The organism is Anabaena sp. FACHB-595 (assembly GCF_048568275.1).
Lineage (GTDB): Bacteria > Cyanobacteriota > Cyanobacteriia > Cyanobacteriales > Nostocaceae > Trichormus.
In genome coordinates, this window is the sequence record NZ_CP183474.1 from 288,357 (window position 1) to 403,699 (window position 115,343).

A 115,343-nucleotide genomic window follows, 5' to 3' on the forward strand; every position below is an offset into this window, starting at 1 on the left:
GATTTGTTTGGCTGTAAGGTTGATTTTCAGTTTCCTGTAATCAAGCTGTTAGACTATTAGCAAAGGTTGTCGGAGCTAGAAGCCAGTCGTAACCCCTTTGCTACGGTCGTAATGGCTCACTTAGCGGCGGTACAAACCCGCAGTGATAGACTAGAACGTAAGCAGCAGAAGCTAGTTTTAGTTAAAAGACTGTATGAGCAAGGGTCAGGGCGAGACGATATCATCAAAAGCTCCCAGGAGACTCCTACTTGCCTAATTTACGAGCCGTGAAGCGTAAAGCCCCCGTATTTTTAATCGGGGGATATAAGCGAATGACCGAATTTATTCGGTCGTAACATGGTATAATTACGTCAGAGAGTTTGACGTAAAAATGCTAGTATTTGAGACAAAACTTGAAGGAACAAACGAGCAGTATCAATTGCTGGATGAGGCGATTAAAACTGCTCGTTTTGTCCGCAATGCTTGCCTCCGGTACTGGATGGACAACCAAAACATCGGCAGGTATGATTTGAGTGCTTATTGCGCTGTCCTTGCTGCCAATGAAAACTTTCCGTTCGTTGCCAAACTCAACTCTATGGCTCGACAAGCTTCTGCTGAAAGAGCGTGGAGTGCAATTGCTCGGTTTTTTGACAATTGCAAGCAAAACAAAACCGGGAAGAAAGGTTATCCACGCTTTAAAAAAGAACAGACGCATGGGAGTGTTGAGTATAAAACTAGCGGCTGGAAGCTTAGTAGTGACCGTCGTTATGTCACTTTTAGCGACGGATTTAAAGCAGGAACTTTCAAACTCTGGGGAACTCGTGACTTGCATTTCTACCAGTTGAAACAGTTCAAGAGGGTGCGGGTTGTGCGTCGTGCCGATGGGTACTACGCGCAGTTTTGCATTGACCAAGAGCGAGTAGAAAGGCGAGAACCAACGCTTAAAACTATTGGGCTGGATGTGGGATTGAACCATTTCTTGACCGATAGCGAAGGCAATACAGTTGAGAACCCTAGACACTTGCGTAAAAGCGAAAAGTCTCTCAAGAGATTGCAACGCAGATTGTCTAAAACCAAGAAGGGTTCTAACAACAGAGTCAAGGCAAGAAATCGCTTGAGTAGAAAACACCTTAAAGTAAGTAGGCAGCGTAAAGACTTCGCCGTAAAGTTGGCGAGGTGCGTAGTCCAGTCTAGCGACTTGGTAGCCTATGAGGATTTGCAGGTGCGGAACATGGTCAGGAATAGACATCTTGCCAAGTCGATTAGTGATGCAGCGTGGACGCAGTTTCGGCAATGGGTTGAGTATTTCGGCAAAGTGTTTGGTGTAGTGACTGTTGCAGTCCCACCCCATCACACTTCGCAGAATTGTTCCAACTGTGGCGAAGTAGTGAAAAAGTCGCTGAGTACAAGAACTCATGCTTGCCCTCACTGTGGACATATTCAAGACAGGGATTGGAACGCTGCACGGAACATACTTGAACTAGGACTACGTACTGTGGGACACACAGGATCTCAAGTCTCTGGAGATATCGACCTCTGTTTGGGTGAGGTAACTCCTCCAAATAAGTCGAGTCGTGGAAAGAGAAAGCCCAAGAAGTGATTCTTGGAATCCCCCGTTTTCTAAACGGGGGAGGATGTCAAAAATACCCTATATGGCATAAGCGTAACCATCTTTTTTGTGAATAGTTTTACAATATTTATGGGAGATACCTTGGATTAATCCTTGTACAGTTGAGATGTTAAAACTACCTGTGGCACGAGTGGCGATCCTACCAATATAAGTCCCAATTTTTTTACCTTTAGTAACAACAGCTTTGACAATATCTCCAGTTTGAAATCCAAAATGAAATTTAGTTCTAGAGCAATGTCGAATAGGAAATCCATACTTATCGGTACGACATGATTGCCTTGTACCATGACCATTGGCAGTAATTAACAATAGTCTAATACCTTTGATTTTGAGTATTGGTGTTGATGCACCAACGCAACAAGCGTCGAGCCAGTGAGATTTATTTAATCCCTGTTGGGTTCTGTTAAATTTAGTTAATCCACCAGAACCAATTTCTACTGGTAAGCCAGTAGATTTTAAAACCTCTAATAATGCAAATCGAGTTGTATTAACTGCTGCTGCATCTGCAAGTGACTTTTTAGTTAATGCCAGAATCTTCTCTAGTCTTGATTTATCTTTTTTAAGAAAATTCTTGATATCTTGAGTGCCTTTTTTAAGGTTACATTTTTCACAACTGAGTGTAAGATTTGTGATGGAGTTTGACCCACCCTTACTTTTCGGATGTATGTGTTCAATTTGAAGCGGGACATCTTTAATCCCGCAATAAGCACATTCTCTATTCCACTTTTCAAGGAAATACTGTCGAGTTTCAAAACCAGCCAAAGTGCCTTGCTGATACTCTTTACCTTGAATATCTGGGTGGCGAATTAACTGCGTGTCAAACTTTACTAATTCTTGACTAATGGCTGTGATTGGTGCAACTTTCCTTAACCTATTTACCCAAGTTTTGATATTTTCAACTCGACTTTGCAAGCTTGGTGCTAACCATCCTTGGGGTCTGGTTCTATTGAAAAATCTGGGTTGGCGATATCTGGTTTTTCTACTCCTTCTACTCCTACGTAATTGTCTTCTAGAAGTTAACGCATCTCGGATGGCAAATCCCCTGTGCTTTAATTCAGCAGCAAATACAACTTCACCATTAACATCGTTTACCAATGCTATACCTGTGTATTTTGCTCCAGGATCGAACTTTAACCTGAGTGGAGATACAGTAGCATCTGTATATGATTCTTTCACAACAATTGTAAAAGGAAAGCGTCTAAAAACTGCTGCTTTTCCTCTCTTTAGTAATTGCCTTGCTTGTGCTGGGTGAATTGGATTTAATGATCTTTTTTCGTTATCAATTACAAATACTTTGCACATGATATGCCTCCAATTGCTTGGGTAATGTTAGCCTAGACAATGATTTAAAGGCTTTTTACGCTAACAGCACTGGCTTAACCCATTCAACCTGTTTAACTATTAGCCCTAGTGCTGGGAACTGGCTACGCATTCCCAGGTAAGATGACCTTAAAATCGTAGTGCGCGAAACACTTAGTCGGGTAAACTCTGGGCTTTGAAAGCCCCCACTATATTGCTTTTAGCAATCCGTGGTGGGTAGTTTACAAACTTATTCCGATTTATTGATTGGATGATGACCCTACCAGAACAACTAGAGTTAGAATTTTGGCAAGAATACCGAGACTTTGAGGAGTCTAAACTGATGCAATATGTTACTTCGGTTGAACGATTTGGTATCCAGAAGGGATTATTAAAAGGCATAGCTTTAGGATTAAAACTCAAATTTGGAACATCTGGACAAAACTTATTACCTGAAATTGAGCAGATTGAGGATGTGAATTTACTCGAATCAATCTTGTCAGCAATAGAAACAGCAAATACTGTCGATGAATTGCGTTCTATCTATCAGACAGCAGATGACACTCCAAGAGGAAATTAGGGTCTTAATTTGCTGGTAATTTCTTCTTTCAACTAACAATTAGTTAGAACTTTCCTCCTACGTGTGGTCGAAATGTTAGGTTAATTCGCGTGGTGACAAATTTGGTTGTCTTCGGAACCTGATGTACGTGAGTAGTTTGGCAACCGGGAAGCATGACCAACAAACTCCCATGCTCCAACCAAAAATCAGTAGGCTTACCACCGATAGGCTTTAGCTGAAACTTCCGCGCCGATCCCAAACTGATTGATGCAATCGCCGGCTCAATACCCATAGATGATTCCTTATCCGCGTGCCACCCTATACTGTCCTGTCCGCTTCTGTATTGGTTGCCGATGACGATGCGGAAGCTATAACCAGTAGCCGCAGTGATTTTGTCTCGCAACTTAGCCAAAGGTTCTGTCCAAGCTAGGGGTTTAAGCAGTACGCTATTGGAGTAGAGGTAATCACACCCCTCTCCCCATAAATGCACTCCAGGCGGGGAACAGGTATCGTTTTACCCAGCATCCTTATCTGGTTTTGTTGCCATTGCAGTTGTTGACAATGCTGATATAACTCGTCCGCCTCTGGCTTACTTAAAAAATCGGGGTAATAACGGACGGGTAAAACTGCTGTGGTTGGGTCATCGAATAGTAATAACTGTTTCATAACAGTACCTTTTCAGCTTTAACTAAAATCTCTTCATCACTTGCATCAAACAAATCCGCCTGATCGCCCCAACAGTCCCAGCCGTCCCTAGACTCTCGTGCGAATATTTCCAGCTTGGTCATATCTGGACAAAGTTTCTCCACCAGTTCAAAAAATTCTGGGGGTTTACGGGAATGCTCACGCCGGGGCGAGTGTAAGATTGTTGATTGGTTCGTGAGCGTTGGCGTTCCGCCCGTCGTAGACGTTTGCCCTGCAAAAGCTTTGACATTCCCACGAACAGCCAAAGCACAGTGTTCAGTCGAATTCCGCAACCAATGACCGACACCTAGATGTGTTTTCGTACCATCTTTGGTTACTTTCCCCCAAGTGAGAATAGTCTTGAGGTCAAAACCCCACCTCTGCAAGCATTGTGCAGCTTCAATCATGTGGTTATTGGTAAACCATAGCCACAGAACACAACCGCCAGCGTCGCATAAGTCGGGAATGGGCAGCGCCAGGATTTCAGGAGTTCGCATTGGCTGATAGGGGATGCGGTTGCGGTGAGTTTTGTCTTTAGAACGAAGTCTGTAGAACCAGGGCGGGTCGATGATGATGCACTGATACTGTCCTTGTAGAGTGGAAATTCTCATGCTGTCTCCTCGGATGGTCTAACAATTTGGGCGCTGATTGATTCAAAATCGACTTGGAAGATGTTTAAATCAGGAGTCAATTCGCCAGAGTTATAGCGGTCTGTAATGTACTGTTTTATGGCATCTTGTGATAACCCATCAGGGATATAAATATGAGCTTCACTCTTCACTTTTTCGACAATTTGAACAATGACTTTTATTTTGGCTTCTTTTTGAAAAATTCCGAGTTCTGTCATGCTTAACTCCAAAAATATTAAATGCAAACAGTTAGTTTCTTTAAAAGTACAGCGTATGATCCAATCCTCCTGTGTGAGTTATTGAGCCATCTTTAGAAATTTCCCCCTCGATGATATTTATCAAAACCTTTTCCGTCTTACTAGTGATAGTGGGAGATTTTGTTATGTAAGGAATAGCAGCCCTATCCAAATAATCTTGGCAAGAAGAATATCTATTGATTCCAGAAAGTAAAGGATAGTGAAAACCAGCAGTATCACTATAAAGAACTAATACCGATGCTGAATAAATTTTCATTTTTAGCAATCCTCATCATCTTCATGATCTAAAGAGCAATCGCAAGCAACATAAAGTGCTTCAATTGGAATTAAATTTTCTCGCTCTGGAAATATTTGGATATACAAGCTTCTTGATAAATTGCCTTCATCATTATAAATGCGGCAAGTGATAGGTTCGGCGTAGAAATTATCCAGGGCATAACCGCAGGCTGGACAACCGTTCGCTTTGGTAAATTGGCTTGCATCAGCTTCATGTTGGCAAAATGGACACCACATATTTGATATTTCCTCCTGTTAATTAAACTAATATTTGTAGCTAATAACTGACAACTAACAATTGACGGCTGATAACTGACGGCGAGTTTATTCAAAATCAGGAATAAAATGAGGAGCGATCGCTTTCTGTAGATTGACGGCAGTTAACATACTTTCTACGGAATCTAGATTGGCATTGCCACCGATAATTGTTTGCCTACCTGAATAAGTTCCATGCAACGTAAAATAAGATAAATACTGCCGAGCTTGTTTGTTTCCGGTAGTTGCAGCATCAGAGAGAAAATCGATAGCAATCAAATCAAGTATGGTTTTGTGTGGCCAATCGCTTAAAGAGTTATCACCGAGCCATTGAGCAACAGTTTCACTTAAGAAATAGCCGTAGTCTTGGTGGAATTTGTACGCAAGACTGATTTGTTTACCGATTTCGTTAATTTGTTCTTCTTTCATGGTTTTATCTGTTTCCTTGAAAACTTTTTTACAGTTCAGCTTTGAGTAACAAGCCCAAAGGAGTTAAGACCCAATAATTACCATGATCATCTTCAACTTCTTGCACAAATCCCCAATCTCGAAGCTCCTTCAAGACATCACTTAAAAATTCATCAATACCATCGCCGCCAAATCCACCACATTCAGCAATCATGGTAATAGTGCCTTGCATTTCGGTGTCGGCAAGAGCTTCTTGAGGTGAAGTGAGGATTTGAATCACATCCACATAAACTGTGCTGATAATACCTTGTTCATCATCGGTGGTAGTTGCTACTGTTTTTAAATCAAAAGGGATGATCATAAACTCTGGTGTTAAGTGATGGGTTTTGACAACTGATAACTGACAACTGACGACTATTTCTCATGCCGTTACTACAGCCTTTTTGAACGCCCCCGCCTGTCTGAGTTTCGCCGCAGGTTCAGGGTGTGCAAAGAACTCTTCAACAGCTTTCGTTAGCCCAGCCGCCACCGCAGGGTCATGACAAGCGTACACATAGATTTTTTGCTGAGTGCCTTGAACTATCCGCGTTTCCTGGCGATCGCCCAGATGTGGATAAAACGTCCGCACCCAAGTACCCAAATGCCCCCGATAGTGTGGGCCACTGGTAGGCACATTGCGACCTAGTTCACTCTCCGAGAAGTTGACAACACCAAGCCAGCGTTCTTCTGATGGGGTCAACATCTTGCGGTTATGTTCAGCCAAGAGATTAGCGGCGAAATCTTTCATCTGCTGTTCCATGTACGGGTTAAGTCGTCCGCCTGTGAGTTCAGCAAGCGTTTTCATGGACTGAACCAAGGTGTGCAAGCGCTGTTCGACTGGAGGAAGTGCGGGTACTGGGGCAGTGATAGGTTCTGGTTGCGTTGTGATTTTAGGCACTGACGCAACCAAATCTAAGATAATGGTTCTGACTTGGGCGGCAATTTCAGATTCACTCAACAACATTGCTATTCTGAGTGTGCCTAGAGGTGAAAATACCCTGGCTTGGGATGTTCGGGATGGTAGCTCCAAGTTGGAGCGAGCATCAGTTAAAGCTTTACCAGTTAGTTTTTTGGTTTCATGAGTCCGAAATTCCTTGCTGTTTCTCTCGTAAATATGCTTAATCCCTTGTATCGAATACTCAAAGTAATTGGCTAACTGGTCAACAGTAGCCCAGCCTTCTCCATTCCAAAGAGCAAAGACAATCGCTTTCGCTTTGCTGAGGATTTCTTGAGCGCGTGTATCATTTAAGTTGGAAATTGCAGATGTCCTTAAAGAAGGAGATTCAGTCAAAACATTTTGATTTAATGAGAGATTCATCATTAACTCCTTGCGAGAATATGTGTGTTAGAAAAGCACTCGAATTAAATCTCGTTCGCTAACTAACGCAAAGCGATTGGGTGTCGTCAAAGTTTGGGACAAAGTGGGTGACATCATTTCTACGGCGTAACACCAAGAATTATTTACCAGTTGAATTCCCACAATGAGCCGTTGCTTTGTTCCGTGAGGAAGACAACGCAGCATAACGCGATCGCCCAAACCAAAAGCAGGTTTTTTCAAATTGGTGGTTTGAGGATGTCCCAAAGGGATAATCTGATGCTTTGTTGCGCGTAAGATTTCTTGATTGCAGATAACTGTATATAGCCAGATATCGTAATGCCACTCAACACCACAGCAATAGCCGAATGTTCTAGTAGTTTTGAGGTACACTCTTTCTAACAAATTAGCTTCAGGAGGCAAAATCTTTTTATCACAAGGAGGAGAGAGATACCAATTTCTTTCGAGAGCAGAGATTACACAATTCATAAGTTTTAGCCAACTAAATATTTAAACTGTTTCTGATTTTGCTATTTGTACTTGCTGCATCCATGCCTTAATTGCAGTTAACTCATCAGCACCAGTAGCAACTACAGCAACTACCTGCTGCTGATATGAATGTTCAGCCTGATTGGAATTATCAACTTTGTCTGCTGCCCATCCTAAACACATGGTTTTTACCAGAGAATCAATCTTACTAATGGGTAATTCACTGGGGCTACTAACTTCTTGAAACTGCAAATATTCCTTGACCAAATCCAGAGGATAATTCAACAAAGTACGAATATATTTCACGCGCAAATCTTGAGGATGTGCTACAGATTTGGGTTGTGTTTGTTGTTCTGGCATTAGTGGAATAGATGAAAATGAACCACCCAAACGGGACTGAATTTCAGAAATGATTGAGAACCAATCAGCATTTGGGTTCCATTCGCTGCGAACTCTAACTTTACTTATTGCATCATAAAGCCGACAAAAGACTGTGTTCTCATCACCACTTGTAGCCGCAATAACTAGAGGCTTGGAAAAGTCATAAACTTGAGATGCTGCTAGTAAAAAGGTCTTAGCAAAATTGGTTTCTATGCCAGTTCTAATGATATATACTTCATCAGCAGAGACAACAATATCTAATTTAATACTGTCCTTACCTTTGTATTCTTTAGCAGTCACGCGCAGTTCTGATAAGTAACCAGTTAATCCTCTTTGCTGTACAGGGATGGGTTTATCTTGTTCGATATTGTAGTGATACCAGAGATATGTTTCACCACTTGATTCCCCATTTTTAACGTATAGATAAATGGGTTCAGGAGGATTACAAAGACCTAGTTTTATTTCTGTCATCATATTTTACCTCTACTGTGCAATAATAGATTTCCTGTAGTAAGATGCAGTGTTCAAAAATACTAGCGATCGCCCGAATTAATCACAGGCAAGTCGGGCGAGTTTCTTCTAATCGAAAGTATTGGCTGTATTAGCAGACTCTTGATTAGTTTCTAGCTCATCTTTGAGATAAGACAATGCAGTTTGAGCATCACCAATTTTTAAATCGGGATGATACTTAAGTGCTAAAAAGTCTGGGTGTTGAGCAATTTTAGATAACAGGTATTGACTAGCTTTAACTAATTCAATAAGGCTGATATTAGACATCAGTTAATCCTCCCAACTGTTCTTGAAGTGCTGTTATCTGCTGTTGATGCTCTTCAAGTTCTGCTTGCAACTGTGGCTGAAGTTCTGCAACAGAAAGCGTTTGAATTTGGTCGTCAAAGTAAGAGCGAACTTCTTCTGAGTTTTTGTCAGCCATCACCGTATAACGCCAGCCTGTACCGTACTCATAAGCCAAAAGAGTATCAGTAGCGTAGTATTGGATACCGATGATTAGCCCTTGCTTTGTGCGCTGTCCTAACGTGAATCTGGGGTATTCCCAGCCCTTGGGTATGCTAATAGTGGGTTGCATGATTTCGGTAAAGGTGAAGCTAATTGATGTTTTCTGTGGAAACGAGTAGGTAAGTGTTTATACTTGGAGCAACTAAACAGTCAAATTGAGTGGGCGACGAAGCCCACTTTTTGTTTAAACTGCCACTAATTCTCTGCTGCCCAAGACTGGTTCATACTCTCGCAATCTTTCCCACTGTTCAAATGTGAGCAAGTGAAAGGGTTTGTCTAGCATTTCCTCGCAAGACAAATCCTCAGATAGCAATTCAGGGACTATTTGCTGGGGTTCTAAAGAAGCTTGTACATAGCAGCAAAGGCCGTTCTTGTAGACAAATTCCACTAGTCTTTTGTCGTTGTGGTAAATCCCATCGTCAAGCAATTCCAAACCTAACTGTTCGCAACCAGTCGCAATCTGAGCCATGATTTCGTTTCCTGTGGTGCAGGGTTCTACAAATGCTTCTTGTAGTGGCAGTGTGCCTTGTTGGTACTGCTGCTTAACGTAGCTTTGGCATCTGGGGGCGGTAGTATCGCGGAAAATCTCTTGCCCGTTAATAATGACTCTCCAGTACAAGTCTTCGTGATTGTCGCAGTCAAAGCTAATGCTGGCTTTTAATTCCCCATCAGCAAATGCTTCTTGCTCATAGAAACAGATTTCAGCAATGGTGGGGACTTCTGAAATTTCACCTGGGATTGCTGGGTTGAGTGTCCCGTCCTTATGATGCCAGTCGATGAAGCGGTGGCATTGAGAAATAGCAAAGTGACGGAATTTTTCTTCACCATTTACCATAACTACCCAAGGCTGCATTACAAATTCGCTGTTGTCGTAGCTGATGTAGGCGATGAGTCTTTTTCCTGCGTAGACTTCACAGTGGTGAGGATTGATTTCTTGGGTGGTCAGTTCTTCGGGAGCTACAGCTTCGGCTTGGTCAGCAATGAAATTCTCTAGTTCGGCTTGGGCTTGCGCTTGTTCGTCAACTTTTTGAACTTGGGTGGACTGGTAGTCAGCGATCGCACTAATCCAAGAATCCTTACAGCGTTTGTCGCTTACCTCAAGGGTGCAGCCGATTTCGCTGTAGATTTGCTTGAGCCGGGCTATGGATTTCAGTTGCAAATGTTGATGAGTGTATGTAACGTGGGTCATAATGGAGATTCCTGTAAAGGTTCAAAAGACGACACGTTTGCTTACCAGGCTTGGGGTGTCGTCTTTTGTTATTATCATATTACCTACTATCAGTAGGTAATGCAATAGATAGATATATGATGGTTGGTTATCTATTGAGGTGCTTACAATAAATACTATTGATAGATAGACTACTAAAAGTAGGTTAATCTATCTATATGAATTCAAGTCATGCCTGTGGAAGTAAGACTTAAGGAAATTAGAAGCGAAAGAAAAATTTCGCAGAATGAACTAGCAAGACGGTTGGAAATGTCATTAGCTAATGTTCAAAAAATTGAATATGGCAAAGCAAAATCAATACCTTTGGATACATTGGACAAGTTATGTCAGATTTTGGAATGTGAAGTTGGTGATCTATTAGTCCGCGTACCTGACAGTGATGGTGGAAACTTTAAAAAGGAACAAAATGTAGTTCAAGTAGTTGATGAAGTCAAGGAAGACAAAATTAGTAGACTCAATTCAAAATCCACAAATGCAAGTGGAATGATTGCAGCATGAGTGTTACTGCTCTTAATTTAGTTAATCCTCTAGCATTAACATGAATTTTTTACATCGGAGTGGAGAATGAGTAGTGCTGAGAAACCAGAGTCGCGGCACGCTGCAACAGATCCTGAAAAGTGCCGCATTATGGAGAAAAAGTATGGTTGGAAACTGCTGAGGGTAGAACCAACCGGAAACAAGGTATTAAAAGTTGACTGTGTATTTGAAGGCGAAACGAAATTTCCTACTTACAAACAGGAGAATTAATGGTATGGGTAAATATATTATTTTCAAAGCTGAGTCAATGTCAGCAGAAGGTTGGGAGTCAAGGCGATTGGCTCATACTGAGGCTTATACCAGCATACTTACTGAACATTATGATTCTTCTAATTCTCCAATACCACAACCAGGATATAGACTCAGAGAATATCATCAAGTATCTAAGTTTGCAGATAAGCAGTTTCCTGATTCGAGTACCCACAGCAGAATCGGGGATTGGAAAGTGACTAGAGTTGAAGAATATACCCCAGAAATTCCCAATCATGATTTTGAGGTTGTGGTTATTTGTTACTGCCAATACTCCCCAGTAACTACTCCACTAGAGCCAATGCCAGAAATTCAGGTTTCCCAAGAGGAACTACAGGAAGTTTAGCGGAATTTGGGCAACAAGCGAACACTGATAAAAATTTTGTAAGCATGACAAACCCCCAAGTATTACTTTCCAGCAATCAATGGTGCAGTTAACGTCCACACCGGACTGCATCAAGCGATTCACGAACTGCGGCACGGGTCGGTGACTGAGGCGAAACAACTGCTGGCGCGGCAGATTGCGGTATTGGCGAATGTGCTGATGGTGCTGTAGGAGTGTGGGGATGGAGTGAGCCTTTTTGTTGTTATCTGTCCCTATTGTCAAAATTTGAATTTGGAATTGCTGCTTAACTGTGGCTTTCCGTTTTTCTTAACGCTATTTCTGATATGATTTAGCAACTAGATATTCATCATGTCGCCTAAAACTTACCACTTCATTAAGTGCGTGTCAAAACTCCCACTGTCATACAAATGGAAGCGGCCGAATGTGGAGCAGCTTCCCTAGCGATTATTCTTGCCTACTATGATAGCATTGTCCCCTTAGCCGAACTCCGCATTGAGTGCGGGGTTTCCCGTGATGGGAGCAAAGCCTCTAATATCATTCTTGCTGCTCGACGCTATGGAATGGTTGCAGACGGCTTTAAAGCAGAACACCTAGAACAACTCCAAGACTTAACTCCCCCCTACATCGTTTTTTGGAACTTCAATCATTTTCTGGTAGTGGAAGGATTGAGCAAACATTGGGTGTTCCTCAATGACCCCGCTACTGGTCCCCGCAGGGTTTCCTGGGAGGAATTTGACGAAAGTTTTACAGGGGTTGTCCTAGTGATGGAACCTGGTGCCGACTTTAACAAAGGCGGTCGCAAACCCAGTGTCATCTTAGGCTTGATAGACCGTTTGCGGGGTTCAATTGGTTCAATTTTATACTGCATTTTCGCCGGATTTTTCTTGGTGTTGCCCGGTTTAGCAATTCCGGTTTTCAGTCAGGTGTTTGTGGATCATGTTCTGGTGGAAAGTCGCACTGAATGGCTGCGTCCCCTAATTTTAGGGATGATTCTTACCACGGTGTTTCAAGGACTGCTGACACTACTCCGACTGCGCTATTTGAGAAAGTTGAGGATTAAGTTGGCTGTGGGAATGTCCACTCGCTTCCTGTGGCATATTCTGAGATTACCTGTGAGATTTTATGCCCAAAGGTATGCAGGAGAAGTTAGCAATCGCGCCAGTTTGAATAATAAGGTGGCTGAGGTGCTTTCCGGGCAATTGGCAACTACAGTTATTGATGTAGTTATGATCTTGTTCTACGCCCTAGTGATGTTTGCCTATGATTGGGTATTAACGTTAATTGGGATCTGTTTTACTGCGATCAATGGGTTAGCCTTGCAATGGGTTGCTAGACATCGCGTAGATGCAAATATACGTTTGATACAGGATTGGGGAAAAGCAACTGCGGTGAGTATTGCAGCGATTCAGAGTATCGAAACGTTGAAAGCATCAGCTTTAGAGTCGGATTTCTTTTCCCGATGGTCTGGATATTATGCCAAAGCTGTTAGCGCACAGCAAGATTTAGAAGTCACAAATCAAATATTAGGGATTTTGCCCATACTGCTGGCCTCTTTAACTTCGATGTTAATTTTAGTCGTTGGAGGTTGGCGGGTAATGGATGGGAATCTCAGCATTGGGATGTTGGTGGCATTTCAAAGCTTGATGCTGAGTTTTCAGCAGCCTGTCAACACTTTAGTAGATTTCGGTACTACTCTCCAGGAATTAGAAGGGGATTTAAATCGCTTAGATGATGTGTTAAGCAATTCCCTTGATCCAGAGGTGGAGATGGTAAGCAGGGAAGCAGGGGAGCAGAGGGAGCAGGGGAGAGGGGGAGATGAGGAGAAATCCAAAATCGAAAATCCAAAATCGAAAATCCAAAATTTGCAAGGTTATGTGGAGTTACGAAATATCACTTTTGGTTACTCTCATATTGACCCGCCATTGATTGAGGACTTCAGTTTATCGTTGCAACCAGGACAAAGAGTAGCGTTGGTTGGTGCAAGTGGTTCGGGGAAATCAACCTTGGCTAAATTAATCTGTGGACTTTATCAACATTGGGAAGGAGAAATTCTTTTCGACGGGATTAAAAGAAGCGAAATTCCGCGTCATGTGTTGGCGAGTTGTCTGTCGCTGGTAGAGCAGGATATCTTTTTATTTGGGGGGACGGTGCGGGATAACCTAACGTTATGGGATGCTACAGTTCCAGATGAGCAGCTTGTACAAGCTTGTCAAGATGCAGCTATCCATGAAGCGGTAATGGCAATTCCGGGGGGATATGATGGGGAATTGTTGGAGGGAGGGGCTAATTTAAGTGGGGGACAGCGCCAGAGGCTAGAAATTGCCCGTGCGTTGGTAAAAAATCCAGCTATTTTAGTAATGGATGAGGCGACATCTGCGTTGGATGCCCAGACAGAACAAATTATTATGGAAAATCTGCGACGGCGCAACTGTAGTTGCATACTAGTAGCGCACCGTTTGAGTACGATTCGCGATTGTGATGAGATTATTGTTTTAGAACAGGGGAAGGTGGTGCAACGCGGGACTCACGATGAGTTATGGCAAGAAGGAGGAGTTTATGAGCGGTTAATTCGTGCTGAGGAACGATAGCCGAATTTAGACCAACGGGGTGCCAGGTATCGAAATTGCCAAAAGCCACATAAAACCAATTCGCAATTAAACTAAGCCACTCACAAGGGGTGGGGTTTTTACTACCTTGCGATACAAGGACTGTTTCGCCCACCAGGGGCGAGGTTTTGAACCTTCACTTTTTGATAAATAGGTTAAAAGCCTATTGTTAAATCTTCTTAACAATGGGCTGAGGTGCTTTAGTGATAAGCTGATGAGGAAAGAATACCTAACCCCGACTGCTTACTCGTTTCTCACTCAATCATCCAAGTAGGTCCGCCAGCTACACTATCCAGATGTTTCAAGCTGAGTGGTTGAAGTTGTGAAAGTTTCTTGTCTTGGGCTTTTTGGGCTGTGTTGGTTTTCGTCTGTTGTTTATCGGTCATTGCTTTTCACCCATTTTTATTTAATTGGAATAAGAGATTTTCACAATTGCAGCGATCGCTCTGACTGTTCAGGGAACTCTCGTCACCCGCCATCCACGAGATTTTGAGCAAGCCCCTAAGTCCAGTATTTCATCAATTCTTAACAGATTGAGTCTGCCTTGAGCAAAGGTTACAGCGATTCTATCAGGGAGCAGGTCAAACTTGTCAGTTCAGGTGTACTATTTGTCTATGATCGCCTTAGATGACTCAGAACTTACGAAGCTCAAAGGTATTGTTCCACGATTCCACGATGAGTTATGGCAAGGAGGAGGAGTTTATGAGCGTTTAATTCGTGCTGAGAAACGATAGCCGAATTTAGACCAACAGGGTGCCAGGTATCGAAATTGCCAAAAGCCACATAAATTAAGTTAAAAGCCCATTGTTAAATCTTCTTAACAATGGGCTGAGGTGCTTTAGTGATAAGCTGATGATGAAAAAATACCCAACCCCGACTTCTTGTTTCTACAAGATCAGATCGCCCAAACAACAACCCGTCCGCCAGCTACACTATCCAGATGTTTCAAGCTGAGTGGTTGAAGCTGTGAAAGTTTCTTGTCTTGGGCTTTTTGGGTTGTCTTGGTTTTCGGCTGTTGTTGGTTGGTCATTGCTTCTACCTTACTTTTATTGAATTGGAATAAGAGATTTTCACAATTGCGATGATCGCTGTTGCTGTTAAGCAAATTCTAGTCATCCGCCATCCACGAGATTTTGAGCAAGCCCCTAAGTCCAGTATTTCATAAATTTGTAACCAATTGAGTCTGCCTTGAGCAAAGGTTACAGCGATTCTATCAGGGAGCAGGTCAAACTTGTCAGTTCAGGTGTACTATTTGTCTGAGATCGCCTTAGACGACTCAGAACTTACGAAGCTCAAAGGCACTGTTCCCCGATGAATTATGGCGAGGAGGAGTTTATGAGCGGTTAATTCGTGCTGAGGAACGATAGCCGAATTTAGACCAACAGGGTGCCAGGTATCGAAATTGCCAAAAGCCACATAAATTAAGTTAAAAGCCTATTGTTACATCTTCTTAACAATGGGCTGAAGTGCTTTAGTGATAAGCTGATAGGAAAGAATACCCAACCCCAACTTCTCATTTCTACAAGATCAGATCGCCCAAACAACCAGCATTCCGCCAGCTACACTATCCAGATGTTTCAAGCTGAGTGGTTGAAGCTGTGAAAGTTTCTTGTCTTGGGCTTTTTGGTCTGTGTTGGTTTTCGTCTGTTGTTTATCGGTCATTTCTTCTACCTCACTTTGATTTAATTGAAATTAACAAATGTTTACAATTGCGGCGATACCTTCGGTAAGCTTCGCTAACGCTCTTACTGTTCAGGGAACTCTCGTCACCCGCCATCCAAGAGATTTTGAGCAAGCCCCTAAGTCCAGTATTTCATAAATTCGTAACCAATTGAGTCTGTCTTGAGCAAGGGTTACAGCGATTCTATCAGGGAGCAAGTCAAACTTGTCAGTTCATGTGTAATATTTATCTGTGATCGCCTTAGACGACTCAGAACTTACGAAGCTCAAAGGTATTGTTCCACGATGAGTTATGGCAAGAAGGAGGAGTTTATGAGCGTTTAATTCGTGCTGAGGAACGATAGCCGAATTTAGACCAACAGGGTGCCAGGTATCGAAATTGCCAAAAGCCACATGAATTAAGTTAAAAGCCCATTGTTAGACCTTCTTAACAATGGGCTGAGGTGCTTTAGTGATAAGCTGATAGGAAAGAATACCCAACCCCAACTTCTCATTTCTACAAGATCAGATCGCCCAAACAACAACCTGTCCGCCAGCTACACCATCCAGATGTTTCAAGCTGAGTGGTTGAAGTGGTGAAAGTTTCTTGTCTTGGGCTTTTTGAGTTGTGTTGGTTTTCGTCTGTTGTTTATCGGTCATTTCTTCTACCTTACTTTTATTTAATTGGAATAAGAGATTTTCATTCACAATTGCGGCGATACCTTCGGTAAGCTTCGCTAACGCTCTTACTGTTCAGGGAACTCTCGTCACCCGCCATCCAAGAGATTTTGAGCAAGCCCCTAAGTCCAGTATTTCATCAATTCTTAACAGGTTGAGTCTGCCTTGAGCAAAGGTTACAGTGATTCTATCAGGGAGCAGGTCAAACTTGTCAGTTCAGGTGTAATATTTATCTGCAATCGCCTTAGACGACTCAGAACTTACGAAGCTCAAAGGCACTGTCCCCCGATGAATTATGGCGAGAAGGAGGAGTTTATGAGCGGTTAATTCGTGCTGAGGAACGATAGCCGAATTTAGACCAACAGGGTGCCAGGTATCGAAATTGCCAAAAGCCACAAAAATAGGTTAAAAGCCCATTGTTAAATCTTCTTAACAATGGGCTGAGGTACTTTAGTGATAAGCTTATGAAGAAAGAATACCCGGCCCCGACTTCTCGTTTCTACAAGATCAGACCGCCCAAACAAGCTGCTGTCCGCCAGCTACACTATCCAGATGTTTCAAGCTGAGTGGTTGAAGCTGTGAAAGTTTCTTGTCTTGGGCTTTTTGGGCTGTCTTGGTTTTTGTCTGTTGTTTATTGGTCATTGCTTTTCACCCACTTTTATTTAATTGGAATAAGAGATTTTCACAATTGCGGCGATCGCTCTTGCTGTTAAGCAAATTCTAGTCATCCGTATAAGCTACCCAACCTGCGGCTACACCCTCTAACTGTTTCAAGCTTACTGGTTGAAGCTGTGAAAGTTTCTTGTCTTGGGCTTTTTGGGCTGTCTTGGTTTTCGGCTGTTGTTGGTTGGTCATTGCTTTGACCTCACTTTTATTTAAAAGGGTTAAAGCGATATTATCACGCTAGGAACTTGTGCAAGTGATATCCTCGTTGTTAATGACAGAAAACAAGCCCATCTGGTCAAATGACAGAAAAAGCCCTACGGGAACTAGCCTCTGTCCTCAATCCCGCCGCTAATCTTCCCCAAGGAGAAACACCCTTACTAGTTGCTGTGGGTGCTGTAGGAAAAGCATTGGGGATAACTATTCGCCCACCTGCAAAAACTGAAATTCTTCTTAGCGGACTCCCGGAAACCCTCTTAGGAATTGCCCGTGCTTCTGGTTTCCGCATCCGTCGAGTTACCCTCATACCCAACTGGTGGAAAACAGATTGCGGTTCTCTAGTAGCTTTTACTCAAGCAGAAAATCGCCCTGTTGCTCTACTCAGGGTAAAAGCTAACAAGTATGAGATACTTGACTCTGTAGATTTGACGTACACTCCTGTCAACCGCCAAACTGCTGCACAACTCGCACCCATCGCCTATACTTTTTATCGCCCCTTACCAGACAAAGAAATTACATTCTTAGATATGCTGCAATTTACCCTTAGAGGGAGTACAGCAGATTTGCTGAAAATCCTCTGGGTGGGAGTATTTGCAACTTTGTTCGGGATGTTTACCCCGCAAATAACAGGCATTCTCATCGACTATGCCATTCCCGATGCGAACCGCCAATTATTAATTGAGATGGGTTTAGGGTTGTTAGCCGCTAGCTTTGGGGTGACAATCTTTCAACTGACTCAAGCTTTTGCCATTTTGCGAGTACAAACCCAAGTCAGTTACGATACTCAAGCTGCGGTTTGGGATCGACTCCTCAAACTTAAACCCGCCTTTTTTCGCTCCTATTCCACAGGGGATCTCTATAATCGCGTCTCCGCTATGACTCAGATTCGCAACCGATTGAGCGGTAGCATTCTGCGAACCTTATTCACGAGTATATTCTCATTGTTAAATTTGGGATTGCTATTAATCTATAGTTTTCCTCTGGCATTAGTAGCAATGGCGATCGCTTTGGTAATAGTTCTGATTACTACTATTATTAGTCTGCTTACCCGCCGAAAATTACGTCCCCTCCAGCAGCTTTCGGGAGACATTCTGGGACTAACAGTGCAGTTAATCGGTGGAGTCTCTAAACTGCGAGTTGCTGCTGCTGAATCAGAGGCGTTTGCTTACTGGGCAAAAAAATACACTCAGCAGGTAAAACTGATGTTAAGTACCCAATTCATTGAAGATGTGCTGACCACCTTTAATGTTATGCTGCCAGCAGTCAGTTCAATTGCGCTGTTTGGATTGTCTGTTTCCTTGCTGGGAAAGGCTGAGGGAGGAACGGGATTATCTACGGGGACATTTCTCGCCTTTAATACTGCCTTTGGTACTTTTATCGCCAGTGCCACAAGATTAAGCAACACCCTCATAGATATTTTAGAAATCACGATTTTATGGGAACGCACCCAACCCATTTTAAAAACAAAACCAGAAGTTGATGCTGATAAATTCCATCCTGGCAAGCTTTCTGGTGAAATTAAATTAAACCAAGTTAGCTTTCGCTACCGCCAAGATAGTCCTTTAGTTTTAGAGAATATCGCGCTAGAAGCCAAAGCCGGGGAATTTATTGCGATTGTCGGAGCATCGGGAAGTGGAAAATCCACTGTTCTAAGGTTATTACTGGGATTTGAAACCCCAGAGGCAGGAACAATCTCCTATGATGGCAGAGATTTGTCGGGATTAGATATTGCAGCCGTGCGGCGACAATTGGGAGTAGTGCTGCAAAATGGGCGAATTATGAGTGGTTCGATTTGGGAGAATATTGCTGGGGGCGCAATTGTTACCCAAGATGAAGCTTGGTCAGCATTGCAGATGGCTGGATTAGCGGAGGATGTGGAAGCAATGCCTATGGGGATACATACTATTATTTCCGAAGGAGGGGGCAACGTTTCAGGAGGACAGCGCCAGAGGTTATTTATCGCCCGTGCGTTGGTACATAAACCGCAGATTTTACTGTTTGATGAGGCGACATCGGCGTTAGATAATCGCACCCAGGCGATCGTGACTCAAAGTTTAGCACAATTGGGAGTCACTCGCGTAGTGATTGCCCATCGTTTAAGTACAATTCGTCATGCAGACATGATTTATGTGCTGCAAGCAGGGAAGATAGTCCAGCAGGGAAGTTTTGAGGAATTAGCAGCCGTTGAGGGGTTATTTGCTAATTTGATGGCGCGACAGAGATAGTGGCGTGGCCAAGCTAAAAGAGTGTGAAAATATAGTTATTGTGGTGTGGGAACTCCTATAGAAGGGCTAGAGAGCTTATCCTCCAAGAGAATTTTCATCCAAGACCACTACCCCCAGATCCTGTTCTACCACCGATTACATTTTTCAAGTCTTCCAGTGAGAGTTGCGAGAGAGGCAGAACGTCAATTATTGATGATTTGCTTGTCTTAGAATGAGGTTGATAATTGGCTTTTTTCATATCAAAGATATCTCCGATTTTAGAAATGAGAGTATAAATTTTTGGTATTTTATACTGACTTAATGTCAAGTTTCAAGATTTTTACATCTAAAATTACATGAATGTCTGACAAAAAACGCAGTATCTTTCGTCAACAAGCACTTGATCGCCTATCTTCTCCAGAACGTTTGGATCATTTGATGCAAGTTGTTAACCACAAAGATTGGTTATCTTTGGGCGGATTGGCTATTTTTGGGGTTTTAGGTGTACTCTGGAGCGTGTTTGGTAATATTCCCATCACAGTCACAGGAAAGGGAGTGTTAATTAATCCCCGGCGGGTGGTGCAGTTTCAGTCTCCGATATCGGGACAGGTGCGATCGCTAAATGTTAAAGATGGACAATGTGTAGCCAAGGATGATATTCTCGCCACCATCGATCCCTCTCAACAAAAACAGCAATTACAGCAACAACGGGATAAACTAGCTCAATTACAACGACAAGTCCAAAAAACTACTTTACTGCGACAACAACAAACCCAGTTAGAAACAGAAGCGATTGCTGCTGAAAGAACAAGTTTAAAACAACGGTTGCAAAATACTCAAAAATTAGCTCCTCGCCTGCAAGATGAAGGATTAAATAGCATTGACCAACAGCGTCTTAGTCTTCAAGAACGTCTCAAAGATGTAGAAGAATTAACGCCTGTACTCCAAAAAAGAGTTGAAAAACAACGGGAATTGCAAAAGCAAGGAGCAATTTCCGAAGAACAAGTTTTACAAGCAGAACAAGAATATCGCCAAACCCGTCAGAATATCTCAAAGATTAAAGCACAGTTACAGCAATTACGAGTCCAAGAAACAGAACAACAGCAAAAATATTTGGAAAATAAAAATAATATTACCCAAATTAACGCTGAGTTAGAAAAATTAAATACCCGTAGCAAACAACTAGAACAGAATAATCTAGCAGCTGATAATACTGAAAACAATCAAATTCAGGAATTGCAGCAAGCGATCGCTCGCTGGGAAAAAGAAGTTGCAGACAACAGTACCATTAAAAGTTCTCACGCTGGATGTATTGTAGAAATAACCGCTACTCTAGGGCAATATCTCAGTCCAGGCAACCGTCTAGGAACTTTGCAAATATCTGGACAAGCCAGCGAAATGATGAGCGTTGCTTATTTTAGGGTACAAGATGGCAAGCAAATTAAACCAGGAATGCCGATTTTAATTACACCAGATACGGTCAAGCGGGCAAGATTTGGGGGGATTGTCGGGAAAATTACTAATATTTCAGCCTTTCCTGTCACCTCGGAAGGTGCAAGTTCTGTAGTAGGAAACCCAGAATTAGTCCAAAAAGTGATGGATGGGGAAGGAGGGAAAATAGAGGCGATCGCGCAATTAAAACTTGACCCTAAGAACTTTAGCGGTTATGAGTGGTCATCTTCTGATGGGCCAAAGTTGGCAATTTCTCCAGGAACAACTACCACTGTCAGAGTAACAGTAGAAGAGCGATCGCCCATCACTTTTGTTTTGCCAATTTTAAGGGAGTGGAGTCGGCTAGAAAATCTTTGATGTGGCAAGGAACTAAGAACTCGCATCGAATGTGTTGTCGTAGTTGATGTGAACAGTTTACTAACCTAAAAACCAAAAGCATTTTTCCCTTTGAAGCTTTATCCATCTGATTAGAGCAAGATTATTGGAGTTGATTTGCTATCGAATCTGGACGAAAACCACTGAATTAAAACAAGTGGAATATGAATACACCACCTTCCAGGCGCAAAAAATCAGTTCTGCCCAATCTAGGGATAATACATCACCAGATAACTTTGCCCAGAAGGATATCTCCAAAGAAGAAAATCCAGCTACAGCAACTATTACAGTTAATGCTGTTGAGATACCTGAATTAACCGAGCAGGAGCAGAGCGATCGCCTGTTTTTAAAACGTAAGGTCGAAAGGGCGTTTTTTGAAGCGGGGAAGGCACTCATGGAACTGCGCGATCGCAGATTGTACCGTTCGACCCATGCAACATTTGAGGAGTATTGTAAGGACAGGTTTGGATACAACCGTTCTCGTTCCTACCAGCTAATTGATGCCGCTATCGTTGTGGACAATCTGCAAAAATGTCCACAATTTGTGGACATTTTACCAACAGCCGAAGGTCAAGTACGCCCTTTAACAAAGCTTGAACCGCAAGAACAGCAAGAGGCTTGGCCAACTGCTGTGGAAGAAACTGGTGGTAAAGTGCCAACTGGCCGCATCGTTAAAGATGTGGTGCAGCGAATTATGGAGCGCACCCAAGTACCTAATAGTTATCAGATTGGCGAAGTGTGCCAAATCTTAGCTAAAGATAACCCCGAACTCAGAGGCAAAGGCGGGTGTTGGTGCATAGTGGTTGCTGTCCATGACTTCAGTTGTACCGTTAGAATTTGGGACGGAGAACTGACGGCTGGGCTGAAGCATCTCAAGTCCTTCGATTACTTGCCTGTGGAATGTCAGCAGATGCAGGAGATTTGCGATGGCGTTCCGCAAGAGCGTAGCTGATCGCATCGGTCGGATGTACCCCGGTGATTTAGAAGGGTCGGTGCAGAGGTTTTTGGAGTCGCTAGGCAAGCTAAACTGACGCAATATTTCTTAAACTTGAGATTTCCTCGATAATAATCATAGAGTTAAGTATATCCACTGATTTTGCACAATCTTTATAAAGAATTTATTCCTAAAGATAAGTATATAAGTGTATTCTCGTATCAATGTCGATAAAATCACATTGAATTTTATTTTTACGTATATAAATCAGAGTAATATGATGGAAAATTTTCAAGTTCAAGAACTGCTGATTGTGATCGCTGTTCGGCAGCAAAACCCCAGTATTTTGACCGCAGACTTTCTCAAGTATACGGGGATTATCCCCAGTGACTGGGAATTAGCTAGACCACCAGTTTTAACCAACACTGCGGCTCAGGTTGTTTACCAGAATGGTGTGAGCATTGTTGCAGAGGTCAATAGGGTGATTTTTGCAGAAGCGATCGCCAATAAAGAAGCAAGCGATGTGCAAATTGCGGCGATCGCTCATAAATATATTGAAACAGTCAAACAAGTGGACTATCAGGGCGTGGGAATTAACTTACGAGGACTTGCACCTTACGAGCCAGAAAACTTGGGCGGACGCAACTACACGTTTAGTAAACTTCTCCAACCAGGAGCATGGCAGGATTTTGGTTCTGCGCCTGTAGAAGCGTCAATGAGGCTAGTTTATACGCTGAACGAGACTCAGCTATATCTGGATATTAATGAAGCTCAATTACAGTATCCAGACAAAACTACTAAGCCAGCAGTTTTGTTTTCGGCTAACTTCAGTCGAGCGATAAATCACGAAGAACCAGCAGCACGGTTGGCAGCTATCAGTGCAGTGATTGACAAGTGGCAAGGTGATGTTAAAACACTCAAAGAGCTTGTCAATAGTAAGTTTTTGGATAATCAAAGCTATTCCATCAATACGGCAACGACTGAGACGCTGTTATTTCCTGCTGCGATCGCTGGGTAATTTTAAAGATTTATTTTCGTTTCATTTAAAGAGATGCTTATTTGTTCATACCTTTGGTAGCTCGTGGCTACTTGGTTTTTGATGTGTAAGTGATTACCCTTAATTATTTAATACCCCTTACTCTCAGCATTTTTTGATGAACCTATCCCACCCTGAAAAAGCTCATTAAGAAGATGAATAATACTTATATCCTCCGTAACAATCTAGTTGTAGAGTCTCCCTTAATTATTGACCTAACTATGTTAGGGGTTTTAGAACAATCTCTGGTTCTGCTGCAAGAACGACTGCGAGCTTTTGCTGATGACTCAGATTTTGCTCAAAAGATGGCAGTAGCTTTTGGGGAAGGGGTTGCGGTTGAGTCTTTACGAACAACGTGGTTGGCAGGGGATTTTAGTATTATTCCTCAAATAGCGATTCGCAATGCAGCAGATATTAATGGTGCGAATGGAGTTTATGGGGTATTTACTAACCGGATTTATCTATCTTGGGAATTTTTGCAAGCGAATCAGGGGAATCCAGAAAATTTAGTAGAGTTGTTGCTAGAGGAAATTGGGCATCGAGTTGATAGTGTTTTGAACAATAGCGATAGTGCTGGGGATGAAGGGGCAATTTTCTCTGCATTAGTGCAAGGAAAAAGTTTTGGTAATGAAGCTTTGGCACGCTTAAAGGCGGAGGATGATTCAGCAGTTATTACTATTTATGGGCAGGTTATCGCAGTTGAACAGCAGAATTTCACTGGTACTAATGGAAATAACACAATAATCGGAACCTCTGGCGACGACACAATTAACGCAGGATTAGGAAGCGATAGTGTAGATGGTGGTGCAGGGAATGTGACCTGTTAATCGTCGATTATTCTAGTAACACTTATACTGGTACAAGTTCCGGCATATCAAGTTCGGTATCCAGCAATGGCGCAGGGGGATTTAACGGTTATTATCAAGCCTACAATGGCTCTAGTTACGATACAGTTAATTTCTAGCGTGGCAAAACTTACTAGAGAAGACGACTCTCTAGATTAGCCAAGTAAGCCTTGGGGTCTCTGCGAAATCGATACTGTTCAATTCTGGCTTTGTGGTGTTTTTGCAATTGAGAGCGTAATTCGAGCCAAGTATGAATATCAACTTGTGCTAAATCAGATGCGGTAAAAGAATGAAGCTTAGTAGCGATCGCACAGGCAAGTTTGACAGAACCACGAATAACGAGAGATGAGGGGGCAACCTTACGACCGGTACAACGACGTTGATGATAACGTAGCATACCAAAAGCGTGTTCTAAGTCATTATTAGTTCTAGGAAAATCTTCAATTTCATAACAATGAAAAAGTCCAGACCAGTAGCTGTGGGTGGTTTTTATAAAGTTATCGATTGCAGTGTTCAGGGTACCAGCTTTCTGCTTTTGTTGAGACATTTCTGTCAACAGTTGCTGATAACTTTGTTTGACCCCAGCAGCATCAAGACCTATTTTATTGTTGAGAATATTACTAGCTTTATCAACCCACTGATATGCAACCCTCACAGGTGAAAATAAAGATGCAGTAGCAGATAATCCCTTAGCTAGAAGGTGTTTTAGGTTAACTAAAGGTGGTGGTAAAGCACTTCTTTTTTCCATCCTTTCTAAGCTTTGTTCTATCAAAGTCAAATTTTCTTGTAACTTTAATCCAGATGCCTCTAACGGTGGATGTCCATCATTGGTTATAGAACTACGGACTGCCGAGCAATAATCTTCAATAATAGTCACCAAATCCTTATCTTCATTGGTAACACTACGTTCAATTTCTCGTAATCCTCTAACTTTTTTTTTTCAATTCCTTTTTTGCATTTCTATCCGCCTCATATATGGGTTTAATTGCTTCTTTCAGGTAATGGTAATGACATAAACCATGAGCAATTTTAGGTAATGCTAACCCAACAGCTTTACGAATTGATTGTTGTCCATCACTAACAACTCCATCAATTGGTACATCCAGTGTATTAGCCACTTCTAATAATAACGCTACTAAATCTTCATTCCTTGATGATAATAAAGTTTTAGCAAGTAAAATTTCTCCTGATAGACAATCTCGAATTACCCATAATACCTCATGTCCAATTTCTGGCTGCATCCCATCAATGGCTAATATCACCCGTCCTTGATTAGCCACTATTGCTTTTAATCTTTTATGGTCTTTTAGCCATAAAGAAAGTAACTCGTCATATCTGTCAATTAAGTGTGTGACCGTTCGTTTACTTATACATATACCTTTTAATTCAAGGTGAGTATGTATTTGAGGAACACTTCTATGTTCCTGGTAGCGTAATGCTCCTATATAAGCAATCACATCCAAACCAAATTCGTTCTGTGGTAGAGCGAGTGACCCTTCTTGCTCTGGTCGATATGCTTTTTTATACCGCATACATGACTTATTTTGACATCGCCGAATTTTTAGCTGTAGTTCTACTACCCCATTTAGCGTTCTTATATGTCGAGGATTATTGTATTCATTCCACATTGCTTGACCACACGAAGGGCATTTTTTTTGAACACAATCGAGTACTTCAAACGATGTTGCTTCTGGTTTTAAACTTTTTCTTACCAAGTTTTTGTACCATTATTTCGTTACAAGCTCAAGATTACAGGATCTCTGCTCCTCTCTAGTAAGTTTTGCCACGCTAGGTTAATTTCTCTAACATTGAGCGATTTGAGATTACTGGCACGGCAGCCAATGATAACATTCGCACAGGTGATGGTAATGACACCATTGTTGGTGGTGCAGGTAATGACAGCATAAGTGCAGGGAATGGGAACAACAACATCACAGGTAGTGATGGTAACGACACTATTACTAGTGGTAGCGGCAACGATACCATTGCGGGTGGTTTAGGAAATGACACTATCACCGCAGGAACAGGCATCAATATCATTGATGGCGGAGAGGGAACAGATACCTTAGTTGATGGCAACTTCAGTACACTAACTACGGCTATCAATGTCGATGATATAGGTATAACTCAAACTGCCATCACCTTAGCAGATGGTACAAGTGTCACCAACATTGAACTGTTTACCAATTTAACCACTGGCAGTGGCAACGATGTCATCAGCTTTACCCAGCGCAACAATAACACGATTAATACTGGGAGTGGAGACGACACAATTAACGCAGGATTAGGAAGCGATAGTGTAGATGGTGGTGCAGGGAATGTGACCTGTTAATCGTCGATTATTCCAGTAACACTTATACTGGTTCAAGTTCCGGCATATCGAGTTCGGCATCCAGCAATGGCGCAGGGGGATTTAACGGTTATTATCAAGCCTACAATGGCTCTAGTTACGATACAGTTAATTTCTCTAACATCGAGCGGTTTGAGATTACTGGCACGGCAGCTAATGATAACATTCGCACAGGTGATGGTAATGACACCATTGTTGGTGGTGCAGGCAATGACAGCATAAGCGCAGGTGGTGGAAGCGATCGCCTGATTGGTGTAGCTCAAAACGCTGTCAACCCAGGATTGGGAGAAATTGACATCCTCCAAGGTGGTGCAGGTGGAGACATTTATGTTATCGGTAATGCAGCTACTACTTTCTATGATGATGGCAACACTACCACCGCAGGGACAACAGATTACGCTCGGATTGTTGGCTTTAATGCTAGCGAAGATATCATCCAACTAACAGGCCCAAAAAGTAACTACATCCTGGGGACATCTCCCATCAATGGCATCACTGGCACGGCAATTTACATTAACAAACCCACTGGCGAACCCGATGAACTCATCGCCATTATTGAAGGAGTTACAGAATTAAACCTGAATTCCAACGTTTTCATCGAAGCGCAAAACGAATCAGGTTTACTTTCTTTTAGTCAGGCTACTTTTAGCACTCCTGAAAGTAACAACGCCACCATTACAATTACCCGTGAACAGGGGACTGTTGGTACAGTTAGTGTAACTTTGGCTCTGACTAACGGTACAGCTACAGCTCCTAGTGATTACGACAACTCTAACATTATCGTTAACTTTGCTGATGGCGAAATAAGTAAAACCGTTACTATCCCCATCGTTAACGATACTATTTTTGAACCAAACGAGATTGTCAATCTTACCCTGATTAACCCCACTGGTGGTGCATCTTTGGGAACTCAGAGAACAGCGACTTTAACTATTGTTGATAACGATGCTCGTCCTGGTGCGATCGCCTTTAGTGCAGCTAACTACAGTGTTAATGAAAATGGTACACCTGTCACAGCAATCACTATTAACCGGACTGGTGGTAGTGATGGTGCAGTTAGTGTTACCTTAACTCCTAGTAACGGTACAGCAGTAGCACCTAGTGACTTTAATAGCAACCCAATTATAGTTAACTTTGCTAACGGAGAAACTACTAAAATAGTTGCCATTCCTATAGTTAATGACACTGTTTCTGAACCAAATGAAACAATTAATTTAACCCTCAGTAATGCCACAGATGGAGCAACCATTGGCGCACAAAATACTGCCGTATTAACAATTATTGATAACGATCCTTTGCCTGGAACTCTTGCGTTCAGTAGTTCCAGCTACAGCACCAATGAAGACGGTACACCTGTTGCGGCTGTGACTATTACCCGGACAGGCGGTGCAAGCGGCGCAGTTAGCGTTACTCTGACACCTACTAATGGAAGTGCGATCGCCCCCGATGACTACAGTAACACTCCCATTACAGTTAACTTTGCCAATGGAGAAACTAGTAAAACTGTTAATTTAACTCAGGTAAGTAAAGCTTTATCTTTTGATGGGGTTAATGATTATGTCAATGTAGGAGCAAAATCAGGTTTAGAAGTTTCTACAGATATAACGATTGAAGCATGGATTAATCCTACTGGTAGTGGAAGCAGTACTATTGAAGGTGGAATTATTGTTAATAAGGAAGGAGAATATGAAGTAGCTCGTTTTTCTGATGGCACTATTCGATGGGCATTTGCGAATAATAACCCCACTTGGCTATGGATTAATACGAGTTATGTTGCTCCCTTAAATCAATGGACTCATATTGCTGTAACTTATGAATTAGGAGTAATTAAAACCTATTCTAACGGTGTTTTAGTTCATACCTATAATGGTTCAGGAAATATAGGAGATTTTCACGCTAATGAAGATGATTTTCGGATTGGTGGTAGACAGATAGGAAACCAATTATTCCAAGGCTCAATTGATGATGTTCGTATCTGGAATAAAGCTAGAACTCAAGCCGAAATACAAGCAGATTTGATTCGTGAATTAACAGGCAAAGAAACTGGCTTAATTGGTTATTGGAATTTTAATTCAATTAATGGTACTACAGTTCAAGATTTAACTGGCAATCAAAATAATGGGGCAGTTCTTGAAGCACAAAATGTAATAGGTATTGTTACAACCTCACTAATAACAGATGACAGTATTTATGAACCCACAGAAACCATTAATCTAACCTTAACTAATCCTACTAACGGAGCAAATTTAGGTACACAAAAAACAGCAACTCTAAATATTGTTGATAATGATGCTGTAGCAGGAATTTTTCAGTTTAACAACGTCAGCTATGCGATTAATGAAAATGGTACACTTGTAACTGCTGTAACTTTAAACCGCACAGGGGAGAGTGATGGTGCAGTTAGTGTCACAGTTAACTTAAGTAATGGTAGTGCGATCGCCTCTGTTGACTACGATAATACCCCAATCACTGTCAACTTTGCCAATGGCGAAACGAGTAAAATTGTCACCATTCCCATAGTTAACGACAATCAATTTGAACCCAATGAAACCATCAATTTAAGTCTGTCTAATCCCACAGGTGGTGCAACTGTAGGAACTCAAAATACAGCCATACTAACCATTGTTAATGACGATTTACCTCAACCTGGCACGATTAACTTTAACATTAACAATTACACCGTTAACGAAAACGGTACAGCCAGTATTAACCTAGTTCGCACAGGGGGAAGCGATGGAGAAGTTAGTGTTACTTTAACACCATCAGACGGTACAGCAACAGCCGGAAGTGACTACAATAATTTACCTATCACCGTTACCTTTGCCAACGGAGAAACCAGTAAAACAATTAACTTAATATCGCAAAATCAGGGGCTATTTTTTGATGGCAATGATTATGTAGATAATCCTGCAAATTTCTCAGAGACTAAAGACACCTTCACAATAGAATTGTGGGCTAATCCTACTGCAACTAGAGCTTCCACTCCCGAAACGAGTTCTGGTGTTAATGCCTTTTTTAATCAAAAATATGCAATTTTTCCGAAACAGGGTTTAGGAACTCTAGGAACCAGTAATGATGTTTACGCTGGAATTTCTATTGGTACAAATGGAGTAACTATCTCTGAACACACACTTAACTATATGCCATCTGTATTAGTGTATAACACTGCATTGTCAGGATGGAATCATATAGCATTAGTTTATGAGAATAAAACTCCAAAATTATATATTAATGGTCAATTTATTAAAGCAGGCTTAACAAGCCAGTATATTGTTCATCCAAGTAGTCTATTCGGTGGTACTTCTATTCGACAAGAGGATTGGTCTTTTAAAGGTTCTATAGATGATGTTCGTATTTGGCATAAAGCTCGAACTGAAGAAGAGATAAAAGCAGGCTTGAATCGTGAATTAACAGGAAATGAAAGCGGATTAATCGGTTATTGGAACTTTAATTCAATTAATGGAAATATAGTTCAAGATTTAAGCACGAATAAGAATAATGGTACATTTTTTGGCGCACAAAGTACGGCAGGTTTTTCAACATCATTTATTATTAATGATAATATTTATGAGCCTATAGAAACAGTTAATTTAACATTAACTAATCCAACTGGTGGCGCAACACTCGGAACACAAAAAACAGCCAACTTAAATATTGTTGATAATGATGCCATTGCTGGAACTATTCAATTTAGTAACGCTAACTATGCGGTTAATGAAAATGGTACGGCTGTAAATGCTGTAACTTTAAATCGCACAAACGGAAGTGATGGAGTAGTTAGCGTCAGAATTAACTTAACTAATGGCACTGCCACAGCAGGAAGTGACTACAATAATAGTCCTATTACAGTTAACTTTGCCGACGGCGAAAACAGCAAAACTGTCACCATACCCATCATTGATGACAGTATTTTAGAAAGCAATGAAAGCATCAATTTAACTCTGGCTAATCCCACCAACGGTGCAACAATCGGTACACAAAATAGTGCAGTTGTCAATATCATCGACAATGATTTGAAACCGACATTAACCGTTAATATTACAGCCGAGCAACTTACCGAAGGTAACACCATTCAGGGAACAGTCACTCGCAACACCGACACCACAGAACCCCTGACTGTTACCTTAGTTAATAGCGATAATACTCAAATTACCGTACCGACAACAGTCACAATTCCGGCGGGAGCAAATTCGGTTAACTTTAGTATTACGGCTGTTGATGATAACTTAATTGAACTGCCGAGAAATTACAGTATCATTGCCTCAGCACCGGGATTTATTAGCGGTTCAGATAGCGTTGGTGTCATTGATAATGATGCAGTCACCTTAAGTTTAACCGTTGATACTACTAATATTAACGAGAATGGCGGTAAAGCGATCGCTACCATCACCCGTAACATCGTCACAGATATCCCCTTAGTAGTTCAACTTTCTACCAGCGACACCACAGAAGCCACCGTCCCCGCTACAGTCACCATCGCCGCCAATCAAGCATCTGCTACCTTTGAAATTCAAGGCGTTGATGACACCATTGTTGATGGAACACAAGCTGTAATTATTACGGCTAGACCAATCTATACAAACACCAATGTAGCCGTACCAACAGGAAATGCAACTGCTAATTTGAATGTCGTTGATAATGAAAGTCCCAGTTTAAAATTAACCATAGACAGGGATTTAATCTCAGAAACAGGAACAGCAACTGCAATAATTACTCGCAATACTAATACAGATAGTGCGTTAGTTGTCACCCTTAATTCTAGCGATACAACAGAAGCAACAGTTCCCAACACAGTCACAATTGCGGCGGGACAAACTTCAGCAACATTTACAATTACTGGAGTTAGTGATGGAATTAATGATAGCAGTCAAAATGTCACGATTACTGCTGCCGCCAATGGGTTAAATAGTGGTACAGATAGCTTAGAAATAACTGATATCAATGTACCCGATTTAACCATTACTAATTTACAAGGAATTCAACCCACCTATACAGGCAAACAATCTCAATTTACTTACACAGTTGCTAATAATGGAATTATTGCTGCATCGGGAAGCTGGAAAGACAGAGTGTATCTATCTAGAGATAATAAACTCGATGCCAGCGATACATTATTAGGTGGATTTGCTTTAGGAAGTGCAGAAAATCCTGCTAATTTATTATCAGGAACATCCTATGACCGCACCGTTACTTACTTTGCACCGCGCACACCTGGACAATATTATTTAATTGCTAGCACTGACACTGATAATACAGTGAATGAAGGCGTAGGAATTGGGGAGAATAACAATACCACAATTACGCCTGTGACAGTGACTCCAGCTTATCGGGCAATTGTTTCCACAGATACCGAGACAGCTTTAGCTGGAAATTCTGTAATTTTGCGCGGACAAGCTATTAGTAATAGTGATAATTCTCCCGTGGCGTTTGAATTTGTCAAAGTCAGGGTAGAAAATAAAGGGACAATTCGAGAATTTGACTCATTTACCGATGCAAACGGTAACTTTGTTAGACAGTTTAATCCCCTCCCAGGTGAAGCGGGGACTTACAACATTAACGCTTATTTCCCTGCTTTTGCTGCGGAAGATAACGCCGCCGAAGACCAATTTACCTTATTAGGAATGCGGTTTGAGCAGAATGACCAATTCTTGCAGCAGGTAACGCAAAAAATAGTTGAAGGGACAACCTTTAACGGACAAGTTAAACTGCAAAACCTGAGTAATGTAGGCTTATCAGGACTAACTGCAAGTATTATTGATGCGCCGAGTAATTGGATTGTAGAAGTTACACCACAAAAAACCAGCCTCGCCGGAAACGAAGAAATTACCGTTAACTACAACATCACCGTTCCTGATGACAGTTTACTCTACGACCAATTACAAATTCGCCTCAATACTACCGAAGGAGTCACCGCTACTTTACCTGTAACGGTGAATGTCGAGCAAATTTTACCGCGTTTAGTGGCTGATACCAGCAGTTTACAAGCCAGTATGCTGCGTGGAGGACAAACATTAGTTGAGTTTACTGTCACCAACCAAGGGGGAATTGCTTCTGGGGAATTAGATGTATTGCTTCCTGAAGCGTCTTGGTTAAAGTTAGCGTCTCCAGTGGAAATACCTACCCTAAACCCAGGGGAGTCAACAAAAGTTTCTCTGTTATTACAACCATCTGCTACGCAGGAATTAACAGTTTATAACGGCGATTTAGTAATTGCAGGTGCGGAGACATCGTTAAGATTACCGTTTAATTTCCGTGCGGTTTCAGAAGCAAAAGGGAATCTAAATATTAATGTAGTTGATGAATTATTCTTCTTTGCTGAAGGTTCGCCCAGGTTAGAAAATGCCACAATTACGCTTATAGACCCTTTTAACGGTAAAGTTATCTTTTCTCAGAGAGATGCAGACGGTATTTTATCCTTCACAGATTTAGTAGAGGGGTATTACACACTCAGAATTAATGCAGATAATCACGATTCTTATCAGCAAAATATCTATATTGGTGCTGGAGAAACAGAAAATATTCAAGCGTTCTTGTCTAGGCAAACGGTTAAGTATACTTGGACAGTAACTCCGACAGAGATTGAAGACCGTTATACAATTAGTGTTCAATCAACCTTTGAAACCGATGTTCCCATTCCAGTTGTTACCATTAATCCACCTTTAATTGATTTAAAAGATTTACAGGTAATTGGTCAAATCATGCAAATTGATATGACTGTGACTAATCATGGGTTAATTGCTGCCAATGATATTAAATTGAATTTTGGTAGTCATCCTTTCTATAAAATTGAGCCTTTAATTAATGATGTAGATATTTTATCAGCTAAAAGTTTTCTAACTGTTCCAATAAGAATTACAAGAATTGCTGATTTTGATACATTGCCTAATGGTCAGAGTGAATTAAGTCTTGCTTCTACGCCTCAAGTTCCTTGTTCAATTTCTAGTTCTATCATTTATTCCTATCCCTGTGGTGATATTGATGTCCAAAGATCCACAACAATTGTAATTAATAATGTAGAAGGCAATTGTGGCGGTGGTTTACCTAGTATTGGTATTGGTGGTGGCGGTGCTGGCGGTGCTGGCGGTGCTGGCGGTGGTGTGTTTGTTTATTCCTCCACTCCTATCATTTATGCTAGCAATCCTTGTAATACAGATCCAGATAATCCACCTAATGAACCAGACTGTAATTATCCGGATATGCTCGATACTTTTTCAGATAAGTACGATGATAAAAGAGGAACAGCAACTGCTGGATATCATCATCAGGTTCTTTGTATTGCTGAAAAAGCAGCAGGAAACAACTGGGGTCAAGGATTCGTTAAAAAGATTCTTTGTCAAATGGCAAACGATCTAAAAAACGGTCGAGGCAGCACAAGAGAACTTGACTATCTTACCGATTTGATTCCTCCTTGGATACCTGTTTCTAGTCCTGGTGTACCAACAACTGGTGATATTGGTTCTCTTGGTGCAGGAGGTTTTCACTTTATTAGAGATTTACTTCCAGGATTTACTAGAGCAATTTGTAATGGATCATATAATCGGTCTGAGCATGAGGGGTTTTTTAATCAGGGTGTTGTTCCTTGCTTTAATGAGGTTGCTGCATCTGGAGAAATGAGTCAGTTTGCCGCCGATATAGCGCAACGAGTAGTTCCTGATGGTGCAGACTTAATGGTAACTTATTTGACGGCTCGAAAGGATGACGGAACTCTTAATTGTAGTGGATTTGGCTCTCAATCTTTGATTGCAGAGACTTCGCCAAACTTGCTCCCTCAAAACTATCAACAAATTCAGCCTTCTTCTTTAACAAAAGATCAACTATTTTCTGAAGAACTTGCATCATCTTCTGTTTTAAAAATCGAAATTGATGATTTATTTTTCTTGTCAGTTGGAGAACAGTTTCAACTTAAAGTAAGCAAAAATAACCTAGATGGTACTATTTCTGATTTAACTTCTTCTCTAACTGGAACTCAGTATTTTGTTGTTGCTGATAATCAAATTTCTCAAATTTCCACCGATGGATTATTGTCTATTCTGAGCAGTTCTTTTCCTCTTGTTCAATTTACTCCTATCCTTTATGTAATTGCTCGAAATGGAGATGATTTTGGTATTGGACAATTTGCTATTCAAGACAGTGATAATGACGGTGATGGACTAGCTGATTCTTATGAACGTAAAATTGGTCTAGACTCAAACGTCTCTAATAATAAAAATTCAGATTTAGATGGAGATCGATTGAATGATTTTTATGAAGCCTTAATTTATTCAAATCCATTAGTTAAAGACACTGATGGTGATGGCGTTGATGATGGAATTGAAGAACAAAATGGTCGAGATCCTAATAATCCCGACCCAAAAGATAATACACAAGGCGTTTGCGCTCAAGTCAAAATTCAAATAGATCAAGAAGCGGTAATGACTCGTGCTGCCTTCCTTGGTACACTTGAAATCGACAACGGCAATATTAGCAACCTTGAAAACCTCTCTGTTACTCTCCAAGTCAAAGATGCACAAGGCAACATTGTAAATGACTTATTCGGCATTACCAACCCCGTCCTCAAAAATATCACCGCCGTTGACGGTACAGGTATCCTCATCAAAGATGACCCGACAACTACCGTAGATGAAGGTATCGGTTCCGCCCAATGGACATTCATCCCCACCAACCTCGCAGCACCAGAAACCGCAACTCAATACAGCATCGGCGGAACCCTCTCCTACAAAGAAAACGGAACAACAGTAACAGTTCCCCTGCTTTCCACCCCCATCACCGTATACCCCCAAGCAGAACTGTACCTTGACTATTTCCATCAACGCGATGTCTTTGCTGATGACCCATTCACCAATGATATTATTGAAACCTCCGTTCCTTACTCGCTAGCAGTATTAGTGAGAAACGAAGGTAAAGGTGAAGCGAAAAACTTAAAAATTACCTCTGGTCAACCCAAGATAGTTGACAACGAAAAAGGTCTACTCATAGACTTCCAAATTATCGGCTCAGAAGTCAACGGAACTGGTGTTAGTCCTTCTTTAACCGTCAACTTTGGTAATATTGCTGCTGGACAAACAGCCGTTGCTGACTGGTTACTGAAATCATCCCTGCAAGGTAAGTTCATCGACTACAAAGCGACATTTGAACATATTAATAATCTTGGTAAGGCTGAACTTTCCTTAATTAAGGATGTCAAAATCCACGAACTGACGCGCAAAGTCCAAATCAACCAACCCACAGATGACGGACTCCCCGACTTTTTAGTTAACGATATCTTTGATGCAAACTTCACCCCTGATACACTCTACTTCAGTCAGGGAGGAACAGCACCCGTCAACGCCATCACCAACGCCACATCTGACGCACCTGCAACCCTCGGCGACCTCAGTGTACAGATTTCCACCACCGTCAACGCAGGTTGGAATTATTTCCGCCTCGCTGACCCCAGTAATGCCCAATTTGATATTCAAAAGGTATTACGTGCAGATGGTAGCGAAGTCAAACTAGATAATGTGTGGACAACAGACCGCACCTTCCCCGCTACAGGTCGTCCCATCTACGAAAATATTCTGCATTTCCTTGATCGCAATTCTACCGCAGGCAACACCACCTACACCGTCATCTACACCCCAGGCGGCCCCAGCATCACAGATATTATAGATGTCAGCCCAGACCCCCGTTCCACAGCAGTCAACGCCATCACTGTTGACTTCTCAGAAGCAGTTAAAGCCGATACATTTGATATCAGCAATATCACTTTAACTCTTGACGGTGGGGCAAATCTGATTACTTCTGGTGTGGGGATTGTTGCTCAATCTCCTACCCGCTTCCAAATTATTGGACTGAGTAACTTAACTAACTTAGATGGCACTTATCAACTCACTGTTAACGCCGCAGGCATTGCAGATATTGGGGGTAAACTGGGTGCAGGTGCAGTCAGTGAAACATGGATTAAAACAGCCACAGGTAACGCTGATACCACTGCGCCTATTGTTACCGATGTTGTCGATTTATTAGCCAAAACCCGCAATCAACCTGTATCATCACTCAATGTCACATTCAGTGAAAAAATTGACCTGAGTACCTTCAATTGGCAAGATATCACCCTCACTCGTAACGGCGGTGCGAATTTAATTACCAACGCTGTCACTATCTCTGCCATCAACGATACTACCTACCGCATCAACGGACTGAGTGGCTTAACTACAACAGATGGCAACTATACCCTCACGGCCAACGGTAGTGGTATTCAAGATTTATCTGGTAACGCAGGTACTGGTACACAGTCAGAAACTTGGGTGATGGATACTGTAGCACCCACTGTTCCCAGCAATATTTCTGTGACAGCTACCCCATCCCCAGCTAGTCTGCAAACAACCTCAGCTAGTTTGGGAGTCCTCAACCAATTCGGACAAATTCGGGTTAACAGTACCTCTGTAACTGTCACTGGTGATTTGGGTGAAACAGGTTTGCGTGTTTCCTTAATTGATAAAACCACATCCCAAACCCTGGGACAGGCCACTGTCACCGGCACCAGCTTTAGCAGTAACATTCAACTACTATCTCCTGGTAATAGAGATGTAGATTTACAAGTACAAGACGTAGCCGGAAACATCACGACAACTACCCTCAGCTTGTTCGCCGATATCACTAAACCTACCATTACCGACTTCCTCAACGTTCCCCAAAATTCTGTTACTACTCCCGTCAACTTTATTGATGTCCGCTTCTCCGAACAAATTAATCTGAATACCTTCGACAGAAACGATATCACCCTCAGCCGTAACGGTGAAAATCTGACCCTTCCCAACACTGTCACAGTTGAATATCTCTCCGGCACAACTTACCGCATCAACGGCTTAAGTAACTTCAACACCCCTGGAACTTACCAATTACAGGTTGATGCAACAACAGTTCAAGATAACGCTGGTAATAGCGGTGATGCTGCCAGAACCACCACCTTCACCATTGCTGCACCTCCTACCCCTGGCGTTACCATAACTCAAAGTGGTGGCAGCACAGCAGTCATTGAAGGTGGTAACACTGACAGTTACACCCTAGTTCTGAGAACCCAACCCACAGCTGATGTTACCGTCACCCTGAACACAGGTAGTCAAATTACCACCGATAAAACCACTCTCACCTTCACATCCGCTAACTGGAATACTCCCCAAACAATAACCGTTAACGCAGTTAACGACACCATAACCGAAGGAAATCACACCAGCACCATCAGTCACAGTATCAGCAGTACAGATACCAATTACAGCAATGTTACTCTCCCCGATATTGCTGTCAGCATCACTGATAACGATGCCGAAATTCGCGGGATGAAATGGAATGACATTGATGGCGATGGGGTAAAAGATACTGGAGAACCAGGGTTACAAGGTTGGACAATTTACCTCGACAGCAACACTAACGGACAATTAGACAACGGCGAAATCTCTACTACTACCGACGCTAACGGTAATTATCAATTTACCAACCTGCGCCCTGGGGTTTACACTGTTGCGGAAGTACAGCAACCAGGATGGAAACAAACTTTCCCCGGTACTAATATCACCACCACTAACGCTGATATTCCCTTGGCTATTCCCAGCTTAGATATGATTTCCCCTGGTGATAGTAACGGGATACAACTTAACTTTAGTGCAGCTAATTATATAGTCAAGGAAGATGGCACGGCCATCACAGAAGTTTGGGTAACTCGCACAGGTAACACCAGTAGTGCAGTTAGCGCAACACTTAGCTTTACTGATGGTACTGCCACTGGGTGCGGGTGTGGGGCTAGTTCCGTCAATAATGATTTCAATAATGTGCCGTTTACGATCGCATTCGCAGAAAATGAAACTAGCAAACTCATCTCCGTACAAAATGCCCTCTTAGCTAATCCTAACGCCATCAAGATTCGCAATGATAGCAAAGTCGAGGGCAATGAATATTTCACCATTAAGCTGACTAACCCCACAGGTGGCGCGGTGATTGGAAATCAAAGTATAGCCACTGTTACAATTATTGATGACGAAGCCCCATCTGATATTACCGTCACCCCTCCCCTAGAAACTCCTAGTACCACAATTACCAGTGCAGTAGACTCTCAAGCGATTTACTTAATTAATCTGAATAATTTCTGGGCAGATAGTCGCTTTGCTAACATCAAAGGTAATGATTTCACAAGCGTCATTATTGATACTGGGATTGATTTAAATCATCCCTTCTTCGGGGCTGATACTGACAATAACGGCATTGCTGATAAAATCGTCTATCAATATGACTTTGCTGATAACGATGCAGACGCAAGTGACAGAAACAATCATGGTTCTCACATTGCCAGCATCTTTAGCAGTGTTGCGCCTAACTCCGATATCATCGTCTTAAAGGTCTTTAAAGATAACGGTGCTGGTAGTTTTGCAGATTTAGAAAAAGCCTTACAATGGGTTGCGGCTAACAGCAATACATATAATATTGCATCTGTCAACCTTTCCATTGGTGATAGCCAAAACTGGACAACAGCTACCGGACGTTATGGAATTGGGGATGAATTAAGTGCGATCGCCTCCAATAACATCATCATCAACGCCGCCGCCGGAAATAGTTTCTACCAATACACAAGCAATCCCGGACTAGCTTACCCAGCTATAGATCCCAATGTCATCGCCGTTGGTGCAGTTTGGGCGGATAACTTTGGCGGGCCGAAAAACTTCGTCGGTGGGGCAATTGATTACACTACCACGGCTGACCAAATCGCTAGTTTCTCCCAACGTCACCCAGAATTATTAGATATCTTTGCCCCAGGTATCTTAATTACAGGTGCAAACGCCAACGGTGGTACAACTACTCTGGGAGGAACTAGCCAAGCTACTGCTTACCTTACAGGTGTAGCAACTCTCGCACAACAGATAGCCCAAGAAAAACTGGGTCGGAAACTGACAGTTACAGAGTTCCGTAATCTCCTGGATACAACCAGTGTAATTATCAACGACGGTGATAATGAAAATGATAATGTTACGAACACAGGATTTAACTACCCCCGCGTAGACTTATTGAAACTTGCGGAAGCTATTCTTAGCCTCACTGGTACAACTCCTAACCCCGATCCTGTCAATCCAGGTAACAACAATAACAACAACGGTACTACCACATCAGACAATACCATTAACCAAGTCCACACTGTCAACCTCGCCGCCGGACAAGTCCGCACAGACGTTGATTTCGGTAATCAACAAATTATCACCAATCAAGCACCCACAGTTGCCAATGCGATCGCTGATCAAATCATCAACGAAGATGCCAACTTTACTTTTGTCATCCCAGCCAACACTTTTGTTGATGCCGATGCTGGTGATGTTCTGACTTACTCTACAACTTTACCGAGTTGGCTGACTTTCAACGCCACAACTCGCACATTTAGTGGGACTCCTGGAAATAGTAATGTGGGGACAGTGAATATCACAGTCACAGCCACTGATAGTACTGGGGCAAGTGTAGATGATAGCTTCACCCTGACAGTAGCTAATACTAATGATGCACCAATTTTGGGTCTGGCGATCGCCGACCAAAGCACCGCATCAAATACCCCCTTCACATTCCAAATTCCCCTCAACACCTTCAGCGATATCGATACGGGTGACACGCTGACTTACTCTGCAAAATTAGTAGGCGATATCCCCTTACCAACTTGGCTAACTTTCAATGCCACAAATCGCACATTTAGCGGCATTCCGGGAAATGTTGATGTGGGTACACTGAATATTACAGTACAAGCGATCGACACCAGCAACGCGAGTATCAGTGATAGCTTTGTTCTCACTATTACTAACCTCATCAATAATATTGTTGGTACATCGGGTAACAATACCCTCGCTGGCACACCCAATAACGACAACATTCAAGGCTTAGGCGGTAATGACATTATCTTTGGGTTAGCTGGTAATGACACCCTCAATGGTGGTACAGGCTCAGATACCATGACTGGAGGGTTAGGCGATGACACTTACATCGTTGATAACAATGTCGATAAAGTAGTAGAAAACCTCAATGAAGGTATTGATACTGTTCGCTCATCAATTAGTTACACACTACTTGAAAATGTAGAAAATCTAATTTTAACTGGCACAAGTAACATCTCAGGCACAGGTAATATCTTAAGCAATATCATTACAGGCAACAGTGGCGCTAACACTCTTAATGGCAAAGCGGGTGATGATATTCTCAACGGCGAAGGTGGTAACGACAACCTCAAAGGGGAAGACGGGAACGATGTCCTCAATGGTGGTGCTGGCAATGATATTTTAGATGGTGGACTGGGTGACGATGTAATGACAGGTGGTGTCGGCAACGATATTTACTATGTTGATAGCAGCAATGACATTATCATAGATGAATTAAACGAGGGAACTGATACTGTCAATACCATTATTACTTGGACGCTAGGCAATCATTTAGAAAACCTGACTCTCATAGGTAGTAGTGCGATTAATGGTACTGGTAATGCGCTGAAAAACATAATTATAGGAAACAGTGCCGATAATATACTGTCTGGTGGCGATAACGATGACATTTTGCGAGGCGGTGAAGGGAATGACACTCTCTATGGTGGTGCTGGGAACGACTCCTTAGACGGTGGTATTGGCAATGACTCCTTGAATGGTGAAGATGGCAATGACAACCTCAAAGGCGATGTAGGAAACGATATCCTCAATGGCAATGCTGGCAATGATACTTTAGATGGCGGTCTTGGCGACGATGTAATGACAGGCGGTGCTGGCAATGATATTTACTTTGTTGATAGCAGCAATGACACAATCATAGAAGAACTCAATGAAGGAACTGACACTGTTAATGCCAGCATAAACTGGACATTAGGCAATAACCTAGAAAATCTCACTCTCACAGGCAGCAATGGGATTAATGGTACTGGTAATGCGCTGAAAAATATTATCACAGGGAACAATGGTGATAATATCCTGTCTGGTGGTGATAACGATGACACTCTCCGAGGCAATGCCGGGAACGATACTCTTTTTGGAGGTTCTGGGAATGACTCCCTCAGTGGCGGTATTGGCGATGATATCCTCAATGGCGCAGATGGCAATGATAACCTCAAGGGAGAAGCTGGCAATGATACGCTGGATGGAGGTGCTGGTAACGATTCCTTAGATGGTGGACTTGGTGACGATGTAATGACAGGTGGCGCTGGTAATGATACTTACTTCGTTGATAGCAGCAATGACACAATCGCAGAAGAAACTGATGGGGGAAGTGATACTGTTAATGCTAGTGTGAGTTGGACATTAGATGATAATTTAGAAAATCTCACTCTCACAGGCAGCAATGCTATTAATGGGACTGGTAATGCGCTGAGAAATACCATCACAGGTAACAGTGCTGATAATATCCTGTCTGGTGGTGATAACGATGACACTCTCAGAGGAAATGCTGGCAACGATATTCTCAATGGAGGTGCTGGTAACGATTCCTTAGATGGTGGACTTGGTGACGATGTAATGACAGGTGGCGCTAGTAATGATACTTATTTCGTTGATAGCAGCAATGACACCATCATAGAAGAAGCTGATGGGGGAACTGATACTGTTCGTGCCAGTATTACGCTAACTTTAGGCGACCACTTAGAAAATCTCATCTTGATCGGTAATAGCCCAATTGATGGTACTGGTAATGCTTTAAGAAATAATATTACTGGTAATGTCGCAAACAACATCTTATCTGGTGGTGCTGATAATGACACCATAATCAGTGGAGATGGAGATGATACGCTTTATGGCGATAGTGGTAATGATACTTTAACTGGCGGGAACGGCAACGATATACTCGTGGGTGGTATGGGTAGTGATCGCTTGACTGGCGGTAATGGTAAAGATACTTTTGCTTTCTCTGCTCCAATTACCGATGGCATCGACACGATTACAGACTTTAATCCCCTTGACGATCTCCTTCGTGTTGACGCTGCTGGATTTGGTGGTGGGCTTGTAGCTGGTACTCTGCTTGCAAGTCAGTTTGTTTTGGGTACAGCAGCCAAGACTACAAGCGATCGCTTTATTTATAATCAATCCACAGGTGCGTTATTCTTTGATGTTGACGGCACAGGTTCTAGCAGTCAAGTTCAGATTGCTACTCTATCGAATAAACCTGTGATTAATGCGACGAATATCTCGGTAATTTAATCACTGAATTAACGGAATTTATGTTTAAGACTGTTTTGCCCTTAGCCAAGAAGCAAGGGCAAAATTTATTTATATTCAATTCACAATTTTTGCTTTTAAATTACCTAAACTTTATACTCTAGAATTTACTTAAGCACTTCATTACAGTTTCAAAGATAAGTGCAGTTTCTTGATAGCTTCTTGAATCTAATTTCATTAATTTCATCATCGTAGTAACAGTTTAGATGATTGATATTAGAGATTAGGTTTAGCTTAATCCACTTATATTATCTATGGGATTAATATTTTTGGTTCTTCCGGTAGTTTTATGGTGTTTATTAGAATTGACTTGATTTTAATAACTTATAATTTAGTGATATCAATGCCTATAAGATAGATTACATAGGCATTTAGTAAATATCAAGCATAGTTAAAGAACTCTAAAATTATCATCTATATTATAATATAGTAAAGTTTTAGGCGATCGCTATGAAGTTTCCAGTAGAACAAATCCTGAATCTTCCCGATATGAAAGTATTAGATTTTCAAGAACTTGAAGGTGAAGAAATAATTATAACGATAGAAAAAAGTGTGAACTATTCGACTTGTCCTTGGTGTGGTCAAATGACTCACAGTATACATCAAAATCACTGGCGAATAATTCATGATTTACCGTGGAATAAAAAACCAGTGTTATTAAAAATAAATCGTCGGCAATTTAAATGTCATAAGTGTAAAAAAGTATTTAGCGAACAACTAGACTTTGTAGATAAAAGTAAAGGATATACTAAAAGATTAGCGACCGACATAGTTCAACAAGTATTAAATAGTAATATCCGGAGTGTTGCCCAAAGAAATGGATTAAGTGATGAAGAAGTAGAATCAATGTTAAAAAAGCAAGTCTCGCACATATTAAACATTAACCTAAGTCAGGTAAAAAAGTTAGGTATAGATGAAATAGCTTTAGTTAAAGGAAAAGGAAACTACTTAGCAATATTAGTGGATTTAGATAGTCATAAACCAATTGAGATAGTGCAATCAAGACGAATAGAAGATATTCGTGAAGTACTTGTCAGTTGGGGAGTTGAGATACTTAATCAAATTGAAGAAGTGAGCATTGACCTCTGGTTGCCTTATAAAAATTTAGTAGAAGAGTTAATGCCAAATGCTAATATAACTGCTGATAGATTTCATGTAATGAAACAAGTAAATGACGAATTAGATACTATGCGTAAAGCTGAAAAGAAAGCAGCTATATCGCTAGATAATAAATCAGAAAAAGAGCGAATATTAGAGGCATTGAATAAGAGTAAATATGCGATTATTAAAAATGAAGACTCTCTAAATGAAAAGCAAAGAGAAAAATTAAAATCTGTGCAAGAGGTGTCGCCAAATCTCGCCAAAATGCACTCACTTAAAGAACAATTTCGAGATATATTTGAAACAACTAAATCCTGGGGAGATAGTATAATAAAACTATTGGATTGGATGTATGATGCACTTTCATATTTCCCGAAAAGTATAGGTACAATAGTTAGATGGTTTGGTGAAATAGTCGGTTATTTTGACGGAAGAACCACAAGTGGTGCTGTAGAAGGAATTAATAATAAACTCAAGTTAATTAAAAGACTTGGATATGGCTTTCGTAACTTTACCAATTTCAGATTACGCAGTTTGTTAAACTGGCATTTTACTATTAATTCTCCATAAAATTAACTGAAGAACCAAAATTTTTAACTGACTCGTTTAAATCAAGAGTCGCACTTATATTTTTTGCCATAAAAGGTAGACGTTAAAAGCCTAGAAAGATTACTTAATCGGAATCCTACCTTGTTTTTGACCCTCATCAATTTTTGCACACATCACCACACTTTAAATTGATTCACTATTTATGTATTAATACGGCTATTGATGTGATTAATATTTTTTAGTACTGAAGAAAGTTGTTAGCGATCGCTTGATTTTGATCCGACTTCACAAAATCGCGTTGCTCCCACCCGGAACTTAGAGGCAAGGGTGGGTGTTGGGCGATTGTCAGCGCAGTGAATGACTTTAGTTGGTGCGATTCGTTGATTAGTGAATCCCGGTAATCAGTCCGTAAATAACTAATCCAGCCCGACAGCAGGTCACTGAAATTAGGGCTGAACTCTCGGTTTGATGTAGGTGAAAGCCCTACCATTCAGACTCAGAATTGACTCCTTATCTGCCCATACCGAACAAGCTCGGTTCTTGTAGAGTAAAGCTGGGAACAGGGCGCAATCAGACAACAGTTGCGGGTTGACACTGGTGCTAATAGGGAGTTCCTATGGTGAAATCGGGTCTAGAAAAGCAACTTAAGTCGGAGCAGGGCGTAACACAAAATCCCTGACTTCACTGGAGAATTAATTCCCGCCGTATTATCAGCTGAACAACGGTAAGAGTCAAGGGAATCCAGTAGTTGAAGTGATCACGCCTAACGGAACAATCAATCTCTCCGAGGGAACGAATAAAAACGAGTTGTGGGTCTAGGGGCTTTCGTTCCCCAAGTAGCCCAGACGAGAGGAGAAATCCCCACAATTCGGGTAGGACAGACCGTAGTTGGTCTGAGGTGTTCAGAATACACAAACTCTAGAAGAGAAAATGATTAGGCACAGTAGACATACTAGTGAATCTTGGAGAGCTTTACCGTGGAAGAAATTCCGCCGTAACCTTTTCCGCCTTCAAAAGCGCGTGTACAAAGCGGTTCTTGTTGGAGACAAGCGGAAAGCTAGGTCACTTCAAAAGCTTATTCTTAAATCCACCTCGGCTCGATTCCTGGCAATAAGACAAGTATCTCAGCTAAATGCTGGCAAAAAGACGGCAGGTATTGATGGCAAAAAATCCCTCTCATTTGAAGAACGCTTCAACCTTGAAGAACTACTGAGAATGAACAGTGGAAATTGGAAGCATCAAGGACTACGGGAAATCCCCATCCCCAAAAAGGACGGGACTACCAGAATTCCCCGAACAGGGTACACCTCAAGGGGGAGTGGTTAGCCCAATATTAGCGAACATCGCACTCAACGGGATTGAAAGTATTCACCGATCCAAAGCCAAAGGGCAAATCATTGAGCCATCAGTCCGATACGCTGACGATATGGTAATTATACTAAAACCCAAAGATAACGCGATAGAGATACTTGAAAGAATCAGCGAGTTTCTCCGCAAACGCGGAATGCAAGTAAGCCAAAAGAAGACCAAAATCACCGCCGCGACAGATGGGTTTGATTTCCTCGGCTGGCACTTTAAAGTCCAGAAAAACGGCAAGTTTAAAAGCACCCCTTCAGTGGACAACTTCAAAGCTTTCCGTAAGAAAGTAAAACACATCGTCAACAACTCGAATTATGGTTCTATAGTCAAAGCCCAAAAGCTTTCCCCAATAGTTAGAGGCTGGAGGAACTACCACAAGTTCTGTAAGATGGATGGGTCAAAGCATTCCCTTTGGTTCCTAAACCATAGAACCTACACGGTATTCACAAAGGAATCAAAACATACACGCCAATCTAGCGAAAAGCTAATTAAAAAGGCGTTCCCATTAGTTCCTAACTCCGAAAACAAACACGTTATGGTTCAAGGAATAAAATCCCCCTATGACGGAAACCTGACCTGCTGGAGCAAGCGTAACAGTAAGCTTTACGATGGTCACACCTCTAAAGCTCTCACAAAGCAAAACCATAAATGTGCATCCTGTGGTCTGAAGTTCATCGGTGAAGAACGGGTTCACCTACATCACCGAGACGGAAATCATGACAACTGGAAACCAAATAATCTTGAAGCATTACATGAGTCATGCCACGATTATCGGCATATGAGCAAAACCGAAAGGTAAGAACATCGGGAGCCGTGTGCAGCGAAAGTTGCACGCACGGATCTAACAGAGAGGGACGGGGAATAATATCCCCTCTCGACTCTAACCTACGGTGAAGATGTGGGATGGCGAATACGCCGTTGGGTTACAACACCTAAAGTCTTACGATTAATCGCCTGCTGAATGTGAGCAGGACTTTGGACAAAAAGAAGTCCAAATATGTATCTGCTGGAATGACAATACACGAACTACTTTTCCCTTTTTACGGAATGTTAAAAGTAAGGTCGAATTCACGTTAGATAAGCAGTTTTGTAGACATTTTTTCCAGTTTAATTACTTTAAGTAGATTTTTCCAGTCTTCAGCCACCCCTAAATCCTGGGAACCTGTAAGGAGCAGTTCTGCTAGCGTTGTCAAAGCATCGTACCAAATACCGTTTTTTGCGTAGATGGAGGCTTGTTCCTGTGGTAACAATTGTTTAAATTCATCACGTAATGCGGCATCCAAATTCACACGTTGCACCCAGCCTTCTACATAATCCAATGTCGCTGATTGGTTAGGGTTACATACAACTCTAACTTTGAAGAACCAGTGATATGGCTTGTTAGTTTCTAGGAAAGCCGTAGTCTTTTGTAGTTGCACTCGAACAATTCCAGGTACTGGGGGTACTGAAATATCTGCGCGATGGATTGTTTTATTTTGATCGGTTTGTAAAACAAATTCGATCGCCTGAATGGAAGATTGATTATAGGGAACATAGAACCAAAAGCTGGGCTGTTCTACACTAGTTAAGCCCCACACCTGAGTAATTGTGGTTTCTCCTGCACCCTGATTCAAGCGTTGTTCATAGCTTGGAACAAGAGCGGTTAAAGGCAAATCCAGTGCAGTACAATCTCCTCGTGAGGCTCCTTCGCCTCGGTTCCCTGGTAAACCGCGATCGGGTGGTGGCGGTGGTGGGTTAAAGCGAATTGGTGCCGATTTTTGGGATAAGGCTGGCGAAGTGCTAAAACAGTTGATCAAAATTACACTGAATGCAATTAGTGAAGCTAGTCGCTGAAGCATAATTTTTAATACTCGCCAAAGGCGAGAAACAAGCTACGTAATTTGTAATTAACAAGCGTTTAAAGTCATCTCTATTTTTTAGTAATCACAAAAATATGTGTAGTTTACGCAGAGCGGGGAAAATATCTCGTAAAGTAGGCAATTAGGATAATACTACTAATGAGGGCGATCGCAGAGGGAATCAGTGGTATCCAAGTGCTGTACTGAATTAAAACAACAAAGCATATTCCGTAGAGGCTGGCGATCGCGATTGAAGTTACTATTCCTAAATAGAACAATGGCCGAATGTACCAAGCCAGTAAACTCCCTGTTAACGACCATCCCCAAATCCAAATTGTTTCTTGCCAAACAGACCAAGCCCAGATGAGCGATCGTCCATCGAGGGCTGCACTTAACAATTGACTAATCATTTGCGCTTGCAGAATAACACCTGGTATTTTCTCGATCGCACCTTGATTTGTGATATTGGGTGTAAATGAGTAATCTTCAAAGCTTTCGGCTGTTGTACCAATCAGAACAATTTTGTTTTTGACTGTATTAGCATTTATTTTTCCTGTGAGTACTTCTGTTAACGATACCTGCGGCACAAATTCCTGTAGCGATCGCTCTTTACGATAATTCAACAAAATTTGGTGTCCTGAAGCATCGATGCCTTGATATCCACTAGTGTGTGCTGTTAGTGGTTTAAAAGCTGTCTTGCCGAGTTTCCAAGCACCATCATTGGTAAATTTTAGAGAAATATTGTGAGCAGCCAAGTAACGCAGTGCTACTTGTACGCTGAAAGCATATTGGGCTTTGCAAGGTGAAGAGGGCGGCGGTGTTAATGCTAATAAATGGCGACGGACAATGTTATCTGAGTCGATTACTAAATCACTAAAGCCTAAGCGTTCTGGTGTTATTTCCGGCGGGGGTTTGATGCCGGGATGCTCAGATTGGGCATCGCTAACTCGACAGACTGCACTTAGATGTTTACTGTTATATAGATGCTTTGCCAATTCTGGTAACTCTGGCTTAACAGGGCGATCACGGTAAATATCTAATCCTATTGATTGTGGTTGATATGCCTCTAATTTTTTCAACAATTTCAACAGTGATTCATCTGAGAGAGAACCCTGGGGTTTTTCTTGAGACTGTGATTGCACATCTTCTTCGGTGATCGTCACAACCAACAAGCGAGAATCAGGCTGTTCATCTGGGCGTAGTTGCTGCAAGCGATCGAACGCTTGTAACTCCAATCCTTGCAGCATTCCTACGTATCTTACACCTATGACAAAAAGGGCGATCGCCAAACTCGCGCAACCAAGCCAAAGAAAATGAGGGACAGACAAACTCTTCCCGTAGGCCCCTTTGCTCTTTTGCCCCTCCATCTCTTTACCTATCAACTCCTGCCAACTAGCTGGTATCTCTGCGAGATTTTGATAAATCACAGGTAGCCAACTTGCACAGGGAAATTGTCCATCCAATCCTTGCAGTCTTTCTCTAGCTTCGCGGACTGCTAGATAAAGCGATTTGCCTCCAGCGTATGCTTGCAAAAAATGCTTGAGAAATGTTTGCGCCACCCGGTCTGGAACAGGTTCGCGCATGACAATCAACTGGGGAATCTGTAAAGAAGCAAATTCTCGCGCCAGTCCTAAACCATCACATGAATTAAAAATTGCTAACTTTAAACCGCGCTCAACTGCTTGCCTGAGAGCATACTTTAACTGACTAATTGTCAAACTTTCTGTTTGGTTAATGTAGATTTGACCTGTTTCTCCTGTACTTTGGCTTGAACTATGTCCAGCAAAAAATAGAATATCCCAATTTTGCTGCCAGAGATTATCTGTTAAGTCTTCACAAGATGGTTCTACAAGAAAGTGAATTTTTGTATTAGGCAGTTGTTCTAGAAGTAAACGGTCTGTGCCTATATTGATTCCATGACTATCACCTAATAATGCCAAAATTTTCACAGTTGCAGTTGATATTGGGGAAAATTCGACTTTTTCATAAATAGGCGTACTTAAGGCGATTTCTGCATTTGGATAACGTTCTATTAACTCCCAAAGATGCCAAGGGAGTTTTTGAAGTTGATAGTCTTGAGTTTGCAAGATTACCCGAATTATGTCAGATGTTTGAAGCTTTTCGAGCCATTTTTCGCGGATCGGGCGGAAAGATTCTGATTGTAACCAATAGTTAAAGCAGTCGCGTAATTGTTGAGCTGCTTCAAGACACTGTTGCTCATTTGCAATTAACAGCTTTTGTTTTGTTAGCCCTTTAGGACGAGCGGCAAAATCTAAGCTACGATAAATCGATTGCCAACAATTAAAATTTAACGGTAATTCTTTCTCTGGCGGAAGTTCGCCGATAACTTCACTTTCAGGGCGACTATTTTCTTCTCCAATCTGGAGAGTAACTGGAAACCCAGTCTCAAAGCTCCCTTTGCCAAATTTCAAAACTATCAATTTAGTCACGTCGCTTCACTCCGAATTAAAAATCTCCATTGATAAATTTAGTTGTTCAGTATCCTTTTATTTTGCAGTCAGAATAAAAATTATCTTTCAACAATTGTAGATAGACCGTTATTAGATATCATCTACAGTTCTCTTATTTATGCTGTCAATATCGAGATTTTAGTTTGCAAGTTGTTTGAAAAGTGCTGGCTGATGTGTCAAAAATTTAGATCCGTCATTATCTTCCTTAAAAAGGAGGACTTTGATTTATTTCCCCCTTTTTTTAAGGCTAGGGAGGATTTAAGATTTTGGAAACACGCCCTACCTCTGTTTTTGAAGCTACGGCGATGTACACAAGTCCTTTAATGCATTGACCTGCAACTCACGTTATGTTAGGCAATAAGTATAAAAGATTAAGGCGTTGCTGAGTATAGAAATATGAATTTGTATCATGCAGAGTCGCAGAGACTAAGAGTTGAGAAGAATTAAATTTTAAATTTCAAATTCAGCAATGCCAAAGATAAGTTTGGTCAATTTCAGGAAAATGTCACTCAAGGAGAGTAGTTTAAATTTATTCGCTGTTTATATAAAAATTAAAGTCTCATGCATTTAAGGCAAAATATTATCGAAAATTTTTCCACCTTTATGCTATTTAAAGGTGATAGTTTTGACCATTGGGTTACTGATTCTAAGCTGCGACGGAGTATGCACAATTGTGTAGAAGAGTCTTCTAAGCAAGAGTCAGAAATATTTTGGGCTATTTACTGGCATCGGATTTGGCAAACGCAAGCAAGTCCAATTGCAGTTGCTCATATTGCAGCCTATTTACAGGAAGTTTGTTACTGGGTTGCGAGAAAAATGAAAATGAATGTACTAGGTCAACATTCTGTCGCTGATTTTTTCCAAACAGCGATCGCTCGTGTTGATAAAGTTATGAAAGGCTTTAACCCACAATTGGGTTCAAATTTGAAAATCTATGCAGAATACACCTTTAGCAATCTGATTAAAGATTTGTTACGCAAGCGTCAAGAAGTTGATATCTGTACTGACTGGGGATTGCTGCACAAACTGAGTCAAAAGCGTTTGGTAGAATCTCTCAAACAGGCAGGTTATCCATCCCAAATCATTGAGCGTTATGTTCTAGCTTGGAGTTGTTTCTTGCAATTTTATGCGCCCCACGATGTTGCAACTGCTCACAAACTCATTAAACCAGATAATTTGACATTACAGGCGATCGCACAACTTTACAACACCGAACGTCTCAGTCAGCTAAGTTCTCCCAGTCCAGCCTGCACTCCAGAAAGTTTGGAAACTTGGTTAGTTACTTGTGCTAAAGCAGTGCGTTCCTTTCAATATCCCACCTCAGTTTCTCTGGATATTCCTGCACCTGGACAAGAAACGGGCGAATTACTCGACCGACTGACGAACAATTTTCAAGACTCGGTGTTAGATGAAATAATTATCCAAGAAGAAGTAGAAAACATTGCGTTGCGGAGTACAGAAATTAATCGAGTTTTGAGCGATGCGCTGGCAAAATTAGATCCCCAAGCTCAAGTACTTCTGCAAACATACTACAAGCAAGAATTAACCCAGCAGCAAATTGCTCAACAGCTAGGAATCAAACAATATACAGTTTCTCGGCAACTAACTAAAATCAAAAAGACATTACTAGTAGAGTTAGCCCAGTGGAGTCAAAAAACACTGCATATTCCGGTGAAATCTGACGTAATCGACAGTATGAGTAATTCTCTAGAAGAATGGTTGATTGCTCAGTATCGCCCTCTCATTTTGTTGTCGCCAGTGGAGTCTTTAAAATGATTTTTGATGTCACCTCAATTCCTGAACAGCTCACCTTGGAAATTTCGTTATCATCGCAAACCCTAGAATTACAAGGTTTTTCCACATCAGGCGCACGCTGGCGAGGTCGTCTTAACCAAATGTGCTTAGATGCATTTTTACTGTGGTTGAGAGAAGAAGTTGAAAATGCCAGAGTTTGGACTCAAACAGCAGCGTTACCTAGCTTTTGGGAATTTGTAAATGGAACTGCGATCGCTTGTGAAGAGATAAGATTAGTATTGATTCCCACAACGGCAATAGATACAGACGAATTGCGCGTACCCCAAGAATGGGTAGATATTCCCGATTGGGTTGCTGATTATTATATTGCAGTACAAGTTAATCCTAATGGTGGCTGGGTGACAATTTGCGGATATACCACCCATCGTCAATTGAAAACTAAAGGGGTTTATGATGCAAGCGATCGCGCTTACTGTTTAGATGAAAATGATTTAATTAAAGACATCAATGGTTTGTGGATTACCCGACAACTTTGTCCAGAGGAAATTTTACGTGAGTCAGTTGCACCTTTACCGACATTACCTTTAGCACAAGCAGAAAACTTACTCGAACGATTAGGTAATTCTGAAGTAGTCTTTCCGCGTTTAGCAATTCCCTTTGAACTTTGGGGTGCATTATTAACACATGGCGGCTGGCGACAAGGGTTGTACGAACGACGACAAGGGCTGCCTGAACAGTGGTCAATTCAGGAATGGTTGCAAGCAGGAGTATCGAATTTAGCACAGCAGCTTGGTTGGGGAATGACTAGATTGCAATTAGCTGCTCGTGGTCTGCGAAGCCGAGAAACTGATGAATCAAGTGTCTCTTTGTCCCGGCAGTTGACACTTGCTGGTCAAGCTTACGAGTTGCGCGTATTTCAAAGAGGTAACTTAGAAGACAATATATGGCGGTTTGAATTACGCAATGCAAATCCAGATGCAATGATTCCAGCAGGATTTAGACTCAGACTGTTAACCGAAGATTTACAGCCTTTTGTTAATAATGAGGATACAGCAACAGAAGCGATATCTCAGCTTTATATCGATGTAGAGTTGGAGCCAGGAGAGGGTTTAGTATGGGAAATTGAGCCAACACCGGATGACTATGATAGAGAAATTTTACGGTTTTGAGTACAAAATTTATTCTGACTTATGATGTCATGTTCGGCTCAATACAAGTCAATACGGTGTTCAGCCGGGATACTTGCAAGTGCGATTTGTTCTGGAGAAACCCAATACACTTCAAAATGAGCAACAAAACCCTGATGTAGAGACGCGATTTATCGCGTCTTGAAAGACCAATCATCTACACCAATAACCCTTAACCCAAGCATATTGTTTTATAAGCGATTAACCGAACATGATATGACTCCTGACTCCTGAATTCTCATTTCATTTAGTACTTGTTGAGCCACAAGCTGAACATCACCTCGCTTATCTACTAGCCATCTCTGAGCCTCGACAATTGGCTGTTGATTTTCAGCTAAAGTTGTTTTTGCTTGGGTGTTTGTCTCATTTCCTATCTCTTCATCCAGCGTCACCCATTGGGTAATAACTGCTCTTTGACGCAATGGTTCACTGGGACTTAAAGGCATTCCTCCACGTCCGGTGACAACAAAACTATTACTTTGCCCACGTCTAGGAGTGCAGCCCTGAGCGATTTGCTGTGATGCATCAACCAAATTTACAGGTAGTTCCACTAATCCCCGACTAGGGTCAACATCGGGTGTGTTAAGTTCTATACTGCCACTCAATTCCGGAGTTTTACCTCTAGCGGTAATGTCACTTGCGGAAGTACGTTCATTCTGCGACTGGGTGCCGAAGATGCCGATAGCTTTTACTCTGACCCGACCGCCACGAAAGTCATTGGAAGTGGCTGTGATATCGCTATTTTCAGATGCGACTAAGAATTTAGTGTCAATATTAACATCACCCCCAATCACATTTTCGCCAGTAGCGTCAGCAGTAATGTTGCTATTTCGACGCAATAATACCAAATCTTTTACACGCAAGGTAATAGTTGCCTGTGTTTGATTAGGATCAGTATTGATGCTGCGAGTGTTAGCCGTCAAAGTGCCATTGTCCAAATGAACAGAACTCGCATTGATAATTAAACTTCCTGCATTCCCTATTCCTCGACTTCTAACAAACATTCCAGCTCTATCCTTAACTAAAAGCTCACGGGTGTTTATAATCAAATTCCCCGCTTTACCTACACCAAATGTAGTAGCACTTATTGTTGCTCTATCTTTAAGGACTAATACCGGAGTGTTAATTGTCACCGAACCAGCCTTTCCTGCTCCAGAAGTTTGAGTAGATAAGATAGTATCAATCGGAAATTCTACAGGAGTGCCAATCAATTCCACGGAATCTAAGGCATTTATTGTCAAATCTCCTCCCGAACCCGTGTCAAAGACTTGAGTTACTATAGATGCTCCTCCCTTCATAATTAATTGTTGGACATTAATGCTGACATTTCCACCCGGTGCTGAAGTGAAAGTATTTGCTCTGATGACAGAGGTTTCCAAATTTAACTGTGAGGCTCGGAAGGAAATTGCACTACTCTCTTGTTGACTTTGAATGTTGCTATCTTCTTCAGGAGTAATATTGACAAAACTTCTAAAAATTTGAATATCTCTAAAGTTGCTGACATTTTGATAGTTTAACGTCCAGCCTTGGTGTGTTTGATTGAGATTGACCTGATTAACTCCAGTGACACTACCTAATTCAATTCGTCCCCCTGGAGCGTTTAGAAAAGCTCTCTCTATGGTTACATTGCCACCGACAAGAGCTAAAGTTTTACCTAAAGGTACTCTGAGTCCCTGCCCCTCCTCGCTACTCAATTGTCCACCAATCCCCTGCACGCGAATATCTCCAGGATTCTCCCCAAATTGTAAGCCTGTAGGAATATTTATAGTTAATAAGGGTGTTTTTTGTGGAGCCGTTGCACTAAACTCAAAGCCATCAGCAAATTTCAACCTATTAGCAGTGCTACCGACAAAGGAACCGCCAATATCCAACCGTGCATTCTGCCCAAAAATAATTCCATTAGGATTAATTAGAAATAGATTGGCTGTAGCGTTAGCGCGGATTAATCCGTCAATGTTAGAAACAGAGCCACCTGTTACCCGACTAATAATATTTTGAATATTTGTAGGATTATTAAAGAAAGCTGTACCGCTAGTAGGCACAGAAAACTCTTGAAAACTGTGAAAAAGATTACTTCCTGCTTGAGTTCCTCTCTCAATAATGCGGGTGTTCCCCTCTGTTGTGATATTGGAATTAATTGGGAGAGTAGTATCCGGGGTGATTTGAGCTAGTGAGCAGTTTGACCAAAAAACTGTAGTGCTACTTATAGTAATTCCTAGTCCTTGCAGCCAATACCAATGTATAGATATCCCAGACATTGTACTCTCCTAGCATAAAAAGAAACTTTTGCTTGTAATATTTAAATAAATATATAAGTACCAACAAAAACTACTACTTATGGATTGTTACTCTTTTACCCCAAACTTATCAGAAAGTGGTGACTAATATTTATTGATTTTGAGCTTATGCTTTTACTTTTTCAAAATCCAAACCACGAATTAGCAAAGCATAATGTCCATCCAGACGTAGAAGCTCTTCATGGGAACCTCGTTCAACTATTGTCCTGCCATGACATCAAGTCGTATTCGTTTATCTAACAGATTTTAAGTTTTCAGCTTTATCCACTAAGAAATCAGTAAAGATACTCATAACTGTGCGTTGACGCAATTTAATATTGCCATTAATAGACATCCCTGATTGCAATAGAATTTGGCGTTGATTAATCAGTAACTTCTGTCCATTGAGGCGTACTTTTGCAGAAAAACGCCAGAAATTATAAACTTCGTCTGGAGGTAGAGCATCAGAACCAATTTCAATTAACTCGCCTTTTATATCACCGTACTCTTGAAAAGGAAAAGAATCAATCCTCACATCTACTTGTTGCCCTTCTTGCACAAAGCCAATGTCACGGTTGGTGATGTAAACTTTAGCAACTAAGTTATCACTAGGAACGAGTTTAAGAATTGTTTCGCTGGAGTTGACAACAAATCCTGCTGTTTGAGCTTTGAGTTCAAACACAGTTCCATCTACGGGAGCAGCAATTTTTTGATATTTCAACGTTTGTTGTGCTTGAGCTAACTCGCTGTCAATCTCTGCAATTTGACTATTAATCTCATAAAGTCGTTTCTGATTTTCAATAATTACTTTAGTTAATTGACTATCAATTTCTGCAATTCTTTTATCATTATCTGTAATTTTAGCGAGTAAGTCTTCTTGAGACAGTGCCGCAGTATTCCGAAATTTTTCATTTGCTTGGGTAACGGCTAACTGTAATCGTTGCTTTTCTTGAGTTAGGCGCATTACTTCTGCTTGTTTCACATTTACTTCTTGCTCCTGTTTGAGGATTTGCATTCTGGGGTATGCACCCTCTTTATCTAGCATTTTGAGGTTTTGATAAATTTGGCGATTAATTACTAACACATCTTGAGCGCTACCTAATTGCGCTTGAGTTTGGAGTAATTGTTGTTGTGTCTGTTGCGTTTCTAACTTAGCTGTTGCCAAGCGTGATTCTAATTCTTGCTGGCGATTTTGCAAGCGTAACTGTTGTTCTCTTGTGAGTATTACTCCGGTAGTTGTGCCGTTTAATTGGGCGCGATATAATTCGTTTTCGGCAAAGATAGCAGATCGACTTTTAGTTAATAAAGCTAGTTCTGGTTGTATTTTTAAAATAGCTGTTTGCTGTGCTATTTGCTGCTGTGAAATATTTCCTTGCAACTGACGGCGGTAAAAATCATTTTCTAGTTCTAAAGACTGTTTTGATTGCAACTGAGCCGCGCGACTTTGTTTCAAGGAAGTAAGTTCTGCCTCAGAAGTTGTTTGTTCTAAGCTAACGAGTATTTCACCTTTTTTGACTCGTTGACCATCTTTAACTAGAATCTTTTTAACAACACCGTTAACCGGAGCCTGAATTTCTTTAACTGCGCCTTGTGGTTCTAGTTTACCAGTAGCATGAACTGATTCTTCAATTTTAAATACTGATGCCCAAATTATTGTAAAGACACTAACTCCAACGATAGTCCAAGCGATCGCCCTTGACCAAGTAGAAGTTTGTTGTAAAAGAACTGGTTGATCAAATTTGTATTGAATATTCATAATAAATGGGGATGGGGCAGGGGGGAATTGTACGGACGCAATTTATCGCGTCTCTTGTTGTTGATATAGGCAGTAGTAATAACCTTTACGTGCCATTAATTCTTCATGAGTGCCTTGTTCTACTACAGCACCTTGTTCCATCATGAGAATGATGTTGGCATGGCGAATTGTGCTGAGGCGATGTGTGATGAAAAATACTGTTTTTCCTTGAAATGCTGTTGCCAGATTACGGCCAACTTGGGCTTCGGCGTTGTAGTCTAAGGCGCTGGTGGCTTCATCAAGGATAAGTAATTGGGGGTTTTGGAGGACGGTACGAGCGATCGCAATTCTTTGGCGTTGTCCCCCAGAAAGCCCCGAACCACGTTCGCCTACACGGGTATTGTAGCCGATTGGCAAGTCCATAATAAAGTCGTGGGCAAATGCTACCTTTGCGGCGGCAATAATTTCTTCATCACTGGCTTCGGAACTTCCCAAGGCAATGTTTTCCCGCACTGTCCCGTCAAATAATAAGGTATCTTGTAACACCATTCCAATTTGACGGCGTAAGGAATAAAGTTCAACCTTGGCGATATCATAGCCATCAATCAAGATTTTGCCAGATTTGGGTTCGTAAAGGCGCGGTAGTAATTTTAGCAATGTACTTTTACCAGAACCGCTTTGTCCAACAATGCCAATAAAAGAGCCAGCCGGGAAATCTAAGTTAATATTGGAAAGTTGTAATGGCCCGTGTTCCAAGAAGCTGAAACTGAGATTTTCATACCGGACATTACCTTGAATGCTAGGCATGAGAATATTTTGTGTCTCTGTTTCTGTTTCTTGAGGAGAATCTAAAATTTCAGCAAGGCGTTGCAGAGATAAAGCTGTTTCTTGGAAGTTCTGCCATAGTTGCATTAAGCGTAATAGTGGACTAGTTACATAACCTGCAAGGATGCGGAAGGCGATGAGTTGTCCTAGAGTGAGTTGTTGATTGAGGACGAGATAAGCACCTACCCACAGCACTAACATACTGGAAAACTTGTTAAGAAAGCTGCTAAAAGAACTAGCAGTAGTTTGAGTAGAGACTGTTTTGAAACCAGCGCTGATATAACGAGCATAACGTTCTTGCCATTGCCAACGCGATCGCATTTCTAAATTTTGCGCCTTGACTGTCTGCATCCCTCCCATCACTTCTACTAAGTAAGATTGAGTTTCAGCATTGCGTTCGGCTTTTTCTTGTAATTGTCGCCGCATTAAAGGCGATACTATCAAGTTAAGCAAGCCAAACAAGGGTACTGTTACCAATGCTACTAAGGTGAGAATTGGGCTATAAAATGCCATAACCACAATGTAGACTACAGAAAACACTGCATCCATCACCACAGTTAGGGCTGTACCAGTCAAAAAAGAACGGATATTTTCTAATTCGTGAATGCGCGTTGCCAATTCCCCCACAGGGTGACGCTCAAAATAAGATAATGGCAGACGCAACAAGTGGTTAATTACCTCTGAACCCAGAGAAAGATCAATGCGGTTAGTGGTATCCACAAATAAATGAGTGCGAACTGTGGTAAGTATGGCTTCAATTACCGCTATTACGAGCAAAAATATCCCAAAAACTTCCAAAGTATCAGGGCTATTACCAACTAATACTTTATCAATAATTACTTGTGTGACTAAAGGATTTACCAGCCCGAAAATTTGAATGACAATCGAAGCAATTAGCACTTCAATAAGTACTTTACGATGGCGTTTGATTGCAGGTACAAACCAACTCAAATTAAACCGCGACTTGGGAGTATTTTTAGTAGTTTGCAGGAGCAAAACTTCTCCTTCTTGTCCCCAGTTTTCAGCAAAGTCTTGCAATTTGTAGCGCAACAGCCCCATCTCTGGAACAGCAACAAGTAACTCTTGATTGCTATTTTTGTAAATAATTGCAAAACTATCTTGCCAAGCAATCATTATTGGTAATTGCAAGCGACTAAGCGCAACGGCGGGAACTTTCACCATTTGCGTTGTTAATCCCATTAATTCTGCGGCGGCTGCACAAAATTGTAGAGATATACTACCTTTGTGTTCCTGTTGCTTTGTCAGAACTCGCCGCAATACATCTCGACGCAAGGGGATATTAAAGTACTGACTCAACATGACAAAGCAAGCTAAAGTACCATCTAACGGGCCTCTACCTCGACAATAAGGATACTTCTTTTGTTTAACTTGGGTGCTTGATTCCTCTGTAATGGTAATTTCGGAAGCGTAGGGAATCTCTGTGGGTAAAAGTGTTGTAGATGTGGGATTTTCTCCAAATAAAGACTTCGGTAACCCCACTACACGCATATTTGTATTAAATTTCAACGTGGGATTAACATCATCTAATTCTAGGCGACTTCCTACAGAAAATTCTGGATTAAAATTACTACTGACTAACCATAATAATTCTGAATCTAATTGGTTGTGAGATATTTTACGTGCGGGGAATGTTTGAATAACAGCTGCTTCCGTTGCAGCTTGAGCAAGTTTAACTAAATTTTTGCTCCCATCTGCGCGACGGTTGAGTTCTTCTGTGAGCAGTTCGTATACTTCTAAAAGTGTAATCTGCTGATGCAAGGCTTGAGTAAAAGCTGACTCTTGCTTGAGTAATGCTTGAAAATCAGCAATGGGTAGATTAATCGTGATAACTTCAGTAGAAGCGATCGCGGTTTCACAAGCAATCCCCCGCACATAACTTAACCAACCCAAAACCTCACCTGGTGAAAGCAGCTTAAGTGTCACAGGATTCGGTTTGTGAGCATTATAGCCTAACAGTCGAGCTTGCCCTTCATAGATAATACTAATTTGAGCAGGCATAGCTTCTTGAGTCACTATCACCTGTCCAATACGGTAGCGTAAAAATTTCGCCTTACTGAGCCAACTTTCTAAAATACTTTCTGGCAAGTTATTGAATGGAAACAAGTTTGCAATTAATTCTTGAAGATTTACTGTTGTATTTGTCATCTCTTACTTTGCATCTTTTGCAGTTAGTTTCTTTACTATTCCAAATTCTATTTGACAGACTACTAAGCCATTTCTTGCACCTGGTCAGATTTAGGATTAATTCCCATCCAGATTTTCTCTTCTGGCGACAATTGATTTAATTGTTGTTGAAACCAATCTTCAAAATTTTCTTGCAGCAATCTTTGGCGCATAAAATCGTCTAACTGGGCAGGAATTAGTTTTTCTACACGCACAATTACCCATGTATTTCCAAAAGCTACGGGTGGTTGAACAACACCAACTTGGCTTGTGTAAAGTAGTTGAGCAAAATTCGGAGTAATACTACCAAGTTCTACTGGGCCAATAATGCCGCCTCTATCAGCTTCTGCACCTTGAGAATATTTTCGCGCCAGTTCAGCAAAAGAATCTTCTCCTTCTGCTATTCTGAAGAATAACTCATTGACAACGCTCTTATTTTCAGTTTGAATTAAAGAATAAATAACTCGATCTAAATATTTTTTGCGTTTAAGAAAGTAAGATTCTAGCTGATGTCTCCAATTTATTTGTTTGAACTTTTCTACTCTCAGCTTTCGGGTTGCTAAAAGTTTTAATTTTTCCGCATTCAAACCATAACGTAAGCACCAATCTTTGATTTTTTCTGCGGTTGTCAAATCCCAATGCTGATAAAATTGATCTAGAGCATGAGATATTTCTGCTTGTGTGCAGGTGATTGGTGCAATAGCAGATTCGATTATCCTCTGTGATAACAATTGCGGAATCAGGTTGTAACTAGCTAAAAAAGGGATAATTTCTTTAGGTATATTGGCATAATCTAACTCAGGTATTGCGCTGCTTATTTGTAAAACTTTACTCATATTTGTAGAAATATTTAATCCGTGTAGTTATAAAATTTAGAAATGCAAGCGGCAAAGTTCAGGTAGAGTTCTGTACCGCTTGCAACATTTGCATACAGCGCTTCCGGCTATTATGCAATACAGTTTTTCTCCTGACCCGCTCTATCAAAGCTTTCAGAGTTGAGGATGTACCTCATAGCTGCCGGAAGTGCTGTAATCTTGAAAGCATTGCTGTGCAATGCTTTCAAGTACCACTTACCAGTATTAAGCAAATGGGGTGGTGAAGTGGTCAAAAGTCAAAGTGTAGCCAGTCCGTCCACTGAATTGATTGACTTGCAAGAAGTAGTCACCTGATTGGTTAATGTTAGAAATTATATCCGGCGTGATACCACCTTTAGTAGAACGTGCAATTTCCTCATTTGCATCAACAATCCGATTGTTATTAAAATCCCGAATCAATCGAATGTCAGCATCACCATTTAGGAGTCCGTTCAGTGTAATGTTGACACCCTCAAAATCCCCCAGGGAGAACTGGTAAGTATCTGCGGTGTCGAAGTCACCCACAATATTAGAGCGACTAACATCACCTGACAAGTTGCCAAGTTCAAATTCTCTAGGCAAAAGATTACTAAAACCAGATGTTGAATTGGGTGCAGTCGCAGACACAGCAAAATCGTAACTTATAGTGCCTGAACTAGCAGCACCGCGAATGACTTGGGCAAAATAAGTCCCTGCATTTTCCTGATTATTGATAGACTCGTCTCTGTTGCTAGACCTAGCGGACAAATCAACCGATTGGTCATTGGCATCAAAAATCCCGTTACCGTTGTCTCGAAAAAGTAACAGTTCGGGATCACCAACGCTGATATCTGTCACAGACAAATTGAGATTTCTGGTACTGGTGGTTCTAAACTTAAAAACATCAGTGGTATCAGATGTAGTTAAAGTGAAGTTGTTTCTGAGAACAGGCGTGCTGCCTATTGTACCAAGATCAAAAGTAGCCATTTTTTCCTTTAGTTAGAGTTTTGATAGTAATGTAGTCAAGTTAAGAGCAGCAGATGTAATTTTTTGTCTGGATTACAGCACAAAATCACCTGCAATTTAATTTCAGAATTTGAGAACGCAACAAGTAAGGTGAAGACTGTTTAGTATGAGTTTTTGGGAACTCATATTATCCTCAGCAATTAGTTGTCACACTTATCCATACGTGGGATATTTAGGTCTATGCAAAATTCAGCAAAAAAATTGCTGAATTAGTCAAAAGTCTATTGAGAGCATCACAATGTCCGCATTGATTCAGAAGTCAGCAGGCTTGTTCTCAATAAAGGTAAACAGCAGTTAACTAGCTAAAGTGAAAGAGTAGAATGTCGAACGCCTTCCCTTTATTTCGGTATCTCCTGCTATTACTAATCACAGCATTTATTTTTGTTACCGTTTCACCTGTCTTAAAACCATCTCATGCAGTTGATTTGCCAATTGAGCATTTTGATAGATCAGAAAAACGCTTAAAAGATTCACTACAACAAGGAAAAGCACTATATGAAGCAGGAAGATTAGTAGAAGCGCAACAGCTTTTGCAGAAGGTCTTTCAAGAATACCAAGCATTGGGAGATAAGCTTAGACAAGCGGTGACGCTAAGTAATCTTGCCTTGGTTTATCAGCAGCGTGGGATGTTTACCGAAGCAAATACGGCAATCAATGACAGTTTGCAACTGCTAGGTACTCAGAACTCAAAACAATACTTGCACGTTCTTGCTCAAACGCTGGAAATTAAAGGGAGTATACAGTTAGAGCAAGGACAAGCTCAACAGGCATTACAAACTTGGCAATTAGCTGAGGCGGAATATATTGCAAGTAGTGATGTCTACGACGAGCTACACCAACGCACTGCCATCAACCACAGTCGCATTAATCAAGCACAGGCATTGCAGGTACTAGGATTCTACCGTCGTGCTTTAACAATGTTGACTCAAGTCAGCCAAAATTTACAATCTCAACCAGATTCGTTAACCAAAGTTATAGAATTGCGATCGCTGGGAGATGTACTCCAATTAACTGGAGATTTAAAAAAATCTAGTGAAGTTTTACAACAAAGCTTACAAACTGCTGAGAAATTGCAATCCCTTCGGGAGATCGCTGCAACATTCCTCAGTTTAGGCAATACTGCTAGAATTGCGGAAGATTATGAAAGTGCGATCGCTTTTTATCAACAAGCGATCGCGAAAACTCCTTCATCTCTTACCAAAGTCCAGGCGCAAATCAATCTTTTGACTATCCTAGTCAATACACAACAGTGGAAAATTGCACAACCTCTGTTAAAGCAAATTCCTACTGAGCTAGATAATTTACCACTCTCTCAAGTAGCAGTTTATGCCAGAATTCATTTTGCTCAGAGCTTGATGAAACAGCAATTTATCAATGAGTCAAAAGAATCTGCGGCTAAAATGCTCGCCAAAACAACAAAACTAGCACAAGCACTTGGTGATAGACGAGCAGAATCTTACGCCCTTGGAACTCTGGGAAAGCTGTATGAACAGGACAAACAGTGGTTAAATGCCCAAAATTTGACACAGCAAGCACTTAAGTTAGCTGAATCTGTAAATGCACCGGATATCGCCTACAACTGGCATTGGCAGCTAGGACGCTTGTTAAAACAGCAGGGAGATACCAAAGGTGCGATCGCAGCTTATGATGATGCTGTTAATGAGTTACAGGCTCTTAGAAATGACCTTGTTGGAGTTAATCGAGATGTAGAATTTTCATTTAAGGAAAGTGTAGAACCTATTTATCGTGAATCAGTAGCATTACTTTTATCGCCAGGAGATCAAAGTGAACAAACATTAGATAAAGCACGCCAGCGAATTGAAGCACTTCAATTAGCAGATTTAGATAACTTTTTTCGGGAAGCTTGCTTAAATGTCACAAAGGTTGTGTTAGATGAAGTAGTAGATAGAGATAATCCTACAACCGCCGTTATTTATCCAATTATTCTGCCAGAAAAATTACAAGTCATTGTCAAAATTCCCAAGCAACCTTTGCGACGCTACTCAGTAAATAAATCTCAAATTGAAGTAGAAAAAACTTTAGGTCAACTGCGGCAGTATTTGACTGAACCAGACAGAATCGAGGAAGTTAAAATACTTTCTCTGCAAGTATATAGTTGGTTGATTCAACCAATCGAGTCTGAGTTACAACATAGGAATGTTAATACTTTAGTTTTTGTATTGGATGGTGCATTGCGAAATGTACCAATGGCAGCATTATATGATGGAAGACAATATTTAGTTGAGAAATATGCTGTTGCTTTAAATCTGGGATTGCAATTACAAAAACCCAAACCTTTAGCACAAGAAAATTTACAGATTCTTGCTGGAGGATTGGTACAACCGCCATCCCAATTTCGACAATTTCCGCCTTTACCAGAAATTAAATCTGAGTTTAACTTGATTGCCAAAGCAGGGGTAGTAACCACAGAACTTTTAGATCGAGATTTCACAAGTAAGGCATTAACAGGAAAGATTAGCTCTATTCCATTTAATGTTGTTCATCTGGCAACTCACGGACAGTTTAGTTCTCGTCCTGAAGATACATTTATTTTGGCGATGGATGGGCCAATTAATGTTACTGATTTTGATTTGCTGTTACGCCGTCGTGATGAAACATACTTACAACCTTTAGAACTTCTTGTCTTAAGTGCTTGTCAGACAGCAGAAGGCGATAATCGGGCAACACTGGGTTTAGCAGGGGTTGCTGTGCGTGCAGGTGCAAGGAGTACAATGGCAAGTCTATGGAATGTTGGTGATCGCTCCACTGCAATTTTAGTAGGTGAGTTTTATCGTGAGTTAGTTTCTGCCAAAGTTACAAAAGCAGAAGCTCTGCGTCGCGCTCAAGTAACCCTTTTACAAAAGTATCCAAACTACAGCCGCCCAGGGTATTGGGCTGCTTATGTTCTCGTTGGTAACTGGTTGTAAGTAAATGGCATACTGTTTTCACCTGTTCCACAAATCAGATATGACTAGCTTACCCTGAAATTGTGGTCGATAATAAAGGTGGCTGCTGAGGTATGGTGAGTCATATGAAAGTTCAGTTAGAGACTATTTATAAAGTAAATCTTAAGCAGACTTTTCCCCTTAAGTCTGGAAACATGGATATAGTAAGGGTTTAAGTCCACAAGTATATTACCAATAAAAGACGTTTAACTAAATTGCCGTAAGTCCTCCACTGAACCTGATAAGGTCAGTGGTGGGATATAAGGCGGGCTGACATCCGTTGCATCTACGCCACTATTTCTTAAGTAAGTGGCTAATTGATTAGCCACATCCCGCGTGTTGGCATATTTATATGATGCGGCCGCCCTGATGTCACCGCTAGTAGGGACTTGGAGCAGGTTCTCCCACACTGTTAGTCCAGATGTCGTCTGGCAGTGATCGATCTCGGTGACACACCAGATCGAGGTCAGGATACGTGATTGTGTCTACTGCCGCTCGGTTGCCGACTACTAGGCATCGCGTTGCCTTGGCGCTGCGATTCTCAAGGAAGTGACCTACTGGCACTCCTGCTTGAAAAGTTGCGGCATCGCCAGGACGTAGTATAGTCTCTGCGTCTCCTTCAATGAGCGTGATTTCGCCTTCGAGGACATAGACCATTTCATCCTCAGCACTATGCCAATGCTTGAGTGATGAACGAGAGCCAGGTTGCAGGATTTCGATGAACGCACCGAACTGGGTAAGCCCTCCTGCTTCGCTGATCCAGAGCGTGCGATTTGGCTCGTGCGCGGCGTGAGAAGGGTTTTCCTCTATGATAAGACGTTCGGGAGTGATAACAGTCATGCTGACACCTTTTCTAAACGCAAAGCTATCATATCTGCTGCTGTGAAAGATTAATCCGCATAAAATCCTAGATGATTAGCAACTGGGCGATCGCGCATTAGTATTTTAGTATGGGTAGGAGCATTTAAAATTTTTGGCTTCCCCTCTTTGTCTGGATTTGCTACTACCAATGTAGTAGAACCTCCTCCATCAAGATTTATGGCATTATAAACACCCAATTTTGCTATAAATTGTGTTAATTCTCTTTTAGTAAATCCTTCGCTATATAGTGGTTGTTTACCATCTACTAAAACTAACCACAATTTCTTACCTGTTTTGTCGATAGCTGCAACTACTCTCGAATATGGTTTATCGGCTGAGGAATTTGCATAAATATTTATTTTTGGTTTTCCTTGAAAAACTAATACGTCATCCCCTGCTAGCCCTTGAATAGTATTTTTCGGACATTCTTCACCGCCTGGAATTTGGGCTTGGTTGTTGTTATCAAAGCATAAAACATACCAACTTGATTTTTTATTAGCATATATTTTACCATTAGAAATAGTTTGTCCTAATACCTTTGTCGTATCTCCACTGTGAGGATAATAATGCCACGGTGTTACCTCCTTAAAAGGATAAAAATAGCTCCCGTTGATGGCAAGTTTAACTTGAAATTCCGCGACAAATTCAGATGTTGTTCTTGCTTTGGTTTCATTGTCGATAATGGCTTGTTTCCCAACTCCGACATTTTTTGATAAATTCTCAATATCTGGAGTGATAAATGGTTTAATTCCAGGTGTATTTAAATCAATTGTCACGATATGAATGATTAAAGGACGTGGCTTTGACTCGATCAAACGCTGATAAACAATCCCCCGAAATAATTCTTGTTGGTTTTCACTACGAGGTGGACGACGAAAATGACCCCAACCATACATTAATATTGGTAAAAACAAGAAAAAACCACCGACAATAAAGCAATAGTTAGATGTTTTGGGACTATATCGCCATTTCATTGCCAAATTTGCTAATTTATTGGTAATTGGAAATTAATTTAATGTTATTCTAAGCTGAAATATGGATCGTGATAATTTCAATTTTTGTCACCAAAATTTGCAAAATCGCTCATTTAAAGCAATGCAACTTCATGATGCAAATTTTAGTGGTGCTGATGTGCGTGGATGTGATTTTTCTCATGCACAATTACAAAGAGCTAATTTTGTGAAAGCGAAATTTGGTCAGTCATCTAGAATATTTATGAGTTTGCGAATCACTGCATTCATTGTTTTATGCTTAACTTTTGTAGCAGTTAGCGAAATGGCGTTTGGCGTAATAGGAAACACTCCAGAAATACCGGCATGGTCATATACTAAAGCTCTAGTTGTCAGCTTGGCAATTTCTGGATTAGGTGCAAGTTTTAGGAGGGTTTTTAATCAAGAATCAAGCTTAGAAAATTTGATTACAACTATATCAGGTGTATCTTCAGCAGCATTAATTGGTTGTTATTATGGTGGTGTGCTGCAAAATAAAAACCCTCAATTTGCTGCAATATCTGCAATTATATCATCCATAGTAGTAGCAATTTTATGTTTTGTATCTAAGAATGATTTGATGCGAGTAATTGTCGCAGTCGCGGGGTTTGTTTGTAATTACGGTTTAGCTTTTTTAATTAGTAGCGTCGCCTTCGCCTACTTGAGTACCCAAAATTATCTAATCGGTAGCATTTGGGGAATTTTAACTGTAATTTTACTGACTGTAACCATGCGATCATTAAAATTGGCCATTCAAGAAATCACCGCTAATGGTATTACTAATTTCAGGGGTGCAAATTTAGAAAATGCTAGATTTGACTCAGATATGGATCATAAGAAAGTTGATTTTACTGCTGCGAATATACATAAGATTAACTCTTAAGAAACATAGATTTTTTTATCGATATAAAATAATAAATGCTTGTCATTAACGATTTTTTGTCTACTTTTTTCATTCATTCCAATTCTTTGGGCGACTTTGTGCGATTCAATGTTTGCTTTATCACAGCTTGCTACAAGATAATGATAGCCAATTTCGTGAAGTAATTCTACTAAATGCTTCTTCATAGAAAGATTCTAGGCTTATATTCTATTCACAGTTTTTGTCTTTAAAGCATCTAAACTTCACACTTTTGAATCTATTTAAGCGCTTCATTACAAGTTTAAAGATAAAAGTATTTTCTTGATAGCTTCTTAATGCTAATTTGGTTAGATATATCCTGGTAGTAACAGTTTAGATGATTGATATTGGAGGAGTAATTCATCAATATAGTTTGCTATCCATGAATAAGAAATGAGCTGTTAAACGGCTGACGATTAATCTCACTTCAAGTGAAGTAGAGAGATTAGAAAAACATTGCTCAACAACAGGACGACCAGCAACAGATGTGATTAGAGAGTTAATTCGTTCTTTGACTGTTGAAGAAATATCAAACACAAATTAAAACCTTAAACCTGATCCAAATTACAGGCTGAGACATCAGCAAAGCTAACATCTAAATCATCACCAACTGAGCCTGCTAAAAGTTATTCTGACTCTCAAAATGACTCCATAATTACTGGGCAAATCAAACAATACAAAAGTGAAGATGGTAAATTGATTTCCTTTATAACCTAAAATATATGTATTATTTACCAGATAGCCAGCGAACTAACGAATCCTTACGCTGTTGTTCTTTTTCGGATGGACTCAGTTCAAAGGGGCTTTGCTTTTTGAATGCTTGAGGATTATACATTCCAGTTTCCCAACTACCATACATAGGATTGGGCAATGCAATATAAGCAGGTTCTATAGTTCTATTATTAGGAACAGAGTCAAAAATTCCATAATAATTTGAGTATTTTTCTACAGATTTACGCCGTTCCTGATTAGTGACACCAACCTTCTCATCAAAATCGTTGAGACTATCGCCAATTAAAGCAAATACAGTATATTTTTTGCCGTCAGCCTTACCATTTTCTATAGCTTCTCGTCGCCATTGCTTTGAAGTGTTCTCTTTGCCATCAATAATTTTGGTAAACTCACCTTTGAGTAATACGGTTTTAGGATTGACACCTTTGAACCCAACTGATTTTAAATTATTGATGGTTGCTATCTCTAAGTCATTATTTTCTAGCGTGGCAAAACTTACTAGAGAGGAGCAGAGATCCTGTAATCTTGAGCTTGTAACGAAATAATGGTACAAAAACTTGGTAAGAAAAAGTTTAAAACCAGAAGCAACATCGTTTGAAGTACTCGATTGTGTTCAAAAAAAATGCCCTTCGTGTGGTCAAGCAATGTGGAATGAATACAATAATCCTCGACATATAAGAACGCTAAATGGGGTAGTAGAACTACAGCTAAAAATTCGGCGATGTCAAAATAAGTCATGTATGCGGTATAAAAAAGCATATCGACCAGAGCAAGAAGGGTCACTCGCTCTACCACAGAACGAATTTGGTTTGGATGTGATTGCTTATATAGGAGCATTACGCTACCAGGAACATAGAAGTGTTCCTCAAATACATACTCACCTTGAATTAAAAGGTATATGTATAAGTAAACGAACGGTCACACACTTAATTGACAGATATGACGAGTTACTTTCTTTATGGCTAAAAGACCATAAAAGATTAAAAGCAATAGTGGCTAATCAAGGACGGGTGATATTAGCCATTGATGGGATGCAGCCAGAAATTGGACATGAGGTATTATGGGTAATTCGAGATTGTCTATCAGGAGAAATTTTACTTGCTAAAACTTTATTATCATCAAGGAATGAAGATTTAGTAGCGTTATTATTAGAAGTGGCTAATACACTGGATGTACCAATTGATGGAGTTGTTAGTGATGGACAACAATCAATTCGTAAAGCTGTTGGGTTAGCATTACCTAAAATTGCTCATGGTTTATGTCATTACCATTACCTGAAAGAAGCAATTAAACCCATATATGAGGCGGATAGAAATGCAAAAAAGGAATTGAAAAAAAAAGTTAGAGGATTACGAGAAATTGAACGTAGTGTTACCAATGAAGATAAGGATTTGGTGACTATTATTGAAGATTATTGCTCGGCAGTCCGTAGTTCTATAACCAATGATGGACATCCACCGTTAGAGGCATCTGGATTAAAGTTACAAGAAAATTTGACTTTGATAGAACAAAGCTTAGAAAGGATGGAAAAAAGAAGTGCTTTACCACCACCTTTAGTTAACCTAAAACACCTTCTAGCTAAGGGATTATCTGCTACTGCATCTTTATTTTCACCTGTGAGGGTTGCATATCAGTGGGTTGATAAAGCTAGTAATATTCTCAACAATAAAATAGGTCTTGATGCTGCTGGGGTCAAACAAAGTTATCAGCAACTGTTGACAGAAATGTCTCAACAAAAGCAGAAAGCTGGTACCCTGAACACTGCAATCGATAACTTTATAAAAACCACCCACAGCTACTGGTCTGGACTTTTTCATTGTTATGAAATTGAAGATTTTCCTAGAACTAATAATGACTTAGAACACGCTTTTGGTATGCTACGTTATCATCAACGTCGTTGTACCGGTCGTAAGGTTGCCCCCTCATCTCTCGTTATTCGTGGTTCTGTCAAACTTGCCTGTGCCATCGCTACTAAGCTTCATTCTTTTACCGCATCTGATTTAGCACAAGTTGATATTCATACTTGGCTCGAATTACGCTCTCAATTGCAAAAACACCACAAAGCCAGAATTGAACAGTATCGATTTCGCAGAGACCCCAAGGCTTACTTGGCTAATCTAGAGAGTCGTCTTCTCTAGTAAGTTTTGCCACGCTAGATTATTTTTGCTACCCTTTTGGCTGCTTCTATCCCGGTTAGAGATAAAAAAGACTGTACCACCATTGTTATTAACATAATTTACAAACTTAACTGCACCAGGGACAGCCTTAGCTTTGGCTGCTGCCACCCATTTATTCCAGGTTGATGATTCAAAACCGCTATTAGTACCAATTAGACCACCTTGGTAAGCACTATTGTCAAGAATTGTCTCATCAATATCAACAATAACGGCTGGTTGCTTTACCCTTTTGGCTTTGGCTTGGTCAAAGACAATTTTGGCGATGTTAAATGCTTGGTAAGTCAGGGCTTGATACTCTCCCGACTGTTGTACCCAGTTAATAGCCAGTACGGACTGTTCATTTAATTGTGCATTAGTTATCTCTGCGGTATCTTGCTTGAGTCCTACAAGAAGCAAACTTGAGGTGAGTATTGTAGGAAATGCAATCAGCTTCAAATATGGGTGGTACATTTTAGTGGCTTGTCCTTGACCTATGTTGACAGGTTATTTGCTGTTAGCAAATTTATCTGTACATTTGTAGCACACGGAGAATAAATGTCACTCCATTCAAATAGCTGGGCGATTTCGTTCAGCCGATGGCTTGGCGATCGCCTACATCTCGCCGAGCGATGGCGTAAACGCCCAGCGTAGCTGATCGCAGCTTACCAAGAAACTGGGTCTAAAGCCCCGTCCTTCAAGGACGGCTTTGATTATGGTATAATATTTGCGTAGGAGTTTTCCACGTAAAATGATTGTTTTAGAGTTTAAAGCTAAAGGGAAAACAACTCAATATGTAGCCATTGATGAGGCGATTAGAACCTGTCAATTCGTTCGCAACAAAGCTATTCGTTTTTGGATGGATAACCGAGGTGTAGGGCAGAAAGACTTATATCGTCTTAGCAAGGTTCTCAGACATGAGTTTTCTTTTGTCAAGGCTTTGAACTCTAGTGCTTGCCAAGCTTCTATCGAACGGGCTTATAGTTCTATTGCTCGTTTTTACGACAACTGTAAAAAGTCTGTTCCAGGTAAGAAAGGTTATCCACAGTTTAAGAAAAACAACCGTTCAGTTGAATATAAAACCTCTGGATGGTCACTTTCTGAAACTAGAAAGCAAATCACTTTTACTGACAAAAAAGGTATTGGCAAACTCAATCTCAAGGGAACGTGGAATTTAAACTTCTACCAATTGGAGCAGATAAAACGAGTTAGGTTAGTCCGTCGCGCCGATGGGTATTATGTTCAATTCCTGATTAGCGCAGATAACAAAGTAGAAACACAACCGACTGGTAAAACCATTGGTTTAGATGTTGGTTTAAAAGAGTTCTACACCGATAGCAACGGACATACAGAACCTAACCCTAAGTTTTATCGCACAGGAGAGAAGCGTCTAAAGTTTAGACAAAGGCGCGTTTCAAGGCATAAGAAAGGCTCTACCAATCGCAAAAAAGCCATTAATAAATTAGGGCGAGTACACCTCAAAATAAGTAGGCAACGTGAAGAACACGCTAAGAGAGTAGCGCGTTGCGTAATCCAATCTCACGATTTGGTCGCCTATGAAGATTTGAGGGTTAAAAACTTAGTTAAGAATCACTGTCTCGCTAAATCTATTAATGATGCTGGTTGGTATCAATTCAGAAAATGGTTGGAGTATTTCGGTGTGAAATTTGGCCGGATAACTGTAGCTGTTAATCCTGCGTACACAACAAGCCAATGCTCTAATTGTGGCGCAGTAGTCAAAAAATCTCTATCCACAAGAACTCATGTTTGTGAATGCGGATTTGTGATGGATAGAGATTGGAACGCAGCGATTAACATTCTGAAACTAGCCTTGGGTACTACGGGTCACGTAGGAACCTGGATCTATGATCCGAACGCTTCAGGAGATTCGACCTCTACTCATGCTGGAGAAATCTTGTGTGAGCAAGTTGGGTCTATGAATGAAGAATCTCCGCACTTATAGGGCGGAGAGTGTCAAAGTTTATTGCTCCTTACCAACTGGGAATCCGAAGAATAGTTGCATTTGTGATGGCATAACCTTCCGCCATAGGCGATCGCCATTATCTCAAGGGTTCTACTGGAGGATGATGAGGGAGTACCAGTCGATATGTATCTACCAACTTGGGTTTCTAATATCCACACAATTATGCAGGAAAATAACCATACAGCAATTATCTAGCCAAAATTTTATCTTTTTTTCAACTTTAGTCACTATCGTAAATTTACTGCCCTTGGTAATATCAATTTAAGCGCTTTTTGTTGTAAGTATACGCTTGCAACTACTGTTGTACACAGGATAAAAAGTCTAATTAGTTAGAAACTATGTTAATTCAAAGAACCGTATTATCTCTTCTTGTTTTTTCAGGAATATTATCAATTTCTGCATCAGCGAAAGGTCAATTTAAGTTCGAGCCTCATTTATCAACAAATGAGCATATTCAAAGAGAGTTGCAAATATCAGGATTGTTAGCTCAAACGAATAACAAACCAACAAATTGCGATAATGATACAGTCCTACTTTTTCATACCAACAATAGGAAGTCTGTGCGAGTTCATCGTCCAAGAAATAATTCAGAGCAATTATTAATGAATGTTTTTGATAGTAATATCGCTAACAAAAAGCAAGCGGATTTAGCTGTTTCTGTTCCAGTCAACAAAATATCAGAGAAAAATAAAATCACCTACAGCGCACAGCTTGAAAATAGAATATATAATGCCACAGTTTGGATTAATTCTCAATCTAAAATCCAAGCAGAGTTAACAGCAATGGATCAGAATAAACGTGAGCTATGGAGAGAAAAAGGTGCAGGGGAAGTGACATTAAAATTAAGAGTTTCAGAATAGATGTAAATAGATAATTAATTGTTGAAACCGCTCCATCAAACGAGAAGCATCACTGATATTAAGTGTTTTGTGATGGGCAAACGCAGCGATCGCTCAGACTGGAATAGCACTAAGAAAAATTGTTAATGAGAAATTTCTGCGGGTTTGATTGGAGCATTAAACAAAATTTTGAGACATTTTCTATACAGTATCATCCATCCAACCGCAGATGTTACAATCCCAATGTACCCGTGCTGTGTAATCACGCTCATATTTAGCACCGCATTGGGGACAAAAGCCTGTGAACATCGGATGCCAATCCAGTAACTCAAACTGCTGTTGGGGTGTCCATCTTTGGGGAGGTTATAGAATCAACTCGCCATTGTAATATGTTGCTCCTTCTGGTTGCCAAAGTTCTTCTGCTTGAGTGTTGGTGTTGGGTCTAAAATCGATGCAGATGTTCCCCTCTACCCCCGATGGATGAACTGCACAGACTAGGTGAGGGTCATGAGAATACATTAAGCAGCGATGGCAATCAGATGTTTTAGGCATATTATCGATGATACAGCTAACTTCTGTCTGTGAAAAACTTGAACTTACAAGCCATAAATTTTAAATAAGGCAAACAAGGTACAGATAATTGTATTTAATCTACTGGGAATCCTAAGAATAGTTATATCAGCGATCGCCATCAAAACCTCCGGGGTACTCCCGCCACATCGGTACTCCGATTGGCGGTGATGGGGGATAGGAGGGTAATTATGTGGGTTCGATGCCCACATAATTGCCAAATCATTGGTTTTTGATTTTCTTTCTAAGACTACGAATGAATTCACGGATTACCTCAGTTTGAGTTCTATCTTGTTCTTTGCAGTAGGCTTTTAATACTTCCAATTCTTGCTCTGGAAGCCTGATATCGATACGAGTAGTCATACACAAGTACGGAATAATGCTGTACAATAGTTATATGCTACTAACTTATCAGTTCAAACTCAACCCCACTTCTGAACAAGTTGTCATTCTTGAGACTTGGGGCGAGTTGCTGCGTCGTCATTGGAACTATGCACTAGGGGAAAGGTTGGATTGGCTAAGGCGTACAAGGTCGCTCCTTGACCGATGTAGCTTGGTTTCTGAGCCAATTGGTGGGATACCGGATAAACCTGATTACTATACACAAGCATCAGACCTCCAACAAACTAAAGACTTATTCCCCGACTACAAAAACATCTATGCCGACTGCCAACAACAAAACCTGATGAGGTTGGACAAGGCATGGAAGCGGTGGTTAATACCTGACAAAAAAGGTAACAGAGGAGGGAAACCACGATTTAAAAAGCGTGGCGATATCTCTTCTTTTACCTTCCCGCGTGTTAATTCACCAAAAGCAGGCGCACATCTAACAGGTAATATTCTCAAATTATCCAAGATTGGTGAAATCGAGGTCATCTTGCACCGTCCGATACCAAATGGTTCTGAGATTAAGCAAGCAACGATTTTAAGCAAATCTGATGGATGGTATGTCAGTTTTTCTCTTGAGGATAAAACTGTACCTGAATTGCTGCCGATTGACGAGATTAAAACTGCTACTGGCATAGACGTTGGGTTAGAAAAGTTTTTAACTACTGCTCATGGACAAAGTATTGAAGTACCGCAGTATTCCCGTAAGACACAATCTAAATTAGCGCGTCAGCAGCGCAAACTTGCACGTAAAATTCATGGATCTAAGAACTATCAAAAACAAGCTAGCAGGGTTGCCAGGATTCACTTACACGTTGCCAGACAAAGGAAAGAGTTTCATTATCAAGTCGCTCACTGGTTGGTTAAATCTTATGACTTAATCGTTTTTGAAAATCTGAATATTAGAGGACTAGCTAGAACACGACTAGCAAAGTCGATACTAGATGTTGCTTGGGGTGCATTCCTCCAAATCATGCAAGCAGTAGCGGTAAGACGCGGCAAGCATACGCGAGGCGTTGACCCTAGAGGCACAAGTATTAATTGTTCTGGTTGTGGACAGAGAGTTGAGAAAACTTTGGCGGTTCGTGTTCATAACTGTTCTTGTGGACTGGTTATTGACCGAGACTGGAACAGCGCAATTAATCTGCTAAATTATGGGTCGGTTGGACTACCGATTCCTGGCTGTGGAGGCTTAGGCGTTAGTCAGCCTGTGAAGCAGCAAGTCTCTTATGTGAATTTGAGATGCTCCCGCTATACTGCTTGCAGTTAGCGGTGAGAGTTGTCACTGAAAGCTATGGGCAAGCCAGTAGTGGACTTGAACAGCAGCAGATTCAATCAATAATGGAATGGTTGTTTGCAAGTTTGCTCAATGCTGAGTATTCTGGCAAGTCGCATATTATTTGGTGTAACGGCGATCGCTTAGACTCTGGTTTAGAGCAGGTAATTAAGAAAGCAATGCGCCGGGGTGAGCCAGTTTTTCTGTATCGCTGTGGTGGTAGGGTATCGCCATTGCCAGAAGGGCTTTACTGGCGGATGATGGACGAACACCCTTCAATGCGGATTTATCAGTTAGAGATTAAAGATAGCGATTAGTTTCATATTTTACTTACCTAAGAAAAGCCTTGCAGTTTCCGTTTTAGCTCCCAATAACTAGCGTTGACTCTAGCATAATCTCTTTGTAAAATAGCGATAAAACAATCTACATAAGCAAGTGATAAATAACGAAGATATTCATCAAAGCTTTTCATTGCTTCTTCGGGATCATCGCTAATATTACGCAAGGAATTATCTGGCTCTAACTCCATCGTGTAGCCTACCATACGAAGATAAATTTTTCCTCTTTTCAAACGAGCAATATCTTCTTGAGGAATTGGAAATCTAATATTAGAAAGCTGATTAAGTTTCTCTAATAAGCTTGTTCTCATACCTACTCGCCTATTAGGTGGTAAGTCATATTGCATACGTGTGCGAGCAGCATGAGTCTGTCCCATTAAGTAATTACGAATACTGTTAATAAAAGCTTGAAGTTGAGGGTCATTCAATTGTATTGATGATAGTAACTCCATGCGTGACTCATGTGGTGCAAACCTTATATCTATATCCATTTCATTAACAACTTTCATGATATCAAGAGGCTGGTCATATCTAATTGATTCCCAATACTTCCGGCAAGCTCTCATATAATCTTCGTGAATAAACTTTAGTTGAGAATAAGCTGGTTCAACAAATTTTTCTAATAATTTGTCTTTCTTATCTTGATTTTTGGAAAATTGATTGGAAATAAACTCAATTAAAGCAATAGCATCTGCAATCATTTTTATACATCCTTAAAATTATTATGATATTTAAGCTATAGAATTAGTTGAACACGTTTCCTCTTTCCTTGCTGTCACCAAAAAAGAACGCCGCACCCCCTTGATTTCTCGTGGAGCCAACTGTACAGCATATCGTCCGTAATTTGCTCTAATATCCCCTGGTTGAATAACTGACGCATTCCAACCGTAGGCAGCAAACAACTGTTCTGGCTCGTCTGTGCCGAAACGCCAGTGCTTGCTGATCATTCCATTGGGGTGTTTTGCTCCAACTTGCCACGACTTGACACTGACTAGATCCGCTCCCAAGAAACTACCCTCTGCACTCAACTGACCAATTGTTTTGAGCAGTTGGTTGACTTGAGCTTCGTCTAGGTACATCAACAGCCCTTCCATTAGCCAAAGTGTAGGAAGATGAACATCAAAGCCTTGTTCTAAAAGCAAATGTGACCAAGGTTGGGTTAGGTCAGCAGCGATCGCGTGACGATGGCAATTGGCTTTTTTATCCTGAAGAATTGCTTCTCTGTACTGAATTAGTTCTGGTAAATCTAATTCGTACAGACGAGTCTTTGGTGGGAAGGAGAGACGAAATGCTCTTGTGTCTAACCCGGCTCCTAGAAAGACTAACTGTTTAGCTTCGGGCAACACAGACAAGATGAAGTCATCAAAGAAACGGGTACGAACTGCAACGAACTGAATGCGAAGTGTAGTACCCAGAGGATTATCACTGTCTTGTTGTTCCCATTTCTCTCTCCAAGCTTTACCTGTATCTCCAGATAACAGTGCGGCAAATGGGTCATCAAACAGGTGGTCTGACCTGTCGGATTCTATTGCACGTTTAGTTGCCATAACCAAAGCTGTGCGACAAACCTCGTCTTGAATCTGGGGTAGTTCACTCATCACGGGGGACTTTAGCAATTACTGTTGCAGTAGAATTTTGATTGTCTCACTGTTGTTTGTCAGCAGTCTAGTGTTAGTTGGAGACATCCTTTGCGATCGCTTTCCTTCAAAAGTTCTCAACTCAACCAAATACCTGTTACTGATCCAAATCACAGCCTGAGATATCAGTGTAAGTTACGCTCGATACAAAAATTAGCCCATTATACATAGAATAATGAACAAAGCAGCTATTATCACAGCATTTCTAGTGCTGCTCTCTGGAGTACCGACTGTAGCCCAAAGCAACTTGCCCAGCATGACAGTAGTGAGCGTAGGTGACGGAGATACGCTCAGAGTCCGCAATCAGCAGGGCCAAGCTATAACGATTCGCCTGGGCTGTGTTGACGCACCGGAACTCAAGCAAAATCCTTGGGGTCAGCAGTCTAAAACTCGCCTCGGTCAACTACTGCCTGTAGGTCAGTCTGTGCAAGTTCGCTCAATTGAGAACGATAAGTACAAAAGGTTGGTGGCTGAAGTATTTGTAAACAATCGCTCAGTCAACCTGACGATGGTGCAAGAGGGGCAAGCTGTGGTTTATAGGCAATATCTTCAGGGGTGCGATCGCTCTTACCCAAACTTTTGCATTCCGCCTAATTCGCCAGATTTAGATTGCGGTGATATCTCTTATCGCAGATTTAGAGTAAATCAACCAGATCCACATGGGTTTGATAGAGATAAGGATGGGATTGGTTGCGAGAGATGACAATAAAATTTGGCATGACAGAGGGAAATATGCGATAAGCTGATGCCTTGCTGAGTAGAACAAGTGAAGAACAAAATAAATTTTACAAAGCTAATATGACAACTGCTATTAACAATTTATTTCATCCAATTTTTTCACAATGGCTCGAATCAGGTCTAGCACCTGAGTCAGCCATAGAAGGAGTTGCCCCTGAATTTGCTAGTTTGCTGCAAGTTCAGGCTGAAGAATTTACATTTGATTCGCTGTTTCATAATGCCCAGATGCCTGATTGGACATGGAATGCCATCGAGTTTAATGAAGTTTTCGATGGACAGTTTTTCTTTTATTTGCCAACTATATGGGCTGAAAGCAGACAACAAGGGCTAAATGTCGCTTTTGGTGATACTACATCCATACGGCAATCGATTTTACTGACCAAAAAGTCTTTGTGGCAAACAGGTATCAGCGAATTTTTGCAAGGGGTTAGAGTTATAGCATTTGCTTATTACCCCTTGCACAAGCCGAATTATAATCAATGGGTTGTCGTAACAAAAGACAACGAGACTGGAGCTATGTGGACGTTTGCTGTATATAGTTCTGGAGACTATCTTGTAGCAGTTAAGGCAGATGCAGCTACAACTTTTGAACTCAATCAACAATTAACTTCACTGATTAATTCTAATCCTTGGTATGGATGGATTGAATCGGCTAAAAAACAGTAATGATGAATTTTTAGCTTGAATTAGCAGAAGCTACAAGCTCACCTGAAGTAGTTCACTCTCCTAAATAAATACCTAAACCACGAGCAGTTTTGACCAGAGCATCTTCTGGGTTAACGGCTTTGTACTGAGCGATAGCTTCCTCTATTGGTACAGTAATCACTTGGCGATTTTGCCAAGCAACCATGTAATCATATTTAGCTGCCTCAATCAAATTGACGGCAGCTACACCAAAAGCAGATGCGACTAATCGGTCTAGAGGTGAAGCTATACCACCGCGTTGGATATGTCCTAAGACTGTGACTCGTGTTTCTGCACCAATGCGATCGCTAATTTGATCGGCTAGATATTCGCCAATTCCACCATATCGTGATTGACCCAAACGATTAGTTAGGGTGAGAATTTCACCGTCTTGAGTTCGTACTGCTTCGGAGACAATAATTAAACAATAGTTTTTGCCTTCTTCTTGACGGTGTTTAATGTGGTAGCAAATGTCATCCATGCTGTAGAGAATTTCGGGAATTAAAATCACATCTGCACCCCCAGCAATTCCCGCAGCGAGGGCGATGTGTCCGGCATCACGACCCATGACTTCTAAAATCATGACTCGACTATGAGAAGCGGCGGTGAAATGTAATCTATCGAGTGCTTCTGTGGCAATATTGACAGCTGTATCAAATCCAATGGCGTGTTCAGTAATACCGATATCATTATCAATAGTTTTAGGGATACCGACTAAGTTGATAGCGCCTTGTTGTGCAAGGCGACGCAGAATTGCTAAACTACCATCCCCGCCAATGCCAATCAACGCATCTAAATCTAATTGATGATAACCAGCAATAATTTCTGATGAACGATCACAAAAACTACCATCAGGCATGGGAAAAGCAAATGGATCACCTTTATTGGTAGTTCCTAACATTGTGCCACCAGAGGTTAATAAAGGATCAACTTGGTCGATTTCTAATTTAGAAACTTGTGGTGGACGTGCCATTAATCCTAAAGTTGCTTGCCGAATACCGAAGACTTCCCAACCTTTACCGCTAGCACAATGAACAACAGCTCTGATAACTGCATTCAAACCAGAGCAATCCCCGCCACTAGTAAGAATGCCTATTCGCCTACTTTTACTCATATTTTTGAACGTTGTAAATGTAAAATAATTTTACTAACTACTAGATTTAGCTAATATTTAAAATTTCTGATTAAATGTTACGAATTTAGGTACTAAAATTTTTATATTACTTAATTTTATTCCCAAATAACACCATCAAGTTATTAACAGCAAAGTTTTGCTATTATTTGGAATATAAGCTTAATCTTAAAGTATAGTTTTTATTATTTAATTACTTAAAAGTCTAGAATAATTCGTGTAGACTATATTCTTCCGAAACAAAAATTCATGTTTCCAGTAGAGTTAATTTAACCTGTGAGTAAAAAGTGAAATAACAGCATCTGTAGCTTTATACTGATTAAGCGGTTGGGTTTAGCGCGTTAGACTTTACAATCATTAAGCGTTGCTAAATCATCTTAGTTAAACGCTTCAATGTAGTTCAATACAGTTTGTTTGATTCAATCATAGTCATGATTTTAAATAACTATTTGCTTTATGATTTTTCCTTTGCGCTTAACTACGCTCTTGCGTTTCCAGCACATTTTTGATAAATCTCTGAAAAGATGGCAGTTTTTTTAAATAAAAGTAGAAAAATATTATGACTCAAATCACACTGATGACAATGGACAATTTTAGCATTCGACCAATGAAGAGGTCAGAATTAGATGTGGTAATTGATTGGGCAGCGATTGAAGGCTGGAATCCAGGAATTTATGACGCTGAATGTTTTTACCAAGCTGACCAATGCGGTTTTTTCGTGGGTGAATTGAATAATGAACTTGTAGCAAGTATTTCTGCGGTTGCCTACTCTCAACACTTTGCCGTTATTGGCTTTTATATTGTCAAAGAGCAGTTCCGTGGTCGAGGTTTTGGCATGAAGATGTGGAGGACAGCAATGGCATACCTTGGTAGTGAGCGTAACATTAGCTTAGATGGAGTAATTGCTCAACAGGAGAATTACAAAAAATCAGGTTTTCAAATAGCCTACCGCCATATTCGTTATCAGGTTGTAGGCGACGGCGTTGTGCCGGACGGCATTGTAGAATTGAAAACTGTGCCGTTTGATCAGTTAGTGGTTTATGAGCAGAAGCTTTTTCCGGCAGAGCGCGAACGGTTTCTACGACTTTGGATAAAGCAACCAAACAGTGCTGCATATGCAGTTGTTAGAGATGGGCAAATTGTAGGTTATGGAGTCATCCGCCAAAGCCACACAGGTTTGCGGATTGGGCCGTTGAATGCTGACAATGAACAAATAGCCGAGCAACTCTTACTCGCCTTGCTTGCTTTTCGTTCTGATGCTTTGGTGTTTCTTGATGTGCCAGATGCTAATTTAGAAGCAATAAAACTGGTTCAACGTTACGGCATGAAGCCAGTTTCTGAAGTCGCTCGGATGTATAATAAAGAAATTCCTAACTTGCTTATAAATCGTGTATTTGCTGTGACGAGCCTAGAAGTTGGTTAGCTAAGTATTATTTCACCAATCAGTCATCGCTTCTAAGCTGCTGAAGGAAACTGCTTTAGTCATGATCAAGAAAAATTTACTTAATAACGAAATTTTTACTTTAGACAATATTCTTTTAGCACAAGAGTGTGCTGAGTATATTAGTTTAACGGAAAGTATTGGTTATACAAAAGCTCCGATCAGTACGATTCGAGGGTTCCAGATGCGTCCCGATATCCGCAATAATGAACGTGTTATCCTTGATGATAACCAACGGGCTTTTGACTTATGGCAGCGTGTGTCAGATCATATTCCTAAGACCATTGGCAGGTGGCAAGCAATAGGATTGAATGAGCGTTTCCGCTTTTATCGTTATGATCCAGGACAGACATTTGCGATACATCATGACGGTTCTTATCGGCGACCGAATGGGGAAGAAAGTCTGTTAACTTTCATGATTTACTTAAATTAAGGTTTTGAAGGTGGTGAAACCCGTTTTCATCTTTCGCCTCGGTACTATGAAAAATGCCCTAATATTACTGTGGTTCCAGTTACAGGTATGGCTTTATGTTTTGTTCATGACGTTGTGCATGAAGGTGTTGCTGTTGTTCAAGGACGAAAGTATGTTTTACGCTCAGATGTGATGTATCGTCAACAGTCAAGAGTCTATTAGTGGAAGATATTGAATATCTAATTCTTGATACCCAGTTTGCTCATCAAACCTTCTTCCAAAGCAAAAATCTTGGGTAGTACCAATGATTATTTCCTCAGTAGTATAGATTATACATCCATCGACAAGATGACCACCAATAGTCTTACCTTGTTGATCTGCTAGAGCAATATGCAGATGTATCCCTTCATTCGATAAAGTTCCATTGAGAGCTAAAATCTCAGATTTTTCATCAAAGGTTGTACTTTTTTCTTGATTAGCAAAGCGAGGAGGTATTCTGGGAGTGGAAGAACATCGTGCCAAACCAGGTATTTCGCTCCAAGAGAGTATAAAAATGGGCTATATGTCAGAAGATGGCGTAATTGCGGCGGTGGAGAAAGTAGGCTTCAAATTAGTAGGCAAGTCAGAAATTAATGCCAACCCTCAAGATACCAAAGACTACCCTGGTGGTGTTTGGGCATTACCGCCAACCTTGAGGCAAGGACAAAAGGATCGGCAACGTCTTGTTGCTATTGGGGAGAGCGATCGCATGACCCTAAAGTTTGTCAAGCCAAATCGATAATTTATGATGATGGTGTTAAGTTATCGCAGAGTTAGATAATTTGGGAGAGCCAATCTAACAATAAGTTGAGATGGGAACGCAAGTAATAGTTGCGTTCCCCAAGTCTGATGAAAATCCTGAACTTCTTCCAACCCAAACCAGCCCAACCAACAATTGACAGTTATGGACAATCAAGTAGGGGCGTTGAGCCGGAACAAATTCAATCACTGATGAATGGTTGTTTGCAAGTCTATTGAATGCTGGATATTGTGGTAAGTCTCACTTAATTTGGTACAACAGCGATAATCTAGACCCCGGTTTAGAGCGTATGTTGAAAAAAGCCATGCGCCGGGGTGAGCCAGTTTTTCTGTATCGTTGTGGTGGTAGGATATCGCCATTATCTGAAGGGTACTAGTGGCGGATGATGAATGAACACCCATCAATGCGAATTTTTCAACTCGAATTTAAAGATGGGAAAGATTAATTCGATAAATAATTTTTGACTCAAAAGACGGAACTTATATGGTAAAACTCTGTCTATTTGCCTAATATCAATTTCTCTATTAAAAGATAGCGACTTGCATTGCAAGTAATTAATCTTCAACTCGAAGAATTTGTCAGCTTTCTTACCCGATTTCTGTAAGGCGATGAAGAAGCAATCCGATCTGCATCAACTCTCGAAACGGCAAAAAGATGCTCTGACTATGGCATTGTGGATGGGAAAGACATCTGATGCTAATGCTACAGTTTTTGCGGGTTGCATGAAGCCATTATTACTGCGTGCATGGGCGATTTATAAACGTCGTGAACAGCTATCAGCAGATAGCTTGTACCACTATCACTGTGACTTCAATCGCCGATTAAAGCGGTGTTTGGAATTACAGCAAGACAACAAGCGAGGTTCACAATCAAAGGGGTATTGTAGAAAATTTCCTCATTACTTGTTTGTCTTTTTAGCAGAGACTTCTAGCCAAACTACTTCTAGCAACCCTAAACCCACCTCGCAGATGAGGAACAATTCTCAAAAAGCTCAGGCTGTTGTTTCAAAGAAACCTAAGTTTCCTTCATCTCCCTACTACCTAGCTTGGATCGGCTTAGTAAGGAGCTATTTAGCGCTCTGCACAAAAAATCCCAGGATTGTCAAACTCAAAAAAGTCCTTGGTTGTATAAGCTTAATCCCCATCAAGATTGGCAATGAGCATATAAGAGTACGAGGAGTTTGTATTCACTACCATGATTTATACCATCTTGAGGTTGCTCAACTAGAGAGAATCCAGATGGGGAAAAACTGGGTGAGTGGAATTCATGGGATTAACTCACGAGTGTTCCATGCTTCTCCAATTGAAGAAGAGTATGACAGTTTTCTTGATGAAGCTCGGATTGCCATACATGAGTGGTTAACCCGACCTACTGCCTTCAGTCAACTCAAATTACTTTGCTGGATGACCTTGTTAATATTACAAGGCATCAATCCTTTTGTAGTCCTAATTCGGCATATGAGGAGTCTGAGGAAAAAGCCGGAAGAATTTCTACTTCTACCTGTTGATCATTGCTAAACTCAGATGCGGTTATATCCGAGCATTTAACATAGCCAAATTTCCTTGGCAGACTACTATGCGTAGGCGATCGCTTTCCTTCAAAAGTTCTGAACTCAAATAAATACCTGCTACTGATCCAAATCACAGCCTGAGACACAGATGTAAGTTACGCTCGATACAAAAACTTAGCCCATTATACATAGATTAATGAACAAGGCAGCGATTATCACAGTATTTCTAATGCTGCTCGCTGGAGTACCAGCTGTAGCACAAACCAGCTCGCCGAATATGACAGTAGTAAGCGTAGGCGACGGTGATACACTACGAGTCCGCAATCAGCAGGGGCAGCCAGTGACCATCCGTTTGGCTTGTGTGGATGCACCCAAACTCAAACAAAATCCTTGGGGCCAGCAGTCTAGAACTCGCCTTGGGCAATTGTTGCCAGTGGGTCAGTCTGTACAAGTTCGGTCAATTGAGAGCGACAAGTACAAAAGACTGGTAGCTGAGGTGTTTGTTAACAACCGCTCTGTCAACCTGACAATGGTGCAAGAAGGACAAGCTGTGGTGTATCGGCAATATCTTAAAGGATACACTAACACCAAAGAACAATTTCTCCAGGCTGAGGCTAATGCTAAACAACAGAAGTTGGGTTTTTGGAACTAATCCCAGCCTGTGATGCCTTGGGATTTCAGACGAGGGAAGAAGAATACTGCGCCTACTACGCGATCGCCGCAACAGCAGTGCGATTCTTTTTACTCACATTTTTGCATTCTACCCAATGCGGCAGATTTAGATTGTCCTGATATTCCTTACCGCAGATTTAGGGTTAATCAACCAAATCCACATGGGTTCGATAGGGATGGGATTGATTGTGAGAGATAAATTAATGGTTTAATTAATAAAAAGTTTTTATTGACACTAATAAACTTAACAGTTTAACCATAAACATCCAATCTCCCAACAGAAATAATTATGGCTCTTGCGTTGGTTTTATGGTGTGGCATTGAAATAGCCGTTTTATAGCAAGGCTTAAGAACTTCAACTCCAGTCCTACTAAGGAATATAGGCTCTGATTAGATTTTATTTCTTATTCGACTCCATAAAAGGAACTGAAGAGCCATAATTATTAATCACCTTAAGAAGGAACTATGACTATTTATGGTGAAATATTCCGCTTGAGAGAAATGAAAAAGCTCCTAGTAGGTTTTGACTAGAAGCTTATCAATTTATTGCTTGGTAATTGCAGTATGGGCATTTTCAATTTACTTATTCTTCTACTGTAAGAATTAAGCTAAAGTTCAAATGCAACTCAAGGAATAGTGGAATATGGAGTAAAGCGATCGCACTTCTATTACAATCAATCTTCTGAAACTCCTACTAATACCATTTCACGAAAAATCTGATACAGATGTAAACCTTGAAAACCTTGCTGCATCTAAGTTTTTTAATTGCGAATTGCGAATTGGTATAACAGGTACGTGCCTTGTTATTATGAAAATTTTGAGATGAGTAATAATTTTCAGGAGTGTTGCTTTTGTTTGAGAATAATACCGGAAACGCCAAAAACTAATATAGCTAAGGTATAAAATGGTTCAGGAACGGCGGCAACAATACTTACCTTATTAATCCCAAAAGCACGGTTCGGTTCAGAACTGCTAAAAACGAGTCGTGAGATATTGGCTATGTTGCTACGAACGCCAATAAATCGTGCTGAATTATCCAGTGCTAATGAGGAAGTACCTTGTATTGAAAAAGTATCTAGTAATTTATTTATTTGATCAAAAGCGGAAATGAATAAGGTAAATTCTGAAGTATCGTCAACAGATACCTGAGTTCCTGCACCAAAAACAGGTTGTTCAAAGGTAATACTCAAAGGGCCTGGGTTGCCAAGAGCGGGAAACGTACCTGGCTGTAAACCAGTCAACAAAATTAAATCGCCGTTGGCAAAATTTGTGGGAATACCTTGAGGTGGGAAAGCGGTTTGAAACACAAATGGAGGAGTAACACCCGCAACAAATGGAATGTCTACTCTAAGTCCTAATCCACCACCAGATGTAGCCCTAAATGAATTAGACAGAAAATCTGCCCGGTTGGGAGCAAAGGGGTTAAAGACTTTACCCAAGCTCAACCAATCAATTTGGTCATTAGCCTTCAGTGATGCACGCTCAGTTACCAATGTAACTGCTTTAGCTGGTAACTGTAAAAAGGCTATTGAAGCTATAATCGCTAGTTTTGTAGCAATCACAGGTAGATATTTATTGGTGGCTAATCTCACAAACTTCCTTCCTATTCCCTGAATAAAGTTATCAAATTACTGTAAGCGGCCAAGCTTATTGTTGATCGTCAGGGAAAAGGAGCTACACAATGATTAAATATTTTAAAGTGAGTGGTACGCAAGTTAACGCCAAACCAAATATTTATGAGGATGAGCGGGTGCGGGTGTTGGTGTCGGGAATGAAGAATTAGTAACTTCTGTTTGATTTTGTGGGCGTGAATGCTTATGAATACTACATCCAACATTTAATACTCTACTCAGGCAAGGTTTCATTTTTTCAAGCGTACCATCCTAATTTAATTAGTGTAATTATTGAGGATTAGCGAAGGAACTCAAAAATACAGGAAATTCAAGTGCATGAGCCAACTAACAGTGCTGATAAAGCCGGCTGCCGAAATGATAATTCTAGCGTTCTGCAATAGATTCATATTACTGGGTTAGTTAGCAGGAAGCACAATCTTAGCCGTACCAAGGTTAAACCTGGCTTAAAGAAACTTCTCAGCATTTTGGCTCAAATTCGCCTTATGCTAAAGCCCGAAGGAGAAAAATATGATGAAAAAGCATATGTACCGCCTTGGGTTGTTCAAAGCTCTAACTCTAGCTTTATTAGTATTGTTATCTGCATTTGTCCCCAGTGTTCTAGCAAACCAAAGCAGAAAGCCTGCCAATTTGGATGGCACAACAACACTCCAAAGCATACTGTCAAGCTCTCATCGCTCTGAGGAAAATCGGCAAAGAGACAAGTATCGTCACCCAACACAAACTTTGTCATTCTTTGGCTTACGACCAGACATGACAGTAGTTGAATTATGGCCGGGAAGTGGTTGGTATACTGAGATATTAGCTCCATATCTGGCAGCTAAAGGACAACTAATCGTGACCAACTTCGCCCCAAACGACAGTAAAATCCCAACAGTAGTTTTCCAGCAGAAGTTAGCTACAGCTTTTCAACAGAAGTTAGAAGCTAACAAAGAAGTTTTTGGCAAGATAAGAGTTGCCCTAATTAATCCACCACAGGAACTGACTTTAGCTCCAGATAACTCTGTAGATATGGTTGTTACTTTCCGCAATATTCATAACTGGGTAAATGCAGGCTATGCCGAGCAGGTTTATGCAGCAGCGTACAAAGCGCTCAAGCCAGGAGGTATTCTGGGAGTGGAAGAACATCGTGCCAAACCAGGTATTTCGCTCCAAGAGAGTATAAAAACGGGCTATATGTCAGAAGATGGCGTAATTGCGGCGGTGGAGAAAGTAGGCTTCAAATTAGTAGGCAAGTCAGAAATTAATGCCAACCCTCAAGATACCAAAGACTACCCTGGTGGTGTTTGGGCATTACCGCCAACCTTGAGGCAAGGACAAAAGGATCGGCAACGTCTTGTTGCTATTGGGGAGAGCGATCGCATGACGTTAAAGTTTATTAAGCCCGAAGCAAACATAAATAGTGGTAGCAATGCAAAGTAGAACCCAGTTGATGGGAATTAATCAAAAAAATAACGAAATGTTGATATCCATTGCTGCACTTACTGTTCTGCTTGAAAATGAGTAACCAAGACAACTAAAGATAAGATTCAAATCCAAAAAAATGAATATACAAGAACAGCATTGGGAAAGATTATTTGGTCATCTAACTACTGAGGATAGTGCTTGGTACGGAATTTGGACTGTATATTCGCCAGACCAAGAAATAATCAAGTCTTCTCAAGGTATTCGGAATTTACGTGCAAACATTGATAAAACTGTAATTACGCATATTAATCAGTTCCCAATGGCAGATGGAGCAGTACAAGAAAAACAGTGGAAAATTGAAAAAGAAACTTGTAATTTAACTGATGGATTATTACATCCAGCCGATGCTTCTAAAAGAGCGCTTTCGTTAAGCAGTGGTGGCGCTAGTGCTTGGGTTCCGAAAAAGCTTGAATCAGGAAGCGGTTTTTCAGTTGAGTTATTTTTAAAGCATGAAGATGGAAATACTAGTATAGGTAGTATATATAGTGAAAATGGTAATTTAGAGAAGATTTTATACCTGCGTGAACATTTAGGTAGTTATCCGCAAATGACACAAGGTCAACAGGTAAATAATCTATCAGGAAATTGGAGCGGGAAAAAACAATCAATAACACCTGATTTGCAAATATCAGCACAAGAAGAAGTTCAAGATTTAATGTTAGACCCTACTCAGGGCAAGAACAAAAGTTTTTATTTGCCTGAAAGTGTAATTGTAAGTATCCCTAAACAGTTGAAGCTAGGAGAGGCATTTGATATAGTTGCAGGAAAGTTGATAACAGAAAATAAGTATAAAAGACTGACAGCTAAATATAGTAATCTTGGTGATTTTGTCTTATTGATCTTGGAAGTGTTTAATAGGGAGTAATAAAAAACTGTTAAAAATCTCCAGATTAATAATAAAACAATTTTTTTAAATAACGCTTATTTTACTCAACTGTAAGCAATAGAGTAAATAAGCTTAGATATCGCTCATTTGAATTTATCCGCCCGTTTAGAGGCAGTCTTACGGCATAATTCTTAAAGGAAACCCAAGCGTAAGTCGTAGCTTTAACTTTCAAAACGTTCATTCCCAATGTGAGCCTGCCACTCCACAACTCTAGCAGAGTCAGCTAACATTCCATCCCGTACACGGGGACTACTGTTGACAATGGCTTGAGCCGCTTCTAAATTCTCAGCCTGAATTATCCACAGCCCAGTTCCATCGTGGGGAAAAAACGGGCCACAGCACAGAAGTGTTCCTTTCTCTTGCTGCTCACGAAACCAAGTCAATTGGTCAGGATCATGTTCTGGGTGAGCTTTTTTATACTCATAATATTCGGGAACAGTTGCTACGACAACGGCGAAGAGTTTAGACATATGTTATTAGATGATTTATATACTTTGTTAATAGTATTTTTAAGCTGCATCCCATTGCAACTTATTTAATGAGAATCTTCTTAATAGTTGTGTTTCTCATCATTATGAAAATTATGAACTTAAATCTAAATTAGTCCAACCGACTATCGATAACTACCAATATCAGTTAAAGATTAAAGATTGCTAGAATTATTAAAGGTATTGCTAATCTCCATACAATCTAACAATGGGTAAACCTTTTCTGGGAATACTGTTGAGGAATCGCCCTCGGAATGAATCTAATTGATATGAACCAATCAAACTTAATATTCCAAATACAACTGGTACGAGAGTTATATTTATATCTGAACCAATTATTATTAATAATAATGATAAAAGTATTAATCCTAGCGTTAAGTATCGACAAAAATCTTTGACTTTATCTATTAAAACAAGAGACTGGCGGCAACTAGGACAATGCTTTGTATGCCTATGCCAGATATCATATAATTGCTCATCACTTAATCCTTGAAAAGGTACTTCCGTAACTCCCTGCCACTCAGGTTTACCACCAGCAAACTCATCTAACCATTTCCGAAAAGTAACAATGCCAGTATCAGCAACTGAAGGTAAAAAATATAACTTTTGCCAAGGTTTATTTTCGAGTGATTCGTTAATAGTTTGGGAGTGCATCATCGACAAATCTTGGTTACTTAATTTATAACTAGATGAATGATTTAAACCAGTCTGTAAATATGTAGGTAGAGACTGGAACCAAAAATTTCGTTTCTGTGAAGGTATATCCGCAATGAATTTGCCAATCTGTTTACAATAACCTGGTTTCGTAGGAACAAAATATAATTGAAATATTGCAGATTTGCCGTTGGAATATTTATAAATTGTTGTATTAGAGCATGGTGGAGTAAACCTCCGAGTTGCATCCATGTCTTTGTTAAAAACATTGTAGCCAGAGTGCTTTAAAATAAAACCATCTTCCGCCGACATTTTTCCCATGACTTCAAAATTTTCTATAGGGATAGCTCTTTGAGGAGAAAATCCAGCGATCCCTTCATGTAGAAATTGTGCGTGAGAAGGATCAAAACTACTTTCAACACAAACAGTATAACCTACGGGAACTTCTGACATGAACCAATCGCTCATCGAGCTACCAATTGTATCTGGCATCAATGCAGGGGGCTTCAAAGCGCTATCTGCAAAAGCTGTAGAACTATTGTCTGGCCATACCCATAGTAATCCTTGTAGAACTTGAGTTGGATATGTTGTAACTTGCGATCGCTGACTGCTACAAGCATTCATTAAAGCTTGCGGATCATTGAGCATAGGAATATTTGTACATTTTCCTGCCCCATCAAAACACCAACCATGATGGCGACACATGAGATTTCCATCTTGATTAATATTTCCTAAAGACAATTGTGCCAATTTATGAGGGCAAACATCATCCATGACTACCCATGTGTGATCTTTATCTTGCCAAACTACCAACTTCTTCCCAAGCAAAGTGATAGGTGTAGGGTAAGATGGTTCTAAATAACTGGTGGGAGTTATTGGATACCACTGTTTAATCCAAGAGAAATTAGTTGTCATTAACTTAAACTAAGATATTTAAAATTTTCAGTAGTGTTAAAAACACCTTTAGAGAGTGCTAAGTTTCCTTATAATAGGACGAAATGATAAATATTGCAGACATTAATATACTTTTAGACATCAAAGATTCTTTATTAAAAACTAGAATAGTTACTATAAATCAGTAAAATGCTGTTTATCTGTATTAATTTAGACTAAAAACTTTATAATACTTTAAGAATATTTGACTGGCTTACAAAATGGTGTGTTTTTTCCTTACTGTTATGTATAGTATTTAACCGAATTAAGAGCTATTTTCCTTGCCATAGCAATCATCAGCTAAAGTAAAAAGATAGTAAAAATTTCTGGTTCTTCCGGTAGTTTTATGGTGTTTATTAGAATTGACTTGATTTTAATAACTTATAATTTAGTGATATCAATGCCTATAAGATAGATTACATAGGCATTTAGTAAATATCAAGCATAGTTAAAGAACTCTAAAATTATCATCTATATTATAATATAGTAAAGTTTTAGGCGATCGCTATGAAGTTTCCAGTAGAACAAATCCTGAATCTTCCCGATATGAAAGTATTAGATTTTCAAGAACTTGAAGGTGAAGAAATAATTATAACGATAGAAAAAAGTGTGAACTATTCGACTTGTCCTTGGTGTGGTCAAATGACTCACAGTATACATCAAAATCACTGGCGAATAATTCATGATTTACCGTGGAATAAAAAACCAGTGTTATTAAAAATAAATCGTCGGCAATTTAAATGTCATAAGTGTAAAAAAGTATTTAGCGAACAACTAGACTGTGTAGATAAAAGTGGTTCTTCCGGTAGTTTTATGGTGTTTATTAGAATTGACTTGATTTTAATAACTTATAATTTAGTGATATCAATGCCTATAAGATAGATTACATAGGCATTTAGTAAATATCAAGCATAGTTAAAGAACTCTAAAATTATCATCTATATTATAATATAGTAAAGTTTTAGGCGATCGCTATGAAGTTTCCAGTAGAACAAATCCTGAATCTTCCCGATATGAAAGTATTAGATTTTCAAGAACTTGAAGGTGAAGAAATAATTATAACGATAGAAAAAAGTGTGAACTATTCGACTTGTCCTTGGTGCGGTCAAATGACTCACAGTATACATCAAAATCACTGGCGAATAATTCATGATTTACCGTGGAATAAAAAACCAGTGTTATTAAAAATAAATCGTCGGCAATTTAAATGTCATAAGTGTAAAAAAGTATTTAGCGAACAACTAGACTGTGTAGATAAAAGTAAAGGATATACTAAAAGATTAGCGACCGACATAGTTCAACAAGTATTAAATAGTAATATCCGGAGTGTTGCCCAAAGAAATGGATTAAGTGATGAAGAAGTAGAATCAATGTTAAAAAAGCAAGTCTCGCACATATTAAACATTAACCTAAGTCAGGTAAAAAAGTTAGGTATAGATGAAATAGCTTTAGTTAAAGGAAAAGGAAACTACTTAGCAATATTAGTGGATTTAGATAGTCATAAACCAATTGAGATAGTGCAATCAAGACGAATAGAAGATATTCGTGAAGTACTTGTCAGTTGGGGAGTTGAGATACTTAATCAAATTGAAGAAGTGAGCATTGACCTCTGGTTGCCTTATAAAAATTTAGTAGAAGAGTTAATGCCAAATGCTAATATAACTGCTGATAGATTTCATGTAATGAAACAAGTAAATGACGAATTAGATACTATGCGTAAAGCTGAAAAGAAAGCAGCTATATCGCTAGATAATAAATCAGAAAAAGAGCGAATATTAGAGGCATTGAATAAGAGTAAATATGCGATTATTAAAAATGAAGACTCTCTAAATGAAAAGCAAAGAGAAAAATTAAAATCTGTGCAAGAGGTGTCGCCAAATCTCGCCAAAATGCACTCACTTAAAGAACAATTTCGAGATATATTTGAAACAACTAAATCCTGGGGAGATAGTATAATAAAACTATTGGATTGGATGTATGATGCACTTTCATATTTCCCGAAAAGTATAGGTACAATAGTTAGATGGTTTGGTGAAATAGTCGGTTATTTTGACGGAAGAACCACAAGTGGTGCTGTAGAAGGAATTAATAATAAACTCAAGTTAATTAAAAGACTTGGATATGGCTTTCGTAACTTTACCAATTTCAGATTACGCAGTTTGTTAAACTGGCATTTTACTATTAATTCTCCATAAAATTAACTGAAGAACCAACTTTGGCTCTTCAGTTCCTTTTATGGAGTCGAATAAGAAATAAAATCTAATCAGAGCCTATATTCCTTAGTAGGACTGGAGTTGAAGTTCTTAAGCCTTGCTATAAAACGGCTATTTCAATGCCACACCATAAAACCAACGCAAGAGCCAAAACTTTTATTAATTTTAGTCCTCAAAAGTCGAGCTTAATTTGCATAAAACATCTGCACAAGTTTAATCAAGTCACTTTTTGCAGGTTCACCTTTATTCAACCATTCTATTAATTCAGAAGGATATAACCAAAAACTTTCAATAAAATCATTCTGATTGTAATCTGGTTCATAATCTAATCTAATTTCATAAACTTTCATAAAAGCAGAAACTTGATATTTATATGGTGTTAAATAACCCAATAACTGCGTATTAACCATGTTTAAATCTAGGTTTAATTCTTCTTCGAGTTCACGTTGCAGAGCATCTTCGTAAGTTTCTCCACTTTCCACATGACCACCCATGCTGACATCAAGACAAAGGGGAAAAATTCGTTTTTGGGCAGAACGGCGAGGTATCCAAAGTTTTCCAAGTGAATTAACTACAAAAGAATTGACAACTCTAAAATTGCACAACCCTTGACTATATATTTCTGAGCGTTTCTTTTGTCCGATAACGCAATCACTTTCATCTACAATGTCAAGTATCTCTAAATCTTGCATCATACAGATAAAATTAACACTTATTAAATAATATACAGGTCGTAGAGGGCTAGGGGTGTTCCTTCTTTGTTCGCTCTTTTCCTCTGGTGCGGACGCTACGCGTTTGCGTAGCATCCCGAAGGGAACGCTTGATTTAGGCGATCGCTAAACGGCTGTTATCGCTGCTCTCTACCACTTTACCAATGAATAATGACGTTGTAATTTTTCTTATCAGTGCTGGACTGCTGATTATGTATCTAGTGTTCTCGGCATTAACCGAGATGGGTACAAAGTTACCGTGGAAAAAGTAAAGGGTGATAAGGTGGGATCGCTTGTGCATTTTCCTCTAAGAAAAAGTTGAAATTACACCTCCATCTTCAAAGGTTCTGGTAATTTGGCAATCACAAGATGGGATAATCTATTTCCTGGTGTTCCCTTAATGGGCAAAACATAGTGTTGGGTGATAATGCAAAAACTCCTTTTTCATGACAGAACTAGCTTTAGAGCGCAAGCCCTATTCCTTGGTAAGAAGATTAACCTACAAAGATTGGAGAATTACGTTTGCTTGGCGACTATGCCATTAATGGTTACAGTAGGTGAATATGGCTGTGCAGTGCTGCTAGGCTATGGTGCAGTTGTTCTGTTTAACCTTGAGCCTGCGGAAAAGGTAGGCTTTTTAACCCAACTATCCTCTCAAGTTAGTGATTCTTTCACTGAGCCGGAAACAGAAGAGGTAGAAGTTCATCTCAATGTTGCCGAAAGTGAGCGAGTTAAGGAAGGAAAAATTTTCTTACATGAATTTAGTGTAGAACGTTTGCAGATAGTGGCTGATATTCTGGCTAAAAGTGTTGTTCTTTCTCATTATGAAACGAGCCTAGCAACGGTATTTGATCAAATTGAACCGTTTGCAGCTAGTCTCCAGAGTGACAACAGAAGTAAACGCAAGAGTCGGGAATTATTGCGTCAACTAGGGACTACGTTGTTAGTTCAACATAAGATAGTGGGTCGAGTCGAGATTATCGATAAGCCGGAGTTGCTGTGGGAGTCCCCACAGTTAGAAAACTTATATTTGCGTTTGGAGGATGAATACGAAATCCGTGAGCGTCACAATGCTTTGGAACGAAAACTAGAGCTAATTTCCCAAACCGCACAAACCGTGTTGGAGTTCATGCAGCATAGCAGTAGCCAACGAGTAGAGTGGTATGTGGTAATTCTGATTGTGGTGGAGATTCTGCTGTCGCTGTACGACATCATTTTTAAAAGCTAACGCTTAGTGCTGCCTCCAAACGGCGGGTAAATTGGGAGGAGCGTTGGTGTAGCCCACCGCAGGTATCGCAAGTCATAATCAACTGGTCAATTGCCCGTGTCATGGCCACATACAGTAATCGCGCTTCTTCTTCTGGTGTGTGGTATTCATCAGGCATATAACCAATGCCAGGGATGCAAACCACAGGAAACTCTAACCCTTTAGATGAGTGCATGGTTATAAGTTTAATGCTTGGCTCGTCTGGGTGATAGTTGCGGCTTTCGCTATTGGCATTAACCCACTCGATGGGGATTTTGGCTTGTTGGAAGCGGTTATAGATGTCTTCGCCCATGAATCTCAGGCGATAAATAATGGCTATTTCATTCCAATCTGTACCACGCTCATGCAATTGTTGCACCCGTCCGGCTAAATAATCTACCTCATGTTTAAAACTGGGGAGTTTGATTAAATCTGGTTTTGCTCCTTGTCTTCCAGCACTAGCGGGTTCTATCAATACCACTTGGTCATCATCCCCGGTGGTGAGTTGCATTACTTCTTTGGCAAACTCATAGGCTACCTTTAACACCTGTTCTGTGTTGCGATAGTTGAGTTTAAAAATGGTAGTGCGTCCCTGTGCCTGGATGCCTACGCTCTTAAAGCTAAATTTCTTGTCGCGCTTTTCTCCGTAAAGGTTTTGGGCATCGTCATACAGAATAAGCAATGAGTTGGTTTCGGGGTTGACCATCTGTGCAATCAACTTTAACCACTCTGGTTTAAAGTCGTGTCCTTCATCTAGCATGACAGCGCCATAAGTACCAGCAGGTATTAATTTCGCATCAACGGTGGTAGCCCATGCGTCAGCAAGAAATGCGCTCTTCGAGGTAGAAAGTAGCCATAAAATACAAGCGAGTCAAACGCTACATTACACCCAGTACAAACCACCAGATAGATGAAGATTAGAGGAACTGATGATACTTTGAGATGAGCAAAAGCAGATAACAAAAAGTAGCTCCCAATGATCATTGTCCATCATCTCAACAACTCGCGCTCGCAGCGTGTGCTATGGCTACTTGAAGAGTTAGGCATCGAATACGATATCAAGTTTTACGAACGCGACTCCAAGACGATGCTAGCACCAGCATCACTGCGCCAAGTCCATCCGCTCGGCAAGTCACCAGTGATTACAGATGCAGAAGTGACTGTTGCTGAGTCCGGCGCTATTATCGAATACATAGTAGAGCGCTACGGCAATGGTCAGTTAATCCCAAAATCCGGTACGCCAGAGCGTCTGCGCTACACCTATTGGCTTCATTACGCCGAAGGTTCGGCAATGCCACCTCTGGTAATGAACCTTATATTTAACCGCTTTGGGGCAGGGGATAGCGGGGCAAACGACGCATTTATCGCGCCCCAAATCGAGCTTCACTTTGATTACATAGAAGCTGAACTTGGTAAGAGTACGTGGTTTGTAGGCTCAGAATTTACCGCCGCCGATATCCAAATGAGCTTTCCTTTGGAATTGGTTGTCCTGCAAGCCGAACTTATCTCAAGCCGACCAAAGATTCAGGAATTTATCGAACGCATCCATGCGCGACCTGCCTACAAACGCGCCCTTGAACGTGGAGGCAAATACGACTACGCCAACAGCATTTAATAATGCTCATACAAGAGCGATATCTACGATAAGCTCCGCTAACGCCCCCATAAAATACAAGCGAACGCGAGTAGTGTCTCACAGAGAGGAAAAACCAAACCGTAAGCGATCGCGTTGTTCCCTGGTGAAATTTAGTTTCTAGGCGATGTCTACGACGGGCTACGCCAACGCCGTTGATTCTGATAACAATCCCGACATATCCAAAACACGCTGTGACCACAAGCTCACTTCAGTTTGAACCTGGGTTAAAGCTGTAGAATCAGACCTGATTTTTTCCCAGTTAAATAGCCAACGTGTTAAAGCCCGTCCCAATTCTACTATCTGGGCTGCTTGGTCAACATCTGTCTGCACCATGTTAGGAACAGTCCACTCAATAAAATACAAACTTTCTTTTAAAAGACTGGCTACTACATCTTGAGGTGTTACATCGTCACAAAAAGATTTAATTCGGGCTAAATTTGTAGCTAAGTGACCCAAGCGAGTGGGGATATTATATTGCAGGAAGCGTTCTTGTTTTTGATTCCAGTCAGTCATACATTACCTAACAACTCTTCAATAATTTGGGCAACTTGTTCTCTAATGGTAGCGTCAAGTATCTCCATTGAACGATTACCTTGACTGGGGCGAATGTTGATTAGTGAATCATAGCTGATTTTTTGAGTAATAGGCATAAAACCTGCTCCCCAGATATTTTTTTGAGAGCTTCCATCCTCAAGCAACGCTTGTTCACAAAAGTAGTGCATTTCACCACCACCAGCCAAGATACGGCGTTCTATATCAACTGCCAGTTTAATATAAAACTTCTCCTCCTCAAGCATCTGTTCTATTTGTTCGGGAGTAGCCCGATTACGTATGATAATAATCAAGAGTTTTTACTATTATTTAATGTTAGCTAATTAGGGGTTATATACCTTCAATATGACTATTTTAAACCATATTTAAATCATAAATTAAACACTTTATTCATCGCACCTCATTTCAGGGTAAACTAGCTGTGGCTTGATTTTTTTGACGCTGATTGAGAAATTATGTTGGTTGGTGCTGCTTTAAGAAAAACGGGTGAGAGTTGGGAATTTGCATCAGAAGCTGCACTAGAAGATTTTATTTGGCAGAACCTACAGCAGTTATTAGGATTTACCCCACTCCAGCGACAGTATGCTGTTAAAGGTGAAGTCTGCGATATTTTAGCCCTAGATGACCAAAAGCAGTTAGTAATCCTAGAACTTAAAAACGCTGAAGATAGATATGTTATTCAGCAGTTAACTCGTTACTATGACAACTTACTAGATGAAAAACCATTTGCAGAACAAATAGACTATGACCAGCCAGTTAAACTAATAGCAGCAGCACCATGTTTTCATAGACATAATCTAATTGACCGCAAGTATAATTTGCTAAAAATCGATTTATTGCAGGTTGATGTCCTACAAATTAATCAAAACTTTAATTTACAGTTACAAGATATTGATACTAATCAAACTTGGTCGATTCCTATCCCTTATCAAGAGCTAAATTTTAGTACTACATCTCAAAATATTCCAGAAACACCACAACTACTATTAGATTGGCTTGGTGCTTGCACTGGGGAAGAACAGCAAGCGATTATTAAGCTCAGAGAGAAAATTCTTAGTTTTGATGAGCGTATTCAAGAATCTATAGAAGGTCGAAATACTATTAGATATGGCAGAGGTAAAAGTAAACCCGTAGCTGAGATTTGTTATCACAGAAATACTCATAAGCCAATTGTATTTTTGTGGTTGCCAACTCCTACATCATGGCGAAAAGAAGTAATTGGTAGATTGCGACTATGGATAAATGGTGAAACAGTTACTCATGTTGGTCATGTTCCAGAGGGCATGAGCAAGATGAAACTTGAATCTGAGTGGAAAGCTATGCCAAGAGAAAAAAGACTAGGGAATTATTATCACAATAAATATTCACCATTCAATGCCACAATTTATAAAAGATTTCTGCAACCAAATTCGGAAAATATTATTACTCTAAAATCACTAGCAGATTTAGCACTTACTAAGTGGCTGGCAAGGATTTAAGAGATACTGCTTTGAGCGCGCACAAGATTGTTTAAAGCGAATACACTGGTATTATGCCTAAAATCCCAGAGTGCGATCGCTGCCTCCTTTACTCTCACAATCCCCACATCATCTGTGCCGTACATCCAGATGGGGTAGACGGTGATAGCTGCCTCGACTTCAGAGAAGACCCCAACGCCCAAATAGAGAAACTATGGCAACCAGAAGGGGCAACCTACTATAACGGCGAACTGATTTTACAGCCCCGCCAGAGATGGACACTAGAGGAACAATTAGAGTTACTTGATTGGCATCCTTTATTTACTGGTAAGTGTCCCCAATGTGGTGCTGAGTATGAGCGTGACTATATCTCAAGGGTGCATTGGGATTGCCCAAACTCAGAATGCGGCTGGATGGATGATAGTGTTTGACGATTTCTAGCTACTGTTGTGCCTTGGGGGTTTGGGTTGGCGAATGTGTAATTTCTCCCTCAGCGTAACCTAAATCATACATACTTGCTGCTTGAGCATCTTGTTCTGGTGGCGTTTTGGGTTTTCCCGCCCAAGCATCAGATTTTCCTAAGTTAAACCAATCTTCATCACTCATCTCAGAACTGAGCGTGTTCTTTGTTGTGTTGTTCATCGATGCACTTAAACTTGACTAACTTGTTTTTTGTAAAGTTCATCAGATACTTCTTGAAGTTCTGGTTCAACCACTGTCAAGTGTTTCTCTAAAATTGCTAAATTGCGAATATTAGATTTGTAGAAAGCGTCAAACAAATCTCCTACTAAAGGCACAGCCCCAACGAATGTTTCTAAACCCACATTAAAAATCATTTTGGATAAATCTTGGCGTGATATACCAAAGCGGGTAGCTAAAAATATAATGTAAGCTGAAAACGCTGTACTGATTAAATCACCACCACCTGGAATTAAACCAATAATTGGGTCTATTCCAATACGAAAACTTGTTAAAGGAATGCGTATTGATGTATCCATCAAACGACTGAGTTGACGGATGCGATTTAGAGTAGCGAGGCGTTTAGCAGCGTCCATAATTTCCGATATTTACACCACTTTTAAATTGCACTATTTTAAATTATTTGTCTTGTACCGTTAGAAATAATTAAGTTTAAACAAAAATTCTGTTGTCTGACCAAAATGCAGATAAAGAAGCAATACACTTTATACTTGATTGAATAACTCTCTTATGGTTTATGACCAAAACCAACTCAGAAATTTTAGAACAGCTAAAACAGGCATCCGATGGCTTGTTATTTATGAGTGAGTCTGAATACCCATTTGAGGTTTTTTTGTGGGAAGGATCTGCACCTCCTGTTACACATGAAATAGTTTTGCAGCAAACAGGTCACGGACAAGATGCGCCTTTTAAAGTGGTAGACATTGACAGCTTTTTTAGCAGAGCCACTACTCCCCAAGACTGGTATGAGGATGAAGAAAATGCTGTAGTTGCTAAATTTCAAAAACTGCTAGAGGTAATAAAATCGAACTTAAAAAACCCGCAGGTGTATCGACTGGGTGAGGTAGAACTTGATGTTTATGTTATTGGTGAAACTCCAGCAGGAAATTTAGCTGGTATTTCTACTAAAGTTGTGGAAACTTGACCTATTTACTAATTATCAACTTTACTCTCAATACTTGTTTGAATATTGGGGGAAACATTAGACAAAAAATCATAACCCGTCAAACTTTCTAATTCATCAACACTGACTTTATAAGCCCTCCAGTCATTATTTAATTCTGGGTCGTTGGGAATATTTACTGCGATAACGCGAGTATTAGCAGTAATACCTTCAAGCCCTGAGCCTGGGCTATCTAGTACGACAACAATCTTCCAAGTGGATTTGGGAACTGTCACCTTACCTTTGAGGGGTTTGCCAAGACTACCATTAGGCCCGGCAACAATGTAAAGCTCTTTACCCTGACTGACTAATTCTCGACAATAATCTTCTAAATTTCCCCACGTATTTCTATTGTTATCGGGTGTTTGGGGCATCATGTTTGTCATCAGGAAAGTAGCCGCATTATCTTCTGTTGTCTTGGTGCGGTCTGCTGAAGGTGCAATATGCCCCCGGTCATAACCACTCCCAGAGTACATAGAAGGAGTCACTCGCACCCAACCCGCAGGCAATGTTTTGTCTGGGCGGAAGTTATCTTGACGCTCTGCGTTCCCTAGCCATGAGGAGTTAAGCTGCCAAGCTACCCAGTTAGCAGTTCCCTTGCTGTTGTTGTAGGAGAGTGCATATTGATTTTTGACCATCAGGTAATTATCAGGTGTAAGCTTTGTTGGCGTTGCACCACTGGGATTTCCCAGCAGTAAATGCACGCTGATTGATGGGGAAAGTTCAGTTAATGGTGGCACTTGGGATTGGACAGGCGAACACCCGACAATCAACGCCACCAACGCCGCTACACCCAATTTTCCACAAATTCCCATAAATTGACGCACCTTTAGAGATTTATTTCACTTCAACACTTGTGATTGTATTTCCTGACTTTCACTCAGCTAGGCTTCAAATTTTCAAGTCTCCTGCCCGATCAACCCTAATTTTTCCTCTAAAAAAATTAGGGTTGCTGACGATCAGCTACGCTCTTGCGTTACGCCATCGCTCTTTCGGTGTAGCGTAGGTCATCGCTTACTTTTCCTCTCTGCGAGAGGCGGGAGCGAACGCTTGAATTTGGCGGAAGGGCTAAACCAAACTCAATTGCTTCCCGTATTCCTGCTCCAAACACTCCCCCTTGAGTCTAAAGAAACACACACACCACCTATCACCCACCACCCGTTCAATACCATGCGGCTGCTTGTTGTCAAAAGCAATGCAATCGCCCTCCTGCGTTCATCTCAGTGTGCCATATAGTAAGAAATAGTAAGAAAAATTGCTACTTTAGAGTAAAAATAATGTATTACTATGTCTAAAGTATAAAAAATCAGTGTTGCCCTGACCCCAGAAATGGTAGTTTTGGTTCGTGATGCTGTTGAGTCAGGAGAATATGCTAGTAGCAGTGAGGTAATTCGTGAGGCACTGCGCGAATGGAGGCAAAAACGGTTACTTCAATTGCAAAATATTGAGGAACTGCGCCGTCTTTGGCATGAAGGAATGGAAAGTGGTACTGGACGCTTTACAGATATAGAAGCCATCAAGCAAGAAGCACGCTCTCGCTTAGGTCAAACAATTCAAAAGGATACTGAACTCAAGTGGGACGTTTAATTCGCACAGCTAAAGCAGAAGAAGACTTAATTGAAATATGGATGTACATTGCAGTTGAGAACCCAGAAGCTGCTGATAGATTACTTGACCTTTCCGGGTAATTTTCTCTCTTTTTCTGGCTTTTATGACATCGAAGATGGTATTTTTTCTAACGAAACTAAACCATTGTCCTCAAAATCTATGCCTAGATGATATCCATTCATCATTCCAGTTCCCAATAAAGGCTTATTAGCAGAAGCCAAAACGAAAACTACTTTTTCTACATTGTCCCAAACAATCGTTGCCAAATGTATAGATGATAAAACTTGGCTACCATCAGCTAATATTGCAGGTATAGTACTATGTAAGGGAAGGTTCATTGCACTGACAGCTTGTGGTGGTAAGGTAAGGTAGCCATTAAATCCAGTATCAATGACAAAATCTAGTGAAAAATCTGGTTGTCCAGGTAAACGAAAAATTACTGGAACTGTTGCCCTACCAGCAATTAACCGTCCGTTAATCATTCGGCTATACGCTCAATAGTTCCACCAAAACCAAATGCAGCGTTATAACCTATTCGCATCATAAATAATCTAGCATTTGGGTTTTTCTGCTTTAACTTAAATCCTGGTTCTATACCAATTTCATCAATTCCATACTCCCCAGTCTCAGCATCAATCACAATCATCTTGCCAATATTATCGCCATGCTCAACCTCTTGGCGAATACCATTTTCATAAAATTGATTAGCTCTTTGGGCAACTTCTTCTACAGTCCAAAAGATAGCCTGCATAATCAAACCTGCTTTATGCTTTTGAATTATTATAGCTAAACCAAACTCAACTGCTCAACCCGCTCACCCTCCAAACACTCAGCCTTGAGCCTAAAGAAGCACACACACCAGCGATCGCCCACCACCCGATCAATCCCATGCGGCTGCTTGTTGTCGAAAGCAATATAATCGCCCTCCTCCAGGCAGTAAGACTCCATCCGCCGAGTATCCTGACAACCGGAGATAGAGAACTTTGCCTGACCCATGATATTGATTTGCGCTGCCCCTGAAGCATAAGCTGGTGAATCCCGATGTACTTTGATTTGTGTCCCGGCTGGGTAAAAAAGTATAAGTGCTTGGTGAAAATCAGGCAACAGCTTCTCGCCCAAAGCCTCAATCACCTCTGCGCCGGCATAACGCCCCGGCTCAATCACCTTAACCTCAGCCTTCTTCTCCGACTTAGCACTGGCGAGACTAACGAACCGCCGCAGATGCAACTCTAGACGACCATCGGCATATTGAGAGACTGAAGGAAACATCTGGTTTTTGATAGACTTGCACCAATCCTGAATTTGTGCCAACTCCTCATCCTCCAACTTGCCCAGGCGAGTAATCAGTTCGCTTGATTCGGGTTGTGCGGCAACAGGCTGTGGAACTGCAACATCAGCCGTCGCGTTCTTTCCATCAGCAGCAACCATAGGAGTAGCTAACGACGGAACCAGTCGAGGACGATAAAACTCATGCCGCAGTCCCGAAAGCACCCCAAGCACCCCCAACTCTGACCAATCGCCCAAATCTTCGCCATGCAGAGACACCCGATAGTAGCCGCAAGTTAGGCGATCGCATACAACAGGAAAACCAGAAGCATGGCATTTGTCTATCAAGCTTAAAACTTTTGGCGGATAAGTGAGATTCATCTTTCCACCTTGGATAATTCTCAGTTGTGTCCGAGAAGTTCCAATTTCACCACCCCAAAGCTCAGGTAAGTATTTTTGTACTACTACTTCTCCAACCTGATATCGATGGCAGAAATCCCCAGTTTTTTCAAAGCAGCATAGTGTTATGTCTTGTGGGTTGTTCTTCTGTTTCTCCACCCACAACCCAATCAGCTGCTGCCGAGAATCTAAAATCTCACGGAACTGTCGCTTGTATTCCTGTTCTGCGATCGCATCTTTAGCCGAAGACTTCCACCAGTACAACAGTTCAGGAGTAGGAGCGAACAGAGGTAAGTGCTTGCCTGTCCATCCCTTGGGCGGATAAAGCGAAATCGAAACAGCCTCACCCTTGATTTCACCTTTATAGTATGAGGTATAAATTGTCACATCATACCTCCGTTAAATCATGAGGAGTAACCCAGGACAGCCGATTGATAAACTTATTGCCTTGAGATGACCGAGGAAAAATACAAAGGCCTTCATCAGTTGGTAGTCGTAGGGCTGGCGATCGCCATTCAACCTGATACAACCAAGCATGATTAATGAGCGACATCCCCAGAATCATGCGAATCTTTGGGCCATCATTAGCGAATCGAAAGTTCACCAACTGACCTAAACGAAAGTGAGGCTTTTGGATGGACAAGGGCTGAAGTTGCCCGGAGGCAATGATTTCACTTTCTGGAATAGAGATGATTCCGCGATCGCTGTCGATAGAATAATTCCACCCAGTTTCACTCCACTCGACCCCGCAGCAATAACCGGCGACTTTAGGAGAGGGTAAATAAACCTTCTCTAGTATGCTGATGGTCAGTGGTGAGAGTTGTTTGCCCCAAGGTGGGGATATATACCAGCACGTTTCCAGGGCGTAGATTGAGTTAGTCATGATGCCTCCTGATAAGAAAGTAGACTGCATAGATAATCAATGCGTTTCCAAGCAACGGCGGCCTGTCGCGGAGAGCAACTCAATCCGTAAGCGCGACGGGCATCATAGTTACCAGGGATATTTTTAGCTACTCCAATGGGAATCCGAGAAGCCACCTTAGAAATTCCGGGTTGATAGCTTCTTGTTTCGAGAGAGAGCCGAACTTGCGTAATGTGATTTCCAATTTGGTTTGACCAGGGGGCCGGGACGACTTGGTTGAATAAGCCATTGGAGTAGGCAATGATGAAGATTCGTTTCCTTTGGTGCGGCAAGCCGACTTGTTGTGCAGAGATACAGTTCCATTCGCCCATGTACCCGATGCTGTCAAGGTCACAGATGATTTGCTCAAGTCCGCGATAGAGTAAACCTGTGGGGTTCTCGATGAGAGCGATCGCTGGTCTGTCGGATTCAATGATGCGGAACTGTTCAGCCCAGAGTGCGGATCTGGGGTCATCAAGTCCTTGTCGGTTGCCTGCATTGCTTGTACCCTGGCAAGGCAGACCTCCTGCCACGATATCGAATTGTCCTCTATGGCAGTGGTAGGTGGTAATGTCTGAGTGAATTGGGGTTTGGGGCTGTTCATGGCGCAGTCGTGATTGAGAGTAGGGTGAGATTTCGACAAATTGTTTGACCTGGAATTTATGAGACAGACCCGCCGCAGCGATACCGTGATGGCACAGTCCGCCGATGCCAGAGAATAGAGAGAGGATTGATTTCATGCAACTGCCTCCTGAACCAATTCATCAGGCACATCGAAAAGTCCCAGTTGTCCAATGTAGGGAATAGGGGTAATTGCGCGTGGATTTGTCAGATGCCAATGGAACTGCTGTGGCATTCCCCAGCTAGCAGCAGTTTCCGAAAATTGGCAACCAACAACTCTAACGACACCGATAATTTCACCGCGACTGAGGCTGTCTAGCTCTGGTATGGAAACACCGATGCTTTGACAAAATTCTTGGGCTTGCAGATATTCTTTTTTAGTGCAACCTTTGGCGGAGTGAATCAGAATATCGCCCCGGTAGTGGATAGCCCAACCTCGGTTTTCAATGTCGTCTTTATTGGCGTAAATGATGGCCCATGCCCAAGGCTGTCTAACGGTGAGTGCTTTCATAGGTCAAAACTCAAATAGTTGAATATATGCGTCCAAGGCGGCAATACCTGGATGAAGCTGCGGTCGAGACTTCAAACCATTGCAGATAACCGCAGTAATCCCTTGTTCGCCAAAAGTGAATCTAATGCTGACTCATCGAGCCGCGTAGTAGTTGGTAATAGTCAACAGCAAAAAGTTCAGTTGATGTCAGATGAAGAACCTCTAAAAAATCGTGGATTTGGGAGGATCTGTTTGACTGGAATCTGTGAAGTATTGAGAGTAAATTATGAGTATTTTTGTGCTGGTTATTAGTAGTAATAGATTTACTTAAGCCCTTGATAAGTTGTAGGGATAGGGACGGGGCAGTAGTAAAGTGAAAAGCGAAGGTTCTAATCAGCTTACTTCGCTTTTGTTGCTTTTATTGCAGTTGAGATAACCATGTTACTAAATCATCAATGGATGCAAAATCTAGAAACGCTTCACCTAGTGCTTCTAGTTGCTCAGTAGATAGTGCGCGAATCCGCTCAATGATTGAGCTATCAACTTCACCAAAGCGTCGATTGAGTTGGCGATAGAATAACTTAAATTCTCCTTTTTGCAGAATATCTTGATAAATAACAGATTCTTGCATAATGTCCTCCCGTAAAAATTGGCGAATTAAGTCTTTTGTAAATCGTAAACCAGCAAAAATTTCGGTACACCCAGCAATATTTTGTCTTTCAACTCTATTAGGAATTTTAGCGACACTTTGAGCAACCTGGGATAATAGAGTGGACGGAGAATCAGTTCGCGCTAAAGGTGCAAAGGGCAACAGAGCCGGATTATTAAGGAACTGTACCGCATCCTGTTCCCATAAACGTACAACTCGATAATGGTGAGTTGTCATCTCATCAGTATATTCTGTGGTAAAAGCAACTTCATCATCAGTTTCCTGCAAAAAAATTAATACTTGTGTGATTGGTTTACGGTATTGCCGCTTTAATCTTACGTAGTAGTCGAGTATGCGTAATGGAAGAGGAGGATTAGACTTGGTTAAAGTCTGAAATTCAAGATGTAGAATGCGGCTCTTTGTTTGGAGAAATATGACAGAATCAGTCCGAATTGGTTCAATTGAAAGTTCAGTTTTTAAAACAGTAACTTCTTGATTAGGTTGATTTGGTAATAACCAGTTAGCAAAATCGGCAGGATATAACTCGGCTAAATACTTAGCAGTGTTATCGTAACTCAATTTAATTCTCCTGTTGAGCAAGATTGAGTTTTTCTAATCCGCTACGTAAATATTTAGCTAAGGGAGCTTTTTCAATCAAATAATGTGCTGGAACACCCTGAGCTTCATTAACTAAATCAGGAAAGTCAGATGGTTGTTCATCAGAATGCCCCCGACCGAGTAACATAAGTGCAATTGCCTCAGATAATTCAATATCAGAAAGTTTGTAAATGTAATCAGACAACATAGAAATAGGCGTGCCTGGAGTCTGACGCTCATGAAGCAATTCAACTAGTTCTTGTGATAGAGTCTTTGAATCTTTTAAGTCATCTTCTGAGGTCAATTTAGATTGCTGATGTAATCGGCGCACAGTAGCTAACTCAATAATTTTGTGAACTTTTTCAACCGTTAAATAATTCATATTTTCCTCCATTTTGTAAGATTTAGAACAGTATCGAATTATTATAACTAACAAAAAAGATTAGTTATAAACTAAGTTCTAAAAATCCACCCATTGGATATCAACAATTTGTCCATCTTTCTTAACTATTTGACATTGATTGATAGGGTCGCAAGCCCAATCAATAGCTCTTTGTCGAAGAACATCACTACCAGAATGCAAATATTTTCTCATGTCTTGCAATACGGCTTCTTCATCTTGAATAAGTGGCGAAACTATCTCGGTAATGGGTGTTAGCTTTTTAATTTTAGATTCTTCAGCTTTCTTCGCTTTTAATGCTTCAATAGCAGCATGAGCTACAGCCAATTCTTCATTAGAGACGGGTAATTTTTTAGCTAAGGGTACGACATTAGGTTTGCAATTAGCCCAAAACTCTACTTCTTCAGGTCTAGCAGATTTAACTAAGTAAACACTAGGGTCATTAACCGCGCCAAACTCATCTTTTGGCGGTGGTAATGTTTCTGATTGGGGTAACTCTGGGGTCAAGTGTTGAACAGATGCAACGGATACTACGTTTTGCTGTAAATGGGGCAAAGCATAACTAGCAACTTGTTCAACAACCTTTCCTGGAGCCTGTACTTCGGTGACGCGCATCCCTTGAGGTAAGGGTAAAACGGCGCGTGATTGTTTAGTCAGAACTTGTTCGTCAGATGAAGTATCCAAACCGTGTTGTCGGCGTGTGTTGATGTTAACTACGCGATGAATGAAGGTGGATTGATACCACTCCCACTCAATAGCCAGATTAGTCGGGTCATTGCGGAAATGTTTGAGGACTTTGGCTTTATTGACGTGTAAATCGCCGCCGTAATCCTTCATCCAGCGTTGAGCTAATGCGGTTTGAAATTCCCTAGTGTGGCAAAACTTACTAGAGAAGACGACTCTCTAGATTAGCTAAGTAAGCCTTGGGGTCTCTGCGAAATCGATACTGTTCAATTCTGGCTTTGTGGTGTTTTTGCAATTGAGAGCGTAATTCGAGCCAAGTATGAATATCAACTTGTGCTAAATCAGATGCGGTAAAAGAACGAAGTTTAGTAGCGATGGCACAGGCAAGTTTGACAGAACCACGAATAACGAGAGATGAGGGGGCAACCTTACGACCGGTACAACGACGTTGATGATAACGTAGCATACCAAAAGCGTGTTCTAAGTCATTATTAGTTCTAGGAAAATCTTCAATTTCATAACAATGAAAAAGTCCAGACCAGTAGCTGTGGGTGGTTTTTATAAAGTTATCGATTGCAGTGTTCAGGGTACCAGCTTTCTGCTTTTGTTGAGACATTTCTGTCAACAGTTGCTGATAACTTTGTTTGACCCCAGCAGCATCAAGACCTATTTTATTGTTGAGAATATTACTAGCTTTATCAACCCACTGATATGCAACCCTCACAGGTGAAAATAAAGATGCAGTAGCAGATAATCCCTTAGCTAGAAGGTGTTTTAGGTTAACTAAAGGTGGTGGTAAAGCACTTCTTTTTTCCATCCTTTCTAAGCTTTGTTCTATCAAAGTCAAATTTTCTTGTAACTTTAATCCAGATGCCTCTAACGGTGGATGTCCATCATTGGTTATAGAACTACGGACTGCCGAGCAATAATCTTCAATAATAGTCACCAAATCCTTATCTTCATTGGTAACACTACGTTCAATTTCTCGTAATCCTCTAACTTTTTTTTTTCAATTCCTTTTTTGCATTTCTATCCGCCTCATATATGGGTTTAATTGCTTCTTTCAGGTAATGGTAATGACATAAACCATGAGCAATTTTAGGTAATGCTAACCCAACAGCTTTACGAATTGATTGTTGTCCATCACTAACAACTCCATCAATTGGTACATCCAGTGTATTAGCCACTTCTAATAATAACGCTACTAAATCTTCATTCCTTGATGATAATAAAGTTTTAGCAAGTAAAATTTCTCCTGATAGACAATCTCGAATTACCCATAATACCTCATGTCCAATTTCTGGCTGCATCCCATCAATGGCTAATATCACCCGTCCTTGATTAGCCACTATTGCTTTTAATCTTTTATGGTCTTTTAGCCATAAAGAAAGTAACTCGTCATATCTGTCAATTAAGTGTGTGACCGTTCGTTTACTTATACATATACCTTTTAATTCAAGGTGAGTATGTATTTGAGGAACACTTCTATGTTCCTGGTAGCGTAATGCTCCTATATAAGCAATCACATCCAAACCAAATTCGTTCTGTGGTAGAGCGAGTGACCCTTCTTGCTCTGGTCGATATGCTTTTTTATACCGCATACATGACTTATTTTGACATCGCCGAATTTTTAGCTGTAGTTCTACTACCCCATTTAGCGTTCTTATATGTCGAGGATTATTGTATTCATTCCACATTGCTTGACCACACGAAGGGCATTTTTTTTGAACACAATCGAGTACTTCAAACGATGTTGCTTCTGGTTTTAAACTTTTTCTTACCAAGTTTTTGTACCATTATTTCGTTACAAGCTCAAGATTACAGGATCTCTGCTCCTCTCTAGTAAGTTTTGCCACGCTAGGTTGATTTTCCCAATCATCCAGCGCGATCGCTTGATGTAATGTTATTTTTAGCCAAAAACTTTATTTTTTCTGGTTGCGTAATTTTATACCTATACTACCCAAACCAAAAGCCAAGAAACTTAAAATTGCACTTGGTTCAGGAACCGACTGGAGAATCTGTCCATTGCTATCTACAAATAGAGTAATTCCATCATTGTAAGTACGGCGTTCAGTACGTACTAGATTGTAGTTCTCGTCAAGAATAGGAAAACTATACACAGGTGTTAGCGTCACCTTGGCGTATTTGTTATTTCTACCATTAAGCTGTTCTAAATTAACCTCAAGATGTCCGTAGTGTTTGCCACCATCGATTAATTGCAGCCCACCTGCCATTTCTTGCCAAAATTCGCCTTCACTTTGGTCAGATGTCCATTGACTAAACCTGTTGTAGTTCAACAGAGGATCGCTCAAGCTAGAACCAGCGCGTTTCTCACCACGTAATCCGTCACCAGCTACACCCACATCATAGTAATGTACGCCAATACCATCGCCGTCTTCATCTACAAAACTGCGCTCGAACATTTCACTATGACCAGACAAAACTGCCAAAACACCATACTGCTCAAACATATTATGGTATTGGCGCATTGGTGTACCGCCCTGACCTGTTGAGAGATTATGGTTCATTGGTTGCCCATGTTCGCCACTACTGTATGGTGCGTGATGAAACTGCACGAAAATCATTTGACCTTTAGCTCGTGCATCGGCTAATTGCACCTTTGCCCAATTCCATTGGGGGCTACCAGGGTTGAAGTCAGCCAAGTCAGTACCGCCAGCCGCTTCATATTGTTCTCGTGTATAGTTCTCTTGGGTGTCAGTTCCTGTACCTGTATAATCTTGCCCACTGATTCTGGGTGGTTGTCCTACGCCACCGTAGTTGCTGCGACGATCATCGGGTTCACCATTGGAACTATCGAGTGTAATGATAGTGATGGGGCCGTAGTCGATACGATAGTAATTGTCCTGATGCTCTGGTGTACCGTTATCAGGCGCATCAAAATATATGTGATACTTATCACGACCAAATTTCGGGCCAAAACGTCCATCAGCATCAGTACCATAACCACCATTGAGAGCGCCAAAGTTCTCCCAGTTACCAAGAGCTGGTAGGATTGGGTATTGTGATAACCCACTGTCAAATTCTCCGGCGTTGTGACGGAAAAATTCGTCCCACCCTGGTTGATAACCGCCACCTTGTACCAAATCGCCCGGCATCATCAGGAAGTCAGGATTGCGGCTATTGACGATCGCTAAATTATTCCAGTAGCCTTCATTCTCAGTTAAGGCATATCGTAAAGTCTGCGAACCACCTGAGCCGGAAGTGCCGAAGGTATCTGCCCACTGACTACCAATTAGGTCAGGGCGTGGTGCTGAACCTAGAGCTAATGCGCCTGGTTGCCATTCACGACGGGTAGAGCGTCCCAATGGTTCGGTTTCGCTATCAGCCATAGCAATAAAGCGGATGCTGTCCCAGTTGTCTCTAGTAGGAGCGGTTTTAAAGAATGAATTAAAAACACTCGATCCTTGGGACACCGTATATTGATATGTTGTGCCTGGTTGCAAACCACGCACATCTACCGTGTGTTTGTAGTTATACTCACTGAGTAACCAAGAACCTGGAGATAGACCAGCAATATTTTGATTCTTCTCAGCGTTAGTATATGCAAGTACCGACTGGTATGTAGGTGTGCTAGTAAATGTGAGAGGATTGGTTAGACCAGTTCCAGTAATTGAGAGGATACCGGGTGCGTCTTTCTCTGTAAACCAAGTGAAATATATACCTTCACTCGATGGATTTTGTAGATAGGGATTGACGCGAAAGGGGGATGCAGTGGCTGAAGCGCTTGTTGCCATAATCAATCCAGTGGTGAGTGTCGTGGCGATCGCCAAAGGACGGGGGAGCATCGTCGCTACTTGCTGCAAGCGCAACTGGTTGAGGATAGACATGAATTATAACTCCGTGGGGTTTCCTAGTCTTTCTGCTCTGGACTGAAGCTATTGAGTTCTTATCTTTCTCAAGTGAAGACTAGGTTAAGCCGCCCATATCCTTAGTTTAAAGAATTGTGGGAGAGCTTTAGCCAATGGAGTGATTGCTTGATAAAATTTCACCAAAGACCAATTCCTCCAGGCGGAGGCTAATGCTAAACAACAGAAGCTGGGTTTTTGGAATCAATTGCAGCCCCTGATGACTTGGGGTTTCCGGCGAGGGAAGAAGATTCAGCTTACAACTGCACAACAGGTGCAGCAGTGTGATCGCTCCTACCCGGATTTTTGTATTCTGCCGAACTCGCCAGATTCGGATTGCCGTGATATTTCTTATCGTAGATTTAGGGTTAATCAACCAAATCCACATGGGTTCGATAGGGATAGGGATGGGATTGGTTGCGAACAGTAAAAAACTGCGTAAAAGGTTAATAAAACAGTTAATATAGCTTTATAGTCCAGGTTTTACCCAGCTACATACTAATTTTATAAATTCCTTACTATATCTTTAACTTTTTCTTGGCTAATTCCTGATTAATGCTGATGTATTTCTTTGTTTTTTAGAGACAATCTGGACTAAATAATAAATCGTAAAAAATCGCAAGTTACAAAAATATGAATTTCATAAACAAAGCACGTAATTTGGCAGATACGCTAAAAGACAAAGTTCAAGAAGCAGCAAATGGCGTAGAAAATGTAGTTGATGAGATCAAGAATACTACTGTAGAGATTACCACCTCAAGCATTAATGCAGTGACTGATTTACAGGTAACAGCCCAACAAGGGTTTCAAACTGTACAAAATTTCAGTAAAGCATTGGAAGGAACTGCTATTGGTGTGACGACTTCGAGTTTGGCTATAGCTGAGGCATTACAAAACTTGCCCAGGACGGCTGCCGAACTAGCATTAGAGATGCCCAAGATTGCGAGTAGATTGAGGTATCGAGCTGGTCTGAGAGTTGACGATTTGCCTCGCTCTGATGCAGATGTCATGCAACTGTTCGATAAAATCCCCGGTACATCAAAGTTAGGGGCTAACGAACGAACTATCCGGGAATTTCTGAGCGATAAACATGGTAGCCATATCATTCCCCGTTCTCAAGGAGGCTCAAATGGTGCTGACAATATTGTATGGGAAGTAGGCATTGATAATCTTCGTCGCGGTGCCGAAGTTATGACTGTGGGGGAACAGTTGTATATTCGGGTTTACAATGCCGTAGATTCTATCATTACAAATTCAGGGACTATTGCTAGGCTGGGGATCACTGCAACTGGAACCGCTATTCTCACCCAAGTTACAGTCACAGCAATTTCCTACTCCTTGGATCTTTATCGAGGCGATATTACTGTTGAAGAATATAAAAATTTAATTTTAAAAACCGCAAAGGCAGCAGGTATTGCTACACCAATTGTTTTTCTGATTTTAGTGGCTGTGTTGGCGTTATTTCCAGAATTTACGGTTGTGCTGTCAGCACCAGTGGTTGTTGCAGGGTTCAATGCTTTATTTGGGATGAGCATTGCCATGCCAATCATTCAATCGCTACTTCGTCATGCACAAGCAGGTGGTTTTGGAGAGGAAACTGCTGAGGCTTGCAGAAATGCTTTAGGTGGATCTGCGCCTGCGTAAACATACGTCAGAAACTTAAGATTCCGTAATAATACTACCTAAATGCTTGAGAATTCTTAAAACTCCAGATAAATTGTTGAGATATTGCGATCGCGTAGCAAATAGATCAGAAGTCCCATACTGTTTACCCAAGGTTTTGACAAAAAAAAAGCTGCTGCCGTTGGTGATCATGCCATACAGGGGTTGTTCTGGGTTGGGGTGAACAGCCATATAAGCTAATGTTTGGGGAATTGCTAATTCTAAATCAAAGATCGTCTTTTTTGACTCAATGAGGACAATCCACAATCTACCTTGCAAAACTAAAACATCAATTCTTCCTCGTAAAATCTCCTGATTATCTCCCTGTGCTTCAATCTCAACGGATACCTCGGTTTGAAATCTGTAAGGTGCTTGATAAAAACCCGCAAGTTCCAGTAATGGAGACAGCACAACCATTTTGACAGTTTCTTCTAAAAGATTGCCGTATGATATTTGATAGAGATAATTTTGTCGAACTTGCTCTAATCTTGTTTGCTCTGTTTCACTTAATACAGGCAAATCAGCCATCCATTCAGTGAAAAATTGATGATCATTACTTAGTGTTAATCCTAGTTTCTCCTCAACTTGTCGAAGGGTAGTAATTTTTTCTGCAATAGCTATGCTTGTGGTCATGTTGAAACTTTCATTACTCGCTTAATTTCAGCATAGTGTACATGAACAAAGATGGTACTTCAATGTGGAGTGATCGCTCTCGAAATGGAGCGTGGAGGTCACACTCTATTTCGCTAAATCAGCTTTTGAATATCCCCACCAAGCATGACAGTAGTAAGCGTAGGCGACGGTGATACGTTACGAGTCCGCAATCAACAAGGGCAGCCAATTACCATTCGTCTAGGTTGCATTGACGCGCCAGAAATGAAATAAAATCCTTGGGGTCAGAAGTCTAGAACTCGCCTTGGGCAATTATTGCCAGTTGGTCAGTTAGTACAAGTTCGCTTAATCGAGCGTGATCAATACACAAGGCTGGTAGCCGAAGTGTTTATCAATAATCGCTCAATTAACCTCGTTATGGTGCAAGAGGGGCAGGCTGTGGTTTACAGGCAGTATCTTAAAGGATGCACCAACACTAAAGACCAATTTCTACAGGCTGAGGCTAATGCTAAACAACAGAAGTTGGGCTTTTGGAATCAATCGCAGCCGGTGATGCCTTGGGATTTTAGGCGAGGGAAGAAAAATACTGCGCCTACTACGGTGCGATCATCTCAAGTGCAACAGTGCGATAGCTCTTACCCAGACTTTTGCATTCCGCCCAATTCGCCAGATTTAGATTGCCGTGATGTTCCTTACCGCAGATTTAGAGTGAATCAGCCAGATCCGCATGGGTTTGATAGGGATAGGGATGGGGTTGGTTGTGAGGGATGACTATCGGTTTTCGTCAGTATTCTTTAAACCGAATGTTGCTTGCCACTTTTGCGGATGACGTGGTACTAAAATTCTTACATCGGGGTCTGGTAATCCAATATTCGCCTCTTTCAACGCAGCAACTATCGCCTGTCTTACAGCTGATGTCGTAGCTACAAAATCAGAACGCCGCGAATCTGTCCAAAAGCGGGTTTCAACTACAACGTCATCTTGTCCTAAATCTCGTATCCGCACAGAAACCCTCGGCTCATCAAGTACTGCTTGTGTTGCCTGGGCTGCCTTTTTTAATACAGTAACTACTTGTTGCAGGTCGCTATCGTAACCAATGAATAGTTCGACACTACTACGGCGGATAGGTGCAGCTGTGTTATTAAT

At 40.8% G+C, this 115,343-nt stretch carries 111 protein-coding genes and 4 pseudogenes (2 of these 115 cut by a window edge); 48 read left to right on the forward strand and 67 right to left on the reverse strand.

Annotated features, from left to right (window positions below):
• Window positions 1-225 (forward strand): annotated as a pseudogene (locus tag ACN222_RS28195) (cytosolic protein); its annotated part reaches 399 nt to the left of the window's first position; the annotation flags it as partial.
• Between the two features lie 145 nt (window positions 226-370).
• Window positions 371-1,579, forward strand: a complete 1,209-nt coding sequence (locus ACN222_RS28200; protein ID WP_010994068.1) for an RNA-guided endonuclease InsQ/TnpB family protein — start codon at window positions 371-373, stop codon at window positions 1,577-1,579.
• Between the two features lie 48 nt (window positions 1,580-1,627).
• Here the strand turns inward: ACN222_RS28200 and iscB are convergent, their stop codons facing one another.
• Window positions 1,628-2,911: an RNA-guided endonuclease IscB gene (gene iscB, locus ACN222_RS28205; protein WP_010999829.1), complete on the reverse strand. Its 1,284-nt coding sequence runs from the start codon at window positions 2,909-2,911 to the stop codon at window positions 1,628-1,630.
• A 268-nt stretch (window positions 2,912-3,179) separates the two neighbouring features.
• Here iscB and ACN222_RS28210 point away from each other — a divergent pair, with 268 nt between their 5' ends.
• On the forward strand, window positions 3,180-3,488 hold the full coding sequence (locus ACN222_RS28210; RefSeq protein WP_010999830.1) for a hypothetical protein: 309 nt from the start codon (window positions 3,180-3,182) through the stop codon (window positions 3,486-3,488).
• A gap of 43 nt (window positions 3,489-3,531) precedes the next feature.
• Here ACN222_RS28210 and ACN222_RS28215 read toward each other — a convergent pair whose 3' ends face one another.
• From ACN222_RS28215 to ACN222_RS28275, 13 genes are all read right to left on the reverse strand, one after another.
• Window positions 3,532-3,957, reverse strand: coding sequence for an alpha-ketoglutarate-dependent dioxygenase AlkB family protein (locus ACN222_RS28215; RefSeq protein WP_010999831.1), 426 nt, complete (start codon window positions 3,955-3,957; stop codon window positions 3,532-3,534).
• Complete coding sequence (locus ACN222_RS28220; protein WP_231865584.1) at window positions 3,894-4,133, reverse strand: hypothetical protein; 240 nt, start codon at window positions 4,131-4,133, stop codon at window positions 3,894-3,896. The genes ACN222_RS28215 and ACN222_RS28220 overlap by 64 nt, the downstream gene beginning before the upstream one ends.
• Window positions 4,130-4,762 carry an MT-A70 family methyltransferase gene (locus ACN222_RS28225; RefSeq protein WP_010999832.1) on the reverse strand — a complete coding sequence of 211 codons (633 nt, stop codon included), beginning with the start codon at window positions 4,760-4,762 and terminating at the stop codon, window positions 4,130-4,132. The genes ACN222_RS28220 and ACN222_RS28225 overlap by 4 nt, the downstream gene beginning before the upstream one ends.
• Window positions 4,759-4,998 carry a hypothetical protein gene (locus ACN222_RS28230; protein WP_010999833.1) on the reverse strand — a complete coding sequence of 80 codons (240 nt, stop codon included), beginning with the start codon at window positions 4,996-4,998 and terminating at the stop codon, window positions 4,759-4,761. The genes ACN222_RS28225 and ACN222_RS28230 overlap by 4 nt, the downstream gene beginning before the upstream one ends.
• 297 nt (window positions 4,999-5,295) lie before the next feature.
• On the reverse strand, window positions 5,296-5,550 hold the full coding sequence (locus ACN222_RS28235; RefSeq protein WP_010999835.1) for a hypothetical protein: 255 nt from the start codon (window positions 5,548-5,550) through the stop codon (window positions 5,296-5,298).
• A gap of 87 nt (window positions 5,551-5,637) precedes the next feature.
• Window positions 5,638-5,997 carry a hypothetical protein gene (locus ACN222_RS28240; protein WP_010999836.1) on the reverse strand — a complete coding sequence of 120 codons (360 nt, stop codon included), beginning with the start codon at window positions 5,995-5,997 and terminating at the stop codon, window positions 5,638-5,640.
• 28 nt (window positions 5,998-6,025) lie between these two features.
• Complete coding sequence (locus tag ACN222_RS28245) at window positions 6,026-6,337, reverse strand: hypothetical protein (RefSeq protein ID WP_010999837.1); 312 nt, start codon at window positions 6,335-6,337, stop codon at window positions 6,026-6,028.
• A 60-nt stretch (window positions 6,338-6,397) separates the two neighbouring features.
• The gene (locus tag ACN222_RS28250; RefSeq protein WP_010999838.1) at window positions 6,398-7,336 is read right to left on the reverse strand and encodes a hypothetical protein; all 939 of its coding nucleotides are present in this window, start codon (window positions 7,334-7,336) and stop codon (window positions 6,398-6,400) included.
• Window positions 7,337-7,360: 24 nt separating this feature from the next.
• A complete protein-coding gene (locus ACN222_RS28255; protein ID WP_010999839.1) occupies window positions 7,361-7,819 on the reverse strand; it encodes a DUF1392 domain-containing protein in 459 nt (152 codons plus the stop codon).
• A 21-nt stretch (window positions 7,820-7,840) separates the two neighbouring features.
• Entirely contained in the window at window positions 7,841-8,674 is an 834-nt protein-coding gene (locus ACN222_RS28260; protein WP_010999840.1) for a hypothetical protein, read from the reverse strand.
• Between the two features lie 105 nt (window positions 8,675-8,779).
• The gene (locus ACN222_RS28265) at window positions 8,780-8,977 is read right to left on the reverse strand and encodes a hypothetical protein (protein WP_010999841.1); all 198 of its coding nucleotides are present in this window, start codon (window positions 8,975-8,977) and stop codon (window positions 8,780-8,782) included.
• Entirely contained in the window at window positions 8,970-9,284 is a 315-nt protein-coding gene (locus tag ACN222_RS28270; RefSeq protein ID WP_010999842.1) for a hypothetical protein, read from the reverse strand. Before ACN222_RS28270 ends, ACN222_RS28265 begins: the two co-directional genes overlap by 8 nt.
• A gap of 114 nt (window positions 9,285-9,398) precedes the next feature.
• Complete coding sequence (locus ACN222_RS28275; protein WP_010999843.1) at window positions 9,399-10,403, reverse strand: hypothetical protein; 1,005 nt, start codon at window positions 10,401-10,403, stop codon at window positions 9,399-9,401.
• Window positions 10,404-10,613: 210 nt separating this feature from the next.
• On the opposite strand from ACN222_RS28275, the gene ACN222_RS28280 reads away from it, so the two are divergent.
• The 4 genes from ACN222_RS28280 to ACN222_RS28295 all read left to right on the forward strand — a co-directional run bounded on the left by ACN222_RS28280 (window position 10,614) and on the right by ACN222_RS28295 (window position 14,162).
• Window positions 10,614-10,940: a helix-turn-helix domain-containing protein gene (locus ACN222_RS28280; protein ID WP_010999844.1), complete on the forward strand. Its 327-nt coding sequence runs from the start codon at window positions 10,614-10,616 to the stop codon at window positions 10,938-10,940.
• 66 nt (window positions 10,941-11,006) lie between these two features.
• On the forward strand, window positions 11,007-11,189 hold the full coding sequence (locus ACN222_RS28285) for a hypothetical protein (RefSeq protein ID WP_010999845.1): 183 nt from the start codon (window positions 11,007-11,009) through the stop codon (window positions 11,187-11,189).
• A 4-nt stretch (window positions 11,190-11,193) separates the two neighbouring features.
• Window positions 11,194-11,574, forward strand: a complete 381-nt coding sequence (locus tag ACN222_RS28290) for a hypothetical protein (RefSeq protein ID WP_010999846.1) — start codon at window positions 11,194-11,196, stop codon at window positions 11,572-11,574.
• A 407-nt stretch (window positions 11,575-11,981) separates the two neighbouring features.
• Complete coding sequence (locus ACN222_RS28295; protein WP_199315954.1) at window positions 11,982-14,162, forward strand: NHLP family bacteriocin export ABC transporter peptidase/permease/ATPase subunit; 2,181 nt, start codon at window positions 11,982-11,984, stop codon at window positions 14,160-14,162.
• 272 nt (window positions 14,163-14,434) lie between these two features.
• Here ACN222_RS28295 and ACN222_RS28300 read toward each other — a convergent pair whose 3' ends face one another.
• The gene (locus tag ACN222_RS28300; protein WP_269083609.1) at window positions 14,435-14,566 is read right to left on the reverse strand and encodes a hypothetical protein; all 132 of its coding nucleotides are present in this window, start codon (window positions 14,564-14,566) and stop codon (window positions 14,435-14,437) included.
• Window positions 14,567-14,779: 213 nt separating this feature from the next.
• Here ACN222_RS28300 and ACN222_RS28305 point away from each other — a divergent pair, with 213 nt between their 5' ends.
• Window positions 14,780-14,914 (forward strand): hypothetical protein, encoded by a 135-nt coding sequence (locus ACN222_RS28305; RefSeq protein WP_269083610.1) that lies wholly within the window; start codon window positions 14,780-14,782, stop codon window positions 14,912-14,914.
• A gap of 161 nt (window positions 14,915-15,075) precedes the next feature.
• Here ACN222_RS28305 and ACN222_RS28310 read toward each other — a convergent pair whose 3' ends face one another.
• The 5 genes from ACN222_RS28310 to ACN222_RS28330 form a co-directional block, all read right to left on the reverse strand.
• A complete protein-coding gene (locus ACN222_RS28310; RefSeq protein ID WP_269083611.1) occupies window positions 15,076-15,210 on the reverse strand; it encodes a hypothetical protein in 135 nt (44 codons plus the stop codon).
• 497 nt (window positions 15,211-15,707) lie between these two features.
• A complete protein-coding gene (locus ACN222_RS28315; protein WP_269083612.1) occupies window positions 15,708-15,842 on the reverse strand; it encodes a hypothetical protein in 135 nt (44 codons plus the stop codon).
• A 522-nt stretch (window positions 15,843-16,364) separates the two neighbouring features.
• Entirely contained in the window at window positions 16,365-16,499 is a 135-nt protein-coding gene (locus ACN222_RS28320; protein WP_269083613.1) for a hypothetical protein, read from the reverse strand.
• Between the two features lie 525 nt (window positions 16,500-17,024).
• Window positions 17,025-17,159, reverse strand: a complete 135-nt coding sequence (locus ACN222_RS28325; RefSeq protein WP_269083614.1) for a hypothetical protein — start codon at window positions 17,157-17,159, stop codon at window positions 17,025-17,027.
• Window positions 17,160-17,237: 78 nt separating this feature from the next.
• Window positions 17,238-17,372, reverse strand: coding sequence for a hypothetical protein (locus ACN222_RS28330; protein WP_269083615.1), 135 nt, complete (start codon window positions 17,370-17,372; stop codon window positions 17,238-17,240).
• Between the two features lie 110 nt (window positions 17,373-17,482).
• Here ACN222_RS28330 and ACN222_RS28335 point away from each other — a divergent pair, with 110 nt between their 5' ends.
• The 3 genes from ACN222_RS28335 (at window position 17,483) to ACN222_RS28345 (ending at window position 22,382) form a co-directional block, all read left to right on the forward strand.
• The gene (locus ACN222_RS28335; protein ID WP_010999849.1) at window positions 17,483-19,624 is read left to right on the forward strand and encodes an NHLP bacteriocin export ABC transporter permease/ATPase subunit; all 2,142 of its coding nucleotides are present in this window, start codon (window positions 17,483-17,485) and stop codon (window positions 19,622-19,624) included.
• A gap of 339 nt (window positions 19,625-19,963) precedes the next feature.
• Window positions 19,964-21,412 carry an NHLP bacteriocin system secretion protein gene (locus ACN222_RS28340; RefSeq protein WP_010999850.1) on the forward strand — a complete coding sequence of 483 codons (1,449 nt, stop codon included), beginning with the start codon at window positions 19,964-19,966 and terminating at the stop codon, window positions 21,410-21,412.
• Between the two features lie 175 nt (window positions 21,413-21,587).
• A complete protein-coding gene (locus ACN222_RS28345; protein ID WP_010999851.1) occupies window positions 21,588-22,382 on the forward strand; it encodes a hypothetical protein in 795 nt (264 codons plus the stop codon).
• 397 nt (window positions 22,383-22,779) lie between these two features.
• Here ACN222_RS28345 and ACN222_RS28350 read toward each other — a convergent pair whose 3' ends face one another.
• Both ACN222_RS28350 and ACN222_RS28355 read right to left on the reverse strand, forming a co-directional pair.
• Window positions 22,780-22,911, reverse strand: coding sequence for a hypothetical protein (locus tag ACN222_RS28350; RefSeq protein ID WP_395939713.1), 132 nt, complete (start codon window positions 22,909-22,911; stop codon window positions 22,780-22,782).
• 296 nt (window positions 22,912-23,207) lie between these two features.
• On the reverse strand, window positions 23,208-23,297 hold the full coding sequence (locus tag ACN222_RS28355) for a hypothetical protein (RefSeq protein WP_149028811.1): 90 nt from the start codon (window positions 23,295-23,297) through the stop codon (window positions 23,208-23,210).
• A gap of 258 nt (window positions 23,298-23,555) precedes the next feature.
• Between ACN222_RS28355 and ACN222_RS28360 the strand changes: the two genes are divergently transcribed.
• On the forward strand, window positions 23,556-24,227 hold the full coding sequence (locus ACN222_RS28360; RefSeq protein ID WP_419756910.1) for a hypothetical protein: 672 nt from the start codon (window positions 23,556-23,558) through the stop codon (window positions 24,225-24,227).
• 151 nt (window positions 24,228-24,378) lie between these two features.
• Here the strand turns inward: ACN222_RS28360 and ACN222_RS28365 are convergent.
• Window positions 24,379-25,873, reverse strand: a protein-coding gene (locus ACN222_RS28365) for a transposase (RefSeq protein ID WP_010999504.1) whose coding sequence is annotated in 2 segments (ribosomal slippage) — window positions 24,379-25,185 and window positions 25,187-25,873 — 1,494 coding nt in all. Because the reading frame shifts where the segments join, the coding sequence is not laid out codon by codon here.
• A 221-nt stretch (window positions 25,874-26,094) separates the two neighbouring features.
• On the opposite strand from ACN222_RS28365, the gene ACN222_RS28370 reads away from it, so the two are divergent.
• The gene (locus ACN222_RS28370) at window positions 26,095-26,577 is read left to right on the forward strand and encodes a calcium-binding protein (protein ID WP_395939717.1); all 483 of its coding nucleotides are present in this window, start codon (window positions 26,095-26,097) and stop codon (window positions 26,575-26,577) included.
• Between the two features lie 32 nt (window positions 26,578-26,609).
• Here ACN222_RS28370 and ACN222_RS28375 read toward each other — a convergent pair whose 3' ends face one another.
• Entirely contained in the window at window positions 26,610-26,858 is a 249-nt protein-coding gene (locus ACN222_RS28375) for a hypothetical protein (RefSeq protein ID WP_231865586.1), read from the reverse strand.
• Between ACN222_RS28375 and ACN222_RS28380 the strand changes: the two genes are divergently transcribed.
• From ACN222_RS28380 to ACN222_RS28390, 3 genes and pseudogenes are all read left to right on the forward strand, one after another.
• On the forward strand, window positions 26,787-42,770 hold the full coding sequence (locus tag ACN222_RS28380; protein WP_416365182.1) for a Calx-beta domain-containing protein: 15,984 nt from the start codon (window positions 26,787-26,789) through the stop codon (window positions 42,768-42,770). The genes ACN222_RS28375 and ACN222_RS28380 overlap by 72 nt on opposite strands.
• A 468-nt stretch (window positions 42,771-43,238) precedes the next feature.
• Entirely contained in the window at window positions 43,239-44,459 is a 1,221-nt protein-coding gene (locus ACN222_RS28385; RefSeq protein ID WP_010999855.1) for an ISL3 family transposase, read from the forward strand.
• A gap of 909 nt (window positions 44,460-45,368) precedes the next feature.
• Window positions 45,369-46,662, forward strand: a pseudogene (locus ACN222_RS28390) (group II intron reverse transcriptase/maturase).
• A 208-nt stretch (window positions 46,663-46,870) separates the two neighbouring features.
• Here the strand turns inward: ACN222_RS28390 and ACN222_RS28395 are convergent.
• Window positions 46,871-47,635: a DUF928 domain-containing protein gene (locus tag ACN222_RS28395; RefSeq protein WP_010999859.1), complete on the reverse strand. Its 765-nt coding sequence runs from the start codon at window positions 47,633-47,635 to the stop codon at window positions 46,871-46,873.
• A 104-nt stretch (window positions 47,636-47,739) separates the two neighbouring features.
• Window positions 47,740-50,085 (reverse strand): CHASE2 domain-containing protein, encoded by a 2,346-nt coding sequence (locus ACN222_RS28400; protein ID WP_010999860.1) that lies wholly within the window; start codon window positions 50,083-50,085, stop codon window positions 47,740-47,742.
• Between the two features lie 624 nt (window positions 50,086-50,709).
• Between ACN222_RS28400 and ACN222_RS28405 the strand changes: the two genes are divergently transcribed.
• Together ACN222_RS28405 and ACN222_RS28410 are read left to right on the forward strand one after the other, a co-directional pair.
• Entirely contained in the window at window positions 50,710-51,882 is a 1,173-nt protein-coding gene (locus ACN222_RS28405; protein WP_419756911.1) for a sigma-70 family RNA polymerase sigma factor, read from the forward strand.
• Window positions 51,879-53,030, forward strand: a complete 1,152-nt coding sequence (locus ACN222_RS28410) for a DUF1822 family protein (protein WP_010999862.1) — start codon at window positions 51,879-51,881, stop codon at window positions 53,028-53,030. The genes ACN222_RS28405 and ACN222_RS28410 overlap by 4 nt, the downstream gene beginning before the upstream one ends.
• Before the next feature lie 209 nt (window positions 53,031-53,239).
• Here ACN222_RS28410 and ACN222_RS28415 read toward each other — a convergent pair whose 3' ends face one another.
• The 5 genes from ACN222_RS28415 to ACN222_RS28435 all read right to left on the reverse strand — a co-directional run bounded on the left by ACN222_RS28415 (window position 53,240) and on the right by ACN222_RS28435 (window position 61,888).
• Complete coding sequence (locus ACN222_RS28415; RefSeq protein ID WP_010999863.1) at window positions 53,240-55,306, reverse strand: filamentous hemagglutinin N-terminal domain-containing protein; 2,067 nt, start codon at window positions 55,304-55,306, stop codon at window positions 53,240-53,242.
• 271 nt (window positions 55,307-55,577) lie between these two features.
• Window positions 55,578-57,080: an HlyD family efflux transporter periplasmic adaptor subunit gene (locus ACN222_RS28420; RefSeq protein WP_010999864.1), complete on the reverse strand. Its 1,503-nt coding sequence runs from the start codon at window positions 57,078-57,080 to the stop codon at window positions 55,578-55,580.
• Between the two features lie 42 nt (window positions 57,081-57,122).
• The gene (locus ACN222_RS28425; protein WP_010999865.1) at window positions 57,123-60,050 is read right to left on the reverse strand and encodes a peptidase domain-containing ABC transporter; all 2,928 of its coding nucleotides are present in this window, start codon (window positions 60,048-60,050) and stop codon (window positions 57,123-57,125) included.
• 62 nt (window positions 60,051-60,112) lie between these two features.
• Complete coding sequence (locus ACN222_RS28430; RefSeq protein WP_010999866.1) at window positions 60,113-60,904, reverse strand: peptidylprolyl isomerase; 792 nt, start codon at window positions 60,902-60,904, stop codon at window positions 60,113-60,115.
• 243 nt (window positions 60,905-61,147) lie between these two features.
• Entirely contained in the window at window positions 61,148-61,888 is a 741-nt protein-coding gene (locus ACN222_RS28435) for a PPC domain-containing protein (protein ID WP_010999867.1), read from the reverse strand.
• Between the two features lie 359 nt (window positions 61,889-62,247).
• Between ACN222_RS28435 and ACN222_RS28440 the strand changes: the two genes are divergently transcribed.
• Window positions 62,248-64,854 (forward strand): CHAT domain-containing protein, encoded by a 2,607-nt coding sequence (locus ACN222_RS28440; RefSeq protein WP_010999868.1) that lies wholly within the window; start codon window positions 62,248-62,250, stop codon window positions 64,852-64,854.
• A gap of 224 nt (window positions 64,855-65,078) precedes the next feature.
• Here the strand turns inward: ACN222_RS28440 and ACN222_RS28445 are convergent, their stop codons facing one another.
• From ACN222_RS28445 to ACN222_RS28455, 3 genes are read right to left on the reverse strand one after another with little or no spacing between them, the layout of a single operon-like run.
• Window positions 65,079-65,282, reverse strand: a complete 204-nt coding sequence (locus ACN222_RS28445; RefSeq protein WP_126987657.1) for a hypothetical protein — start codon at window positions 65,280-65,282, stop codon at window positions 65,079-65,081.
• On the reverse strand, window positions 65,251-65,712 hold the full coding sequence (locus ACN222_RS28450; RefSeq protein ID WP_010999869.1) for a cupin domain-containing protein: 462 nt from the start codon (window positions 65,710-65,712) through the stop codon (window positions 65,251-65,253). The genes ACN222_RS28445 and ACN222_RS28450 overlap by 32 nt, the downstream gene beginning before the upstream one ends.
• Before the next feature lie 50 nt (window positions 65,713-65,762).
• Window positions 65,763-66,707: a phosphodiester glycosidase family protein gene (locus ACN222_RS28455; protein WP_010999870.1), complete on the reverse strand. Its 945-nt coding sequence runs from the start codon at window positions 66,705-66,707 to the stop codon at window positions 65,763-65,765.
• 61 nt (window positions 66,708-66,768) lie between these two features.
• Here ACN222_RS28455 and ACN222_RS28460 point away from each other — a divergent pair, with 61 nt between their 5' ends.
• Window positions 66,769-67,605, forward strand: coding sequence for a pentapeptide repeat-containing protein (locus tag ACN222_RS28460; RefSeq protein WP_010999871.1), 837 nt, complete (start codon window positions 66,769-66,771; stop codon window positions 67,603-67,605).
• Between the two features lie 427 nt (window positions 67,606-68,032).
• Window positions 68,033-68,167 (forward strand): ribbon-helix-helix protein, CopG family, encoded by a 135-nt coding sequence (locus ACN222_RS28465; protein WP_395939716.1) that lies wholly within the window; start codon window positions 68,033-68,035, stop codon window positions 68,165-68,167.
• Window positions 68,168-68,350: 183 nt separating this feature from the next.
• On the opposite strand, the gene ACN222_RS28470 is transcribed toward ACN222_RS28465, so the two are convergent.
• On the reverse strand, window positions 68,351-68,908 hold the full coding sequence (locus ACN222_RS28470; protein ID WP_231865587.1) for an HAD family acid phosphatase: 558 nt from the start codon (window positions 68,906-68,908) through the stop codon (window positions 68,351-68,353).
• Window positions 68,909-68,999: 91 nt separating this feature from the next.
• On the opposite strand from ACN222_RS28470, the gene ACN222_RS28475 reads away from it, so the two are divergent.
• The gene (locus tag ACN222_RS28475; protein ID WP_010999504.1) at window positions 69,000-70,493 is read left to right on the forward strand and encodes a transposase; all 1,494 of its coding nucleotides are present in this window, start codon (window positions 69,000-69,002) and stop codon (window positions 70,491-70,493) included.
• Here ACN222_RS28475 and ACN222_RS28480 read toward each other — a convergent pair.
• Window positions 70,473-70,982 carry a 5'-nucleotidase, lipoprotein e(P4) family gene (locus tag ACN222_RS28480; protein ID WP_010999873.1) on the reverse strand — a complete coding sequence of 170 codons (510 nt, stop codon included), beginning with the start codon at window positions 70,980-70,982 and terminating at the stop codon, window positions 70,473-70,475. The genes ACN222_RS28475 and ACN222_RS28480 overlap by 21 nt on opposite strands.
• Window positions 70,983-71,259: 277 nt before the next feature.
• On the opposite strand from ACN222_RS28480, the gene ACN222_RS28485 reads away from it, so the two are divergent.
• Entirely contained in the window at window positions 71,260-72,471 is a 1,212-nt protein-coding gene (locus ACN222_RS28485; protein ID WP_010999874.1) for an RNA-guided endonuclease InsQ/TnpB family protein, read from the forward strand.
• A gap of 359 nt (window positions 72,472-72,830) precedes the next feature.
• The gene (locus tag ACN222_RS28490) at window positions 72,831-73,352 is read left to right on the forward strand and encodes a hypothetical protein (RefSeq protein WP_010999875.1); all 522 of its coding nucleotides are present in this window, start codon (window positions 72,831-72,833) and stop codon (window positions 73,350-73,352) included.
• 342 nt (window positions 73,353-73,694) lie between these two features.
• On the opposite strand, the gene ACN222_RS28495 is transcribed toward ACN222_RS28490, so the two are convergent.
• The 3 genes from ACN222_RS28495 to ACN222_RS28505 are packed head-to-tail and all read right to left on the reverse strand — an operon-like array spanning window position 73,695 to window position 74,264.
• Complete coding sequence (locus tag ACN222_RS28495) at window positions 73,695-73,883, reverse strand: hypothetical protein (RefSeq protein ID WP_010999876.1); 189 nt, start codon at window positions 73,881-73,883, stop codon at window positions 73,695-73,697.
• Window positions 73,884-73,927: 44 nt separating this feature from the next.
• Complete coding sequence (locus tag ACN222_RS28500) at window positions 73,928-74,167, reverse strand: hypothetical protein (RefSeq protein ID WP_168371005.1); 240 nt, start codon at window positions 74,165-74,167, stop codon at window positions 73,928-73,930.
• Window positions 74,124-74,264: a ribbon-helix-helix protein, CopG family gene (locus ACN222_RS28505; RefSeq protein WP_010999877.1), complete on the reverse strand. Its 141-nt coding sequence runs from the start codon at window positions 74,262-74,264 to the stop codon at window positions 74,124-74,126. The genes ACN222_RS28500 and ACN222_RS28505 overlap by 44 nt, the downstream gene beginning before the upstream one ends.
• A gap of 34 nt (window positions 74,265-74,298) precedes the next feature.
• Between ACN222_RS28505 and ACN222_RS28510 the strand changes: the two genes are divergently transcribed.
• The gene (locus ACN222_RS28510) at window positions 74,299-75,558 is read left to right on the forward strand and encodes an RNA-guided endonuclease InsQ/TnpB family protein (protein WP_044523673.1); all 1,260 of its coding nucleotides are present in this window, start codon (window positions 74,299-74,301) and stop codon (window positions 75,556-75,558) included.
• 2 nt (window positions 75,559-75,560) lie between these two features.
• The gene (locus ACN222_RS28515) at window positions 75,561-75,881 is read left to right on the forward strand and encodes a hypothetical protein (RefSeq protein ID WP_231865588.1); all 321 of its coding nucleotides are present in this window, start codon (window positions 75,561-75,563) and stop codon (window positions 75,879-75,881) included.
• Window positions 75,882-75,898: 17 nt separating this feature from the next.
• Here ACN222_RS28515 and ACN222_RS28520 read toward each other — a convergent pair whose 3' ends face one another.
• Window positions 75,899-76,603 carry a hypothetical protein gene (locus ACN222_RS28520; RefSeq protein ID WP_010999880.1) on the reverse strand — a complete coding sequence of 235 codons (705 nt, stop codon included), beginning with the start codon at window positions 76,601-76,603 and terminating at the stop codon, window positions 75,899-75,901.
• A gap of 30 nt (window positions 76,604-76,633) precedes the next feature.
• Window positions 76,634-77,500: a class I SAM-dependent methyltransferase gene (locus ACN222_RS28525; RefSeq protein ID WP_044523679.1), complete on the reverse strand. Its 867-nt coding sequence runs from the start codon at window positions 77,498-77,500 to the stop codon at window positions 76,634-76,636.
• Window positions 77,501-77,714: 214 nt separating this feature from the next.
• Between ACN222_RS28525 and ACN222_RS28530 the strand changes: the two genes are divergently transcribed.
• Entirely contained in the window at window positions 77,715-78,242 is a 528-nt protein-coding gene (locus tag ACN222_RS28530) for a thermonuclease family protein (RefSeq protein WP_010999882.1), read from the forward strand.
• A 95-nt stretch (window positions 78,243-78,337) separates the two neighbouring features.
• A complete protein-coding gene (locus ACN222_RS28535; RefSeq protein WP_010999883.1) occupies window positions 78,338-78,943 on the forward strand; it encodes a hypothetical protein in 606 nt (201 codons plus the stop codon).
• A gap of 52 nt (window positions 78,944-78,995) precedes the next feature.
• Here ACN222_RS28535 and ACN222_RS28540 read toward each other — a convergent pair whose 3' ends face one another.
• Window positions 78,996-80,075 (reverse strand): ATP-dependent 6-phosphofructokinase, encoded by a 1,080-nt coding sequence (locus tag ACN222_RS28540; protein ID WP_010999884.1) that lies wholly within the window; start codon window positions 80,073-80,075, stop codon window positions 78,996-78,998.
• A 577-nt stretch (window positions 80,076-80,652) separates the two neighbouring features.
• Here ACN222_RS28540 and ACN222_RS28545 point away from each other — a divergent pair.
• A complete protein-coding gene (locus tag ACN222_RS28545; protein WP_010999885.1) occupies window positions 80,653-81,516 on the forward strand; it encodes a GNAT family N-acetyltransferase in 864 nt (287 codons plus the stop codon).
• A 202-nt stretch (window positions 81,517-81,718) separates the two neighbouring features.
• On the forward strand, window positions 81,719-81,967 hold the full coding sequence (locus tag ACN222_RS28550) for a hypothetical protein (RefSeq protein ID WP_199315956.1): 249 nt from the start codon (window positions 81,719-81,721) through the stop codon (window positions 81,965-81,967).
• 186 nt (window positions 81,968-82,153) lie between these two features.
• On the opposite strand, the gene ACN222_RS28555 is transcribed toward ACN222_RS28550, so the two are convergent.
• The gene (locus ACN222_RS28555; protein WP_049942538.1) at window positions 82,154-82,468 is read right to left on the reverse strand and encodes a PPC domain-containing DNA-binding protein; all 315 of its coding nucleotides are present in this window, start codon (window positions 82,466-82,468) and stop codon (window positions 82,154-82,156) included.
• Between ACN222_RS28555 and ACN222_RS28560 the strand changes: the two are divergent.
• The 4 genes and pseudogenes from ACN222_RS28560 to ACN222_RS28575 all read left to right on the forward strand — a co-directional run.
• A pseudogene (locus tag ACN222_RS28560) lies at window positions 82,428-82,727 on the forward strand (methyltransferase); the annotation flags it as partial. The gene ACN222_RS28555 and the pseudogene ACN222_RS28560 sit on opposite strands and share 41 nt — an antisense overlap.
• A 626-nt stretch (window positions 82,728-83,353) precedes the next feature.
• The gene (locus tag ACN222_RS28565) at window positions 83,354-84,262 is read left to right on the forward strand and encodes a hypothetical protein (protein ID WP_010999890.1); all 909 of its coding nucleotides are present in this window, start codon (window positions 83,354-83,356) and stop codon (window positions 84,260-84,262) included.
• A 270-nt stretch (window positions 84,263-84,532) separates the two neighbouring features.
• On the forward strand, window positions 84,533-84,907 hold the full coding sequence (locus ACN222_RS28570) for a thermonuclease family protein (RefSeq protein ID WP_231865589.1): 375 nt from the start codon (window positions 84,533-84,535) through the stop codon (window positions 84,905-84,907).
• Window positions 84,908-84,919: 12 nt separating this feature from the next.
• Window positions 84,920-85,126 carry a hypothetical protein gene (locus tag ACN222_RS28575; protein ID WP_231865590.1) on the forward strand — a complete coding sequence of 69 codons (207 nt, stop codon included), beginning with the start codon at window positions 84,920-84,922 and terminating at the stop codon, window positions 85,124-85,126.
• A 637-nt stretch (window positions 85,127-85,763) separates the two neighbouring features.
• Here the strand turns inward: ACN222_RS28575 and ACN222_RS28580 are convergent.
• A complete protein-coding gene (locus tag ACN222_RS28580) occupies window positions 85,764-86,519 on the reverse strand; it encodes a hypothetical protein (RefSeq protein WP_010999893.1) in 756 nt (251 codons plus the stop codon).
• A gap of 549 nt (window positions 86,520-87,068) precedes the next feature.
• Between ACN222_RS28580 and ACN222_RS28585 the strand changes: the two genes are divergently transcribed.
• A complete protein-coding gene (locus tag ACN222_RS28585; protein WP_010999894.1) occupies window positions 87,069-87,980 on the forward strand; it encodes a class I SAM-dependent methyltransferase in 912 nt (303 codons plus the stop codon).
• Window positions 87,981-88,101: 121 nt separating this feature from the next.
• Window positions 88,102-88,890, forward strand: a complete 789-nt coding sequence (locus ACN222_RS28590; RefSeq protein WP_010999895.1) for a DUF3598 family protein — start codon at window positions 88,102-88,104, stop codon at window positions 88,888-88,890.
• A gap of 182 nt (window positions 88,891-89,072) precedes the next feature.
• Here the strand turns inward: ACN222_RS28590 and ACN222_RS28595 are convergent, their stop codons facing one another.
• Window positions 89,073-89,381 carry a YciI family protein gene (locus ACN222_RS28595; RefSeq protein WP_010999896.1) on the reverse strand — a complete coding sequence of 103 codons (309 nt, stop codon included), beginning with the start codon at window positions 89,379-89,381 and terminating at the stop codon, window positions 89,073-89,075.
• Window positions 89,382-89,585: 204 nt separating this feature from the next.
• Window positions 89,586-90,968, reverse strand: coding sequence for a Rieske 2Fe-2S domain-containing protein (locus tag ACN222_RS28600; protein WP_010999897.1), 1,383 nt, complete (start codon window positions 90,966-90,968; stop codon window positions 89,586-89,588).
• 525 nt (window positions 90,969-91,493) lie between these two features.
• Between ACN222_RS28600 and ACN222_RS28605 the strand changes: the two are divergent.
• Window positions 91,494-91,781: pseudogene (locus ACN222_RS28605) on the forward strand (transposase family protein); the annotation flags it as partial.
• A 179-nt stretch (window positions 91,782-91,960) separates the two neighbouring features.
• Window positions 91,961-93,181: an ISL3 family transposase gene (locus ACN222_RS28610; RefSeq protein ID WP_010999899.1), complete on the forward strand. Its 1,221-nt coding sequence runs from the start codon at window positions 91,961-91,963 to the stop codon at window positions 93,179-93,181.
• Between the two features lie 203 nt (window positions 93,182-93,384).
• On the opposite strand, the gene ACN222_RS28615 is transcribed toward ACN222_RS28610, so the two are convergent.
• Together ACN222_RS28615 and ACN222_RS28620 are read right to left on the reverse strand one after the other, a co-directional pair.
• Window positions 93,385-93,894: an NUDIX hydrolase gene (locus ACN222_RS28615; protein ID WP_044523685.1), complete on the reverse strand. Its 510-nt coding sequence runs from the start codon at window positions 93,892-93,894 to the stop codon at window positions 93,385-93,387.
• A gap of 130 nt (window positions 93,895-94,024) precedes the next feature.
• Window positions 94,025-94,210 carry a hypothetical protein gene (locus tag ACN222_RS28620; protein WP_168371006.1) on the reverse strand — a complete coding sequence of 62 codons (186 nt, stop codon included), beginning with the start codon at window positions 94,208-94,210 and terminating at the stop codon, window positions 94,025-94,027.
• Between the two features lie 126 nt (window positions 94,211-94,336).
• Between ACN222_RS28620 and ACN222_RS28625 the strand changes: the two genes are divergently transcribed.
• The gene (locus tag ACN222_RS28625; protein ID WP_044523687.1) at window positions 94,337-95,137 is read left to right on the forward strand and encodes an RMD1 family protein; all 801 of its coding nucleotides are present in this window, start codon (window positions 94,337-94,339) and stop codon (window positions 95,135-95,137) included.
• Here the strand turns inward: ACN222_RS28625 and ACN222_RS28630 are convergent.
• Window positions 95,127-95,915: a 3'-5' exonuclease gene (locus ACN222_RS28630; protein ID WP_010999902.1), complete on the reverse strand. Its 789-nt coding sequence runs from the start codon at window positions 95,913-95,915 to the stop codon at window positions 95,127-95,129. The genes ACN222_RS28625 and ACN222_RS28630 overlap by 11 nt on opposite strands.
• A gap of 216 nt (window positions 95,916-96,131) precedes the next feature.
• Between ACN222_RS28630 and ACN222_RS28635 the strand changes: the two genes are divergently transcribed.
• Window positions 96,132-96,770 (forward strand): glutathione S-transferase family protein, encoded by a 639-nt coding sequence (locus tag ACN222_RS28635; protein ID WP_010999903.1) that lies wholly within the window; start codon window positions 96,132-96,134, stop codon window positions 96,768-96,770.
• Between the two features lie 159 nt (window positions 96,771-96,929).
• Here ACN222_RS28635 and ACN222_RS28640 read toward each other — a convergent pair whose 3' ends face one another.
• Complete coding sequence (locus tag ACN222_RS28640; RefSeq protein WP_010999904.1) at window positions 96,930-97,304, reverse strand: hypothetical protein; 375 nt, start codon at window positions 97,302-97,304, stop codon at window positions 96,930-96,932.
• Complete coding sequence (locus ACN222_RS28645; protein ID WP_272867780.1) at window positions 97,301-97,636, reverse strand: DUF5674 family protein; 336 nt, start codon at window positions 97,634-97,636, stop codon at window positions 97,301-97,303. The genes ACN222_RS28640 and ACN222_RS28645 overlap by 4 nt, the downstream gene beginning before the upstream one ends.
• A 162-nt stretch (window positions 97,637-97,798) precedes the next feature.
• On the opposite strand from ACN222_RS28645, the gene ACN222_RS28650 reads away from it, so the two are divergent.
• Together ACN222_RS28650 and ACN222_RS28655 are read left to right on the forward strand one after the other, a co-directional pair.
• Complete coding sequence (locus ACN222_RS28650) at window positions 97,799-98,821, forward strand: endonuclease NucS domain-containing protein (protein WP_010999906.1); 1,023 nt, start codon at window positions 97,799-97,801, stop codon at window positions 98,819-98,821.
• A gap of 53 nt (window positions 98,822-98,874) precedes the next feature.
• On the forward strand, window positions 98,875-99,231 hold the full coding sequence (locus ACN222_RS28655; protein ID WP_010999907.1) for a hypothetical protein: 357 nt from the start codon (window positions 98,875-98,877) through the stop codon (window positions 99,229-99,231).
• 10 nt (window positions 99,232-99,241) lie between these two features.
• Here ACN222_RS28655 and ACN222_RS28660 read toward each other — a convergent pair whose 3' ends face one another.
• On the reverse strand, window positions 99,242-99,442 hold the full coding sequence (locus tag ACN222_RS28660) for a hypothetical protein (protein ID WP_010999908.1): 201 nt from the start codon (window positions 99,440-99,442) through the stop codon (window positions 99,242-99,244).
• Between the two features lie 8 nt (window positions 99,443-99,450).
• The gene (locus ACN222_RS28665) at window positions 99,451-99,855 is read right to left on the reverse strand and encodes a DUF4112 domain-containing protein (protein WP_010999909.1); all 405 of its coding nucleotides are present in this window, start codon (window positions 99,853-99,855) and stop codon (window positions 99,451-99,453) included.
• Window positions 99,856-100,016: 161 nt separating this feature from the next.
• On the opposite strand from ACN222_RS28665, the gene ACN222_RS28670 reads away from it, so the two are divergent.
• Window positions 100,017-100,424: a nuclease A inhibitor family protein gene (locus ACN222_RS28670; RefSeq protein WP_010999910.1), complete on the forward strand. Its 408-nt coding sequence runs from the start codon at window positions 100,017-100,019 to the stop codon at window positions 100,422-100,424.
• Between the two features lie 8 nt (window positions 100,425-100,432).
• On the opposite strand, the gene ACN222_RS28675 is transcribed toward ACN222_RS28670, so the two are convergent.
• A complete protein-coding gene (locus tag ACN222_RS28675; protein ID WP_010999911.1) occupies window positions 100,433-101,257 on the reverse strand; it encodes a DNA/RNA non-specific endonuclease in 825 nt (274 codons plus the stop codon).
• A 514-nt stretch (window positions 101,258-101,771) separates the two neighbouring features.
• Between ACN222_RS28675 and ACN222_RS28680 the strand changes: the two genes are divergently transcribed.
• Complete coding sequence (locus tag ACN222_RS28680) at window positions 101,772-102,029, forward strand: ribbon-helix-helix domain-containing protein (protein ID WP_010999912.1); 258 nt, start codon at window positions 101,772-101,774, stop codon at window positions 102,027-102,029.
• Between the two features lie 122 nt (window positions 102,030-102,151).
• Here ACN222_RS28680 and ACN222_RS28685 read toward each other — a convergent pair whose 3' ends face one another.
• The 6 genes from ACN222_RS28685 to ACN222_RS28710 are packed head-to-tail and all read right to left on the reverse strand — an operon-like array spanning window position 102,152 to window position 105,748.
• Complete coding sequence (locus tag ACN222_RS28685; protein ID WP_419756912.1) at window positions 102,152-102,532, reverse strand: clan AA aspartic protease; 381 nt, start codon at window positions 102,530-102,532, stop codon at window positions 102,152-102,154.
• Complete coding sequence (locus tag ACN222_RS28690; protein ID WP_010999914.1) at window positions 102,529-102,801, reverse strand: hypothetical protein; 273 nt, start codon at window positions 102,799-102,801, stop codon at window positions 102,529-102,531. Before ACN222_RS28690 ends, ACN222_RS28685 begins: the two co-directional genes overlap by 4 nt.
• A 35-nt stretch (window positions 102,802-102,836) precedes the next feature.
• Window positions 102,837-104,102, reverse strand: coding sequence for a hypothetical protein (locus ACN222_RS28695; protein ID WP_096637303.1), 1,266 nt, complete (start codon window positions 104,100-104,102; stop codon window positions 102,837-102,839).
• A 1-nt stretch (window position 104,103) separates the two neighbouring features.
• Window positions 104,104-104,598: a DUF1392 family protein gene (locus tag ACN222_RS28700; protein ID WP_010999917.1), complete on the reverse strand. Its 495-nt coding sequence runs from the start codon at window positions 104,596-104,598 to the stop codon at window positions 104,104-104,106.
• Window positions 104,595-105,356, reverse strand: a complete 762-nt coding sequence (locus tag ACN222_RS28705) for a DNA cytosine methyltransferase (RefSeq protein WP_010999918.1) — start codon at window positions 105,354-105,356, stop codon at window positions 104,595-104,597. The genes ACN222_RS28700 and ACN222_RS28705 overlap by 4 nt, the downstream gene beginning before the upstream one ends.
• Window positions 105,353-105,748, reverse strand: a complete 396-nt coding sequence (locus tag ACN222_RS28710) for an ASCH domain-containing protein (RefSeq protein ID WP_419756913.1) — start codon at window positions 105,746-105,748, stop codon at window positions 105,353-105,355. Before ACN222_RS28710 ends, ACN222_RS28705 begins: the two co-directional genes overlap by 4 nt.
• A 51-nt stretch (window positions 105,749-105,799) precedes the next feature.
• Here ACN222_RS28710 and ACN222_RS28715 point away from each other — a divergent pair, with 51 nt between their 5' ends.
• Window positions 105,800-106,039, forward strand: coding sequence for a hypothetical protein (locus tag ACN222_RS28715; RefSeq protein WP_010999920.1), 240 nt, complete (start codon window positions 105,800-105,802; stop codon window positions 106,037-106,039).
• Between the two features lie 106 nt (window positions 106,040-106,145).
• Here ACN222_RS28715 and ACN222_RS28720 read toward each other — a convergent pair whose 3' ends face one another.
• The 5 genes from ACN222_RS28720 to ACN222_RS28740 form a co-directional block, all read right to left on the reverse strand.
• Window positions 106,146-106,955 carry a DUF4351 domain-containing protein gene (locus ACN222_RS28720; RefSeq protein ID WP_044523693.1) on the reverse strand — a complete coding sequence of 270 codons (810 nt, stop codon included), beginning with the start codon at window positions 106,953-106,955 and terminating at the stop codon, window positions 106,146-106,148.
• 1 nt (window position 106,956) lies between these two features.
• Window positions 106,957-107,355: a DUF3775 domain-containing protein gene (locus ACN222_RS28725; RefSeq protein WP_044523694.1), complete on the reverse strand. Its 399-nt coding sequence runs from the start codon at window positions 107,353-107,355 to the stop codon at window positions 106,957-106,959.
• A gap of 78 nt (window positions 107,356-107,433) precedes the next feature.
• On the reverse strand, window positions 107,434-108,210 hold the full coding sequence (locus ACN222_RS28730; RefSeq protein ID WP_010999923.1) for a hypothetical protein: 777 nt from the start codon (window positions 108,208-108,210) through the stop codon (window positions 107,434-107,436).
• Between the two features lie 49 nt (window positions 108,211-108,259).
• Window positions 108,260-109,754 (reverse strand): ISNCY family transposase gene (locus ACN222_RS28735; RefSeq protein ID WP_231865592.1). Its coding sequence is split into 2 segments (ribosomal slippage): window positions 108,260-109,066 and window positions 109,068-109,754, totalling 1,494 coding nucleotides; the frame shifts between segments, so codons are not numbered across the junction.
• Between the two features lie 225 nt (window positions 109,755-109,979).
• Window positions 109,980-111,905, reverse strand: coding sequence for a purple acid phosphatase family protein (locus ACN222_RS28740; RefSeq protein WP_010999925.1), 1,926 nt, complete (start codon window positions 111,903-111,905; stop codon window positions 109,980-109,982).
• A gap of 651 nt (window positions 111,906-112,556) precedes the next feature.
• Between ACN222_RS28740 and ACN222_RS28745 the strand changes: the two genes are divergently transcribed.
• Entirely contained in the window at window positions 112,557-113,567 is a 1,011-nt protein-coding gene (locus ACN222_RS28745) for a hypothetical protein (protein WP_010999926.1), read from the forward strand.
• Between the two features lie 15 nt (window positions 113,568-113,582).
• Here the strand turns inward: ACN222_RS28745 and ACN222_RS28750 are convergent, their stop codons facing one another.
• Window positions 113,583-114,218 carry a type I restriction enzyme HsdR N-terminal domain-containing protein gene (locus ACN222_RS28750; protein WP_010999927.1) on the reverse strand — a complete coding sequence of 212 codons (636 nt, stop codon included), beginning with the start codon at window positions 114,216-114,218 and terminating at the stop codon, window positions 113,583-113,585.
• A 144-nt stretch (window positions 114,219-114,362) separates the two neighbouring features.
• On the opposite strand from ACN222_RS28750, the gene ACN222_RS28755 reads away from it, so the two are divergent.
• Window positions 114,363-114,470, forward strand: coding sequence for a thermonuclease family protein (locus ACN222_RS28755; RefSeq protein WP_010999928.1), 108 nt, complete (start codon window positions 114,363-114,365; stop codon window positions 114,468-114,470).
• Between the two features lie 42 nt (window positions 114,471-114,512).
• Window positions 114,513-114,968, forward strand: a complete 456-nt coding sequence (locus ACN222_RS28760; RefSeq protein ID WP_084789153.1) for a thermonuclease family protein — start codon at window positions 114,513-114,515, stop codon at window positions 114,966-114,968.
• On the opposite strand, the gene ACN222_RS28765 is transcribed toward ACN222_RS28760, so the two are convergent.
• Window positions 114,969-115,343, reverse strand: the 3' portion of a protein-coding gene (locus ACN222_RS28765) for a mechanosensitive ion channel family protein (RefSeq protein WP_231865593.1). The gene runs 870 nt beyond the window's last position; 375 of the gene's 1,245 nt are visible here — the last part of the coding sequence; its start codon lies beyond the right edge, outside the window; its stop codon occupies window positions 114,969-114,971. It abuts the gene before it with no gap.

Excerpts from the sequence above, each read along its gene's own strand:
- ACN222_RS28200 (WP_010994068.1), top strand. The coding sequence starts at position 371 with ATGCTAGTATTTGAGACAAAACTTGAAGGAACAAACGAGCAGTATCAA.
- iscB (WP_010999829.1), bottom strand. The coding sequence starts at position 2,911 with ATGTGCAAAGTATTTGTAATTGATAACGAAAAAAGATCATTAAATCCA.
- ACN222_RS28210 (WP_010999830.1), top strand. The coding sequence starts at position 3,180 with ATGATGACCCTACCAGAACAACTAGAGTTAGAATTTTGGCAAGAATAC.
- ACN222_RS28220 (WP_231865584.1), bottom strand. The coding sequence starts at position 4,133 with ATGAAACAGTTATTACTATTCGATGACCCAACCACAGCAGTTTTACCC.
- ACN222_RS28225 (WP_010999832.1), bottom strand. The coding sequence starts at position 4,762 with ATGAGAATTTCCACTCTACAAGGACAGTATCAGTGCATCATCATCGAC.
- ACN222_RS28230 (WP_010999833.1), bottom strand. The coding sequence starts at position 4,998 with ATGACAGAACTCGGAATTTTTCAAAAAGAAGCCAAAATAAAAGTCATT.
- ACN222_RS28235 (WP_010999835.1), bottom strand. The coding sequence starts at position 5,550 with ATGTGGTGTCCATTTTGCCAACATGAAGCTGATGCAAGCCAATTTACC.
- ACN222_RS28240 (WP_010999836.1), bottom strand. The coding sequence starts at position 5,997 with ATGAAAGAAGAACAAATTAACGAAATCGGTAAACAAATCAGTCTTGCG.
- ACN222_RS28245 (WP_010999837.1), bottom strand. The coding sequence starts at position 6,337 with ATGATCATCCCTTTTGATTTAAAAACAGTAGCAACTACCACCGATGAT.
- ACN222_RS28250 (WP_010999838.1), bottom strand. The coding sequence starts at position 7,336 with ATGATGAATCTCTCATTAAATCAAAATGTTTTGACTGAATCTCCTTCT.
- ACN222_RS28255 (WP_010999839.1), bottom strand. The coding sequence starts at position 7,819 with ATGAATTGTGTAATCTCTGCTCTCGAAAGAAATTGGTATCTCTCTCCT.
- ACN222_RS28260 (WP_010999840.1), bottom strand. The coding sequence starts at position 8,674 with ATGATGACAGAAATAAAACTAGGTCTTTGTAATCCTCCTGAACCCATT.
- ACN222_RS28265 (WP_010999841.1), bottom strand. The coding sequence starts at position 8,977 with ATGTCTAATATCAGCCTTATTGAATTAGTTAAAGCTAGTCAATACCTG.
- ACN222_RS28270 (WP_010999842.1), bottom strand. The coding sequence starts at position 9,284 with ATGCAACCCACTATTAGCATACCCAAGGGCTGGGAATACCCCAGATTC.
- ACN222_RS28275 (WP_010999843.1), bottom strand. The coding sequence starts at position 10,403 with ATGACCCACGTTACATACACTCATCAACATTTGCAACTGAAATCCATA.
- ACN222_RS28280 (WP_010999844.1), top strand. The coding sequence starts at position 10,614 with ATGCCTGTGGAAGTAAGACTTAAGGAAATTAGAAGCGAAAGAAAAATT.
- ACN222_RS28285 (WP_010999845.1), top strand. The coding sequence starts at position 11,007 with ATGAGTAGTGCTGAGAAACCAGAGTCGCGGCACGCTGCAACAGATCCT.
- ACN222_RS28290 (WP_010999846.1), top strand. The coding sequence starts at position 11,194 with ATGGGTAAATATATTATTTTCAAAGCTGAGTCAATGTCAGCAGAAGGT.
- ACN222_RS28295 (WP_199315954.1), top strand. The coding sequence starts at position 11,982 with ATGGAAGCGGCCGAATGTGGAGCAGCTTCCCTAGCGATTATTCTTGCC.
- ACN222_RS28300 (WP_269083609.1), bottom strand. The coding sequence starts at position 14,566 with ATGACCGATAAACAACAGACGAAAACCAACACAGCCCAAAAAGCCCAA.
- ACN222_RS28310 (WP_269083611.1), bottom strand. The coding sequence starts at position 15,210 with ATGACCAACCAACAACAGCCGAAAACCAAGACAACCCAAAAAGCCCAA.
- ACN222_RS28315 (WP_269083612.1), bottom strand. The coding sequence starts at position 15,842 with ATGACCGATAAACAACAGACGAAAACCAACACAGACCAAAAAGCCCAA.
- ACN222_RS28320 (WP_269083613.1), bottom strand. The coding sequence starts at position 16,499 with ATGACCGATAAACAACAGACGAAAACCAACACAACTCAAAAAGCCCAA.
- ACN222_RS28325 (WP_269083614.1), bottom strand. The coding sequence starts at position 17,159 with ATGACCAATAAACAACAGACAAAAACCAAGACAGCCCAAAAAGCCCAA.
- ACN222_RS28330 (WP_269083615.1), bottom strand. The coding sequence starts at position 17,372 with ATGACCAACCAACAACAGCCGAAAACCAAGACAGCCCAAAAAGCCCAA.
- ACN222_RS28335 (WP_010999849.1), top strand. The coding sequence starts at position 17,483 with ATGACAGAAAAAGCCCTACGGGAACTAGCCTCTGTCCTCAATCCCGCC.
- ACN222_RS28340 (WP_010999850.1), top strand. The coding sequence starts at position 19,964 with ATGTCTGACAAAAAACGCAGTATCTTTCGTCAACAAGCACTTGATCGC.
- ACN222_RS28350 (WP_395939713.1), bottom strand. The coding sequence starts at position 22,911 with ATGAGCGATCGCCGCAATTTGCACATCGCTTGCTTCTTTATTGGCGAT.
- ACN222_RS28360 (WP_419756910.1), top strand. The coding sequence starts at position 23,556 with ATGAATAATACTTATATCCTCCGTAACAATCTAGTTGTAGAGTCTCCC.
- ACN222_RS28385 (WP_010999855.1), top strand. The coding sequence starts at position 43,239 with ATGAAGTTTCCAGTAGAACAAATCCTGAATCTTCCCGATATGAAAGTA.
- ACN222_RS28395 (WP_010999859.1), bottom strand. The coding sequence starts at position 47,635 with ATGCTTCAGCGACTAGCTTCACTAATTGCATTCAGTGTAATTTTGATC.
- ACN222_RS28405 (WP_419756911.1), top strand. The coding sequence starts at position 50,710 with ATGCTATTTAAAGGTGATAGTTTTGACCATTGGGTTACTGATTCTAAG.
- ACN222_RS28410 (WP_010999862.1), top strand. The coding sequence starts at position 51,879 with ATGATTTTTGATGTCACCTCAATTCCTGAACAGCTCACCTTGGAAATT.
- ACN222_RS28415 (WP_010999863.1), bottom strand. The coding sequence starts at position 55,306 with ATGTCTGGGATATCTATACATTGGTATTGGCTGCAAGGACTAGGAATT.
- ACN222_RS28420 (WP_010999864.1), bottom strand. The coding sequence starts at position 57,080 with ATGAATATTCAATACAAATTTGATCAACCAGTTCTTTTACAACAAACT.
- ACN222_RS28425 (WP_010999865.1), bottom strand. The coding sequence starts at position 60,050 with ATGACAAATACAACAGTAAATCTTCAAGAATTAATTGCAAACTTGTTT.
- ACN222_RS28430 (WP_010999866.1), bottom strand. The coding sequence starts at position 60,904 with ATGAGTAAAGTTTTACAAATAAGCAGCGCAATACCTGAGTTAGATTAT.
- ACN222_RS28435 (WP_010999867.1), bottom strand. The coding sequence starts at position 61,888 with ATGGCTACTTTTGATCTTGGTACAATAGGCAGCACGCCTGTTCTCAGA.
- ACN222_RS28440 (WP_010999868.1), top strand. The coding sequence starts at position 62,248 with ATGTCGAACGCCTTCCCTTTATTTCGGTATCTCCTGCTATTACTAATC.
- ACN222_RS28450 (WP_010999869.1), bottom strand. The coding sequence starts at position 65,712 with ATGACTGTTATCACTCCCGAACGTCTTATCATAGAGGAAAACCCTTCT.
- ACN222_RS28455 (WP_010999870.1), bottom strand. The coding sequence starts at position 66,707 with ATGAAATGGCGATATAGTCCCAAAACATCTAACTATTGCTTTATTGTC.
- ACN222_RS28460 (WP_010999871.1), top strand. The coding sequence starts at position 66,769 with ATGGATCGTGATAATTTCAATTTTTGTCACCAAAATTTGCAAAATCGC.
- ACN222_RS28475 (WP_010999504.1), top strand. The coding sequence starts at position 69,000 with ATGTGGAATGAATACAATAATCCTCGACATATAAGAACGCTAAATGGG.
- ACN222_RS28480 (WP_010999873.1), bottom strand. The coding sequence starts at position 70,982 with ATGTACCACCCATATTTGAAGCTGATTGCATTTCCTACAATACTCACC.
- ACN222_RS28485 (WP_010999874.1), top strand. The coding sequence starts at position 71,260 with ATGATTGTTTTAGAGTTTAAAGCTAAAGGGAAAACAACTCAATATGTA.
- ACN222_RS28490 (WP_010999875.1), top strand. The coding sequence starts at position 72,831 with ATGTTAATTCAAAGAACCGTATTATCTCTTCTTGTTTTTTCAGGAATA.
- ACN222_RS28495 (WP_010999876.1), bottom strand. The coding sequence starts at position 73,883 with ATGCCTAAAACATCTGATTGCCATCGCTGCTTAATGTATTCTCATGAC.
- ACN222_RS28505 (WP_010999877.1), bottom strand. The coding sequence starts at position 74,264 with ATGACTACTCGTATCGATATCAGGCTTCCAGAGCAAGAATTGGAAGTA.
- ACN222_RS28510 (WP_044523673.1), top strand. The coding sequence starts at position 74,299 with ATGCTACTAACTTATCAGTTCAAACTCAACCCCACTTCTGAACAAGTT.
- ACN222_RS28520 (WP_010999880.1), bottom strand. The coding sequence starts at position 76,603 with ATGATTGCAGATGCTATTGCTTTAATTGAGTTTATTTCCAATCAATTT.
- ACN222_RS28525 (WP_044523679.1), bottom strand. The coding sequence starts at position 77,500 with ATGAGTGAACTACCCCAGATTCAAGACGAGGTTTGTCGCACAGCTTTG.
- ACN222_RS28530 (WP_010999882.1), top strand. The coding sequence starts at position 77,715 with ATGAACAAAGCAGCTATTATCACAGCATTTCTAGTGCTGCTCTCTGGA.
- ACN222_RS28535 (WP_010999883.1), top strand. The coding sequence starts at position 78,338 with ATGACAACTGCTATTAACAATTTATTTCATCCAATTTTTTCACAATGG.
- ACN222_RS28540 (WP_010999884.1), bottom strand. The coding sequence starts at position 80,075 with ATGAGTAAAAGTAGGCGAATAGGCATTCTTACTAGTGGCGGGGATTGC.
- ACN222_RS28545 (WP_010999885.1), top strand. The coding sequence starts at position 80,653 with ATGACTCAAATCACACTGATGACAATGGACAATTTTAGCATTCGACCA.
- ACN222_RS28550 (WP_199315956.1), top strand. The coding sequence starts at position 81,719 with ATGCGTCCCGATATCCGCAATAATGAACGTGTTATCCTTGATGATAAC.
- ACN222_RS28565 (WP_010999890.1), top strand. The coding sequence starts at position 83,354 with ATGAAGAAGCAATCCGATCTGCATCAACTCTCGAAACGGCAAAAAGAT.
- ACN222_RS28570 (WP_231865589.1), top strand. The coding sequence starts at position 84,533 with ATGACAGTAGTAAGCGTAGGCGACGGTGATACACTACGAGTCCGCAAT.
- ACN222_RS28575 (WP_231865590.1), top strand. The coding sequence starts at position 84,920 with ATGCCTTGGGATTTCAGACGAGGGAAGAAGAATACTGCGCCTACTACG.
- ACN222_RS28585 (WP_010999894.1), top strand. The coding sequence starts at position 87,069 with ATGATGAAAAAGCATATGTACCGCCTTGGGTTGTTCAAAGCTCTAACT.
- ACN222_RS28590 (WP_010999895.1), top strand. The coding sequence starts at position 88,102 with ATGAATATACAAGAACAGCATTGGGAAAGATTATTTGGTCATCTAACT.
- ACN222_RS28595 (WP_010999896.1), bottom strand. The coding sequence starts at position 89,381 with ATGTCTAAACTCTTCGCCGTTGTCGTAGCAACTGTTCCCGAATATTAT.
- ACN222_RS28600 (WP_010999897.1), bottom strand. The coding sequence starts at position 90,968 with ATGACAACTAATTTCTCTTGGATTAAACAGTGGTATCCAATAACTCCC.
- ACN222_RS28610 (WP_010999899.1), top strand. The coding sequence starts at position 91,961 with ATGAAGTTTCCAGTAGAACAAATCCTGAATCTTCCCGATATGAAAGTA.
- ACN222_RS28615 (WP_044523685.1), bottom strand. The coding sequence starts at position 93,894 with ATGATGCAAGATTTAGAGATACTTGACATTGTAGATGAAAGTGATTGC.
- ACN222_RS28620 (WP_168371006.1), bottom strand. The coding sequence starts at position 94,210 with ATGCACAAGCGATCCCACCTTATCACCCTTTACTTTTTCCACGGTAAC.
- ACN222_RS28625 (WP_044523687.1), top strand. The coding sequence starts at position 94,337 with ATGCAAAAACTCCTTTTTCATGACAGAACTAGCTTTAGAGCGCAAGCC.
- ACN222_RS28630 (WP_010999902.1), bottom strand. The coding sequence starts at position 95,915 with ATGCTAGATGAAGGACACGACTTTAAACCAGAGTGGTTAAAGTTGATT.
- ACN222_RS28635 (WP_010999903.1), top strand. The coding sequence starts at position 96,132 with ATGATCATTGTCCATCATCTCAACAACTCGCGCTCGCAGCGTGTGCTA.
- ACN222_RS28640 (WP_010999904.1), bottom strand. The coding sequence starts at position 97,304 with ATGACTGACTGGAATCAAAAACAAGAACGCTTCCTGCAATATAATATC.
- ACN222_RS28650 (WP_010999906.1), top strand. The coding sequence starts at position 97,799 with ATGTTGGTTGGTGCTGCTTTAAGAAAAACGGGTGAGAGTTGGGAATTT.
- ACN222_RS28655 (WP_010999907.1), top strand. The coding sequence starts at position 98,875 with ATGCCTAAAATCCCAGAGTGCGATCGCTGCCTCCTTTACTCTCACAAT.
- ACN222_RS28660 (WP_010999908.1), bottom strand. The coding sequence starts at position 99,442 with ATGAACAACACAACAAAGAACACGCTCAGTTCTGAGATGAGTGATGAA.
- ACN222_RS28665 (WP_010999909.1), bottom strand. The coding sequence starts at position 99,855 with ATGGACGCTGCTAAACGCCTCGCTACTCTAAATCGCATCCGTCAACTC.
- ACN222_RS28670 (WP_010999910.1), top strand. The coding sequence starts at position 100,017 with ATGACCAAAACCAACTCAGAAATTTTAGAACAGCTAAAACAGGCATCC.
- ACN222_RS28675 (WP_010999911.1), bottom strand. The coding sequence starts at position 101,257 with ATGGGAATTTGTGGAAAATTGGGTGTAGCGGCGTTGGTGGCGTTGATT.
- ACN222_RS28680 (WP_010999912.1), top strand. The coding sequence starts at position 101,772 with ATGGTAGTTTTGGTTCGTGATGCTGTTGAGTCAGGAGAATATGCTAGT.
- ACN222_RS28685 (WP_419756912.1), bottom strand. The coding sequence starts at position 102,532 with ATGATTAACGGACGGTTAATTGCTGGTAGGGCAACAGTTCCAGTAATT.
- ACN222_RS28690 (WP_010999914.1), bottom strand. The coding sequence starts at position 102,801 with ATGCAGGCTATCTTTTGGACTGTAGAAGAAGTTGCCCAAAGAGCTAAT.
- ACN222_RS28700 (WP_010999917.1), bottom strand. The coding sequence starts at position 104,598 with ATGACTAACTCAATCTACGCCCTGGAAACGTGCTGGTATATATCCCCA.
- ACN222_RS28705 (WP_010999918.1), bottom strand. The coding sequence starts at position 105,356 with ATGAAATCAATCCTCTCTCTATTCTCTGGCATCGGCGGACTGTGCCAT.
- ACN222_RS28710 (WP_419756913.1), bottom strand. The coding sequence starts at position 105,748 with ATGAAAGCACTCACCGTTAGACAGCCTTGGGCATGGGCCATCATTTAC.
- ACN222_RS28715 (WP_010999920.1), top strand. The coding sequence starts at position 105,800 with ATGAAGCTGCGGTCGAGACTTCAAACCATTGCAGATAACCGCAGTAAT.
- ACN222_RS28725 (WP_044523694.1), bottom strand. The coding sequence starts at position 107,355 with ATGAATTATTTAACGGTTGAAAAAGTTCACAAAATTATTGAGTTAGCT.
- ACN222_RS28730 (WP_010999923.1), bottom strand. The coding sequence starts at position 108,210 with ATGAAGGATTACGGCGGCGATTTACACGTCAATAAAGCCAAAGTCCTC.
- ACN222_RS28740 (WP_010999925.1), bottom strand. The coding sequence starts at position 111,905 with ATGTCTATCCTCAACCAGTTGCGCTTGCAGCAAGTAGCGACGATGCTC.
- ACN222_RS28745 (WP_010999926.1), top strand. The coding sequence starts at position 112,557 with ATGAATTTCATAAACAAAGCACGTAATTTGGCAGATACGCTAAAAGAC.
- ACN222_RS28750 (WP_010999927.1), bottom strand. The coding sequence starts at position 114,218 with ATGACCACAAGCATAGCTATTGCAGAAAAAATTACTACCCTTCGACAA.
- ACN222_RS28755 (WP_010999928.1), top strand. The coding sequence starts at position 114,363 with ATGACAGTAGTAAGCGTAGGCGACGGTGATACGTTACGAGTCCGCAAT.